This is a genomic window from Pedobacter sp. AC464 (genome assembly GCF_979253075.1).
The window spans coordinates 922,316-1,037,658 of record NZ_CEEDBV010000001.1; the positions used below are offsets into that span (position 1 = coordinate 922,316).

The 115,343-nt window shown below is 38.3% G+C and carries 108 protein-coding genes and 1 other RNA gene (2 of these 109 running past the window's edge); 59 read left to right on the top strand and 50 right to left on the bottom strand.

Going from position 1 to position 115,343, the window contains the following annotated elements; translation table 11 throughout:
- Positions 1-240 carry the final stretch of a hypothetical protein gene (locus AC0IWT_RS03930; protein ID WP_471796075.1) on the top strand. Its footprint begins 495 nt before the window's first position, so only the last 240 of its 735 coding nucleotides appear in the window; its start codon lies off the left edge, out of view; the stop codon is at positions 238-240.
- 57 nt (positions 241-297) lie between these two features.
- On the opposite strand, the gene AC0IWT_RS03935 is transcribed toward AC0IWT_RS03930, so the two are convergent.
- The 3 genes from AC0IWT_RS03935 to AC0IWT_RS03945 all read right to left on the bottom strand — a co-directional run bounded on the left by AC0IWT_RS03935 (position 298) and on the right by AC0IWT_RS03945 (position 2,920).
- The gene (locus AC0IWT_RS03935) at positions 298-1,659 is read right to left on the bottom strand and encodes an MATE family efflux transporter (RefSeq protein WP_471796076.1); all 1,362 of its coding nucleotides are present in this window, start codon (positions 1,657-1,659) and stop codon (positions 298-300) included.
- A 136-nt stretch (positions 1,660-1,795) separates the two neighbouring features.
- Positions 1,796-2,425: an AlbA family DNA-binding domain-containing protein gene (locus AC0IWT_RS03940; protein ID WP_471796077.1), complete on the bottom strand. Its 630-nt coding sequence runs from the start codon at positions 2,423-2,425 to the stop codon at positions 1,796-1,798.
- 9 nt (positions 2,426-2,434) lie between these two features.
- Positions 2,435-2,920: a DUF4442 domain-containing protein gene (locus tag AC0IWT_RS03945; RefSeq protein WP_471796078.1), complete on the bottom strand. Its 486-nt coding sequence runs from the start codon at positions 2,918-2,920 to the stop codon at positions 2,435-2,437.
- Between the two features lie 80 nt (positions 2,921-3,000).
- On the opposite strand from AC0IWT_RS03945, the gene AC0IWT_RS03950 reads away from it, so the two are divergent.
- From AC0IWT_RS03950 to hemF, 4 genes are all read left to right on the top strand, one after another.
- The gene (locus AC0IWT_RS03950; protein WP_056872785.1) at positions 3,001-3,309 is read left to right on the top strand and encodes a hypothetical protein; all 309 of its coding nucleotides are present in this window, start codon (positions 3,001-3,003) and stop codon (positions 3,307-3,309) included.
- A 117-nt stretch (positions 3,310-3,426) separates the two neighbouring features.
- Complete coding sequence (locus tag AC0IWT_RS03955) at positions 3,427-3,651, top strand: coproporphyrinogen III oxidase (protein WP_471796079.1); 225 nt, start codon at positions 3,427-3,429, stop codon at positions 3,649-3,651.
- A 102-nt stretch (positions 3,652-3,753) separates the two neighbouring features.
- Positions 3,754-4,983: an MFS transporter gene (locus AC0IWT_RS03960; protein WP_471796080.1), complete on the top strand. Its 1,230-nt coding sequence runs from the start codon at positions 3,754-3,756 to the stop codon at positions 4,981-4,983.
- A 109-nt stretch (positions 4,984-5,092) separates the two neighbouring features.
- Entirely contained in the window at positions 5,093-5,989 is an 897-nt protein-coding gene (gene hemF, locus AC0IWT_RS03965) for an oxygen-dependent coproporphyrinogen oxidase (protein ID WP_471796081.1), read from the top strand.
- Here hemF and AC0IWT_RS03970 read toward each other — a convergent pair.
- From AC0IWT_RS03970 to gyrA, 4 genes are all read right to left on the bottom strand, one after another.
- A complete protein-coding gene (locus AC0IWT_RS03970) occupies positions 5,986-6,318 on the bottom strand; it encodes a hypothetical protein (RefSeq protein ID WP_471796082.1) in 333 nt (110 codons plus the stop codon). The two genes, hemF and AC0IWT_RS03970, sit on opposite strands and share 4 nt — an antisense overlap.
- Positions 6,319-6,586: 268 nt before the next feature.
- Positions 6,587-7,657 carry a tetratricopeptide repeat protein gene (locus AC0IWT_RS03975; RefSeq protein ID WP_471796083.1) on the bottom strand — a complete coding sequence of 357 codons (1,071 nt, stop codon included), beginning with the start codon at positions 7,655-7,657 and terminating at the stop codon, positions 6,587-6,589.
- Positions 7,658-7,818: 161 nt separating this feature from the next.
- Positions 7,819-8,907, bottom strand: coding sequence for a tetratricopeptide repeat protein (locus tag AC0IWT_RS03980; RefSeq protein WP_471796084.1), 1,089 nt, complete (start codon positions 8,905-8,907; stop codon positions 7,819-7,821).
- A 30-nt stretch (positions 8,908-8,937) separates the two neighbouring features.
- Positions 8,938-11,535 (bottom strand): DNA gyrase subunit A, encoded by a 2,598-nt coding sequence (gene gyrA, locus AC0IWT_RS03985; protein ID WP_056872778.1) that lies wholly within the window; start codon positions 11,533-11,535, stop codon positions 8,938-8,940.
- A gap of 287 nt (positions 11,536-11,822) precedes the next feature.
- Between gyrA and AC0IWT_RS03990 the strand changes: the two genes are divergently transcribed.
- Complete coding sequence (locus AC0IWT_RS03990) at positions 11,823-13,034, top strand: TCR/Tet family MFS transporter (RefSeq protein ID WP_471796085.1); 1,212 nt, start codon at positions 11,823-11,825, stop codon at positions 13,032-13,034.
- Here the strand turns inward: AC0IWT_RS03990 and AC0IWT_RS03995 are convergent.
- Positions 13,031-14,383 (bottom strand): PhoH family protein, encoded by a 1,353-nt coding sequence (locus AC0IWT_RS03995; RefSeq protein ID WP_471796086.1) that lies wholly within the window; start codon positions 14,381-14,383, stop codon positions 13,031-13,033. The two genes, AC0IWT_RS03990 and AC0IWT_RS03995, sit on opposite strands and share 4 nt — an antisense overlap.
- A gap of 675 nt (positions 14,384-15,058) precedes the next feature.
- Between AC0IWT_RS03995 and AC0IWT_RS04000 the strand changes: the two genes are divergently transcribed.
- Positions 15,059-17,290: an FUSC family protein gene (locus AC0IWT_RS04000; RefSeq protein WP_471796087.1), complete on the top strand. Its 2,232-nt coding sequence runs from the start codon at positions 15,059-15,061 to the stop codon at positions 17,288-17,290.
- Here AC0IWT_RS04000 and AC0IWT_RS04005 read toward each other — a convergent pair.
- The 3 genes from AC0IWT_RS04005 to AC0IWT_RS04015 are packed head-to-tail and all read right to left on the bottom strand — an operon-like array spanning position 17,287 to position 21,110.
- A complete protein-coding gene (locus tag AC0IWT_RS04005) occupies positions 17,287-17,724 on the bottom strand; it encodes a hypothetical protein (protein WP_471796088.1) in 438 nt (145 codons plus the stop codon). The genes AC0IWT_RS04000 and AC0IWT_RS04005 overlap by 4 nt on opposite strands.
- 3 nt (positions 17,725-17,727) lie before the next feature.
- Positions 17,728-18,723 (bottom strand): PorP/SprF family type IX secretion system membrane protein, encoded by a 996-nt coding sequence (locus AC0IWT_RS04010; RefSeq protein WP_471796089.1) that lies wholly within the window; start codon positions 18,721-18,723, stop codon positions 17,728-17,730.
- Positions 18,723-21,110, bottom strand: a complete 2,388-nt coding sequence (locus tag AC0IWT_RS04015) for a hypothetical protein (protein WP_471796090.1) — start codon at positions 21,108-21,110, stop codon at positions 18,723-18,725. Before AC0IWT_RS04015 ends, AC0IWT_RS04010 begins: the two co-directional genes overlap by 1 nt.
- A 348-nt stretch (positions 21,111-21,458) precedes the next feature.
- On the opposite strand from AC0IWT_RS04015, the gene AC0IWT_RS04020 reads away from it, so the two are divergent.
- The gene (locus AC0IWT_RS04020; protein WP_056872772.1) at positions 21,459-21,869 is read left to right on the top strand and encodes an organic hydroperoxide resistance protein; all 411 of its coding nucleotides are present in this window, start codon (positions 21,459-21,461) and stop codon (positions 21,867-21,869) included.
- 55 nt (positions 21,870-21,924) lie between these two features.
- Here AC0IWT_RS04020 and mgtE read toward each other — a convergent pair whose 3' ends face one another.
- The 3 genes from mgtE to AC0IWT_RS04035 all read right to left on the bottom strand — a co-directional run bounded on the left by mgtE (position 21,925) and on the right by AC0IWT_RS04035 (position 25,092).
- The gene (gene mgtE, locus AC0IWT_RS04025) at positions 21,925-23,277 is read right to left on the bottom strand and encodes a magnesium transporter (protein WP_056872771.1); all 1,353 of its coding nucleotides are present in this window, start codon (positions 23,275-23,277) and stop codon (positions 21,925-21,927) included.
- 78 nt (positions 23,278-23,355) lie between these two features.
- Positions 23,356-24,477, bottom strand: coding sequence for a magnesium/cobalt transporter CorA (corA, locus tag AC0IWT_RS04030; protein WP_471796091.1), 1,122 nt, complete (start codon positions 24,475-24,477; stop codon positions 23,356-23,358).
- Between the two features lie 3 nt (positions 24,478-24,480).
- Positions 24,481-25,092 (bottom strand): WbqC family protein, encoded by a 612-nt coding sequence (locus AC0IWT_RS04035; protein ID WP_471796092.1) that lies wholly within the window; start codon positions 25,090-25,092, stop codon positions 24,481-24,483.
- 39 nt (positions 25,093-25,131) lie between these two features.
- Here AC0IWT_RS04035 and AC0IWT_RS04040 point away from each other — a divergent pair, with 39 nt between their 5' ends.
- Together AC0IWT_RS04040 and AC0IWT_RS04045 are read left to right on the top strand one after the other, a co-directional pair.
- Positions 25,132-26,004, top strand: a complete 873-nt coding sequence (locus AC0IWT_RS04040) for a lysophospholipid acyltransferase family protein (protein ID WP_471796093.1) — start codon at positions 25,132-25,134, stop codon at positions 26,002-26,004.
- A 6-nt stretch (positions 26,005-26,010) separates the two neighbouring features.
- The gene (locus AC0IWT_RS04045; RefSeq protein WP_471796094.1) at positions 26,011-27,021 is read left to right on the top strand and encodes a glycosyltransferase family 2 protein; all 1,011 of its coding nucleotides are present in this window, start codon (positions 26,011-26,013) and stop codon (positions 27,019-27,021) included.
- On the opposite strand, the gene AC0IWT_RS04050 is transcribed toward AC0IWT_RS04045, so the two are convergent.
- Together AC0IWT_RS04050 and aroQ are read right to left on the bottom strand one after the other, a co-directional pair.
- The gene (locus tag AC0IWT_RS04050) at positions 27,018-27,743 is read right to left on the bottom strand and encodes a TlpA disulfide reductase family protein (protein WP_471796095.1); all 726 of its coding nucleotides are present in this window, start codon (positions 27,741-27,743) and stop codon (positions 27,018-27,020) included. The genes AC0IWT_RS04045 and AC0IWT_RS04050 overlap by 4 nt on opposite strands.
- Positions 27,744-27,747: 4 nt before the next feature.
- On the bottom strand, positions 27,748-28,167 hold the full coding sequence (gene aroQ / locus AC0IWT_RS04055) for a type II 3-dehydroquinate dehydratase (RefSeq protein ID WP_471796096.1): 420 nt from the start codon (positions 28,165-28,167) through the stop codon (positions 27,748-27,750).
- Positions 28,168-28,278: 111 nt separating this feature from the next.
- Between aroQ and xerD the strand changes: the two genes are divergently transcribed.
- Positions 28,279-29,178, top strand: coding sequence for a site-specific tyrosine recombinase XerD (gene xerD, locus AC0IWT_RS04060; protein WP_471796097.1), 900 nt, complete (start codon positions 28,279-28,281; stop codon positions 29,176-29,178).
- Here xerD and prmC read toward each other — a convergent pair.
- Positions 29,175-30,020, bottom strand: coding sequence for a peptide chain release factor N(5)-glutamine methyltransferase (prmC, locus tag AC0IWT_RS04065; RefSeq protein ID WP_471796098.1), 846 nt, complete (start codon positions 30,018-30,020; stop codon positions 29,175-29,177). The genes xerD and prmC overlap by 4 nt on opposite strands.
- Before the next feature lie 62 nt (positions 30,021-30,082).
- Between prmC and ribD the strand changes: the two genes are divergently transcribed.
- From ribD to AC0IWT_RS04085, 4 genes are read left to right on the top strand one after another with little or no spacing between them, the layout of a single operon-like run.
- On the top strand, positions 30,083-31,135 hold the full coding sequence (ribD, locus tag AC0IWT_RS04070; RefSeq protein ID WP_471796099.1) for a bifunctional diaminohydroxyphosphoribosylaminopyrimidine deaminase/5-amino-6-(5-phosphoribosylamino)uracil reductase RibD: 1,053 nt from the start codon (positions 30,083-30,085) through the stop codon (positions 31,133-31,135).
- Positions 31,136-32,002 (top strand): EamA family transporter, encoded by an 867-nt coding sequence (locus AC0IWT_RS04075; protein ID WP_471796100.1) that lies wholly within the window; start codon positions 31,136-31,138, stop codon positions 32,000-32,002.
- Positions 31,992-32,606: an IMPACT family protein gene (locus AC0IWT_RS04080; RefSeq protein WP_471796101.1), complete on the top strand. Its 615-nt coding sequence runs from the start codon at positions 31,992-31,994 to the stop codon at positions 32,604-32,606. The genes AC0IWT_RS04075 and AC0IWT_RS04080 overlap by 11 nt, the downstream gene beginning before the upstream one ends.
- Before the next feature lie 9 nt (positions 32,607-32,615).
- Complete coding sequence (locus AC0IWT_RS04085; RefSeq protein WP_471796102.1) at positions 32,616-33,476, top strand: nucleoside phosphorylase; 861 nt, start codon at positions 32,616-32,618, stop codon at positions 33,474-33,476.
- Positions 33,477-33,501: 25 nt separating this feature from the next.
- On the opposite strand, the gene AC0IWT_RS04090 is transcribed toward AC0IWT_RS04085, so the two are convergent.
- A complete protein-coding gene (locus tag AC0IWT_RS04090) occupies positions 33,502-33,897 on the bottom strand; it encodes a DUF1398 domain-containing protein (RefSeq protein ID WP_471796103.1) in 396 nt (131 codons plus the stop codon).
- 2 nt (positions 33,898-33,899) lie between these two features.
- Positions 33,900-34,949, bottom strand: coding sequence for an aldose epimerase family protein (locus AC0IWT_RS04095; RefSeq protein WP_471796104.1), 1,050 nt, complete (start codon positions 34,947-34,949; stop codon positions 33,900-33,902).
- A gap of 64 nt (positions 34,950-35,013) precedes the next feature.
- Here AC0IWT_RS04095 and AC0IWT_RS04100 point away from each other — a divergent pair, with 64 nt between their 5' ends.
- The 4 genes from AC0IWT_RS04100 (at position 35,014) to AC0IWT_RS04115 (ending at position 38,914) form a co-directional block, all read left to right on the top strand.
- Positions 35,014-36,165: a galactokinase gene (locus AC0IWT_RS04100; protein ID WP_471796105.1), complete on the top strand. Its 1,152-nt coding sequence runs from the start codon at positions 35,014-35,016 to the stop codon at positions 36,163-36,165.
- Between the two features lie 42 nt (positions 36,166-36,207).
- Entirely contained in the window at positions 36,208-36,738 is a 531-nt protein-coding gene (locus tag AC0IWT_RS04105; protein WP_471796106.1) for an RNA methyltransferase, read from the top strand.
- 8 nt (positions 36,739-36,746) lie between these two features.
- Positions 36,747-37,412, top strand: a complete 666-nt coding sequence (locus AC0IWT_RS04110) for a YdeI/OmpD-associated family protein (RefSeq protein ID WP_471796107.1) — start codon at positions 36,747-36,749, stop codon at positions 37,410-37,412.
- Between the two features lie 218 nt (positions 37,413-37,630).
- On the top strand, positions 37,631-38,914 hold the full coding sequence (locus tag AC0IWT_RS04115) for an OmpA family protein (protein WP_471796108.1): 1,284 nt from the start codon (positions 37,631-37,633) through the stop codon (positions 38,912-38,914).
- Positions 38,915-38,997: 83 nt separating this feature from the next.
- Here the strand turns inward: AC0IWT_RS04115 and AC0IWT_RS04120 are convergent, their stop codons facing one another.
- Positions 38,998-40,296 (bottom strand): DEAD/DEAH box helicase, encoded by a 1,299-nt coding sequence (locus AC0IWT_RS04120; RefSeq protein WP_471796109.1) that lies wholly within the window; start codon positions 40,294-40,296, stop codon positions 38,998-39,000.
- A 323-nt stretch (positions 40,297-40,619) separates the two neighbouring features.
- On the opposite strand from AC0IWT_RS04120, the gene AC0IWT_RS04125 reads away from it, so the two are divergent.
- A complete protein-coding gene (locus AC0IWT_RS04125) occupies positions 40,620-40,781 on the top strand; it encodes a hypothetical protein (RefSeq protein WP_157274860.1) in 162 nt (53 codons plus the stop codon).
- Between the two features lie 490 nt (positions 40,782-41,271).
- Complete coding sequence (locus AC0IWT_RS04130) at positions 41,272-42,291, top strand: S66 peptidase family protein (RefSeq protein WP_471796110.1); 1,020 nt, start codon at positions 41,272-41,274, stop codon at positions 42,289-42,291.
- 93 nt (positions 42,292-42,384) lie between these two features.
- Here AC0IWT_RS04130 and AC0IWT_RS04135 read toward each other — a convergent pair whose 3' ends face one another.
- Together AC0IWT_RS04135 and AC0IWT_RS04140 are read right to left on the bottom strand one after the other, a co-directional pair.
- Positions 42,385-43,701 (bottom strand): nicotinamide mononucleotide adenylyltransferase, encoded by a 1,317-nt coding sequence (locus AC0IWT_RS04135; protein ID WP_471796111.1) that lies wholly within the window; start codon positions 43,699-43,701, stop codon positions 42,385-42,387.
- A gap of 186 nt (positions 43,702-43,887) precedes the next feature.
- Positions 43,888-44,322, bottom strand: coding sequence for an Hsp20/alpha crystallin family protein (locus AC0IWT_RS04140; RefSeq protein ID WP_471796112.1), 435 nt, complete (start codon positions 44,320-44,322; stop codon positions 43,888-43,890).
- Between the two features lie 69 nt (positions 44,323-44,391).
- On the opposite strand from AC0IWT_RS04140, the gene AC0IWT_RS04145 reads away from it, so the two are divergent.
- Positions 44,392-44,880 carry an acyl-CoA thioesterase gene (locus AC0IWT_RS04145; RefSeq protein WP_471796113.1) on the top strand — a complete coding sequence of 163 codons (489 nt, stop codon included), beginning with the start codon at positions 44,392-44,394 and terminating at the stop codon, positions 44,878-44,880.
- 63 nt (positions 44,881-44,943) lie between these two features.
- Here AC0IWT_RS04145 and AC0IWT_RS04150 read toward each other — a convergent pair whose 3' ends face one another.
- Positions 44,944-46,359: an FAD-binding oxidoreductase gene (locus tag AC0IWT_RS04150; protein WP_471796114.1), complete on the bottom strand. Its 1,416-nt coding sequence runs from the start codon at positions 46,357-46,359 to the stop codon at positions 44,944-44,946.
- A gap of 2 nt (positions 46,360-46,361) precedes the next feature.
- A complete protein-coding gene (gene folB / locus AC0IWT_RS04155) occupies positions 46,362-46,730 on the bottom strand; it encodes a dihydroneopterin aldolase (RefSeq protein WP_056870391.1) in 369 nt (122 codons plus the stop codon).
- A 114-nt stretch (positions 46,731-46,844) separates the two neighbouring features.
- Between folB and AC0IWT_RS04160 the strand changes: the two genes are divergently transcribed.
- Genes AC0IWT_RS04160 through AC0IWT_RS04170 form a run of 3 tightly spaced genes read left to right on the top strand, consistent with a single transcriptional unit; the run spans position 46,845 to position 48,709 of the window.
- Positions 46,845-48,035, top strand: coding sequence for an acyl-CoA dehydrogenase family protein (locus tag AC0IWT_RS04160; protein WP_471796115.1), 1,191 nt, complete (start codon positions 46,845-46,847; stop codon positions 48,033-48,035).
- Between the two features lie 32 nt (positions 48,036-48,067).
- Positions 48,068-48,448: an SRPBCC domain-containing protein gene (locus AC0IWT_RS04165; protein WP_056870389.1), complete on the top strand. Its 381-nt coding sequence runs from the start codon at positions 48,068-48,070 to the stop codon at positions 48,446-48,448.
- A gap of 48 nt (positions 48,449-48,496) precedes the next feature.
- Positions 48,497-48,709, top strand: a complete 213-nt coding sequence (locus AC0IWT_RS04170) for a hypothetical protein (protein WP_056870388.1) — start codon at positions 48,497-48,499, stop codon at positions 48,707-48,709.
- Between the two features lie 77 nt (positions 48,710-48,786).
- Here AC0IWT_RS04170 and lysA read toward each other — a convergent pair whose 3' ends face one another.
- Together lysA and AC0IWT_RS04180 are read right to left on the bottom strand one after the other, a co-directional pair.
- Positions 48,787-49,941 (bottom strand): diaminopimelate decarboxylase, encoded by a 1,155-nt coding sequence (lysA, locus tag AC0IWT_RS04175; RefSeq protein ID WP_471796116.1) that lies wholly within the window; start codon positions 49,939-49,941, stop codon positions 48,787-48,789.
- Between the two features lie 318 nt (positions 49,942-50,259).
- Positions 50,260-51,573, bottom strand: coding sequence for an aspartate kinase (locus AC0IWT_RS04180; RefSeq protein WP_471796117.1), 1,314 nt, complete (start codon positions 51,571-51,573; stop codon positions 50,260-50,262).
- 258 nt (positions 51,574-51,831) lie between these two features.
- On the opposite strand from AC0IWT_RS04180, the gene AC0IWT_RS04185 reads away from it, so the two are divergent.
- From AC0IWT_RS04185 to AC0IWT_RS04230, 10 genes are all read left to right on the top strand, one after another.
- The gene (locus AC0IWT_RS04185; protein ID WP_471796118.1) at positions 51,832-53,568 is read left to right on the top strand and encodes a phospho-sugar mutase; all 1,737 of its coding nucleotides are present in this window, start codon (positions 51,832-51,834) and stop codon (positions 53,566-53,568) included.
- Positions 53,569-53,731: 163 nt separating this feature from the next.
- Entirely contained in the window at positions 53,732-54,103 is a 372-nt protein-coding gene (locus tag AC0IWT_RS04190) for a hypothetical protein (RefSeq protein ID WP_471796119.1), read from the top strand.
- Between the two features lie 194 nt (positions 54,104-54,297).
- Complete coding sequence (locus AC0IWT_RS04195) at positions 54,298-55,068, top strand: MbnP family protein (RefSeq protein ID WP_471796120.1); 771 nt, start codon at positions 54,298-54,300, stop codon at positions 55,066-55,068.
- Between the two features lies 1 nt (position 55,069).
- Positions 55,070-56,107 carry a cytochrome-c peroxidase gene (locus tag AC0IWT_RS04200; protein ID WP_471796121.1) on the top strand — a complete coding sequence of 346 codons (1,038 nt, stop codon included), beginning with the start codon at positions 55,070-55,072 and terminating at the stop codon, positions 56,105-56,107.
- The gene (locus tag AC0IWT_RS04205; protein ID WP_471796122.1) at positions 56,070-57,047 is read left to right on the top strand and encodes a transporter; all 978 of its coding nucleotides are present in this window, start codon (positions 56,070-56,072) and stop codon (positions 57,045-57,047) included. The genes AC0IWT_RS04200 and AC0IWT_RS04205 overlap by 38 nt, the downstream gene beginning before the upstream one ends.
- A gap of 11 nt (positions 57,048-57,058) precedes the next feature.
- Complete coding sequence (locus AC0IWT_RS04210) at positions 57,059-57,508, top strand: hypothetical protein (RefSeq protein WP_471796123.1); 450 nt, start codon at positions 57,059-57,061, stop codon at positions 57,506-57,508.
- A 153-nt stretch (positions 57,509-57,661) separates the two neighbouring features.
- Positions 57,662-58,312, top strand: a complete 651-nt coding sequence (locus AC0IWT_RS04215; RefSeq protein ID WP_056870379.1) for an SCO family protein — start codon at positions 57,662-57,664, stop codon at positions 58,310-58,312.
- Positions 58,313-58,415: 103 nt separating this feature from the next.
- Entirely contained in the window at positions 58,416-58,838 is a 423-nt protein-coding gene (locus AC0IWT_RS04220) for a c-type cytochrome (protein ID WP_471796124.1), read from the top strand.
- 56 nt (positions 58,839-58,894) lie between these two features.
- Positions 58,895-59,287, top strand: an RNA gene (rnpB, locus tag AC0IWT_RS04225) — RNase P RNA component class A.
- Positions 59,288-59,523: 236 nt separating this feature from the next.
- On the top strand, positions 59,524-60,927 hold the full coding sequence (locus AC0IWT_RS04230) for a sigma-54-dependent transcriptional regulator (RefSeq protein ID WP_056870377.1): 1,404 nt from the start codon (positions 59,524-59,526) through the stop codon (positions 60,925-60,927).
- Positions 60,928-60,982: 55 nt separating this feature from the next.
- Here AC0IWT_RS04230 and AC0IWT_RS04235 read toward each other — a convergent pair whose 3' ends face one another.
- The 6 genes from AC0IWT_RS04235 to gatB all read right to left on the bottom strand — a co-directional run bounded on the left by AC0IWT_RS04235 (position 60,983) and on the right by gatB (position 67,583).
- Positions 60,983-62,773 carry a chloride channel protein gene (locus AC0IWT_RS04235; protein ID WP_471796125.1) on the bottom strand — a complete coding sequence of 597 codons (1,791 nt, stop codon included), beginning with the start codon at positions 62,771-62,773 and terminating at the stop codon, positions 60,983-60,985.
- Positions 62,774-62,812: 39 nt separating this feature from the next.
- A complete protein-coding gene (locus AC0IWT_RS04240; RefSeq protein WP_471796126.1) occupies positions 62,813-63,535 on the bottom strand; it encodes an RluA family pseudouridine synthase in 723 nt (240 codons plus the stop codon).
- A 132-nt stretch (positions 63,536-63,667) separates the two neighbouring features.
- Entirely contained in the window at positions 63,668-64,102 is a 435-nt protein-coding gene (locus AC0IWT_RS04245; RefSeq protein WP_471796127.1) for a phage tail protein, read from the bottom strand.
- Positions 64,103-64,220: 118 nt separating this feature from the next.
- Positions 64,221-64,910: a response regulator transcription factor gene (locus AC0IWT_RS04250; protein WP_056870373.1), complete on the bottom strand. Its 690-nt coding sequence runs from the start codon at positions 64,908-64,910 to the stop codon at positions 64,221-64,223.
- 103 nt (positions 64,911-65,013) lie between these two features.
- Complete coding sequence (locus tag AC0IWT_RS04255; RefSeq protein WP_471796128.1) at positions 65,014-66,126, bottom strand: redoxin domain-containing protein; 1,113 nt, start codon at positions 66,124-66,126, stop codon at positions 65,014-65,016.
- Entirely contained in the window at positions 66,126-67,583 is a 1,458-nt protein-coding gene (gatB, locus tag AC0IWT_RS04260) for an Asp-tRNA(Asn)/Glu-tRNA(Gln) amidotransferase subunit GatB (RefSeq protein ID WP_471796129.1), read from the bottom strand. The genes AC0IWT_RS04255 and gatB overlap by 1 nt, the downstream gene beginning before the upstream one ends.
- Positions 67,584-67,724: 141 nt before the next feature.
- On the opposite strand from gatB, the gene AC0IWT_RS04265 reads away from it, so the two are divergent.
- From AC0IWT_RS04265 to AC0IWT_RS04275, 3 genes are all read left to right on the top strand, one after another.
- Positions 67,725-68,318, top strand: a complete 594-nt coding sequence (locus AC0IWT_RS04265) for a hypothetical protein (protein ID WP_471796130.1) — start codon at positions 67,725-67,727, stop codon at positions 68,316-68,318.
- Between the two features lie 106 nt (positions 68,319-68,424).
- Complete coding sequence (locus AC0IWT_RS04270) at positions 68,425-68,934, top strand: hypothetical protein (protein WP_471796131.1); 510 nt, start codon at positions 68,425-68,427, stop codon at positions 68,932-68,934.
- Positions 68,935-69,050: 116 nt separating this feature from the next.
- On the top strand, positions 69,051-69,554 hold the full coding sequence (locus tag AC0IWT_RS04275) for a hypothetical protein (protein WP_471796132.1): 504 nt from the start codon (positions 69,051-69,053) through the stop codon (positions 69,552-69,554).
- Between the two features lie 75 nt (positions 69,555-69,629).
- Here AC0IWT_RS04275 and alaS read toward each other — a convergent pair whose 3' ends face one another.
- Positions 69,630-72,242 (bottom strand): alanine--tRNA ligase, encoded by a 2,613-nt coding sequence (gene alaS / locus AC0IWT_RS04280; protein WP_471796133.1) that lies wholly within the window; start codon positions 72,240-72,242, stop codon positions 69,630-69,632.
- A 115-nt stretch (positions 72,243-72,357) separates the two neighbouring features.
- On the opposite strand from alaS, the gene AC0IWT_RS04285 reads away from it, so the two are divergent.
- The 7 genes from AC0IWT_RS04285 (at position 72,358) to AC0IWT_RS04315 (ending at position 81,460) form a co-directional block, all read left to right on the top strand.
- Positions 72,358-72,693: a MerR family transcriptional regulator gene (locus AC0IWT_RS04285; RefSeq protein WP_056870367.1), complete on the top strand. Its 336-nt coding sequence runs from the start codon at positions 72,358-72,360 to the stop codon at positions 72,691-72,693.
- Positions 72,694-72,825: 132 nt separating this feature from the next.
- Positions 72,826-73,626: a PorV/PorQ family protein gene (locus AC0IWT_RS04290; protein ID WP_471796134.1), complete on the top strand. Its 801-nt coding sequence runs from the start codon at positions 72,826-72,828 to the stop codon at positions 73,624-73,626.
- Positions 73,616-75,646 carry a ComEA family DNA-binding protein gene (locus AC0IWT_RS04295; protein WP_471796135.1) on the top strand — a complete coding sequence of 677 codons (2,031 nt, stop codon included), beginning with the start codon at positions 73,616-73,618 and terminating at the stop codon, positions 75,644-75,646. The genes AC0IWT_RS04290 and AC0IWT_RS04295 overlap by 11 nt, the downstream gene beginning before the upstream one ends.
- A gap of 2 nt (positions 75,647-75,648) precedes the next feature.
- On the top strand, positions 75,649-77,736 hold the full coding sequence (locus AC0IWT_RS04300) for a ComEC/Rec2 family competence protein (protein ID WP_471796136.1): 2,088 nt from the start codon (positions 75,649-75,651) through the stop codon (positions 77,734-77,736).
- Between the two features lies 1 nt (position 77,737).
- Positions 77,738-78,514: an enoyl-CoA hydratase/isomerase family protein gene (locus AC0IWT_RS04305; protein WP_471796137.1), complete on the top strand. Its 777-nt coding sequence runs from the start codon at positions 77,738-77,740 to the stop codon at positions 78,512-78,514.
- A 26-nt stretch (positions 78,515-78,540) separates the two neighbouring features.
- Entirely contained in the window at positions 78,541-79,197 is a 657-nt protein-coding gene (locus AC0IWT_RS04310; protein ID WP_471796138.1) for a hypothetical protein, read from the top strand.
- A gap of 94 nt (positions 79,198-79,291) precedes the next feature.
- A complete protein-coding gene (locus AC0IWT_RS04315) occupies positions 79,292-81,460 on the top strand; it encodes a S9 family peptidase (protein ID WP_471796139.1) in 2,169 nt (722 codons plus the stop codon).
- 163 nt (positions 81,461-81,623) lie between these two features.
- Here the strand turns inward: AC0IWT_RS04315 and AC0IWT_RS04320 are convergent, their stop codons facing one another.
- Both AC0IWT_RS04320 and AC0IWT_RS04325 read right to left on the bottom strand, forming a co-directional pair.
- On the bottom strand, positions 81,624-82,334 hold the full coding sequence (locus tag AC0IWT_RS04320) for a DUF3307 domain-containing protein (RefSeq protein WP_471796140.1): 711 nt from the start codon (positions 82,332-82,334) through the stop codon (positions 81,624-81,626).
- Entirely contained in the window at positions 82,334-82,945 is a 612-nt protein-coding gene (locus AC0IWT_RS04325; RefSeq protein WP_471796141.1) for a SatD family protein, read from the bottom strand. Before AC0IWT_RS04325 ends, AC0IWT_RS04320 begins: the two co-directional genes overlap by 1 nt.
- Positions 82,946-83,100: 155 nt before the next feature.
- On the opposite strand from AC0IWT_RS04325, the gene AC0IWT_RS04330 reads away from it, so the two are divergent.
- The 4 genes from AC0IWT_RS04330 to pdeM all read left to right on the top strand — a co-directional run bounded on the left by AC0IWT_RS04330 (position 83,101) and on the right by pdeM (position 89,018).
- The gene (locus tag AC0IWT_RS04330) at positions 83,101-84,156 is read left to right on the top strand and encodes a ligase-associated DNA damage response exonuclease (protein WP_471796142.1); all 1,056 of its coding nucleotides are present in this window, start codon (positions 83,101-83,103) and stop codon (positions 84,154-84,156) included.
- Entirely contained in the window at positions 84,153-85,742 is a 1,590-nt protein-coding gene (locus AC0IWT_RS04335; protein WP_471796143.1) for an ATP-dependent DNA ligase, read from the top strand. The genes AC0IWT_RS04330 and AC0IWT_RS04335 overlap by 4 nt, the downstream gene beginning before the upstream one ends.
- A 111-nt stretch (positions 85,743-85,853) precedes the next feature.
- Entirely contained in the window at positions 85,854-88,331 is a 2,478-nt protein-coding gene (locus AC0IWT_RS04340) for a ligase-associated DNA damage response DEXH box helicase (protein ID WP_471796144.1), read from the top strand.
- A gap of 48 nt (positions 88,332-88,379) precedes the next feature.
- Complete coding sequence (pdeM, locus tag AC0IWT_RS04345; RefSeq protein WP_471796145.1) at positions 88,380-89,018, top strand: ligase-associated DNA damage response endonuclease PdeM; 639 nt, start codon at positions 88,380-88,382, stop codon at positions 89,016-89,018.
- Here the strand turns inward: pdeM and trxA are convergent, their stop codons facing one another.
- The 4 genes from trxA to AC0IWT_RS04365 all read right to left on the bottom strand — a co-directional run bounded on the left by trxA (position 89,019) and on the right by AC0IWT_RS04365 (position 94,719).
- On the bottom strand, positions 89,019-89,315 hold the full coding sequence (gene trxA, locus AC0IWT_RS04350; RefSeq protein ID WP_056870355.1) for a thioredoxin: 297 nt from the start codon (positions 89,313-89,315) through the stop codon (positions 89,019-89,021).
- 97 nt (positions 89,316-89,412) lie between these two features.
- Positions 89,413-90,753, bottom strand: coding sequence for a dihydrolipoamide acetyltransferase family protein (locus AC0IWT_RS04355; protein ID WP_471796146.1), 1,341 nt, complete (start codon positions 90,751-90,753; stop codon positions 89,413-89,415).
- A 47-nt stretch (positions 90,754-90,800) separates the two neighbouring features.
- Positions 90,801-92,054, bottom strand: a complete 1,254-nt coding sequence (locus tag AC0IWT_RS04360; RefSeq protein WP_471796147.1) for a competence/damage-inducible protein A — start codon at positions 92,052-92,054, stop codon at positions 90,801-90,803.
- Position 92,055: 1 nt separating this feature from the next.
- Entirely contained in the window at positions 92,056-94,719 is a 2,664-nt protein-coding gene (locus AC0IWT_RS04365; protein ID WP_471796148.1) for a putative LPS assembly protein LptD, read from the bottom strand.
- 74 nt (positions 94,720-94,793) lie between these two features.
- Here AC0IWT_RS04365 and AC0IWT_RS04370 point away from each other — a divergent pair, with 74 nt between their 5' ends.
- From AC0IWT_RS04370 to AC0IWT_RS04380, 3 genes are all read left to right on the top strand, one after another.
- Complete coding sequence (locus AC0IWT_RS04370) at positions 94,794-95,657, top strand: N-acetylmuramoyl-L-alanine amidase family protein (RefSeq protein WP_056870398.1); 864 nt, start codon at positions 94,794-94,796, stop codon at positions 95,655-95,657.
- Between the two features lie 10 nt (positions 95,658-95,667).
- Positions 95,668-96,441 (top strand): N-acetylmuramoyl-L-alanine amidase family protein, encoded by a 774-nt coding sequence (locus AC0IWT_RS04375; protein WP_471796149.1) that lies wholly within the window; start codon positions 95,668-95,670, stop codon positions 96,439-96,441.
- Between the two features lie 174 nt (positions 96,442-96,615).
- Positions 96,616-97,569, top strand: coding sequence for an MlaD family protein (locus AC0IWT_RS04380; protein WP_471796150.1), 954 nt, complete (start codon positions 96,616-96,618; stop codon positions 97,567-97,569).
- Positions 97,570-97,693: 124 nt separating this feature from the next.
- Here AC0IWT_RS04380 and AC0IWT_RS04385 read toward each other — a convergent pair whose 3' ends face one another.
- The 4 genes from AC0IWT_RS04385 to AC0IWT_RS04400 form a co-directional block, all read right to left on the bottom strand.
- Positions 97,694-98,599 carry a ribonuclease Z gene (locus AC0IWT_RS04385; RefSeq protein WP_471796151.1) on the bottom strand — a complete coding sequence of 302 codons (906 nt, stop codon included), beginning with the start codon at positions 98,597-98,599 and terminating at the stop codon, positions 97,694-97,696.
- A gap of 68 nt (positions 98,600-98,667) precedes the next feature.
- Positions 98,668-99,045: an STAS domain-containing protein gene (locus tag AC0IWT_RS04390; RefSeq protein WP_056872284.1), complete on the bottom strand. Its 378-nt coding sequence runs from the start codon at positions 99,043-99,045 to the stop codon at positions 98,668-98,670.
- A 35-nt stretch (positions 99,046-99,080) separates the two neighbouring features.
- Positions 99,081-100,025: a phosphoribosylaminoimidazolesuccinocarboxamide synthase gene (locus AC0IWT_RS04395; RefSeq protein ID WP_471796152.1), complete on the bottom strand. Its 945-nt coding sequence runs from the start codon at positions 100,023-100,025 to the stop codon at positions 99,081-99,083.
- Between the two features lie 157 nt (positions 100,026-100,182).
- The gene (locus tag AC0IWT_RS04400; protein WP_056872286.1) at positions 100,183-101,142 is read right to left on the bottom strand and encodes a PhoH family protein; all 960 of its coding nucleotides are present in this window, start codon (positions 101,140-101,142) and stop codon (positions 100,183-100,185) included.
- Between the two features lie 103 nt (positions 101,143-101,245).
- Between AC0IWT_RS04400 and AC0IWT_RS04405 the strand changes: the two genes are divergently transcribed.
- The 3 genes from AC0IWT_RS04405 (at position 101,246) to AC0IWT_RS04415 (ending at position 102,960) form a co-directional block, all read left to right on the top strand.
- Positions 101,246-102,025 (top strand): SAM hydrolase/SAM-dependent halogenase family protein, encoded by a 780-nt coding sequence (locus AC0IWT_RS04405; protein ID WP_056872287.1) that lies wholly within the window; start codon positions 101,246-101,248, stop codon positions 102,023-102,025.
- Positions 102,026-102,236: 211 nt separating this feature from the next.
- Complete coding sequence (locus AC0IWT_RS04410; RefSeq protein WP_471796153.1) at positions 102,237-102,833, top strand: hypothetical protein; 597 nt, start codon at positions 102,237-102,239, stop codon at positions 102,831-102,833.
- Positions 102,814-102,960 carry a hypothetical protein gene (locus AC0IWT_RS04415; RefSeq protein WP_200940365.1) on the top strand — a complete coding sequence of 49 codons (147 nt, stop codon included), beginning with the start codon at positions 102,814-102,816 and terminating at the stop codon, positions 102,958-102,960. The genes AC0IWT_RS04410 and AC0IWT_RS04415 overlap by 20 nt, the downstream gene beginning before the upstream one ends.
- Before the next feature lie 62 nt (positions 102,961-103,022).
- Here the strand turns inward: AC0IWT_RS04415 and AC0IWT_RS04420 are convergent, their stop codons facing one another.
- From AC0IWT_RS04420 to AC0IWT_RS04440, 5 genes are all read right to left on the bottom strand, one after another.
- Positions 103,023-103,973 carry a D-2-hydroxyacid dehydrogenase gene (locus AC0IWT_RS04420; protein WP_471796154.1) on the bottom strand — a complete coding sequence of 317 codons (951 nt, stop codon included), beginning with the start codon at positions 103,971-103,973 and terminating at the stop codon, positions 103,023-103,025.
- Positions 103,974-104,051: 78 nt separating this feature from the next.
- The gene (gene serC / locus AC0IWT_RS04425; RefSeq protein ID WP_471796155.1) at positions 104,052-105,125 is read right to left on the bottom strand and encodes a 3-phosphoserine/phosphohydroxythreonine transaminase; all 1,074 of its coding nucleotides are present in this window, start codon (positions 105,123-105,125) and stop codon (positions 104,052-104,054) included.
- 256 nt (positions 105,126-105,381) lie between these two features.
- Positions 105,382-107,811, bottom strand: a complete 2,430-nt coding sequence (locus tag AC0IWT_RS04430; protein WP_471796156.1) for a TonB-dependent receptor — start codon at positions 107,809-107,811, stop codon at positions 105,382-105,384.
- Between the two features lie 75 nt (positions 107,812-107,886).
- Positions 107,887-108,558 (bottom strand): ribulose-phosphate 3-epimerase, encoded by a 672-nt coding sequence (gene rpe, locus AC0IWT_RS04435; protein WP_471796157.1) that lies wholly within the window; start codon positions 108,556-108,558, stop codon positions 107,887-107,889.
- Between the two features lie 193 nt (positions 108,559-108,751).
- Positions 108,752-109,336 carry a hypothetical protein gene (locus tag AC0IWT_RS04440; protein ID WP_471796158.1) on the bottom strand — a complete coding sequence of 195 codons (585 nt, stop codon included), beginning with the start codon at positions 109,334-109,336 and terminating at the stop codon, positions 108,752-108,754.
- Between the two features lie 83 nt (positions 109,337-109,419).
- Between AC0IWT_RS04440 and AC0IWT_RS04445 the strand changes: the two genes are divergently transcribed.
- Positions 109,420-110,040: a toxin-antitoxin system YwqK family antitoxin gene (locus AC0IWT_RS04445; protein ID WP_471796159.1), complete on the top strand. Its 621-nt coding sequence runs from the start codon at positions 109,420-109,422 to the stop codon at positions 110,038-110,040.
- 89 nt (positions 110,041-110,129) lie between these two features.
- Here AC0IWT_RS04445 and pnp read toward each other — a convergent pair whose 3' ends face one another.
- Together pnp and rpsO are read right to left on the bottom strand one after the other, a co-directional pair.
- Positions 110,130-112,265, bottom strand: a complete 2,136-nt coding sequence (gene pnp, locus AC0IWT_RS04450) for a polyribonucleotide nucleotidyltransferase (RefSeq protein ID WP_471796160.1) — start codon at positions 112,263-112,265, stop codon at positions 110,130-110,132.
- A gap of 175 nt (positions 112,266-112,440) precedes the next feature.
- Positions 112,441-112,725 (bottom strand): 30S ribosomal protein S15, encoded by a 285-nt coding sequence (gene rpsO / locus AC0IWT_RS04455; protein ID WP_025146265.1) that lies wholly within the window; start codon positions 112,723-112,725, stop codon positions 112,441-112,443.
- 138 nt (positions 112,726-112,863) lie between these two features.
- Between rpsO and AC0IWT_RS04460 the strand changes: the two genes are divergently transcribed.
- The 3 genes from AC0IWT_RS04460 to lepA all read left to right on the top strand — a co-directional run.
- Complete coding sequence (locus tag AC0IWT_RS04460; RefSeq protein ID WP_471796161.1) at positions 112,864-113,283, top strand: acyl-CoA thioesterase; 420 nt, start codon at positions 112,864-112,866, stop codon at positions 113,281-113,283.
- A 336-nt stretch (positions 113,284-113,619) separates the two neighbouring features.
- Entirely contained in the window at positions 113,620-115,044 is a 1,425-nt protein-coding gene (locus AC0IWT_RS04465) for an MATE family efflux transporter (protein ID WP_471796162.1), read from the top strand.
- A gap of 151 nt (positions 115,045-115,195) precedes the next feature.
- Positions 115,196-115,343 carry the start of a translation elongation factor 4 gene (lepA, locus tag AC0IWT_RS04470; RefSeq protein ID WP_056872297.1) on the top strand. It continues 1,640 nt past the right edge of the window, so 148 of the gene's 1,788 nt are visible here — the first part of the coding sequence; the start codon lies at positions 115,196-115,198; its stop codon lies off the right edge, out of view.

Genomic DNA, 115,343 nt, shown 5'->3' on the forward strand with positions numbered 1-115,343 from the left:
GGTACTGCACTGAGAATAAGCCATGTAAAAATGGACAGATTTTTCTTGAATGGTGTTGTTCAACCAAAAGAGGATAATATTTTCTTCGAGCCGATATTTTTTACCAGGATGGGTTTAAATAAAAACATACAACTCCAATATACAACTAGTAGCAATATTGGTTTAAAAAACCGCGATTATATGTCTGCCGGCAACTCAATTTTTACCATTGGTGTTGTGGTAAATGTTGGTGGAAAGTAACCCATTCTGCCTTTGCGACACCGATTGCCTTCTATCGTCAGGAAATAAACCCATGATCTAAGCCTTTAAGTTCAGCGATTTAGTTTTGTTCTGAAACCTGAAGAAAAGTAGGATAGAAGCCGTTAGTAAGCCAAAAGTAAGGCCATACCAGATTCCATTTACACCCAGGTTGAAATGGAAACCCAAAACGTAGCCAACCGGAATTCCAACAACCCAGTACGCTAAAAAGGTGATGAAGGTCGGCATATTAACATCCCCAATTCCACGCAGTACGCCCAGGCCAACTACCTGTGTTCCATCAAATAATTGAAAAAAACCGGCAATAATGAGCAGTTGCGCTGCTATTTGTACAACTTTCAAATCTTCGGTGTAAATAAAAGGCATAACATTGTGTGCAAGTACAAAAATGATCGCCGTACAACTCATAAACAAGAGAATTACATGATAACTGGCAATGGCTGATTTTCTTAAATCGCTAAAATTGTTTTTGCCAAAATTATTACCCGTTTTTATGGTCGCCGCCGAAGCAATTCCACTGGCAATCATATAGGTCATTGCTGCCAGACTAATCGCAATTTGATGTGCGGCCTGTTCTACCGAGCCAATGGTTCCGATAAGGACAGCTGCACCACTAAAGGCGCTAATTTCGAAAGAATATTGCATGGCTACGGGCGCACCAATTTTAATAATTTTTAGAGATCGTACTTTGTCAATCATGGTTATTTTGAACTCCACCAGGTACTTTTTAAAATTTTCAGATTTCAAAACGTAAATTGCCATAACTGTAGCCATCAGAACCCTATCAATCAGCGTACTTAAGCCAACACCACTTACGCCCATCGATTGTATTCCAAACATTCCTTTTACGAAAACAATGCCCAGAACGATGTTAACAATGTTCCCCCAAATTGAAACGAACATGGCTTGCTTGGTAAAACCTAATCCTTCTGCAAACTGCTTAAATGTTTGAAAAATCAGCAGCGGAATAATCGACACAGAAAGTAGGCCCAGATAAGGTTTTGCGTAATAAACCACCGCTGGGGTTTGATGGAGATTATCAATGAGTAACAGTACACCAAAATGTACCAGGATGTAAAGGAAAATACCGATTAAAACATTTATGATTAAGCTGTTTGATAGCAATTTGCCACATTCTTCGTAGTTCTGCCGACCATTTTCCTGAGCAATCAGCGGCGTTAATCCATAGGAGATGCCCAGGCCAATTACCATGATGAGTATGAAAATACTGTTTACCAGAGATACTGCAGCAAGTTGTGTAGTGTCTGTAAAATGCCCAACGATAACACTATCTGCCATGTGTACAAGTGTGTGGCCAACCTGCGAGCCAACAATTGGCAATGCTAGATGAAGATTTTCTTTATAATATGGTTTGTATTTGGCGTAGATTTTCGAAAACATAAGTGGGGGCAAAGGTCTGATTTTTAACGCTCAAAATGGCGCCTTTAAAGAATTTGTTTGAACATTATCAAGAGAACCCGACAGCTCAGTTGTTTAAGGTATTTAAACCTTGGATATCAGGGGAAATGCGGCAAGCTTACTTTACCGCCGTAAAATATTCTTCTTTTTCGGAAGTATGGGTTTTGACTACGTTGGTTAGAATTAAATTAACCAGAATTTTTTGCGCCTTTCTGAAGGAACACCTAAGCAACTTACTCAATTGCTTTAAAGTAATGCGTTCATTTTCCTCCAGATATCTAAGTAATTTTTGCTCATTTTCAGAGTAAGAAATAAGTACACCGCCATCTTTATTATCATTTTTCAAAACCTCCACAATGATTCTGCTTGCTAAAACACTTTTATCATTGATACGAATATAGGCCCACCATTTCTTCTGGTCATCCAACGCATAATGTGGTTTAGTATCGCTTTCAGGAATATTTACCACCAAAACCAGCTTGTCATCAACATAAATTTCTTCGAAGTTAGGTTCAATAGCAGGCTTACAAAATTGATGTGCTGAGGTTAAAATCATATATTTTTCCTCATCCTCAGATTTAACGCCTTTAATTGTACCATCGTCGGCAACACCAATTAGCAATTTGCCGCCTCTGTTATTGGCAAAAGCGACCAAACTTTTTGCTATCTTCTCGGTGCTGGTAATGGTTTTCTTGAAATCGAGGTTTACGCCCTCGCCCTGCAAAATTAAGTTTTTAATACTCGGCATAACGGCATCTTAATAGGCAACCCTAGGCATTTCGCCCTGGTGCAGGTTTCGGATATATACTTCATTCATCACAGTAGCACAGAGTTCGCCTTCTTTATTTGTTATCTCCATTGGATAGGCTTTAACAAACTTTCCGACCGTTTTTAATGCTTCCTCCGCTTCGGCAATCATAACTTCGGTTACACGAATGGTAAAATATAGATTACCGCGACCCGGTTTCAGGTACTGAATAGAAGCACTTTTTAGCCAGACACGAACCTTAAATCCTCGTCTTTGCATAAGTTGATCGAATAACAAAGCGTAAAAAGGGTCGGTTGCCGCATAAATAGTACCACCGAAAATAGAGCCGTTGTAATTTTTGTTTAAAAAGCTTTTGCTAAGTTTTACTGAACAACGTGTGAAATCACCTTCAAACTTTTGAACCCAAATGCGCTGAAAAAACAATGGTGGATATAGGCGCATCACCCATTTAAGCGTGTTTTGAGAAATAATCATATTTACTAATATCAGAAAGATTTATCAGCTTTTAAAGTTTTGCCGCGGATGTTTCCGTAATATTTTAGTAAATTCGAACTATGCATGTTTACGATACAGTTACGGCTGCTTTAGCCGATTTAGATAGCCGGGGATATAATTTAGATTTCAATCTGACGGCCGAAGCCCTTGAGTGTAAAGAAATTGATTTACTGTTAATGCCTGAAGAATTTGAAATTGATGAGGTGTACCGATTTGAGGGGATGACTGACCCTGCAGATAGTTCTGTAGTATATGCAATTTCATCTAATGTTGGCAATTTAAAAGGCGTATTGGTTGATGGTTATGGCGTTTACGCAGAGAATGTTTCGCCACAACTTCTCGATAAGTTGAAAATTCATCATGAGTAGGTTTATATAAATACCTGTTATACTGATGTTTGCAAATTATTTTGGGGTAATTTGTTTAAAAAATTAAAACCAAATGATTGAAAGGTTGTTAAGACTACAGATAACATTAAAAAAACTATGAAAAAAATAATCTTAAGTCTTGCTTTCGCTGGCACATTAATGGTTGCCACTTCAGCATGCAATTCGTCTAAAAACATGGCTGGTTCATCAGACAGCACAACGATGGATTCGACAACAACAACGACTACAACGCCGATGGATACTACAAAAACCACAACTCCACCGGATACTTCAAAAACGACAACACCGCCGGACACAGCGAAAAAAATGCCTCCAATGTAGGAGAATAAAAGCCACTCTAAATATAGGGTGGCTTTATTTTTATAATCTGTTTTAAATATTTGCGCTAATTTGTACTTTCAGCAAATAAACCAAGTATTTAAAATGGACTTACAAGCTAAAGTCAACAACCGCAATATAATCTTTCTGGTCATAGTAGCCGCCCTGGGCTATTTTGTAGATATCTATGACCTCGTCCTATTCTCCGTTGTCCGTGTCCAAAGCCTCACCGAAATAGGGGTTTCCCCTGAAAACATGCGTAGTGATGGTTTTCTAATTATTAACTCGCAAATGTTTGGCCTTTTATTGGGTGGTATCCTCTGGGGAATTCTGGGCGATAAACTTGGACGAATAAAAGTACTCTTCGGCTCCATTTTATTATATTCTCTGGCCAATATTGCCAATGGATTTGTAACCTCCGTTAACAGTTATGCAATAATCAGATTTATTGCCGGCATTGGCCTTGCGGGAGAGTTGGGCGCAGGAATCACCCTTGTTGCTGAAACCATGGACAAAGAGAAGCGTGGTTATGGTACTATGATTGTTGGTGCTATAGGTCTTTTAGGCGCTGCAGTAGCCGCAACCGTTGCATCCAAATACACCTGGCAAACTTCTTATTTTGTTGGTGGCGGTATGGGTTTGATTTTGCTTTTACTTAGGGTCGGCACTTTCGAATCCGGCATGTTTAAGCACGCTGCCAAAACCGACATATCAAAAGGAAACATTTTAATGCTTTTTAACAATAAAAAACGGTTTTTAAAATATTTGTATTGTATTTTAATTGGCATTCCGCTATGGTTCGTTGTTGGAATTCTTGTAACGTTAGCCCCCGAATTCGGAAAAGCGTTGGGTGCAACTGAACCATTGAAAGCTGGAACAGGCATCATGTTTACCTATTTTGGTATTGCCATTGGTGATGTGGTTACCGGCTTACTCGCACAGGTGCTCAAATCCCGAAGAAAAACTGTGTTCATATTTCACCTTTTATCGGTTGTAAGTGTAGTTATTTACCTCACGAGTTTCGGCCTGAACAGTAGTTCGTTTATTTGGATTTGTTTGTTTATGGGCTTTTCAGTAGGCTACTGGGCAACCTTTGTAACAATTGCCTCCGAGCAATTCGGCACCAACATCCGGGCGACGGTTACAACAACAGCACCCAATTTTGTTCGTGGTGCACTTATCCCAATAACATTTGTGTTTGAATTTTTTACACAGAAATATGGGCTGATTGCTGCAGGATATATTGTAATGGGAATTTTAACTATCATAGCCGTTTTTGGCCTCAGTCAGTTAAAAGAAAGTTTTAATAAGGATTTAGATTACCTGGAAGAATAAAAACCGCAAAGCATCGGGGATATTGTTAATGTCAAAAAAATGTACTTTATAATTTTAAATCCCGATAGCTGTTTTAATACCGTTAAATTTGCTCCAGATATTGAATTTGATGATGTTTAAAGAAGAGGTAGCAGAGCGATATAAGCAAATACAGGATGAAATTTGCAAGGGTTTGGAACGTGCCGACGGCAGCGGAAAGTTTGAGGAAGAGCTTTGGGAGCGAAATGGTGGGGGAGGCGGACGAACCCGGATTATGCAAAATGGCAATTTAATAGAAAAAGGAGGCGTTAATTTTTCTGCCGTTCATGGGATATTGCCAGAAGCAGTTAAAAAAGCTTTCAACGTAAGCGAGGATGAGTTTTTTGCAACGGGCGTTTCGATAGTAATTCACCCAAATCATCCGCTGGTACCAATTATTCACATGAATATTCGGTATTTCGAATTAAATGAAGAAACACGCTGGTTTGGTGGCGGAATTGATTTAACTCCGCACTATGTTTTTGAAAATGATGCCCGTTTCTTTCATCACAAATTAAAACAAGCTTGCGATGAATTTGATGCCGGTTTTTATCCAAAATTTAAGGAAAATGCCGACAACTATTTTTTTATTAAACACCGGGAAGAAACCCGTGGGATCGGTGGAATATTTTACGACCGGTTAAAGCCAGAAAATACAAACCTAAGCTGGGAAGAGATTTTGGATTTCTCAGCCAATATCGGGGAAACATTTTTGCCAATCTATACCGAATTAATTGATAGAAATCGCGATAAAGCGTTTACCCAGGAACAGAAAAACTGGCAATTTCACCGCCGGAGCAGGTATGTAGAATTTAATCTGGTGTACGATTCGGGCACAAAATTCGGCTTAGAAACCAATGGCAGAATTGAATCTATCCTGATGAGTTTACCACCGCAAGCGAACTGGGGCTATAATGTTCAGCCCGAAATCGGTTCTGCCGAGCATAACACTCAACAATTGCTTAAAAAAGGAATCAATTGGGTCTAATATCTTAACGGGTCATCGCATGGATAGTTCCGTCTGAAAAAGAAACTTCCAGTGCTTTCATTTATTCTCGCGTCTGCTGCAATACTACAAAGCGTAAATGTCACATCTTCGGCTGTTAAAGGCATGTGGATTGCGCCAACAGACCATAAAAATCGCGGACAACTAACTTCGTCCAGACCAAGATTCAGGTTGATGTTGAAGCAAATTATTGGCAACGTAAGCGAGATTAGTTTTTTTGAATCCTCCAAAAAAACGGAATGTAAATAATTTGTGCTTGGGCCAATTACAAAAATAATTCCCTGAATATTGTGCTTAGAGATCTCTTTCAAAATATCCATTGATTGATTTCCCTTTATATTAAACGGAAATAAAAAGAAATTACAAGTCGACCATTCTTTTAGCGATTGCGTTTCTGTAGCCTGGTTTTCCGGGTCAAATAATACTAACCAGCTATGTATTGTATTGGATGAATTCAGAGGTTTAATCTATCAATATCACGCGATTGAAATAAACAATGGTTTTGTCTTATAATTAATATTATGTTAAGTTGGTCTTCAAACTCCTCAGATTTTGAATGGTCCTATCAGCCTATTATTACTAAAGTTCACGCAACCTGCGCTGCAAATCCTGCACCTTATCCTGCGCTTTTTTACGTGTGTAAATTTCAATGAGCAACTGAACAGTTTGTTTATCATTTGGATTGATTTCGTTGGCACGCAACAGGGCAAACTGAGCACGGTTAATCAAGGAATTGTATTGAGAACTCTTATCGGCCTCTGGCTTTTTCAAGGCATCATTTGCCGTGTTCACGTATGCTAAGCCCATCTGATATAAGGCATCAAAATAATTTTGATCGGTTGTTAAGGCTTTATTATATGCTAAAATTGCCGTAGAATTATTTCCACCGAGTTGTTGCAGATAACCATAAAGAAAGAACAGCAACTTATTTCCTTTTTCAACTTTCAGGTTATTTTCGATTAAGCCCTGTGCTTTATCGAAGTTTTCTGTATCTAACAAGAGATTTATGTAATCATTTGTAAGCGTGTGGTTGTATGCGTTTAAAGCTAAACCGTCTTCTAGCACTTTTATAGCGCTTTCATTATCACCTTTTGCACTATATAACTGCGCCATTTTTTGGAAAACAGCTGGATTCCTGATACTATCGTCTTTCGCTCTTTTAAAATACTTCAATGATTCGTCGTATTGTTGTACATTTTGGGCGCAGATTGCCGTATTAAGTGCAAGTGTAGAATCATTAGGAAACTTATCACTTACTTCCCGCAAGTCTTCAAGGGCTTCTTTAAAGTCGTTATCGAAATATGATAGATTGCCCCGCTCCTGCTTCTTAATCAATATGTTATGCTCCGAAGCCTTAATTAAACCAGATGGATCTTCATATTTATCCAAGCTATTGGCTTTTTTTATGGCCACAACAGCAGTATCGAAATATTTGAAAGAAGCGGCTTTTTCCGTTTCAATTATTGAAGCATATGATGTTAAATACGTTTTGATTGCCCAGGTTTCGGGCCAGTTTTTAGTTTTGTTGTCCTTTTCGGCCAGCTCAATCGCTTTTAAACCTTCGGTTATTATCCCTAATTGCTTCTTTGAATCCTCTTTACTGGCAAACGAGGCCTGCAATTTGCCCACAGCGTTACGTGCTATTAACATTTGGCTTTTTTGAGCAAATGAATTAAGAGAAAGTGTAAGCAGGATAGCTAATAAGATTTTAGACACGTTTTGCATATGTAATTATGGTGATGAGTGGTAAAAATAAACATAAAAAAAAAAGCCCCGAAATTTCAGGGCTCTTTTTTTGGAATTGAATTAAATTATTGTTTAGGAAGTGCGTCTAAACGTTTTTTAATCTCATCGTAGTTTTTTGTATCGTTTTTGAAAGCGTAAATCGTTTTCAATGTTTCTAATGCACCGGCATTTTTGGCATCAATATCTAACGCTTTTTTGTAATAAGGTACAGATTTATCAAGCAAACCATTCATTTTAGTGGTTACTTCCGTAAATTCTTTCACTTTCTTCGCGTCAATTTTATTGCGATCGTTTTGAAGCTTTAAAGCCTGCGAGAAGTAAATGTTGCCAAGCAAAACTTGATAGGTTGCATTGTTTGGTTCTTTGGTAGCTAACGTATTTAACATTTGCTCAGACTTCGCAGCATCACCTTTGTCTATATAGATTTGGGTTTCTGTTTTAATGAAACTTGGTTCTTCAGGAAACTTTGCTGCTGCCTCTTTAATTAAAGCCAAACCTGCAGTGGTATCTTTCTGTTGTTTCAGAGTGATGTCGATAATTTCTGCATACAAATCTTTAGATTGAGGAGAGTTTAAAGAAATCACTTTTTTAAATTGTTGAATCGTACCAGGATAGTCACCAAGTGTTCTAGCGGCTATACCGGCATTCAAATACATAGAAGTATCTGCCGGATTAATTGTTGTAGCCTGTACAAATTTGTTGTAAGCGGTTTTAAAATCCTTTTTGTTATATGCCATAACACCTGCATTTCTTACTGCATTTGCAACATTAGTTTCCGCTAAAGCAATGTTCTCTTTTTCGGCACCTTTGGTGTCTAAAGTTTTAGCTTGCGCGATAGCATCTGTAGCAATTTTCAAATTTGCATCAGCATTCTGCACATTTGCAGTATCTACCATCGCAATTGCCGACGATAACAATGCTCGGTATGACCAGGCTTCAGGCATAATCTTCGATTTTTCATCAGCGATAGCTTTATCTGTGTGCGCTAATGCGCCAGATAACGTTTCTAATTTTTTAGCCATCGGCACAGAAGCATTTTGTCCTGTAATCTGAAAGATTCCCCAGGCTTTTTTAGCCTCGGCAACTTCACCTTTCTGAGCAAATGCAAAGCTTGTTACACCTGCTAAAATTATACTTAGAATTACTCTTTTCATAAAATTATTATTGTATTCTTATTTAGTGGATTAATTTTCTTCGTCTGTTTCACCTTTGTCCGCTTCGCTTTCATCGTCATCGCTCTCCTCAATTTCAGCAGTTGGGTCGGCTTCTACTTCCTCGCCATCAACAACTAATACGCTGTCCAAATCAACAGTTTCTTCTTCGTCTTCCTCGTGGTCTATTTTTGTAACTGATGCAATTTCGTCATCACCTTTTAAGGAAATCAGTCGTACGCCCTGCGTTGCCCGGCCCATAACCCTTAACGCTGAAACAGGTATTCTAATTACAATACCAGAGCGATTAATGATCATTAAATCCTCGCTATCGGTGACGTCTTTAATCGAAACCAACTGACCGGTTTTCTCGGTAACATTTATCGTTTTTACACCTTTACCGCCACGGTTCGTAACGCGGTAATCTTCAATATCAGTCCGTTTTCCGTAACCTTTTTCTGATACTACTAACACCGTAACTTCAGGATTGTTTACAGCAATCATGCCAACAACTTCGTCTTTATCATGTGCCAGTCTAACACCACGTACTCCAGTTGCCGTTCTTCCCATTGGGCGCACGGTACTTTCGTTAAACCTAATCGCCCTTCCAGAGCGTAAAGCCATAACAATTTCGCTCTGTCCGTTGGTTAAGCAGGCTTCTAAAAGTACATCACCTTCGTTTATATTGATGGCGTTTATACCGTTAACACGAGGACGAGAGTAAGCTTCAAGAGAAGTTTTCTTAATTGTACCCTGTTTGGTACACATTATGATAAAGTTATTCTCTAAATATTCCTGATCTTTTAAATTTTTAACCTTTATGTAAGCCTTAATTTTCTCCTCCTTCGGAATATTTATTATATTTTGAATCGCACGACCTTTACTGGTTCGCGTTCCCTCCGGAATTTCATAAACCCTAAGCCAAAAGCACCGTCCGGCTTCGGTAAAGAACAACATATAATTATGGTTTGTTGCAACCAGCATGTGTTCTATAAAGTCTTCATTTCTGGAATTACTACCTTTTGAGCCTTTACCGCCTCTACCCTGCGCTCTAAATTCTGTTGCAGGCGTACGCTTTACATAACCCTCGTGAGAAATGGTAATCACAACTTCTTCATCATCGATGAAATCTTCCATGCTCATATCTTCTGCAGAATGAACAATAGTTGTTTTACGCTCGTCTCCAAACTTCTGCTTTACCTCTTCGAGCTCATCTTTAATGATCTGCATACGCAAACCTTCATCTGCCAAAATTGATTTCAAATAATCAATGGTTTTCATCAATTCAGCATATTCTTCTTTAATTTTATCACGCTCTAGTCCGGTTAAACGACGCAAGGTCATATCCAGAATCGCACGAGCCTGTATATCACTCAACCCAAAACGCTCCATTAAGCCAACACGGGCTTCTTCTGGTGTTTCTGACGCACGAATTAGTTTAATAACCTCATCTAAATGATCAAGCGCAATTAAATAACCTTCTAAAATATGTGCACGTTTTTCTGCCTCAGCCAGTTCATATTTGGTGCGGCGAATAACAACATCATGACGGTGATCGACAAAGTGTACAATCAAATCTTTCAGATTTAACATTTGCGGGCGGCCTTTTACCAATGCAATGTTATTTACACTAAAAGAAGTTTGAAGAGCAGTGTATTTATAAAGGTTGTTTAGAACAATTGAAGCGTTCGCATCGCGTTTAATTTCGTAAACGATACGGATACCGTCCTTGTTAGATTCATCTTTGATGTTGGAGATACCTTCAAGTTTCTTTTCGCCAACTAATTCAGCAGTACGCTCAATCATTTGTGCCTTATTCACCTGGTAAGGAATTTCTGTAACGATGATAACTTCGCGGTCTTTTAAATTTTCAATTTCTGCCTTTGCACGCATCACAATACGTCCGCGGCCAGTTTCGAAAGCTTCTTTTACACCGGTGTAACCATAAATAATACCCCCTGTTGGAAAATCCGGAGCTTTTACAAACTTCATTAATTCCTCAATGGTGATATCTCTGTTGTCGATATAGTTAACAATACCTTCAATACATTCGGTTAAATTGTGTGGGGCCATATTTGTGGCCATACCTACAGCAATACCGCTTGATCCGTTTACCAATAAGTTAGGAATTTTTGCAGGTAAAACCGTTGGTTCCTGTAAGGTATCATCAAAGTTTAACTGAAAATCTACAGTGTCTTTATTGATATCAGCAAGCATTTCCTCGGCAATTTTCGAGAAACGTGCTTCAGTATAACGCATTGCAGCCGGAGAATCACCATCGATGTGGCCAAAATTTCCCTGGCCATCTACCATCGGGTAACGCAAGCTCCAATCCTGAGCCATACGTACCATTGTAAAATACACAGATGCATCGCCATGCGGGTGGTATTTACCCAATACCTCACCCACAATACGGGCAGATTTCTTATGAGGTTTATTACTTGTTACACCAAGGTCGAGCATTCCGTATAAAACACGGCGGTGAACCGGCTTTAATCCATCGCGTACATCAGGCAAAGCCCTTGATACAATTACCGACATTGAATAGTCAATGTAGGCCGATTTCATCTGCTCCTCTATGTTAATTTGGATGATTTTGTCGTTTTGTTGATTTTCTAAATCTTCTGCCATAGTTTATTATTCTCGTTATTAAAAACGATATTTAAAAAAGGTATTATTATAACCTTGCGAATTTAACAAAAATATGGCGAAATAAGGCATTGTGGAAAAGTTTTAGCCATTGACAAAGGTTTTTGATGCTTCAAATTTTTAGCTGGCTTAAAGCTGTGTTTAAATCATTTTTGCAATTTATCATTTTCTTCGTAAAGACCTTCGTTTAGCAGAAACGCTTTTCGGTTCGGGCTTATGGTTGAAAGTAAATTAAAGTGCTATTTTTGTGTTTAAAGATAAAAGCAAACATGGCAAAGCAAAAGCAATCGGCAATGATTTTCATCATGATTACGCTGCTGATAGACTGCACAGGATTTGGGATAATTATCCCGGTATTACCGAATTTGATAAAAGAGTTTACCGGTGGTGATACCAGCGTTGCAGCAGATTACGGTGGCTACCTAATGGTTGCCTTTGCTTTACCGCAATTTATTTTTTCGCCAATTTTAGGTGGTTTAAGCGATAAATATGGCAGGAGGCCAATTTTGCTGTTCTCGTTGTTCGGTTTGGGAATGGATTATCTCTTTCTATCTTTCGCACCATCCATTTTTTGGTTTTTTATCGGTAGAATAATCGCCGGTATTTCTGGCGCCAGCTTTACCACCGGAATGGCATATATTGCAGATATCTCTACCCCAGAGAAAAAAGCCCAGAATTTTGGTATGGTTGGCGCTGCTTTCGGTTTAGGTTTTATATTAGGGTCGGTTGGTGGTGGCTTACTAAGTCATTTCGGCTTGCGTGTTCCTTTTATGGTTGCTGCAGGTTTATCGCTTATAAATTGGCTTTATGGCTATTTTATCCTTCCAGAATCTTTAGCGAAAGATCAGCGTAGAAACTTTTCATGGAAACGGGCAAACCCTATTGGCTCTTTCGTAAACGCATCAAAATATCCAGCCATCCTGGGTCTTCTGGCTACCCTGCTCCTTTTGTATGTTGCCAGTCATTCGGTACAATCAAACTGGTCTTACTACGTAATCGAAAAATTTCAGTGGAGTCCCACGATGATTGGTTACTCACTGGCCGTTGTTGGCATTACCGTTGCCATTGTTCAAGGAGGGCTAATACGCGTAATTATTCCTAAAATTGGCAACAGGAAAGCAATATATATCGGCTTAACGCTTTACGTTATCGGCTTTATTTGTTTTGCATTTGCCGCCAACGGTTTAATGATGATGCTATTTATCATTCCCTATTGCCTGGCCGGTATCGGCGGACCCGCGATGCAAAGCATTATCTCTAATCAGGTTCCGGAAAATGCCCAGGGCGAAATTCAAGGAATAACAACAAGCCTGCAAAGTTTAGCGGCGATTATAGGACCATTTCTTGCGAGCCATATTTTTGTCTATTTTATTCAAGATGGAACACCGTTTTATTTCCCTGGCGCACCGTTTATATTGAGTGCCTTTTTAACGCTTATAGGTTTGTTTATCGCCGTAAGGGCCTTAAGAAAATATCATTAAAGGAGTTCGTTGGCCAGGTTTGCAAGTTCGCTCCTTTCACCTTTGTGCAAGGTAATGTGTGCGTAAAGCGGATGGTTCTTTGCGTTTTCTATCAGATAAGACAATCCATTACTTTCTGAATCGAGATAAGGGGTATCAATTTGGTAGATATCGCCGGTAAACACAATTTTGGTATGCTCACCAGCCCTTGATATAATTGTTTTAACCTCGTGTGGCGTAAGATTTTGTGCTTCATCGATGATAAAAAAAATCTTTGTTAAGGTTCGTCCCCTTATAAATGCCAAAGGTGCAATGGCAATTTTTTCAGTGCTGATTAGCTCGTCAATTTTTGCCACCATTTTATCGTCGCCATTAAATTGCTCTTTTATAAAACGAAGGTTGTCCCAAATAGGCGCCATAAACGGGTCTGTTTTGGATTTTGCATCGCCGGGCAAAAAGCCAATGTCTTTATTGCTTAAGGAAACGATTGGCCTTGTAATGTAAATCTGCCTGAAATCTCTCCTTTGCTCGAGCGCACTTGCCAAAGCCAGCAGGGTTTTGCCGGTGCCTGCATTGCCTTGAATGCTTACCAGTTTAATATCCGGATTTAGAAGCGCATTTATCGCGAAGGCCTGTTCAATGTTTTTAGGCTTAATTTTAAAGATAGGTTCTGTAGAAACTGAAGAAATTGTTTTCAATCCATGGTTATAGAACACATTTGCCATTTTACGTTTATTTTTCAATAAAAAGAAATGGTTCCCATCCTTGGCAGGAAGGTCTATTTTAGAAACATCAACAAGCTTTTCTTTTTTTACAAGATCAATAACAGTCTCGGGGAAGTTATACAATTCAGTTTTGCCTGCGTAAAGCTCCTCAACATTTTTTATTTTTCCTGTTTCGTAATCTTCTGCGTTCAAATTAAGCGCTTTCGCTTTTAAACGAAGGCAAATATCTTTCGAAACCAGAATAACCTTGCTGGCGGGGTATTCTTCTTTCAAGCTCAGGGCGGCATTTAAAATTTTATGGTCGGTTTTGCCTTTACCGTAAATATCTTCCGCATCTGTCTTCGACGGTTTTTCATTGAGCAACACTTTAAATTTACCCGAATTTGGTGGTGCCAAAGCAATCCAGTCACTAATAATCTTTTGCTTTGAGGCAAGGTCTATTAGCCGGATAAAGCTTCGTGCTTCGAAATTTCTTGTGTCGTTTCCACTCTTAAAATTGTCGAGTTCTTCTAGTACCTGAACTGGAATGGCAACATCGTGTTCGTGGAAGTTATTGATCGCATCGTGATCGTATAAAATCACGGAGGTATCTAAAACAAAAATCTTTTTTGATGGATTTAAAACCGATTTGCCTTTTTTAGCCATTCTGTAAATTTAATATTTTCTACAGATAATGAATAAAAGGCTGCAAAATATTACCAGGCTAACTGCAAAAAAAAACGGGGCTCTTCGTCTTGCGATTCAGTTCCCCGTTTTAACCCTATTAACAACCGTGGTCGTTAGCAAGGCATCTAATAAATCTGTAATTTGATTTTCTACGTTTTTACTTGGTTTTGCAACTTTCGTAAATCGTTTAGAAATTATTTCCGGTAGCGATGTTCCGTAAAACATGACAACTTTCAATAATGTCTGCTTAAGTCTTTGATTTTCCTACGCTTCCGCCTTTCGACTTCTGCATTCATGTTCTTATCGGTTTAACCCGGCTAAGAAACAATCATATCTTTTGAAGATTATTCGAAACAATTACTTTTCAGTGCTTTATTTCTTTTGAATACTCTTTGCAAACGCTCAAACTACTCCGTATTTGATATAAACTAATATAGGATGTAAAAGCATTCATGTCAACACCTTTTAGGTTATTTTTATAAACAAAGTTATCCACCTGAAAGCCAGTATTATTAACATCTATTTTCATAAATAATATGGGTTAAAAGCCATTCCAATACAGATTCTTTCAGGTTATCCACATTTAACGATATTCGGCTTATAAACAATCACTTACATCGTCTGCTTTTAAAAACATTCTTAATTCTGCGTGCTTTGTTAAAAACCAGCAAAAAGTTAAATAAAAACCTGCAACAAAAGAATGGGTATTATGTTATTTTTGTAACCATGCAGATGAGGCAACCCATTAGAAATGTTCAGGATTTTTTACTTAGCACCTACTTTGCCGATGGGTTGCGCATAACGATTGGTGTTTTGCTGCCTTCTCTAATTTTGGCGCAGTTCGGTATGCTCAAATATGGGATGACATTATCGCTCGGAGCGCTTTGCGTAAGCGTGGTTGATAGTCCGGGGCCAATGGTGCACAGGCGAAATGCAATGTTGGTTACTACGGGATTGATATTTGTGTTCTCCATTTTAACCGGACTTACCAATAAAAGCCACTATTTTATCGGGGTGTTGCTTGCCGCATCGAGTTTTATTTTCTCGATGTTTTACATTTATGGTGTTAGAGCTGCCGCGATTGGTACCGCTACCCTACTGATAATGGTGCTCGGTATTGATGACATCAGACCTTGGCAGGAAGTGTTAATTCACTCTTTAATGGTTTTAGCAGGAAGCTTGTGGTATACAGGTTTGAGTTATTTCGTTTATCGACTACGTCCCTTCCGCATGGTGCAACAATCTTTAAGCGATTCGATAATTGAAGTTGCCGAGTTTTTGAGGGAGAAAGCAAAATTTTACCACCGAAATAATAATTATGATAAAACCTATGCCGATTTAATTCAGTTACAGGTTTCGGTACACGAAAAACAGGATGCTGTAAGGGAGTTGCTTTTTAAAACCCGCGAAATTATTCGGGATTCGACTCCTGAAGGCCGGTTTTTAATGCTTGTTTTTGTAGATATGGTCGATTTGTTTGAGCAGGTAATGTCTACTTATTACAATTACAAACAACTTCATGAGCAATTTGATTCTGCAGGAATCCTGTCTGATTATGAGATGGCCATCAAACGCATTTCCTATGCTCTGGATGATATCGCTTTTGCTTTGAAAAGTGGCGGAACGCCTGTAGTTTCGAAACGCTTGCTTATAGAAATTGAAAGGTTAAAAATTAAAATCAACGATTTTGAAAAGCATAACGACAAACAGCAATTTAGCACTTCCGGCATTATTGCATTAAAAAATATTGAAGTTAACATCGAAAACATTTTAGCCCGGGTTAAAACGATAAACAGCTATTTCAAGCTTCGAAATAGTAAAGATATACGCAAGGCTGATGTAGACACTGAAAAGTTTATTACCAGACAGAAATTCGACTTTAGTCTTTTTACGGAGAATCTTACGTACAGTTCCTCGACTTTCCGGCATTCGTTAAGGGTAACTGTTGTAATGGTACTGGGCTTTGTGGTATCTCAAATCTTAAATTTTTCGCATAGTTACTGGATACTTTTAACCATACTTGTGATTTCGAAACCCGGTTTTAGTTTAACAAAAGAGCGTAACTACCAGAGGTTAATCGGCACTACCGTTGGTGCTTTTGTTGGTATGGGCGTTTTAAGTTTCGTGCACGATAGAAATGCCCTGTTTGTTATTTTGCTGATTTGTATGATTGGCTGTTATAGTTTCCAGCGAAAAAATTATGTTGTAAGTGTTTTATTCATGACCCCTTACATCTTGATTCTTTTTGATTTTCTGGGCATGGGTTCACTTGCGCTTGCCAGGGAAAGAATTTACGATACTTTTATCGGTTCGGGAATTGCGCTTTTGGCCAGTTATTCTCTCTTTCCAACTTGGGAACACGAAAAATTGAAGGAGGCTATGTTGAATATTCTTCGTGCTAATAAGGCTTATTTTGAGCAGGTTGTAAAGCTATACTTTGAAAAAAATTATAACCGAACGGAATATAAATTGGCCAGAAAAGAGGTGTATGTAAGTACGGCAAACTTAGCGTCGCTATTTCAACGGATGTTTTCCGAACCAAAAAGTAAACAAATGTTTATTAAAGAGGTTCATCAGTTTACTGCGCTAAACCATTTGATATCATCATATATTGCTACGCTGTCGCTATACAACAAAGAGCACGACTTTCATTTTGAGAATTTCGATGCCCTGAAGCCAATTGCCAACAATACAATTTATTTGCTGGATACTTGTGTGGAAAGTTTGGAAAAAGGACAAAGTGTTGTAGAAAATGTACCGCTTATCAGACTTAACGATAATGCAATTGTAATTAAGTCTGGCGAAGATTTGGTGCCTGAACAATTCGATTTGATACAAAAAGTTGCGTACGACCTTTACAAACTTTCTGTTAAAATAAATATTTAGTTTTTTAAACCGCTTTCAATTGTGTTGCAAAGCACCAAAGGCAATGTATAAATAATGCCGTTACCCATTTTGAACCTGACTTTGGCTTCGCAACCGAGCACTTTCTCGTCAAGTTCTTTTTTACTAAACATTATTGGATAAAATTTTAATTCCGGATTATCTGATGAAACTACGTCTTGCCGCATTTTGAATTTCAGCTTAATTTCCTCTGCTCCTTTCAAAATGTGTATTTTATCGATTTTGCTTAGCGTTCCGTTCGATGCAAAATTGAGCATCAAAACATCATCGTTTGAGGAGGTGTTTTTAAAAAGCTCAAAAGCATAATGCTGCTTGTCATCTCTAAAATATTCGTAATCGATAGTTTGCCTGGCTTGTTGCGCCGTTGAAAACTTTGCGGTGATTAAACAAAAGAGTAATATAATGGTCGTTTTCATAACTTAAAATTTAGGGCACGGTACTTTAAACCCTTTGAAATTGTTGTGGCGGTAAATGAGCGAAATTTCGTATGTACGCGGTGTAGCGCTTAATACCTTATTGCCATAAACCGTATAATTCATTCCGGCGGTAACACGCCCCATTGTTAAACCTAAATAGGGATAATATGACGACTCATTAAATTTGTACCATAAACCAGCATCGAGTTTAATTTTTGTTTGGTCATTAGGTTTGAAACCTAAAACAACTCCGGTAAGTTTATCAGTATTTACACCCTGAATATTATAAACACCTGTGAAATTTAAATCGACATAATTGTTTACCAGGTATACCATGCCAAAGTTTATAGTCTTTCTGGAAGGCAGTGCATCCTTATTAATACCAAGCAATGTTTCTACAGGTCTGGTTAAATGGTATTGCGCATAGCCAACGGCAATGCTCATTTGCTCAAAAGTTGCCGAGAAATTAGCGCCAACGCTTAGGTCAAAATACGAAAGCTTATCATTTTGCAAATCGAGGTAATTAGGCAGCGAAGTATCAAAGCCAATGCCATTATATTGAGAGGCGAAGGTTAGTTTATTATAATCAAGGAACCGTGAAACATAAGATAATTGAGGCGCCAAACCGAACTTGAAACGGTGATTAACATCCAGATACTGATAGTACGATGCACTGGCACTTATGTACTGAGATTTTAGAGCCTTATTGAAAGACTCATCAAACAGACCACTCAAGCCGATACTAAAGACGCTGTTTGTGAAATTCTCGTCCTGAATCAACTTGATATCGCCAGATACACTATAGGTATTATAAGGGTCGCCAAGGTTCCCCCATTGCTGCCTGGTGTTTAGTGCAACCCGATACTCGCCATCGAAAAAGCCGGTATAGGCAGGGTTCAATGTTAAAGGTGCAGCAAAATACTGAGAAAATTTCGGGTCTTGTGCAACACAGATTTCACCACAAAGAATTAAAAACAAGGCAATTACAATATTCTTCATTACAATATCAATATGGTTTTACCTTTCGACTGGAATTTGCCACCCAAAACATCGATACCCTCGGCAAACCATGAGAATGTTTCCATAGGTTGCATTTTGGTTTTAAACTGGCCATCCCACCCTGGCGCAGTCATCGTGTTGGTTTCATAAACAAGTATGCCCCACTTGTTAAAAATTTTAAAGCTGGTTAACTGGGCAATGCTGGTAAAAAATGGATATAGATAATTGTTGTTCAATTTTTGTGGCGTAAAGGCTGTCGGAACGATAATTTTCGGTGCCGGGAGAATGCTTATCTCGAGCGAAGCTGTTATAGAACAACCTTTATCACTCTCTAAAGTGATGTAATAAATACCGCCTTTGTTCACTTTTGTTGGGTCGGCAACGGGTTCGGTAAGTGCGGCGTCTGTAAAATAAAATGCTTTTACGTAGCCCTTACTGCCTTTAACAATGGGCTCAGCAGTTAAGTCGATGTAGTCGTAATCAAAAATTGGTTTTGGTTTGTTTAAAACGATTACTGGTAACGGATTAATTCTAACCTGAATCTTCGCTGAAACAAAACAGCCGTTCGCATTCGTAACTTTTACATAATAAGTTCCACTTACACCAATTTGGCCAGGCTGCAAAACTTTTATCTTTAAATCAGCATCGCTGAAAAAAGTGTATGTTACGCCTGCTGTTGTTCCTGCATAAAGTGAAGGATCCGTAACATCAACGGTAGATGGATAACAAACCGGCGCTGGATCTTTAACGAGCAGAACCGGCAATTCGTAAATTAAAACGGAAATTTTTTCATTCACTACACAGCCTAGCGCATTCGTTGCCTTTATGTAATAGGTACCCGATTTATCAATTTTCTCCGGATCGTTTATCGGTTGTGTTAATGCTGCGTCGTAAAAGTATGCGTACTTTAAATCAGCATCGCTACCTGCGAAAACATTTGGTGAGGCGATATTTACAGTAGCCGGAAAACATACACCCGCCGGATTTGTAATCTTCAACACAGGTTTAAGGTTAACAACTACGTCAATCGGCAGGATTTTGCTGCAGCCGAGGTTGTTACTCACTTTTGTGTAGTATCTGCCGCTTACATTTACCCTCGTTGGGTTTGCTAATGCTTTAGTTGCAGCAACATCAGTAAAATAAGTTCTGGTAATACCAGTCAAATCGCCCACATAAAGGTCTTCATTCGTAATGTCTACTGTTTCAGTATAGCATACCTGTGCCGGATTTTTCGCCGTAATATTGGCAACCTCAAAAATTGATATGTCCACGCTCGCAACGCTTTCACAACCCTTATAGTTTGTGGCCTTAATGTAATAGGTATTATTTGCGTTGATTGCAACCGGGCCGGAAATCGGAATCGTCAAATCCTTATCTGCAAAAGCGAAATAACTGAAAGCTGCATTCCGGTTCAATACGTAGTCATCAGATGTTAAATCTACTTTAGTACCCTGACAAACCGTATTCTTTGGTAAAAGTTGCAGGTTGTAATCCACGCTCTGCACCATAGCTGTAAGGGTGCTCGGGCAACCAAATCCAGGAAATGGAATTAAATCCAAAACAATTTTGGTTCCATCGGGCGGCGTCGGTTTAATCTTAACACCCACTCCTGTTCCATATTTTATTGTTCTATCTCCATTATACCAGTTGTAGGTTTGAAACCCACTTGGGCCGGAAACATTTAGTTCATCGGAACTTTTACAATAAGTGTTCCCGACTATAAGATCGCCGCATAAATTATTAACATCAACATATGCGTAACCAAAATGCCCGCCTAATGTGCAATCGCCAGTAACAAATTCAATTAAAAGTTGCTTTCCCTGATAACCCGATAAGTTTATTGTAACGGGTGTCCACTCTTTGTAAATTACGGTACCCGAACCGCTAAGCGATTTTTTAAAACCCGGCAGGGTCGATGTTGCGATATATTCAAATGAAGCACATGGAATGTATTTGCCCGTTTCAACGTCTTTCACCCGTGCTAAAAATCTTGGTTGCTCTGACACGCTGTGGTTCGGATCTTCGAAAACTACTGCGTATTGATAGGTTAAGGTAAATTCTGGTCTGTTGGCCGGAACATTTATTAGATATGAAATTCCCTCTGCCTGCGCACCGGTTCCGTTATTCCCCAGCTTTACCGTATAATTTCCAGCGTTCTTTGGTACGATTGGGAATTTTCCGAAAGCATCGAGTGCAACCCTGTCGTTTTGGAGGGTATGCCGGCCTAACGTGGCGTTTGCCACTTCGTTTATGCTAACGCCTGATGTTGAGATTGTGCCTGTGTAAATCTTCCAGTTTTTGAAACTTCCATTTTCAAAACCGATATTTTCCGGACAGAGCTGAGCGAATGATTTCGATGTTATAGCCAACAAGACTATAAATAACATTGAGAGAATTTTTTTGACCAATTTAGGGAGCGATTTTAAACAGTTCGGTGCAAAAATATTATTTTCCCATACTTAAACCGCCGTTTCAATATGCGCTTGGCTAATTATTACACAAAGAGCCATAGGTTGTGACTGAGCTCTTTTCGGTTCTGATTATAGGTTATCGTAATTTATTCTTTATCAGTATCTTAATAATGATTGAGTTGATTTGAAGTTGTCTAAGTCAAAATTTCGCAGAGGGAATTTTTACACGAAATTGCTTTCCTTTTAAGCTTGCTATACTTGCCTGGAGTGAGCAAATGAAACAATGAGGGCTTATTCTTGTTACCTATACTCAATAAAATAATTATGGAAAAGCTATATACAGCTGAAGTTACAGCTACCGGAGGCCGAGACGGACACATTAAATCCGGCGATGGCCAGTTAGATTTTGAAGTTAGAAAACCTAAAGAATTGGGCGGACAAGGTGGTGCTACAAATCCAGAACAATTATTTGCAGCCGCATGGGGCCCGTGCTATTTGGGTGCATTAGGTTCAATCGCAGAACGCGAAGGCGTAGACGTGAGCGAAGCAAATGTAAATGTGTTGGTGTCTTTTAATAAAGATGGAAATGCATATGTTTTATCGGCAGACTTAGATGTTCACATTCCTGGTATTTCGCATGAAGAAGCACAAACGCTTGCAGAGAAGGCGCACAAGGCATGTCCATATTCTAAGGCTACACGAGGAAATATTGAAGTAAGAATAACAGCAGTTTAAACTGTTAAAAAAAAAGAGCGACTTAGGTCGCTTTTTTTTTGCGCTTAAAATAACTTTAAAGTAACAGTTTGCTTGCTAAACCTAAGATTAAAAGAAAGCCAAAAACATCGGTAAAGGTGGTAATTATAATTGATGAAGCAATTGCCGGGTCGATACCTACCCTCTTTAAAATTAAAGGAATACCTGCACCAGTTATACCAGCAATGACGAGATTTCCTGTCATAGCCAGAAAAATTACCAGACCAAGCATCGGGTTTCCATCAAATAAGAATGCAAAAATAAATACAATAAGTCCATTGGCGGCGCCGTTAATCAGCCCAACAGTAAACTCTTTCAAAACCGTTCTGTAAGCTTGCTTATCGGTCAAATCGTAAAGCGAAATCCGCCTAACGGTTACGGCCAGCGCTTGTGTAGCGGCATTCCCACCCATTCCGGCAATAATCGTCATGTAGGCAGCTAAAGACGGAATCAATTTAATAGTCGGGTCGAAATAACGAACAACCGATGAGGCTAAAAACGCTGTTCCCAGATTAATGATTAACCAGGGTAAACGTGATTTAACTGCCTCAACCCAGTTACCGCTTAATTCTTCATCTTCTGATACACCGGAAATTTTCAAAATATCTTCCGTGCTTTCTGCCTGCATCACATCAATTACATCATCGAAGGTTACCCTGCCGAGTAATTTTTGATGCTCATCAATTACCGGTATACTCGTTAGATTATATTGTGAAATCAGGCTGGCAACTTCCTCCTGGTCGGTGTTTGGGTGTACATAAACAGCATCAACCTTTACCAACTCGGTAATTTGGGCATTATGCCTGGCTTTAATAATATCTTTTAGAGAAACAATGCCTTTAAAAATTTCAGCATCGTCAACTACATAGATGGTATAAAATTCTTCCATCTCTTCGCTCTGACGGATGATTTCATCGATCGCATCTTTTTTTGTGAGGTTGATGTTAACGCAAATTAGATCGGTGTTCATCAAGCCACCTGCCGTTTTCTCGTCGTACGTTAACAGGTTCCTGATATTCGACGCATCTTCCTCATTCAGCTCGTTCAGAATCTCTTTCTGTTCGTGATCTTCTAGTTGGGAGATGATATCTGTGGCATCATCGTAATCAAGCTCTTCAACAATTTCTGTACGTTTATCTGGATGGAGCTGAAACAGCAGGTCTTCAGGGTGCGATTCTTCATCCATCTCAGAAATAATTTCTGACGCAAGTTCTGCAGGCAGTAAATTAATGATGTGCTGCTGCTCGGTTTTATCTAACCGTTCGAATAAAATCGCGATTTCTGAGGCGTGGTAATCCGCTAAAACTATTTTTAAAGTCTCATCTCCGGCTAAAATCGCATTTTTAACCTTTAGTACGTCGCTTTTATCTATTTCGAATGATGATTGCATGTTGCTGAAAGCTTCTAAAATAGCAAATCTAAAGCGATTTTAATATTAAATTTTCGTTTTTGATTTCCGTTGGATCTGTTATTTGAACCAGCCTCGTCGCCAAAAGTATATTACCTGAATTACCGCGATGATGCCCATTACAATCCAGGTATAAACGTAACCATGTGGAGCGTACAGTTCGGGCATGTTGGCGGGCAAAACCTTGCCGGTTATAGGGTCTTCCCTGCTAAAGTTCATACCGTAAATTCCGGCTATGAAGGTTAAAGGAATAAAAATTGATGAAATGATGGTGAGCACCTTCATTATCTCATTCATTCGGTTACTGATGATGGAAAGATTCATATCAATGTTGGCCGAAGCTATCTCCTTTAATGATTCGATAAAATCAATAATTTGAATGCAGTGATCATAGGCATCTTTAATATAAGTTTTTGTAACGCTGTTAATTAAATCACTATCACTTCTTAAAATGTCGTTAAGTTTATCCCGCTCTGGCCAAGCAACCTTTCTGATTGTAATTAGCGAGCGTTTTATCGCCTGGGTATCGTACATTATCCTTTTATCGGGGTTGTCGAACAAACGGTCTTCAATAGAATCCAATTCCTCGCCCCAGTGATTTAATAGTGTAAAGTAGTTATCCACAATAACATCCATTATGGCATACATAAGGTAACTCGGGCCGCCAATTCTAATATTGCCTTTACCAATTTCCAAGCGCTTCCTTACCGGATTAAAACAATCTTCATAATTTTCCTGAAAGGAAATTAAAAATTTTGAGGTCAGGATAAAAGATATCTGCTCATTGCATAATTGTTTATCGTCATTTAAATATAGATGGCGGCTAACTGCGAACACGTATTTGTCATTATCATACTCGTCTAATTTTGGTCGCTGATAGGAGCTCGTTATGTCTTCAAGCACAAGCCTGCTTACATTTAATTTGGAGTATAACGTTTCGAATATTGCCGGGTCTGCCAAACCCTTAATGTCAAACCAATAAAAAAAATCAGCATTTTCAGTGAGCTTATCAATGTTGTTGATGTTGTCGATTTCCTCCTTTTTATAACTCTTCTCGTTATAGGTATGAAATGTGATTTTTGGTTGTAAGGCGTTCTCGTCAATCGAATATAAACCCGGACTGGTGCCAGGTTCAGGCACTTTATAATGTTTATGACGGTTACGAGGTTTGTTTTTAGCCATTTTTTATAGGTATAACCGGGCTTGCGGGCCTTGATTAAATAGTAGATCTACGATACTCAAATTAGGTAAAAATTGATGTTTATCTTCAAAAACCTGATAATATGGCTTATTGTTTACAAGATCGTCACTTTTCTTCGGACTAATCATCTCCCGAAAGTTCATTGATGGTGGTAACTGATCTTGATACTCGCTGGTGAATTTGTATTCTACATCAAGTTTTAGTTTTTTCGTTAACCATTGCAGAAGCTCAAGATTATAATCGAAAAGAAACTCATATTTTTTCGTGTAAAACGGCAATAATTCATCTTCGTAAAATTCAAAATATGCAGAGCTGCGGTAACAACTTTCAAGGCTCATCCAGTGCAGGCGCTGCCAGTTAAAATCGTAGCTTATTTTAACATCTTTCATTGCGGTACGCATTTTAGAACCTCTAACAACTGGGATGGTAATGTCTAATTTCCCGTTTGGCGAATATATGCTTGCCCTGTTTCGATAGGTTTGTTTAGGGAAATGCTCGTATTTTTCTAACAAAAAACCAGGATTAAGTTGCTGTAATTTAGTAAAGTAGCTAACAGGAGGAAGATAAAATAATGGAAGTATAGCAGTATTTTGCATTTGAAAATATATGTTTGTAGTTCAAACGTTTTAAAATTAATGATTAAAAGAGGGATTGCGCATGTGGGCGTGTTTTTTTTATGCCTGATATCGCTACTACCCCTTCCGGTGTTGTATGTTTTTGCAAGATTACTATATTATCTTCTTTATTATGTAATCCGTTACCGAAAAAAAGTTGTTGGCACCAACCTAAGTAATTCGTTTCCCCAAAAATCTGCAGCCGAAATCATTCGTATCCAAAAACAGTACTTCAAGTTTCTTGCCGAATTAATTTTCGAAATCATAGAATTAACAACAATATCAAAAGCTACTGTTTTAAAGCGAGTAAAATTTTCTGGTTTAGAGCAACTGGAAGCACATTTTGAAAACGGCGCCAGCGTGCTTGCATGTACCGGCCATTATGGTAACTGGGAATTAGGCACGTTGGCTCTGGGCTTAAACATATCGGCAAAAACGATTGTAATTTTCAAGCCGATAAATAATAAGGTTTTCGAAAACTGGTTTAATAAAATGCGTACAAGGTTCGGGAATGTTTTTGTGGCCATGAGGCAGACTTTGCGCTGTATGGCCACGTATAAAAATGAGCCTAGTTTATTGTGCTTTGCCAGCGACCAATCGCCGGTAAGGGAAGAAAGTAAGTATTTCCTTAATTTCTTAAACCAGCCAACAGCAGCTTTGCTGGGGGTAGAAAAAATCGCCAAATCTACTAACAGGCCAATTTATTATTTTAAAGTAACGGCCGTTAAAATGGGTTACTACAACGTAGAAGTTTTGCCAATGTGCTTAAATCCGGCAAACACAGTTGATGGAGAAATAACTAATTTGCACTTTCGTTTTTTAGAAGATATAATTAAAGAGAAACCACAGTATTGGCTTTGGAGCCACAAACGCTGGAAATTTAAACCTGAATAACTATAAATGAACCCATCAGTAGCGGTTGTAATTTTAAACTGGAACGGAAAATCTTTTCTCGAACAGTTTTTGCCCGGAGTTTTGAAGTCTGAATATGACAACCTCCAAATTGTTGTCGGCGATAATGGCTCTACAGATGATTCTTTAGCGTTTATCGAAACAAACTTCCCCACGGTTACAATTTTAAAAAATGAAAAAAACCTGGGCTTTGCGGGTGGATACAATAAGATTTTAGAACGCGTACATGCTGATTACTTTGTGCTGTTAAACTCAGACGTTGAGGTAACGCCGAATTGGATTAGTCCGGTAATTGAGTTAATGGAAAGCGATGATAAAATTGCTGCGGCTCAACCAAAAATTAAGTGGCAACTGGATAAGGACCAATTTGAATATGCTGGTGCCGCAGGCGGTTTTTTAGATATTTATGCCTTCCCTTTTTGCCGCGGGCGATTGTTTAACGTTTATGAGCAAGACCGGGGACAGTACGATGAAGTGAAAGAAATTTTTTGGGCAAGTGGTGCTGCATTTTTTATAAAAAGCAGGTATTGGAAGGAAACCGGCGGATTAGATGCCGACCTTTTTGCGCACATGGAGGAGATAGACCTGTGCTGGAGATTAAAAAACCTGAATTATAAGGTGGTTTTTTGTCCTACTGCAGAGGTATTTCATGTTGGTGGTGGCACACTTCAAACCGAAAATCCTTTTAAAACCTACCTTAACTTCAGAAACAACCTGATAATTATGCAGAAAAACCTCCCGGTTGGCGATGCAGTTTTCAGGATTGCTATAAGAATGTGTATTGATTTTATCGCCTGGTGGCATTTCCTGCTTTCAGGTAAGCCAAAATTTACGCTTGCCGTAACTAAAGGTCACTGGCATTTTGTTAAAGATATAGCCAGAACCGCAACAAAGAGGAAGCTGTTTCAAAAGCCATACAATGAACATACCGGAGTTTACAAAAAAAGTGTGGTCTGGGCATTTTTTATCAGGAAAATAAAATTCTTCTCCGATCTTTAATTCACAGCCAGCGATTCATATATAGATTTTTGGATCCAGGCAATCGTGTTTGGCGCTAGTCCCAAGGTGCTAAATTTTATTATGCCCGTTTTATCGATAACAACATGAGTTGGATACCCTTTTACGCCATATTTATCTGCAATAAAGCGCCCGCTATCAATAATATTGTAACTAAATGGATTTGTTTTTAAGAAATCTTTCAAGTCGTATTTTGGGTCGAGCGCTACGGCGAGGAAAATAACGTCTTTATCTTTATATGTTTCAGTCAGCCTATTCAGGTCGGGAATTTCGGTTTTGCAGGGAGGACAATTGATGAACCAAAAATTCAGAACGATCACTTTTCCAACGGTGTTTCTAAGGTCAAACTTATTTCCATTAATGTCTGAAGTTCTGAAGCCCTGAAATTTTTCGCCTGCAACAAAGGATTCACTTTGCCTCGGTTTAGCCATTTTTTCCAAGATTGCCTTTGCATGTTCAGCAGTTAATTCATAAACAACCCATTCAGGCTGACCAGTTTCAGTGCTCGTATTCCGTGATTTTATTGCATATTTTCCTGTCTGTACCAGTTTTTTCCAAATGCTTGCCGGGCAAACCTGCCCATCTTCGCCTCGCACTACAGACTGTTCATTTAATACCGGCTTTTTGTTTTGATTGTTAACAGTTTGTGCTCCTGCAATCAATGAAATCATCAGGAGTATAATTGAGAGTGATGCCTTTATCATTTTGTTATTTTATCAGTAAACTTTCCAAGGCTAATCTGTAGCCATTCATGCCGAATCCCGTTAAAACCCCCTGGCAGTTTTTCCCTGTTAAAGAAACATGCCTGTATTCTTCGCGGGCGTAAATATTCGAAATATGCACTTCCACTACCGGCGTTTTTATTGCGGCAATTGCATCTGCAATAGCAACTGATGTATGTGTGTAGCCGCCTGCATTCAAAATTATGCCATCATAACTAAATCCCACTTCATGAAGCTTATTAATTAATTCTCCCTCAACATTGCTCTGAAAATAGTCGATGTCAACAATGCTGTAAATCTCTTTCAGTTCTGCAATATAATCTTCAATGCTCGTGTTTCCATAAATCGAAGGTTCTCGAACACCCAGAAGATTTAGGTTTGGTCCGTTTATTATTTGAATTCTCATCGTTAATTGGTTTTGCTAAAACGCCGGGTCCAAAAAATCCTCAGAACTTGATGTCTTGTAGCGTTAAATTTGTAACATTGCAATGTTATAAAAAAAAAATTAATTAAAAACATGCTTTGGCCATCATATACAAAAGGATTTAAGGCTTATTTAAAGTTGGAACGCTCACTTTCCGGGAACTCCGTACAGGCATATCTTAATGATATTGACAAACTGAGTCAATATTTCAAATCTATTGATGCAGCACCTAATGTAAGTGAAATTTCGGCGACTGACATTAAAGCATTTATAAGTTGGCTAAACAACCTCGGCATGTTGGGAAGCACCCAGGCCAGAATTATCTCAGGCTTAAAGGCTTTCTTCTCTTATTTAATGCTGGAGGAAATTATCGTTGTAGATCCTATGGCGCTCACGGAAGCACCAAAACTCGTTAGGAAACTTCCGGATACACTTAATATTAACGAAATAAATAGTTTAATTGATTCGATTGACGCTTCAAAACCCGAAGGGATGCGAAACAAAGCCATTATAGAGGTTTTGTATGGCTGCGGCTTACGTGTTACAGAGTTAACAGAACTAAAAATTTCGAACCTCTATCCACAAATAGAGTTTATTAAAGTGATTGGAAAAGGGAATAAAGAACGTATTATTCCGATTGGTAGCGTTGCTTTGAAGCTTTTAGATATTTACTTACATCAAATCAGGGTGCATGTAAAAATAAAAAAGGGAAACGAGGATTTTATTTTTCTAAATCGTTTTGGCGCCAAACTGTCAAGGATCACAATTTTTAATTTGATTAAAAGCCTGGCAGTTCAATCTGGAATCCATAAAACCATTAGTCCACATACCCTGCGCCACTCCTTTGCAACACACTTGATAGAAGGCGGTGCAGATTTGCGGGCTGTTCAGGAAATGCTAGGACACTCGAGTATTACTACAACTGAAATTTATACACACCTGGACCGCGACTATCTGCGAGAGGTTGTAACTCAGTTTCATCCCCGTTCTTAAGGATTTGTTCTAGCCATAATCATTCTATCCTTTCCCTGCATGTCTTTTCTTAATTCAATGTTTTTAAACCTTTTATCTATTAGTACCTCAAGTGTTTCGGACCATAAATTCTCGTTGATTTCGAAAAATAAATAGCCATCAGGATTTAAATTTTTAGTCGCAAACTCCGCGATAGCCTTATAAAAGATTAAGGGGTTTTCGTCATCTACAAACAACGCCAAATGAGGTTCATGTGCCAAAACATTCTCATGCATATCCCCTTTTTCAGATTCACGAATGTAGGGTGGATTGCTCACAATAACATCATACTTCTCGCCACCTGAAAACGCAAGAATATCGGCTTCTATAAAATTAATTTCTACAGCGTTTAAAATTGCGTTAGCCTTAGCCACTTGTAGGGCGTCTGCGGAGATGTCCAAAGCGGATACGTCAAGAGAAGGCAAGTTCTTCTTGATGCTTACAGGGATGCATCCAGAGCCAGTGCCAATGTCAAGTAGCGAATGTTTTTTATCTCGAATCTCTTTAATAATCCAATAGGTCAGCTCTTCGGTTTCTGGCCTCGGAATTAAAACATGCTCGTTCACCTTAAACGTTAAGTTATAAAAAAGGGTTTCGCCTAGTACTTGCTGAACGGGTTTACTGGTTTTTAAGTCAGCTAAAATTTTTAAGAGAGAAGCCGAATCATTATCTGATAATGGCTTATCCTTTTTTATAATTAACTCGCTGTAATTTAGTTTTAGGATGTTCGAAGCGGAGAGGTAAAAAATTGATTTAGCTTCATCGGGACCGTACAATTGACTTAAATTCTGTATAAATTCTTGTTCTAGCTCTTTAATGTTCATCGAATGCAAAAGTAATAATTTGGTGCAACTATACTTGTCATAATTTAACTACTTTTGCGCTAATGAGCGATGAATTTTACATTAAACGCTGTTTAGAATTGGCGGCCTCAGCTATCGGGAATGTAAGTCCTAACCCGATGGTTGGCTGTGTAATTGTGGCCGATGACAAGATTATTGGAGAAGGCTATCACCAGAAATTTGGCGAAGCCCATGCAGAACCAAACGCAGTGAAGTCTGTGTTCGATAACTATGGATTAGAAGCCGAATCTTTACTTAAAAAAGCCACTGCTTATGTAAATCTGGAACCTTGTGCACACTTCGGCAAGACTCCTCCATGCGCAGATTTGTTTGTAAAACATCAACTTAAAAAAGTGGTTATTGGAAACCGCGATCCTTTTTCGGGCGTTGACGGTAAAGGAATTGAGAAACTTAAAAATGCGGGCATAGAGGTGCGCAGTGGTATCTTGGATGATGAATGCAAACATTTTAACCGGCGCTTTTTTACCAGAATTCAAAAGCAAAGACCGTTTATTATTTTAAAATGGGCACAAACCGCGAATGGCTATTTTGCTACTCTGGACGGCCATCAAAAATGGATTAGCGGTGGCCTAGCAAAAAGGCTTGCGCACAAATGGCGGACAGAAGAAGATGCCATTTTGGTTGGAAAACAGACTGCGATAATGGATAATCCTCAGCTAACAGCAAGAGAGTGGCCAGGAAAGAACCCGGTTAGACTAGTTATTGATAAAAATCTTGAGGTTCCTTTAAACAATCATATCTTTAATGATGAAGCAAAAACAATAATCTTCAATCACATCAAAACAGATGTTTTAGGAAATGTACACTATATACAAATGGAAGATATGCAGTTTTACCTGCCTCAAAAAATTGCTTTTCAACTGTATTTGATGGATATACAATCAGTAATTATTGAAGGTGGTGCCAATATTATAAATCAGTTTTTGACAGCAAATTTGTGGGATGAGGCCAGGATTTTTACTTCGAAAAATAGCTGGACCGAAGGAATTGCTTCCCCTGTAGTAAATGGTAACTTAGCGGAAGAAATACAAGTGGGCACGGATAAACTTTCACTTTATCATAATTTATCAAACTAAATGATTTACATTGTTTTAAGTATTATTTGCAGTGTAACCGTAGCCGTGCTACTTAAGCTTGCCAAGCGATATCAAATTAATATAATACAGGCAGTTACCGTTAATTATTTAACTGCATTGCTGTTGTGTTTCCTCTTTTTTAAACCAGACCTCAATGTAATAACTGCAGCTTCACCCTGGCCTATATATTTAGGGCTGGCCGTTTTATTGCCCACGATATTTTTATTTCTCGCGGCTTCGGTGAAAAGGCTTGGGATTGTTAAAACCGATATCGCCCAACGCCTTTCTCTATTTATTCCCATTTTGGCAGCTTATTTCATTTTTAAAGAAGATTTTAATCAGCTAAAATTTATCGGCCTTGCTGTTGGCTTCCCAGCCATTGTATTAACCTTTCTAAGAAAAACTGACAGTGAGTCAAATTTAAAAAATTGGGTCTTTCCAATGATTGTCTTCTTTGGTTTCGGAGTAATCGACGTGCTTTTTAAGCAAATTGCGCTGCATAAAGAACTCCCCTACACAACTTCGTTGTTTATTGTTTTTTGCTTAGCTTTTTTGGTGTCTTTAGTGATAGTGATAAAAATGGTAATCCGCCAGAAAACAAAGCTGCAGCTCGTTAACGTGGTTTGCGGTTTAATATTAGGACTATTTAACTTCGGTAATATCTTGTTTTACTTAAAAGCACATAAAGCATTTGCAACCAATCCATCTACGGTGTTTGCAGCCATGAATCTGGGCGTAATCCTTGTTGGAACTATTATTGGAATCGTAGTATTTAAAGAAAGGTTATCAAAACTTAACTACTTTGGAATTGTACTGGCAATATGTGCCGTTATTTTGATTACACTATCCCAGATTTATGTTATTTGATGATGCTTACAGAACGATTGAAGGGCCTGCAGAAGGTATATTCCGTGATAAGGGAAGTAAATTCATCGCATATGCTTATCCTATTCGTGATGAACATGAGGTGAAACCAATTATAGCGGTTTTAAGATCAGAACATAATAAAGCAGGGCATTTTTGCTACGCTTATCGTTTAACGCCAGACCGATCAGTTTTCAGAATTAATGATGATGGAGAACCATCAGGCACTGCCGGTCGGCCCATTTTAAACTGTCTTTTATCTGAGGATTTAACAAATATTTTGATTGTAGTTGTGCGCTACTTTGGTGGAACGCTCCTCGGCGTGCCGGGTTTAATTAACGCCTATAAAAGTGCTACACTAGAGGCACTTAAAGCCTCGTCAATCGTTTCCAGAACGGTAAATGATGTTTATGAAATTCAATTCGATTACCAACAGATGAACGATGTTATGAAATTGGTGAAAGATGAGCAGCTTGAAGTGTTGGAGCAAAATTTCGACATTAAATGCATTATAAAATTTGAAGTACGGAAAGCGCAACTTAATCAGGTTTTAGCTAAGTTTGATAAAATCGAAGAAGTCAGATTAGCCTACCTTCGCACTACATAATAACCGAATATGAAAATAGCCGAAAGTGATTTAATTATTAATCCAGATGGCAGTATTTACCACCTGAACCTACTTCCCGGAGATGTAGCTGAAACAATTATTACCGTTGGCGACCCGGATCGCGTTGGCGAAGTAAGCAAACATTTCGATAGTTTAGAACTTAAAAAAGGCAAGCGTGAATTTATTACACACACGGGTTTTGTGGGAAGAAAACGCGTAACAGTACTCTCCACAGGTATTGGAACCGACAATATCGATATTGTTTTTAATGAACTCGATGCCCTGGTCAATATCGATTTTCCAACCAGAACTGTGAAGAAAAATCTAACATCCTTAAATATCATCCGTGTTGGTACTTCCGGGGCAGTACAGCCAGATATACCGATGGGGACAATTTTAGCTTCATCATACGGTTTAGGTTTGGATGCTTTGATGAACTATTATGTACATGAGCTGTCTGGCGATGAGCGCATTCTGCTGGATGATATCAAAGGTCATTTTGCCCAGTTTAAAAATATTAATCCCTACTTAACAGCGGCAAGCAGCAACCTATTAAATACCGTAGGAAAAAATATGGCCAAGGGAATTACCGTAACGGCGCCGGGCTTTTATGCACCGCAAGGCCGCCAGGTTCGTGCTAAAACCGCTATACCAAATTTTGTAAGCATGATTGGCACTTTTAAAAGCAATCAAAACCAGATTACCAATCTTGAGATGGAAACTGCCGGGATATATGCGTTGGCAAAGGTATTGGGTCACAATGCACTCTCAGTAAATGCGATTTTAGCAAGCAGGGTTAAATTCGAATTCAGCAATGAGCCAGATAAAATTGTTGAAAAAGCAATTAAAATGGTTTTGGAAACACTTTAAATTAAATTTTTGGGATTCGACAGCACTAAACTTCAGGAATTTTCTCCTGAACAAGTTCGTTTTGCGCTGTGTCCAGGTAACTACAAGTCATTGCTTTTAAATCGGTTACCCACTTCTCTACACCTGCATCAGCGGCTTGCCTGCAAAAGGCAAAGTAATCTGAATCCCCGTTTTGGTGGACCTGCAAAGCATGCTTAAGTTTTTCAGCTGATGCCTCACTATTGATTATTAATTCTGGGTATTCATCCGGGCTTGCCTGAACGGGATGATCACTTTCATCGAAGTAAACCGATAATCCGTTAGCAACATATACGTCGTTCCGGACCACACCAAGCTTTTTAATTTCTTCAATAAATTTAGGAAAATCAGCTCCACTTTTTATTTTGGATTCGGCTGCTTCAATTTCTTCGATGGTGAACATAACTATTTATTTACTGAGATTTTAAAAATTGTTGTCTGTGTATATAATTCATCAGGACGCAAAATTGTAGATGGAAACTCGTCAATGTTAACTGCATTTGGATGGTGTTGGGTCTCTATGCAAAATGCATCGAATGCACCATAATATCTTCCATCTTTACCATTTTTTGCCCTCAAATATTTTGAAGTGTACAAATGTGCAACGGGCTCTGTTGTGTATATACTTAAAGTTAAACCGCTTTCCTCCTCAAAAGTTTTCGCAGCTAATGATAAGTCGCCATAAATTTTATCCAGTACAAAGGTCTGGTCATAACCTTCTGATGGATTCCAGTCCTGTTCGAATGTTTTAGGCTGAGTAAAGTCGAGTGGTGTATTCTTGACCGGAATTACCTTTCCCGTTACGCAATAATTTTCGTCTTGTTCTAAATAGGCCGAAGCAAATATTTGTTGTATATGTTTACCAACGTTTCCTCCGTTTGGCGCTAAATTGAAATAGCCATGATGGGTTAAGTTTATAGCCGTAGCTTTATCCGTTTCGCCTTCGTAGGTTAAAATGAGTTCATCATTTTCAGTAAGCTCAAAAGTTAAATCAATAATCAGGTTACCAGGAAATCCTTCTTCCCCATCAACACTTTCATATTCTAGTGTTACAAAAGACTGACCTTCATCACCAATTTCTACAATATCCCAAACCTTCTTATCAAAACCGATATCTCCGCCGTGAAGTGAATCCGTTCCGGTGTTTTTAACTAGCTGATAATGCTCATCATCAATACTAAATTTTCCATCCTTAATACGATTGGCATATCTCCCGATAACTGCACCAATATGTGGGTTGTTTATCAGATATTCTTCATCAAGATATTGCGTTACATCCTCAAATCCTAAAACGATATCCTGCAACTCATCTTTAGCATTTTTAACAATAAATTTATTTATTATCGCACCGTAATTAAATAGTTGAATGTATGTGCCTTTGCTATTGGTAAGTTCTATAGCAATAACTTCTTCACCATTAATAATTTTTCCTGTAGGTATTTGCTGAACGCTCATAAATTGTAACTTAGGGCTTTTGTTTCCTAAACAAACATACCATTATTTAAATATTTTCAACCAAATGAAGATTAAACTTGAGGAAAAATTTGCCGAGCAGTACCGTAAGAATCCTGATGCAGTTTATTTTACACCGGGCCGGGTTAACTTAATCGGCGAACATATAGATTACAACGGCGGTTTAGTAATGCCGTGTGCAATAACTTTAGGAACCTGGGTTGCCATTGCCCCAAATGCAGATAGAAAATTCAGGTTTAAGAGTTTAAATTTTGAAGCTAAAACTGAGGTTGAAAGTAATAAAAGCCACGAAAAAAATGGCAGTTTGTGGGCGAATTATCCCATTGGTGTAATTAACGAATTTATAAAAGATGGGAAGCATATTCCAGGTTTGGATTTTCTCTATTTTGGAAACATTCCCATTGGCTCCGGCTTATCGTCTTCTGCCTCAATAGAAATTGCAACCGCTTATGCGATAAATGATTATCTAAATCTTGGTTATGATAATCTTGAGCTAGTGAAGATTGCAAAACGTGTTGAAAATGATTTTATCGGCCTCAACTCTGGCATTATGGATCAGTTTGCTGTCGCCTTTGGAGAAAAGGACAAAGCCATAGTTTTAGACTGCGAATCGTTGAAGTACAAAATGGTCGACGTTAACCTGGGCAATTATGTGCTTGCAATTATTAATACAAAGAAACCCCGTGAGTTGGCCGATTCTAAATACAATGAACGTGTTGAGGAATGCCAAACGGCTTTAAGGCATCTTAATGAAGAGATTAAATTAAACAACCTGTGCGAGCTTACGGCAGAAAAATTCGCTTTGCACAGTCATTTAATTGAGGATAAAACAATTTTGGACAGGGCCACCCATGTTGTTAAAGAAAACGACCGGGTTCACCTTGCTTCAAAGGCGCTAAACGCTGGAGAATTACAGGAGTTCGGCCGATTGATGTACGCATCACACCAGTCTTTACGAGAACTTTATGAAGTTAGTGGCAAAGAATTAGATGCCGTTGTAGATTTTTGTAAAGATTATGACCATGTTATTGGTGCGAGAATGACTGGTGCAGGTTTTGGAGGTTGCGCTATTGCATTATTAGAAAAAGGTTTTGAAGAAGATTTCGCTAAACATCTTACTGATTTTTACGTTGGGAAAATTGGTTACCCAGCCGAAATTTATGTGAGTGAAATCGGTAACGGTCCGGTTAAATTATAACATTAATATTGATTTCGCTTGCTGGCAGAAATCGTTTTTGAAATGAGAAAATTAAAATTAGATGAGTTAAACCGACCGGATGTTGAAGAATTCAAATCGCAGGAAAAATTACCGGTCGTAGTTGTACTCGATAACGTTAGGAGTATGCATAATGTTGGTTCTGTTTTTAGAACTGCAGATGGCTTTGCGCTCGAAAAAGTAGTGCTTTGTGGCATAACCGCCCAGCCCCCGCATAGAGAAATTGAAAAAACCGCTTTGGGTGCTACACAATCTGTTGATTGGATTCATTTTGTAGATACTGTGACCGCTGTAACTGCCCTGCGTGCTTTGGGCTACGAAATTATTGCAATTGAGCAAGCTGAGCATAGCACCATGCTAAATAACTTTACACCTGATAAAAGCAAAAAGTATGCGTTGGTTTTTGGTAATGAAGTGGATGGTGTTAGCGATGAAGTGATGGCAAAAATTGATGAATGCATTGAAATTCCACAGTTTGGAACTAAACACTCTTTCAACATTACCATTTCTGCCGGCATCGTTTTTTGGGATTTTTTTTCCAAATTGAGGCTTTAAAAATTCAAATGGAAAATCTACTTTTCAAAAAACTACATATAAAGCCAGGATTCATCATTAAAATTATTGATGCCCCCGAAAATTCGGCTTCGATTTTTGATGAAGTACCCCAAAACATTCAGCTTATTTTTGAAGATGTAAATCGGTTTGATGCATTAATTGCTTTCAGCACATCTAAAGTTCAGCTCGAAAGGCAAATCCAAAATGAATTACCTTGGATAAATGATAAAACAATTTTTTGGATTTTTACGCCGAAGAAATCGTCAAAAATAGCATCTGATTTAGATTTGATGAAAACCTGGGACGAATTGGCGAAGTTCGACTTAAGTCCCTGCGCCTCGGCTTCAGTAAATGAGACATGGACTGCACTACGCCTTAAATTTATTTCTGCAATGAAGCCCTCGGGCCTGAGAAATGACCACATCAAACAAAATGATTTCTCGCAATATATTGATGTGGAACGTAAAGTTGTGAAGCTCCCGGAAAGCCTGCTTTCAGCATTGCTACAAAAACAAAGCGCCTTGGAGTATTTTGAAAGCTTATCATATTCCAACAAAAAAGAATATGTTTTATGGATTCTGACTGCCAGGCAAGAGAAAACTAGAGCGATAAGGATTGAAAAAGCCGTGGATATGTTGTCAAACCAGAAAAAAAATCCATCTCAAAAAGCCTAGATTCTTATACCTTTTTCAATTCTGTAGGCAATAGTATACGAAATTTCTGTCAAACAAATGTCTTAAGTAACATTTCTGAAATATTTCTATTATTCGTAAGCTTCTGATTTGATGCTACTTGAGTCTTAAATGACTTAATTGGCAAGATTTTTTCTTAGCGGAGTCAAAACAGTATTATCAAAAGCCTGTTTATGATTACAATTACAAAATAAGAAAACATGAAATCGAGAATTACAAAATCAACAATGTTGGTTGCTTTATTAGGACTATCATCCCAATTATTTGCGCAGGAAACGCCAACGACAACAAGCAGATTCGGAAAACAATCACTAAGAACATGGAGCATTGGTGCTCACGGGGGCATACTTAGTCAAAACACATTTTTAGGTGGTGGAAGCGTAGATGCGAGAGAATTTAAAAGCATTGGTTATGGTGCTTTTATCAAAAAACAAATTTTACCAGCTTTAGGTTTACAGGCAGATTTTTTACGTGGTGAACTTAAAACAGCTAACGCACTGGGAAACTTAGAACAAAAGAACAGCATCTCTTGGTCGGGTTCATTAACCGCAGTTTTAAACATTGCAAATTTCAGTTTAAACACGCAGAATGCAGTATTAATTCCATATGTTAAAGCTGGTGCTGGTTACATGTCTTCAGATTCACAACTTGGAACAACTCAGGTATTTGAAGGAAGAGAAGGCTGGTTTATCCCAACAGGTGTTGGATTTAAATTAGGTGTATCAAAAGGAATTAATTTAGATTTCGGTTACGACATCAATTTTATCAAATCTTCGCCAACTGTCAAAAGTGCATATAACGAAAGCAGGTTCTCTTATGCTCACGCAGGTTTAGAATTCGCACTTGGAAACAAAGAAGAATCACAGTTGCAAAACTACAGCGCAGTGGCTGACTTACGTAAACAAAGTGCAGAAGAAAGTGCTGAATTAAGAAGAGCATTATCTACTGCAGAACAAAATGCAGCAAGAGACAGAGAACAATATGCAAAAGATTTAGCTGATGATGATAACGACGGCGTTGCAAATAAATTTGACAAATGCCCTGGAACACCATCTGGTACAGTTGTAGACGGTTCTGGTTGTCCATTAGCGGCACCAACTACTAAAGTAATTAAAGAAACTACAGTAATTACTGAAGCTGACCGTAAAGTTGTTAGAGATGCGATTTCGAACTTAGAATTCGATTTAGGTAAATCAACTATCCGTTCTAAATCTTATGCTACTTTAAACAGAGTTGCTACATTATTAATGGAGAAAAACTTTAGCTTAAAATTAGCTGGCCACACTGATAACACTGGTGGTAGAGAATTAAACCTTCGTTTATCTAAAGACAGAGCAGAATCAGTAAAAGCTTATTTGGTTTCTCAAGGTGCTAATGCATCAAGAATCGAAGCAACTGGTTACGGTCCAGACCAACCAATTGCAACTAACAAAAGTGCATCCGGACGTCAGGCTAACCGTCGTGTAGAATTCACTTTATTCTAGTCGAGATTAGTTATAACGCAAAAAGCCCCGATTTTAGTTGGGGCTTTTTTGTGTTACAGTATTTCTAAAAGAAGATTGCTTAATTAAGACAACCCTTTTTTGTTTTTATAAGTCATTTTGGCTTTCGTGCCAGCGCTATAATTGTAGTTCTTTAAATTACTGGCCTTCTTTTCGTGAAAAGCAGCACCACGGTCTGCGTTATCTTCCTCGTCTTCTTTTTTCTTCTTTTTTGGTTTAGCGGCAGCATCAACAACTTTCAAATCTTCGGGCAGTTCCATTACGTCCATTCTTTGTCCGATAGCCTGTTCAATTTTCTTCACCTCAATCAATTCAATGTCGGTAGAAAAAGTGATGGCAATTACTTCATCATCGCCATTTTTAACGATTCGCTGAATAAGTGTTTCCTTCTGCTCTGGCACTTCCAAATGAAGAATAAACGGTATACCGCTAATATCCAGCTCTCCTAAATTTTCGTTTGCAACGATGAGAACCCTTGCATTTTCGTTTGCTTTGAAGTCTTCAATATCATCATAACCTTTATCATCGAAAAATAAAGAACGGTAAATGTTGATTTCGCCTTCTTTTGGATGATTGAAATTTTTATATACGGTTTGAGCGGTAAGTCTTGTATTTACAAAAACGATAACCTTATCAAAAAACTCGGCATCGTTTAGCAATATGGTCAAAAGATTTAGCTTAGTTCTAAAATTTGGTACCTGATAAAGCATCTGCGGATAAACCTCTGCTTGTTTTTCGCCGATGTCATCTACCTCAATCGTCGTCGCCGAATCTTTCATAAAAGGTGAAATCATATGATTCAGTTTCTCATGCATAACCTCCGTAAAAACAACATGCTGACTTTTGTAAGCACTATTTGCTAACTCAACAACTGGTAACTGCAAGCCTTTTTTAACGATAAGTTCCGCGTTATCTACAATAAATAACTGAATTTTATTTGTATTCAGCGCAAGTTTCAGGTATAATGCACGTGCCCTATCCGGTACTGCTACAATAATATCGCAACCATCGGTAATCTCATTCATTTGTGCATCCACAGCTCCCCGGCTATCAATTCCTAAAATTCTGAACGTATTGTTGCGATTCAATAATTTAAACTGCTCCAACACATGGTCTACGTGTTCGGCATCAGGAACTAATATTAATGCTCTCGGCGCTTCTTCAAAAGCATATTTCAACTTCATTAACGTAGCTAAAACGTAAGTTGTCGTTTTCCCTGCTCCCTCTGGCCCTACTGCTATAATATCCTGGCCACCCAAAATTCGAGACATGGTTTTAAGCTGGATTTCCTTTGGAGTTAAGAATCCTGCATCCGTCATGGCTGCAACAAGTGGTTTACTCAGTTTTAATTTATCTAATGACACGCCTATCTCTTTTAATTTGAAAATGCAAATATCCTGAAAATAATTAGCTTTTAAGGCATTGAATTGATGGTGTAGATAGACAGCGATCAAACCTGAAAAAATTTAACCAACACAACAACTACACGCTTTAATACGAATCATTATCGTTTAATATTGATTACAGCACATTGAAAATTAGTTTGAAGAAATTAAACTTCTGTAAGATAGCCAGTTAACAGACTTTTCAAAATAAATACTATAGTTCCTATAGACTTTGTATATTAATAAATATATTTGTTCAGTTATTAATTTATAAAAATAGGTTTTGCTCAAAAACAATTAACATGTCGGTCGAGGTTCAATATTTTACCATAAGTGATTATCCAAACATCGATAATAAGTTTGATAAAAGGAAAATTGATGCTGAACAAGCCGAAGTTGAAACTTTAATAATGAAAGCAGAGCTAGATGATTTGAGCGCATTTCTAAATCTGAAACCTGTTTGAAAGCAAGGCCAGTTGACCGATTGGGAGGTTGAAGTCTCCTTTGACTTTATATAATGGTTCGAATCCATTACTAGGCCGCAAAGTGATTTGTTAGCACTTAATCCTGATTCTGCTCAATCAGGCAAGATTTGGTTATCTTATATTTGTTTTGTTGTTAGCAAAGGTTATCCGCGATGGATAACCTTTTATTTTAATCGACTTTCATGCTTGACTCAAACCTGGTTCGCGGGTAAAGTAATTGTGTTTGACCAACATTTCTGTGTTATCATCGTCCTTTTAAAAAGCATTCAACTTGCAAGAAATAAAAAAATAAAAAATCTTAAAACATTTTTTCAACTTGTAGGTTATTTATACAATTCACATTATACTAATCTTTTACAGATTAATTTGTTTGGTTTAAAAAAGGGATTTATGGATATAAATCCCTTTTCTTTTACACAATATTTTTAAAGCTTATATTAGCCGTTCAAAACACACATCTTTAAGTTAGATGAACAGAAAATATTTCCTTTCTTCAATAATTGCTTCAGCAACACTCCTACCTGCATTTAAAGCGTTTTCGAAAAACGACAATGAGTTACCGGCATTTAAAATTCCTCCTTATTTAAAGCCTGGCGACACAATTGGAATAACCAGTCCTGCAGGTTACATTACCCTGGAACAAATCCAGCCAGCCGTGTTGCAAATGCAAAGTTGGGGTTTTCAAGTTAAAATTGGCGGCAGTATTGGCAAACGTGATTTTACTTATGGTGGAACTGATGAAGAAAGGCTGGCCGATTTCCAGCAGATGATTGATGACCCAGCGGTTGGTGCGATAATGTGCGCCAGGGGTGGTTATGGTTTCGTACGGATAATTGATAAAATCGACTTCTCGATGTTCAAACGAAATCCAAAGTGGATTATTGGCTTTAGCGACGTCACCGTTTTGCATTGCCACCTTGCAAAAAAATACGGCATTGCTTCAATTCATTCTAAAATGTGTAACAGTTTTCCGGATGATTGGGCAAAGGCTGAACCCATTCAAATCGAAACCATCTTATCAATAAAAAATGCCTTAACTGGCGAGGCCATGCGCTACAATGCTCCTGCTAATGTTAATAACAAACCGGGAAAAGCCGTTGGAATACTTGTTGGCGGTAATCTAAGCATTATAGAAACACTTGCTGGAAGTGAGTCTGACCTGGACACCAAAAATAAAATCCTTTTTATTGAGGACACTGGCGAATACCTTTACAGCATAGATAGAATGCTTTGGAATTTGAAGCGCAGTGGTAAACTGAAAGCTATACGGGGTTTAATAGTTGGGGGTTTCAAAGTTAAACCAGATGATGTTGGCGAGGAGTTTGGTAAAACCATTTATGAGATAGTTTTGGAAAAAGTAAAAGAGTACGATTATCCAGTAGCGTTTGATTTTCCGGTCGGCCATCAACGCAATAATTTTGCCCTCAAGTCTGGTGTAAGCCATGCCTTAGATGTAAGGCAAAGCATTTCTACGCTCAACAGTCTTTAATTTGAATAACCAGTTAATTTCCGTATAACAGCAGAAAAAAGCCTATTACGCTGGAAGAAGGACGTCTTTTTAACCTTTCGCAATTATCAAACGCTAAACCGTTTTCACTTCATCGTCTGCATAATCTTCAATGTCAGTAATGTAGCCATTTACGAGAAGGAAATCGAATAGTGGTTTTGCCTCTGGCGTAACCGGCATATTACCGGTGGTAATCACTTCGTTGGTTTTTTTATCTAAAAAAGGATAAGCAAACAGGCGCACATTTGTGTTAAACATGTCGTTAACGTAACTCAGCAACTGACCCGAATAATTCTCACCCTTAAAGTTTGTTGAATTAAATACGAACTTCAAATTGTTGATATTCGTAGCCAAGCCAACACTTTTTGGTTTACAACGTGCTAAGTATTTTGCCAAACGGTTATGGCGGGTAAAATTTGAAACGATTACAATGTTTCCCGTATCACACATTTCCTGCGCACGTCTCGCAACCGCTTCCAAGTCAATATCATCGGGTGTTTCCTGGTCGTCGGTTAAAACATTTGTTAATAAAACCTCAATCATCACCGCCAGATTTCCATCTTCAACTTTGTTTGTACGTTTGAACTGGTCGGTCGCCTTATTAAATAAATTAAAGTTTGGTAACGATTTTTGTCCGTATTTGGTCCTTAAAATCATTATGTCCTTTTTATACAATAAGTCTTTTGCCTGTCTGGGATGCGCATCTGAATCAAAAATTGCAGCAGCAGAAAAATCCTTCATAATCATATAAAGATTAAGAAGAATATTATCAACGTCGGGAAATGCGGGGCCTTTAACTGAAATCAGGTCTATTTCTACCGAACCGATGGTTAAGTTGTCTGCTAAAGATTCGACCATCAATTTCGGATCGCGATAATGGTAAAACGCCGCGTATAGCAAATTTACACCTATAATGCCCAGTACACGCTGCTGCATGTTCACATCTGTATCAAGCAAGCGAACGTGAAAAAATATTTCGTTTGGTAAACCTCCCGGCTCGTTCTGAAAACGAATTCCAACCCAGCCGTGTGGCTCGTTGGTACGTTTATAATTTAGAGTAGTTACGGTATCGGCAAATGCGAAGAAAGTTCTGCTTTCGTATTTCTCGCCAGACAAACGCTCATTTAAAAGACCGAACTCGTGGTCGAGCATTTGCAAAAGCCTGTTTTGAGATACATAACGCCCATTTGATTCTGCTCCGTAAATCGCATCACTGAAAGTCATATCGTAAGCCGACATCGTTTTAGCGACCGTTCCAGATGCTGCACCGGCGTTGAAAAAGTTTCTTGACACCTCCTGCCCCGCTCCAATTTCAGCAAAAGTGCCGTAAATTCTTGGGTCAAGATTTATCTTAAGGGCTTTACGTTTTGTATCCAAAATTTCTCTCTCCATGGCGCAAAAATAGTAAAAATCATTAGTTCAATCGCATCATTGGTTATTTGTTTAGTTATGATTTAACGTGAGCGGTTGCAAACCCCATACAGCCTAAAACAAAATAAGGTTAACGCTATCCAGCGTTAACCTTATAAAACCTAAACTTAAACTATTATGAAAAACCCTCTTTCGAGAATACTTTTATTACGATACAACAATTTCTTTGTGTTGTAATTTCGCATCGTCTTTTTTATTGATGTTAATGCTCAATATGCCGTCTTTATATTCAGCAGTAATTTTATCGCCATCAGCTGTTTCTGGTAAGTTAAATGAACGGGCAAAAGAACTGTAGTCAAATTCTTTACGTGTAAAATCTTTCGCAACCTGTGCTTCATCTTTCTTAACTTCTGCCCAAACAGAGAGCATGTCTTTTTTCAAGTTGATTTGAAAATCTTCTTTTTTCAACCCTGGGGCAGCTAACTCGATAACAAATGAAGTTTCATTTTCATAAATGTTTACGTTTGGCGATTTGTCAACCATTTTGTTTTTAGTTACTGCATCGCTAAACAATGAATCGAAAACATTGTTAAAGTAAGGGGCTGTGTTACGGGTTCTGTTGTTAAAATTTACAAGTGTCATATCTCTAATTTTTTATTTTTTCTAATTGATATTAATCCTTATTCAACTTACATACCAAACCGAATTATTATGATATTTAAGACATTATGGCAAAATATAACTAAACCTAAAGACAAATTGGCAGATGTTCGAGAATTTTCAGCGCAATTCAACTATAAAACCAATATTCATACCCGTTTTATGGATTTTGATATGATGGGCCATGTTAACAATTCGGTTTACTTTACATACCTGGAAATTGCCAGATCCAAATATTGGGAGGAGATTGTAAAATGGGACTGGAAAAAGACCGGTATTGTAATTGCCCACGCTGAACTGGATTATATTTTACCTATTGTGATGAATGATAAAATTGCAGTGCATGTAAAAACCTCGAGAATTGGCAATACAAGTTTCGATTTGGAGTACCAGATTGTAAAAATAAAAGGTGCAGAAGAAGTAATTTGCAGCAAAGGAAAAACCGTCTGCATTGCGGTGGATTACGCAACAAACCGGCCAACGGCTGTCCCGGAAGCGGAAAAGCAGAAGATGCTTGGTTTTGAACAACTGGCTCAGTAAGCCGTTATTAAATTTTAAGCCGGTTATTAAAAAACCGACATTTCTATAAAGTGATGGCTATTTTTAAATGTTTACAGCGTCTGGCATTATCTTGCCTGGATTTAGTATCCCATTTGGGTCGAAAACATTTTTGATACCCCGCATCAGGTTCAAATGAATTTTAGAGTATTTAATTGGCATAAATTCCTTTTGTACTAACCCAATTCCATGCTCCCCGGATAAAGTGCCGCCTAACGCTGTAGTCAGTTCGAAAATCTCGGCAATTCCAAATTTGAGTTTGTCTTTCCAGTCTTCATCACTCATTCCAGCCTTAATAATATTTACATGAAGATTTCCATCACCTGCGTGTCCATAACAAACACTTTCAAACCCATACCTGCCACCAATTTGTTTTATTCCATTTATTAGCTTTGGCAAAGCAGCACGCGGCACAACTGTATCTTCTTCTTTGTAAACAGAGTTTGATTTAACAGATTCAGCCATCGTTCTTCTCATTCTCCAGAGCTCTTCTTTCTGTGCTGCAGTATCTGCGAACAAAACTTCAGTACATTTATGTTCTTCTAAAACGAGATTGGTTTTTTCACAGTTTTTGAAAATATCATCTAAATCATCACCATCAAATTCAATCATGAGCAGGGCGGCTACATCATCTTTCAAATCAAATTTTATATCATCGAATTGTATTACCCACTCTACCCCTTTCCGCTCCATAAATTCCAGCGCAGATGGTGTTACTCCTGCTCTAAAAATTGCTGAAACCGCTGCGCAGGCATCCTCATTTGTATTAAAAGAACCCATCATCAAAACCGACTGACTTGGTTTCGGCAATAGTTTAGTTACAATTTTAGTGACAACACCCAACGTGCCTTCAGAGCCAATCATCAATTGAGTCAAATTATATCCGGAAGCATATTTCAATGTGTTTGCACCAGTCCAAATGATTTCGCCATTTGGCAGAACAACCTCGAGATTTAAAATATACTCACGAATTGTTCCGTACTTCACAACTCTAGGTCCGCCAGAACCATGGGCAACATTGCCGCCGATAAAACAAGAGCCTTTACTGCTTGGATCAACCGGATAAAGTAAGCCTTTTTCGCCAACGGCATTGATAAACTCTTCAGTAATCACCCCAGGTTCAACCGTGGCCTGCAGGTTTTCGGTGTCGATATCTATGATTGCTTTGAAACGCTCCATAGAAAGTGAAACGCCACCATATATCGGTAATGCGGCGCCGCTTAAGCCTGTACCACCACCGCGTGGCGTAACAGGAACGTGATGCGCATTACAAATTTTCAGTATTGCAGAAATGTCTTCCGGCGATACTGGTTTTACCACAATTTCTGGCTGATAACGTAAATCTTCCGTTTCGTCGTGACTATAACTATCTAAGCTTTCTGCATCTGTAAACACATTTTCTTCGCCTATGGCTAACTTAATTTCTGCTAAAATATCTGGCGTAATCTTGGTAAAGTTCATTTTTATTTGGCTGAAGTATAAGATAGTTTCACAAAAGAATGCCCAACTTGCCCTGGCATTGGCGGGTTTAGCTTTTTCAGGCTTACGGTAACATGATCTACAAAAGGGTAAAGTGCAATAACTTTCGAAATTATATTATTCAAAACTGTTTCCAATAGTTTTTGTGTGTTTTTCATCTCGTCCTGTACAATAGTGTTCAGATGTTCATAGTTTACAGTTTTTGCAAGTTGATCGTCAAAAGCCTGTGGCGTAAACTCCGTTTCTAAATCGACAACAAAGTGATTTCCTATCAATTGCTCTTCTGGATAATAGCCATGTAGTGCAAAACATTTTACATCTTTTAAGGCTACAGTTTGTTTGAATTGACTCATCTATATTTTGTAATGCTGCAAAATTAAATTTTTATTCATGAATTTAATGCCCCTTGCGGTAAATTGTTACCTTTGAAATGAACTCTTTTTCTTAACCAGATAACACGAAATTAAATGAGCAAATCAACAAAGAAAGACTTATACGAGGCGCCAGACTATTATTTACTGGATGAATTGTTAACCGATGAGCACAAATTAATTCGTGCAACGGCAAGAGAATGGGTTAAAAAAGAAGTAAGTCCGGTAATTGAAGACTACGCTCAAAAGGCAGAATTTCCGAAGCATTTAATAAAAGGATTGGCAGATATCGGCGCTTTTGGTCCAACAATTCCAGTTGAATATGGAGGTGCAGGATTAGATTACATCGCCTATGGCATTTTAATGCAGGAAATCGAACGTGGCGATTCTGGTATTCGCTCTACGGCATCTGTTCAGGGTTCGCTGGTTATGTACCCTATTTACGCATACGGAAGTGAAGAACAACGCAAAAAATATTTACCCAAGCTGGCCAGTGGTGAAATGATGGGTTGCTTCGGTTTAACAGAACCAGACCACGGTTCCAATCCAGGCGGGATGGTCACTAATATTAAAGACGCAGGCTCACACTATATTTTAAACGGTGCGAAAATGTGGATTAGCAATGCGCCCTTTGCAGATATTGCAGTAGTTTGGGCGAAAGATGAATCTGGCAAAATACGTGGAATGGTTGTTGAACGTGGAATGACTGGCTTTTCAACGCCAGAAACTCACAACAAATGGAGTTTGAGAGCATCCGCTACCGGGGAATTGGTTTTTGACAATATTGAGATTCCAAAAGAAAATGTTTTCCCTGAGATTAGTGGTTTAAAAGGCCCGTTAGGGTGTTTAAACCAAGCCAGGTATGGTATAGCATGGGGCGCTTTGGGTGCTGCAATGGATTGTTATGATACAGCGTTGCGTTATTCAAAAGAACGAATTCAATTCGGGAAACCGATTGGTGGCTTTCAGTTACAGCAAAAGAAACTCGCGGAAATGGTTACTGAAATTACCAAAGCCCAGCTTTTGGTTTGGCGCTTAGGCGTCTTGAAAAGCGAAGGACGAGCCACCGCAGAGCAGATTTCGATGGCAAAAAGAAACAGTGTGGAAGTTGCGCTCGACATTGCCAGAAATGCCCGGCAAATGCTCGGTGGTATGGGCATTACGGGAGAATATTCAATTATGCGCCATATGATGAACCTTGAATCTGTGGTTACCTACGAAGGAACCCACGATATACATTTATTGATTACCGGCATGGATGTTACGGGCTTAAATGCCTTTAAGTAAGCATAGTTACATGATAAAAAGATAGAAACTGAATGAAAGATTACAAAAAATATACCTACATCCCCGCTTCTCCTGAAGAGGTTTATTTAGCACTAACAAAGGATATTAGCATAAAATTATGGACTGGTGCCGAGGTTGAGTTTGAGGAGCAACCTGGCACAGAATTTTCCTTCTGGGATGGTGACATCGTAGGGAAAAATCTCGAGTTTGAGCCAAATAAAAAGATTGTGCAACAATGGTATTTTGGAGAAACTGAAGAGCCTTCAATCGTTACTATAAAGTTGCACGAAGATAAAAAAGGGACGTCATTAGAGTTTAAACAAACCAATATACCCGAAGCAGACTACAAGGACTTTACCGAAGGCATTGAAGAATATTTTATTGGCGGACTGGTTGATTTTTTTGACGAATAAAACATTAAGTGTGTGTTACTGTTTAGATTTTAACTAGAAAATGAAATCATGAACAGAACTGTAGGCATAATTTTGATGATTGTTGGTATCGCAATGCTTGTTTGGACAGGCTTTACGTATACCAAAAAAGAAAAAGTTGTTGATGCTGGTCCAATTCAAATATCGGCCGACAAGGAAAAATCTGTAAACTGGCCGCCCTATGCCGGGGGAATAATTTTGGTAGCGGGTGTTTTCGTTTTTGTTGCTTCCAAGCGGAAGTAAGTCAACAAAATTGCGAGGCTCGAGCTAATCATTCTTGTTAAAATATTACTTCGAGCCTTGCAACACTTAAATTCTAGCTAAAGCTCATTACTGTAAACGGATCTAATTGCATCTCGCAAATTGTATTTTGATGCCATTACTTCGCCATAAGCTCCGGCGCTTCTTATCGCGAACAGATCGCCTCTAAACGATACCGGCTGTTCTACTTCCTTGCCAAAACAATCCGTACTTTCACAAATTGGCCCAACAATATCATATTTGATTTCAGTTTGATTTCCACGGGTCAAATTTTCAATTTTATGGTAAGCCTGGTATAAAGCAGGGCGCATTAACTCCGTCATGCCTGCATCCAAAACAACGAAATTTTTCTTTTTCCCATTTTTGATGTACAAAGCCCTGCTAATTAATGAAGCAGATTGGCCAACCAACGCTCTTCCCAATTCAAAATGAACTTCCTGACTAGGTTTGATTTCGAGAAAATCACTAAAGATTTTGAAATAAGCATTGAAGTCAGGTATTTGATTATCAGGATTGTAATAGTCGATACCTAAACCTCCACCCACATTTAAAACTTCTACTACAAAGCCTTTATCTTCGAACCATGCACAGAATTCGTTCACACGAACACACAGGTTTTTATAAACATCGAGGTTAGTGATTTGCGAACCAATATGGAAATGGATTCCAATGAATTTAAGGTTTTTTGCTCCTTTTAAAGTTTCTGCACATTCTGGCAAATCCCATGAATTGATGCCGAACTTATTCTCATCAAGGCCTGTAGTAATGTTGTGGTGTGTGTGCGCATCTACATTAGGGTTTATGCGGATGGCCACCTGTGCAACCTTACCCTTGGCTGCTGCAAGCTCATTTAACACTTCCAATTCCTGAATAGATTCGACATTAAAGCAGAAAATATCCAAATCCAGCGCTTCATTTATCTCTTTGTCGGATTTGCCAACGCCGGCAAAAACGATTTTTTTGTTGTCGAATCCTACTTCAACAGCTCTTCTAACCTCGCCTGCGCTTACACAATCGGCTCCAAAACCAATTTTTTTAATTTCCTGAAGCAAAACCGAGTTAAAATTTGCTTTCAAGGCATAGTGAATATGAAACTGATAAGGTGCAGCAGCTTCGGCACAAGTGCTCAATGTTTTCTGCAACAAATCCGTATCGTAATAGTAAAAAGGCGTTTCTATATTATTAAACTTTGATATATCTTTATCGGCAAACATGTTCAAATTCCTTATTATAATTTTAATTTTATTCTTTGGGTTGGTTTATTGGGGCAATCACCTCGACTTAAAGCACGGAAGAATCACCCAGAGACAATACAACGGGAAAGTGCGGTTTTTCATTGTCTTGTTGCTTATTGTATTGTTCCTTTTATTTATTCGCAAATGAAAATTGTTGCTGCCGTATTTATCGTTACCATAATCCTTTTGGGTTTGTATAACTCTTACAAGAAATACAAAAACCAATTATTACCAGCAAGCGTTCTGGTTTTTCATTTATTGGTTGGTTTGCTGGTAATTGCTGGCAGCTTTTATTTTCTATTCGAATAATCTGTTGTGCAGGCTTCTCAGCGCTTCAGTTTTGTACTCGCTTAAAATCAAAAGAGAAACGTTATAATTACTGCCTCCATAAGAAATCATCCGAATTGGAATGTGTTTCAAACCCTCTAAAACCCTGCTTGCGAAACCATGTTTTTCCGAACCAAAATCGCCGACTACACACACAATGCTATGGTCTTTATCAACTTCAACTGTGCCGAAGCTTTCTAATTCTTCAATGATTTTAGGAAGGTTGCCAACTTCATCTATTGTTAGCGAAACCGCAACTTCAGATGTTGTAATCATATCTATTGGTGTTTTATACCGCTCAAAAACTTCAAAAACCCGGCGTAAAAAGCCATAAGCCAATAGCATTCGGCTAGATTGAATCCGAATTGCTGTAATGCCATCTTTAGCTGCAATCGATTTAATTTTGCCTTTTTCACTATCGTGCGTAATCAACGTTCCTGCTGCAGAAGGCTCCATCGTATTTAATAAGCGAACGGGAATTTTATATTTCTGTGCCGGAAATACCGATTGGGGATGCAAAATTTTGGCTCCGAAATAAGCCAGCTCAGCTGCTTCATCAAAAGATAATTGAGCGATTGGTTTGGTTCCTTTTACAATTCGAGGGTCGTTATTGTGCATTCCGTCAATATCCGTCCATATTTGAACCTCTTCTGCCAGAATAGCTGCGCCCAATAATGACGCAGTATAATCACTTCCACCACGACGCAGATTATCCACTTCGCCAAAACTGTTACGGCAGATAAACCCTTGGGTAATGAACAACTTATTTCCTTTATTCGCTTCTAATAATGGTGTTAAATGTTTCGTTGTAAACGGAATATCAGGCTCATTATCTTCATCCGTTTTCATAAAATGTAAGGCCGGTAATAAAACGGATTCTATACCTATGGATTTTAAGTAAATATGATATAATGTTGTTGATAGTAATTCGCCTTGCGCCAAAACAACTTTTTCTTCGATTGAAGTGAAAATATCATTGGTTAAAACAGCTAAGAAGCTGAAATGATAATCAATAACTTCATTACCCATTTCCTGAAAATCAGTAGCAGGTAAAAGTTCAATTACAAAATCCTTATATTTTTGATACAAATTTTCAACGCACTCGCTGCCCTTCTTCTTATCTCCAGCTAAAAAATAATTAGAAATTTCCACTAAACTATTTGTAGTGCCAGACACGGCTGATAACACCACAATTTGTTCTTCATCTGGATTTATGATATCCAGTAACTTCGTCATGCGCTCGGGACTACCTACTGAAGTACCCCCAAATTTTAATATTTTCATCTATTAGTAAATTGTTTAGTCCATATTTAAGCTCACTTAATTTTATTGCTGGCTTAGCCATTTAAAAATCAAACTGCTTTCACTTTAATACTGGATTTTCATTATTATTGTATCGGGGCGTGAAATTAAGCAAAAGCAGCTTAAAACCAACATCCTCAACAAAATAAAATTTGGGAGAATGCAAATAATTCGAATTTCGCCAAACTTCATTGCGTAAATTTTGTTCAACAGCAGATATTAAATTAAAAATACACCTCAATGCAATCAATTGACCAATCAACCCAAGCCACGATTAATCAGTGGTTAAGCGGAAATTACGACGAAAAAACAAAATCAGAAATCCAGGCACTTGTAGATAGTAATTCAACCACCGAACTTACAGACGCTTTTTACAAAAGCCTGGAGTTTGGTACGGGCGGTTTACGTGGTATTATGGGTGCGGGTTCTAACCGTATAAATAAATACACCATAGGCACAGCAACCCAGGGCCTTGCGAACTACCTCAACAACAAATATCCCGGAGAAAAAATTAGTGTTGCCATTGCTCATGACAGTAGAAATAACTCTGATTATTTCGCAGGAATTACTGCTGATGTTTTTTCTGCAAACGGTATCCATGTTTACTTTTTCGAAGCATTGAGGCCTACACCAGAACTTTCTTTCGCGGTGCGTCATTTTGGTTGTAAAAGCGGGGTTATGTTAACGGCATCACACAATCCTAAAGAATATAATGGTTACAAAGCTTATGGTGCTGATGGTGGCCAGTTTACCTCTCCTGATGATAAACTCGTTATCGATGAGGTTAATAAGATTAAAAGTATTGATGAGGTGAAATTTGACCGCGTCGAAGCAAATGTAGAAACAATCGGCGAAGCTGTTGATAAGCTTTATCTGGACGGCATTACGGCGCTTTCGATTTCGCCTGATGCAATTAAGAGACAACATGATTTGAAAATTGTGTACTCTCCTATCCATGGCACTGGCATTACTTTGGTTCCAAAAGCGCTGGAGCAATTTGGTTTCACTAACGTAACGGTTGTTGAAGAACAAAGTAAACCGGATGGTAATTTTCCAACGGTTGTATACCCAAATCCTGAGGAAAAAGAAGCTTTGACCTTGGCCATGAATAAAGCTAAAGAAATTGATGCCGATCTGGTTTTAGCAACCGATCCGGATGCTGACCGTGTTGGTATTGCTGTTAAAGATAATGAGGGCGAATGGGTGTTGTTGAATGGAAATCAAACGGGAAGCTTGTTAATTAATTACCTGTTAACTGCATGGCAGGAAAGTGGTAAACTAGATGGTAATCAATTCATTGTGAAAACAATTGTAACTTCAAATTTGATTGAAGAAATTGCTAAAAAGAAAAATGTAACCTATTACAACACCTTAACAGGATTTAAGTATATCGGTCAGTTAATGACGGAATTACAGGGTAAAAAGTATTTTATTGGTGGTGGCGAAGAAAGTTATGGCTACTTAATAGGCGATTTGGTTCGCGATAAGGATGCTGTAGTATCATCAGCATTTATTTCGGAAATGACCGCGTATTACAAAGATAAAGGTGCAAGTTTATACAACGCTTTATTAGATATGTATGTTGAATACGGTTTATATAAAGAAGATTTAGTTTCACTAACTAAAAAAGGTAAAACTGGTGCCGAAGAGATTAAAGCCATGATGGTAAAATTCCGTGAGAATCCACCGGCGACATTGGGCGGCTCAAAAGTTTCTATTTTGAAAGACTATGAACTGGGGCAGGAAACTGATTTATCTACAGGAAAGGTAACCAAACTAGATTATCCAACCTCGGATGTGTTGCAATTTATTACCGAAGATGGAGGCATCGTTTCTGCTCGTCCGAGTGGTACCGAGCCAAAAATTAAATTTTACTGCAGTGTTAATGCACCGTTGGCAAACCGTGCCGATTTTGCTAAAGTAAATGAAGAATTAGGCCAAAAAATTAAAGCTGTAATGACTGATTTACAAGCTTAAATTTTTACTAAAGGCTAATTTACAGGCACAGGTGGATAGTTCCATCTGTGCTTTTTTTTTTAACATTGTTCTATCTGCTTAATCAATTGGAAAATATTCATTATCATTCTATTTATTTTTTCTTTTGCGGCAACCAATTTCTTTAATACTTTTGCAGCAATACATGTTCAAAAAAATCCTGATATATCTTTTGGTAATCTGCTCCGTTTCGAATGGCGCAATGCAGCTTATCGTTTATTCTGGTTACAAAATGAACAAAGAGTACATTACCAGTGTGTTCTGTATAAATAAGGAACATCCTGAGCTGCAGTGCGACGGGCAATGTTTCCTGGCTAAAAAGTTGAAAGAATTAGATGGCCGGAACAAGCAGGTTCAGGAAAACCTAAAGCGGGTTACAGAAGCTGACCCAAAATTTCAAACTATCGTACTCAATCATCAAATTCCATTTTTCATTTTTAAAGCAGAAAGCGGTTACTTCGAGAAACCGGTAAAGGACCTTTCTGTATCCATTTTCCATCCACCGAAAACGGTCTAAGTAAACTATTTTTTATACGACGCTCCTGCGTCGTTGGTTCACGCAATTTGACTTTCTTAGCTTAGCGTAGAATCTTGTTGTTGCGAACCAAAAATTGCCTTTAATGTGAAATTTTCAAATTGGTTAATACCATTTTTTGATTGTTTCATATTGAATGACAATGTTTTATCTTTTACTTATCACTTTTCGAAAAAATGAAAATATCTAAATACTTACTGGCATTTTTATGCCCAATCATACTTTTATCATCATGCAAAAAAAGCGATGATACAGTTGCAGTGCAAACAAAATCAAGCTTTAACATAGAATTTGAGCATCAGGTTAATGGTGCAGCTTTGGCTTTAAACACAGCAACCTACAAAAATGCAAAAGGCGAAGATTTTAAATTGAATATTTTTAAATATTATGTAAGCAACATCAAATTAAGCAAAGCGGATGGAACAGCTTATCTGGTGCCCGAAAGTTATTTCTTAATTGATGAATCGAAAAGTTCATCGAAACTGATTACGATTAACGATGTGCCGACAGGCGACTATACCAAAATTGAATACACTATTGGTGTAGATTATGCACGCAATTTTGCAGGTGCACAAACCGGTGCGCTTGACCCGGTTAACGGTATGTTTTGGACCTGGAACAGTGGATACATCTTCGTGAAGTTAGAAGGAACATCACCGCAATCTACAGCCGCAAATAATGCGCTAACGTTTCATATAGGTGGTGTTATCGATCCAAATAATACGATTAGAACATTTTCTTCAGAAATTAATCCTGCCAATCCGCTACGGGTAAGAACTGATTCGAAACCCGATATGCACTTTATTGTTAACGCAGCAGCGCTTTTTACAGGTAAAACCGATATCAGCTTTGCGACCCTGAATTTTACTATGGGTGGGGCAAATTCGGTTATCGTTGCAGATAATTATGCGAAGGGCTTGTTTCGTTTAGATCATATTCACAATTAATATGCGCAGGAAAATCACCGTCTTTGCAATGCTTTTTCTGAGCATTGCATTGATGTATGCCTGCAGCAAGGATGCAGACGAAATTGTTCCGGCAGCGGAAAAAATAACATTTTCAGTTCCATCAAATTTTTCTGCCCCGGCATACAATTTTGAAGATAACAAACTCACCAATGCAGGTTTTGCGCTTGGGAAAAAATTATTTTATGATGCTAGGCTATCGGCAGATAAAAGTGTTTCCTGCGGAAACTGTCATCAACAATTTGCTGCATTTGCAAACCTCGATCATAAGGTAAGTCATGGTGTAAATAATTGCCAGGGAAAAAGAAATGCCCCGCCCCTTTTTAATTTGGCCTGGCAAAAAGCTTTTTTTTGGGATGGAGGTGTGAAAAATCTCGAAATTTCACCGCTCAATGCAATTACGGATGCCTGTGAGATGGGAACGGATATCGAAACCATTATTACATTCCTGAAAAATACCGCTCCTTACCCCGACTTATTTAAACAGGCATTTGGCTCAACAGAAATAAATTCGCAACTGGTTCTTAAGTCGATTACACAGTTCACCGCAGTTTTAGTTTCTGCGAATTCGAAATATGATAAAGTGATGCGAAAAGAGGGTGCAGCAACTTTCACGTCTGCTGAGTTAGCGGGTTACAATTTATTTAAAGAAAAATGTTCATCGTGTCATGCAGAACCTTTTTTTACTGACTTCTCTTATCGCAGCAACGGCTTAGACTTAGCAAGCGCAGACGAAGGCCGGTCGCACATTACAGGATTGAGCACCGATTTTGGAAAATTTCGTGTCCCAACGTTACGAAATATAGAATTTACTGGTCCGTACATGCACGATGGCAGGTTCTACAGCCTGGATGAAGTGATGGAACACTATAACTCCGGCGTTAAACCAGCATTGAATTTGGATGTAAAGCTAAAAGGCGGAATCCAGCTTAGCACAACAGAAAGAGAACAAATTAAAGCTTTTTTAAAAACACTTACAGACAATGATTTTATCAAAAACAAATTATATAGCGAGTCGTAACCTGGTTGCAATCGTATTCATTTTCATGAGCAGCCAGGTTTTTGCTTGCGATATTTGTGGCTGCTTTATGGGCATTACACCCTATTATAATCGCAACAGCATCAGTTTACTATATCGCTACCGGTCATTTAATGGCTACAATGGACAATCACATTCGCTATTTCCTAACGGCGGGAAGTTTTTTATTCCGGCAAGAAGCCAGAACTCGCCAATTACCAGTCATGCCGGCAACCCGGACGATTACGAACTCTATCGCTCGATGGAAATTAGAGGGAAATATTTTATTACTAGCCGATTGGAAATAAATGCGATCCTTCCCTACGTGTCAAATAGTGAACGATATAATGGATATACTTCATCCATTTCAGGAATTGGAGATGTAAATGTTTATGCGGGTTATCATCTTGTTCGAAAACTCGAAGATAATTTCAAACAGCAATTAATCGCGGGTGCGGGAATTAAGCTCCCGACGGGGAAAAACGATTTCAAAAACAACTCAGGAATCCGGTATTCATCTCTTATGCAGGCCGGAACCGGAAGCACTGATGGTTTCGTTTACCTCAACTACCTGGTTGGACTTGGAAAATTCGGTGCAAGTTTAAATACTTCATATAAGGTAAATGGAACAAATAGTCGAGAAGAGGGAATTGCGAATAGCACAACCAGTTTTTTAAATGTCTTTTATACACAACGTATTGGTAAAGATGTGCAAGTGATGCCTTCTGCCCAGTTTTTTTATGAATATTCTGGCGGCGAAAAGTACCAGGGTGTTAAAACCGGCGAGCACGTGATGAATAATTTAATGGGTGGCTTAGGTGCAGACATTTTCTACAAAAATGTGGCGTTAAATGCGGGCATCCAAAAAAACATTTGGGAGGGAGAAACTGACCATCCCATGAGCGCCGGAAAGGTTTATCTTGGTGTTACTTACAATTTTTAAAAACGAATATTATGGAAAAATCGATAATCTCAACCATTTGCCTCATTATTCTTATCTTTTCTGCATGCAAGACAGAACCCGATTCAAGCGCCGTAAAAAAGGAGCTTCTGAATATACATGATAAACTTATGCTTGATGGAGAAAAAGTGGTTAAAAATAGAATGGCGTTGGATTCCCTATTGAAATCTGAAAAAATAAAAAATGCTAAAGATTCAACAGAATTAGCTGATATGATAACCGGGTTGAATAAAGCTGACGAAAACATGATGGATTGGATGCACTTTTTTAAAGACGATTTTAAGGGGAAAGATGAAAAGGAAGCGCTGACTTATTATAAGTCTGAGATGGTGAAAATCAGAGGAGTTGAAGACAATTACATCAAGGTAACCAGAACATCTGATTCACTTTTGAAAATTTACAACGTTAAGCCATTCCAGAAACCGGAGCGTCATAAGCATTAATTTCCTTTTGCGGGCGGCACAGACAAACGCAGAAATAAAAAATCTGCGTTTGTCTTTTCAAGTCTGCAGAATAACTTAATCAGCGTAACAAAACCACAATTAATTCCCTCCTACAAAACAGAGGTTGTATATTTACCAAGTTAAAAAAATATCATGAACAAAATTATTTCTTTGGTAGCATGTTGTGTGCTATCGGCTGCCATCCTTTCTTCTTGCCAACAAGATAAAAAACTTCCTTTTTATGGTGAGCGCCATGCAGAAACGGTTAAAGATGCTGATGGTACCGAAAAAGTTGACACAGTATATCAAACCATTCCCAACTGGTCATTTCTGAATCAGGATAGTGTAGTAACCACCAATAAAATTACCGACGGCAAAATCTATGTGGCAGATTTTTTCTTCACTTCCTGCACTACAATTTGCCCCACTATGCATCGGAATTTAATGACCATTTATAAGGAATTTAAAAACAACCCGGATGTAATGTTTATATCACATACCATTGATTTTAAGTATGATAAGCCTTCTGCATTAAAAAAATATGCTCAGAAACTGGGCGTAGACGGACCTAAGTGGCAATTTTTATATGGCAGTAAAGACAGCGTTTACACTCTCGCAGAAAAAAGCTACCTCGTTGCCGTGGGTGAAGACAGCACGGCGAAAGATGGCTATATCCACCAAGGCTACCTGGTTTTAGTTGATAAAGACAGGCGAATTCGTGGCGCATATGATGGAACAAAGGAAGACCAGGTTGAGCAGTTGAAAAAAGATATTCCGGTTTTGTTGGCGGAGTATAAAAAATAGAACGTTTCTTCTTTCTCGAAAGCAAAGCAGCTAGCAAATTAATTTGAAAACCTGCTGGTTACAATAGTTCGTTTGAAATGACGGCTACTTTAATTAAACAATTATGCGCAAATACATTATATCTTGTGTTTTTCTTCTTTCCGTTATTTCTATAATTGTTTCCTGCCAAAACCAGGAAACAATTGATTTGCAGAACTACATGTCGAACGGCAAAGATATTTACAAAGCAAAATGCCAAAATTGCCATGGCGAAAACGGTGAAGGCTTAGGCCAGCTTGCGCCTCCTTTAACTGATTCGGTTTTTTTAAAAACGAACAAAAATCGGTTAGCCTGCATAATTAAAAACGGTGCAAATGAAATATTCGTTATCCACGGAAAAACTTATAAAGAGAAAATGCCCGCTTTTCCGGAGCTGGCTGACATTGATGTAGCGCAGGTGATGGTCTTCATCACAAACTCGTTTGGGAATAAGCAGGGTTTTGTATCATACACTAAGGTTGCTTCGCAGCTGCAAAACTGCAAATAGGATAAAAAATTTATATTTTGAGGTAGTTGTGCCTAAAAACAACCATCTTTGCAAAAAATGCAGGTTGTTCTATCGCTGTTTCGAGTAAAATCGAGAGAGAGGAAAGTCCGGGCAACGCAGGGCATCCCGCTTTCTAACGGAAAGGAATGCAGGAATGAAAACCTGTATTACGGATTAGTGCAACAGAAAATATACCACCCGACGCAAGTTGGGAAAGGGTGAAAACGTGCGGTAAGAGCGCACGAGCATTGCAGGCGACTGTAATGTTTGTAAACCCCGGGAGTTGAAAGACCAAATAGGCTAACGTCCTGATTTTATTAGGATAAGGGCTGCCCGTCCGATGTTAGTGGGTAGGTCGTTAGAGGTAAACGGCGACGTTTACAGTGGATTAATGATAGAAAGCCTGAGTAATCAGGCGACAGAACCCGGCTTATAGACCTGCATTTTTTTTCCTTCCAAAACACTGTTTTTAAACCTGATGGAAATGGCAGCCCCCGATTTTTTCTATCGGGGCTACAATGAACAGCAGGGCTATCTTAACCGATGAAATCCAGACTTCCGTTTCCTATTAAAACTTAAAGCTTCGCCCGAAATACTAATTTTAGCCACAAATGGTTGTATAAAAAACTATACATTAAGTAAAAAATAATATATTCGCATTTCAATTAGAATAAACAACTACCAAATGGCGAAACTGTTAATTATTGATGATGAGCGGGCGATAAGAAGCACCTTACGCGAAATCCTGGAATACGAAAATTACGACGTTGAAGATATCGATAATGGTATCGATGGCCTCGAAATGATTAAAAAAGGCAATTTCGACCTTGTACTTTGCGACATTAAAATGAATAAGATGGATGGTATGGAAGTGCTGGAACAAGCACAGCTTATCAAGCCTGATTTGCCATTTATTATGATTTCTGGCCACGGAACCGTTGAAACCGCTATCGAAGCGAGTAAAAAAGGGGCTTTCGACTTTATCTCAAAACCACCAGATTTAAACCGGCTGTTAATTACAGTTCGCAATGGTTTAGACCGCGGTAACTTAGTAACCGAAACAAAGGTATTAAAGCGTAAAGCAAGCAAAACACGCGAAATTTTAGGCGAATCTGAGAGTATTTCAAAGATTAAGGAAACTATAGAACGTGTGGCACCTACTGAGGCACGAGTTTTAATAACCGGCGCAAATGGTAGCGGAAAAGAACTTGTTGCACGCTGGCTGCACGAAAAATCGAACCGTGCCGATAGCCCTTTAATTGAAGTGAATTGTGCTGCAATTCCATCAGAATTGATTGAAAGTGAGTTGTTTGGTCATGAAAAAGGATCATTTACTTCGGCTGTTAAACAACGTATCGGCAAATTCGAACTTGCTAACGGTGGAACTTTGTTTTTGGATGAAATTGGCGACATGAGTCTTTCTGCCCAGGCAAAAGTTTTACGTGCGCTACAGGAACATAAAATCTCTCGTGTAGGGGGCGAAAAGGAAATTGACGTAAATGTTCGTGTTCTTGCTGCAACAAATAAAGATTTGCTTAAGGAAATTGAAGATGGTAATTTCCGTATGGATTTATATCACCGGCTAAATGTAATTAATATTCATGTTCCTCACTTAACGGAGCGTACAGATGATATCCCGGTTATTGCACAGAACTTTTTGGAAAGTATTTGCAATGACTACGGCATGCCTGTAAAGAAAATAAATGATAATGCTATGGCGGCGCTGCAAGCGTTACCATGGACCGGTAACGTTCGTGAATTACACAACATGATTGAGCGTTTGATTATTTTGAGTGATAAAGTTATTACAGAAAACGACGTTCGTGCATTTGCCAATCCGGGTGGTGGTACCAATATTGGAGCTGCCACAAGCACACAAATTGCGGGTTCTGGTGGGGTTTCGGGGATGGCTTCATCCTTTGATAGTTTTAGTAATTTCCAGGATTACAAAGACCATGCGGAGAAAGAATTTATTAAATTTAAACTCGAAAAAAACAACTGGAACGTTTCAAAAACTGCTGATGAAATTGACATTCAGAGAAGTCACTTATACAGCAAAATTGAAAAATTCGGTTTAAAAAGAGAGTAAGTTGAATGTACAGGTTGTAAGTTTTAAGTTTTTGTGCTTAGAACTTACAACTTTATTAACCCATGTAATCATTTTGCCTCATCAGCAAGGCCCTGTATTTGTTGAAGATGGACGTTTTCGAAACAAAACCTTTGTATTGCTTTTCGCTGTTGATAACTGGTAATATCCACGCATTTTCCTGCTCCATTTTTTCGAGCACTAATTTCAAGTTATCGTTTTCGTTGATGGTATTCGGCGCTTGCTGAACTAAATGTGATGCGGTCAAAGAATCCTTTTTTTCGTTCTTCATCATCTCGTTAAACACTTCTTCAACGTAAATTACGCCTTTGAAATCTCCCAATTCATCAATAACAGCACAGATATTTTTGTGAGATTGAACGATATCGTTCATCCTTAATGAAACTAAATCATCCATAAAAAGCGTTGGATAGTTCTTTTCAATGAGGTATTTTAACTTCATCTGACTCAACACCGTTGTGTCTTTATCTTCATGCGAAAGCAACTCGCCTTTATCTGCAAGTGCTTTTGTATAAATCGAATGCTTCTGAGAACTTCTGTTAACCGCATAAGAAATTGCAGTCGTAATCATTAAAGGAACCATTAAAATATAGCCTCCTGTAATTTCCGCAATTAGAAAAATGCCCGTTAATGGGGCATGCATAATAGCGCCGAGTGCAGCGGCCATGCCAGCTACGATAAAATTGGAAACATTTAATTGTGCGATTCCTGTTAAATTAACCACGTATGCGAAAATAAAACCAATTAACCCGCCCATAATTAAGCTGGGCGCAAAAGTTCCACCATTTCCACCAGCACCTAAAGTAACCAGCGTGGCAATCGATTTCATGAAAATAGTAACGACTGTAAAAAGGATTACAAGCGCAGGAAATGTGTTATACTCAGAAAAAATGCTGTTGTTAATCAGTGCAAGGTAATCTCCCCGCAACAAACTCTTAATGGTTATGTAACCTTCGCCATACAAAGTTGGGAACAGAAAAACCAGCGCACCCAACATTAAACCGCCAATAACGACCTTACTGTAAGGATGTTTGATTTTATAAAAGAATCCTTTCACCGCGTAGTTGGCCTTAGTGAAATAGATAGAAAACAATCCAATTAGTACCCCCAAAATTACGTAGTAGAAAAGCGCATCTACCCTCCAACCTTCTGTAACCAAAAAAAACAATTGCTGGGTATAAAACAGCCGGGCAACTACAGCGGCTGTTGCAGCTGAAAGCAACAGCGGAATGAAAGCGGGTATAGTAAATTCGGGAAGCAATATTTCAATGGCGAAGACAATACCGGCAACCGGACTGTTAAAAGCACCTGCTATTCCTGCAGCTGCTCCACAAGCAACCAGCATTGTTATCTCCCGATACGATAAACCTAAAACTCTTCCAAGGTTTGAGCCAATAGCAGAACCGCTCGTTACAATTGGCGCCTCTAATCCTGTAGAACCACCAAAGCCCACTGTAATTGCCGCAGAGATAATTTGCGAATAAATATTATGTGTTTCTACCCTACTCGATTTTTTGGAAATAGAATACAACAATGGCGTTAAACCAGTCTCAAACTTGCTCCTTCTGATGAAGTATTTAATATATAAAACTGTGAGGAAAATACCAATCATTGGAAAAATGAAATACAAGTAGTATTTATATTTCCAGTGCCAGTCAGACTGCAAAAATTCTTCGATATGATGGGTTAAACTTTTTAAAACTGCGGCAGCCAAACCAGCAAGAATACCAACAATAACAGCAAGGATGATTAAAAAATTACGGTTTGATAGCTTTGATTTTCTGTACTGGTTAATTTTATCAAGGTAATTTACAAATCGGATATACATATTATCGGGATTTTTAAGCCGGGTTTAGGGTTTGCAGATTTAGGCGTCGAACTTATCTAAGAGCTTAATTAGTGTTGCAAAATCTTTCGGATATGGCGCATCTATTATGATTTCCTTATCATCTAAGCCTTTAAAAATTAAGTGCCTGGCATGTAGCGCAAACCGTTTCATAATTGGCTGCTCCTCTTCTCCCTTTGTTAATTTATAACCTCTTTTAATAGATGAAAGAAATACCGGCTTTCCTTTATACATGTCATCGCCCACAATAGCAGCCCTTTGTGTAGCCAGGTGGATGCGAATCTGGTGCATGCGGCCGGTTATGGGTTTGCACTCAACCAGCGTGTAATGTTTATAATATTTAAGCGAGTCGAAAATGGTTTCGGCCCTTTTACCTTCAGCCCTATCGATGGTTACACTTTTATTTCCGTCATTTAAAATCGGTAAATCAACCAACAACTTGTCGAAAATAACGTGGCCATCAACAACGGCATGATAGGTTTTATCAACCTTTCGGCGTTCAAACTGCATAGACGCATGCCTGTAACCTTCCGGGTTTTTAGCGATAATTAGTGCCCCTGAGGTTTCCTTATCTAAACGGTGACAAACCTGTGCATCATCACTATATTGTTTAGCCAACCGTAAAACGTTGGTTTCGCCAGAACCACCCCGCTCATCAAGTGAGGCAAGAAACGGAGGTTTGTTGATTACAATGAAATCGTTGTCTTCGAAAAGAATGAGGTCTTTAAAATTTGGGTACTTCAAACTGTGGTGTAATTAATGAAGCGCAAAAATACGGATTTATTTTTTTACGACTAAGCCTGGAAAGGTTTTATTTAAGTAAAGTTGTATGCAACATCACGGATTTTTGATTTCGACTTGCCAAGCTAAAACCAATTATTTTAAAGAGCTAACTGATAAACCCTCGTGTGTTAGCTCAAGCATTTCGAGCGCAACTTCACTATCATCTGAAATTAAAATTGGACCGATGTAGTTGATAGGAAAAGCACTTTTCACTTTCCAGGTAAAAATCGGTACATGAGCTTCATCCAGAAGATTAACTGTAATATCCCTTCGCTCAATATTGCCGTTCGATTTTGTATTAATCCAATTAAAGAAATCGTTATCGCCTTTTACTATTCCGCGTTTTAAAATTATGTTTGAAAACTTACGTATTCCCGGAACTTTTCGGCCACTGTCTATTGCACTGGAGCCATCTCGAACAGAAACAACTTCGATTTCGATGTTCAAACCAGATACTTCCGCGAAACCAATTCTCGTTCCGCCCCAATCAACAGAAAAGTGATAACGATTAAGAGCACTTTGCGCCATATATTTTATTTTTTAAGGGATTGAATAACAATATAATAACTAAAATTTAAAGCAACAAAAAAACCGCATACTTTCTGATTAATCAGGAAGTGTGCGGTTCGAAAAGTAATGTTTTTTGCTATGAAAGTTCGAACTTGTAACCAACACCTTTTACTGTGGATACATAAGTTTCGCCTAGCTTTTCTCGCAGTTTACGAATGTGAACATCTATTGTACGGTTGGTAACCACAACTGAATCTTCCCAGATATTTTTAAGGATAGATTCGCGGGTATAAACTTTTCCTGGTTTTGAAGCCAAAAGGTAAAGCAACTCAAATTCTTTCTTTGCTAAAACGACCTTATTACCACCCTGAAAAACTAAATATGCTTCACGGTCAATAACTAAATCGCCAATTTCTAATTTATTTTCAGAGACTTCCTCGGTACCGCTATTTCTGCGCAAAATGGCGTTGATGCGGCTAACCAAGGCACGAGGCTTAATCGGTTTTGCGATATAATCATCAGCGCCAACATTGAAACCAGCAATTTCTGAATACTCCTCGCTCCTTGCAGTTAAGAAAACCATAAAGGTATTTTTAAACTCAGGAATGGCTCTCATTAGTCGGCAAGCCTCAATTCCATCCATTTTAGGCATCATAATATCCAAAATAATTAAATCCGGATGAACTTTCTTGGCTACAGTTATACCCTCCTGCCCATTTGATGCCGTAAATACCTGATAACCTTCCTTCTTTAAGTTGTATTCAATCAATTCCAGAATGTCTGGTTCATCATCAACAATTAATATTTTCTGACCTGCGTTGTTCATAGTTAAATATTTGTTACGAAAGTAGTGTCTCTGATGTAATTTTCAGTTAAGGGTAAGTTAATAAATTGTTAACGACTTAAATTAGTTTAACATTGAGTTTCTTTTATCGTAACGTTTTCGCTAAAAATGCATCTAGCTCGTCACCACGAAGGTTTTTCGCTGCAATTTTTCCCGCTGGGTCAATTAAGTAAGAAGTTGGAATGGCTTGCACCTGATATTTTTTTACCGTTTCGCCGTTGAAATCTTTTAATTCAGAAACATGAGTCCACGTTAAGCCGTCTGCCTTAACAGCACCTAACCACGCCGCTTTATCCGTATCGAGTGAAATCCCCAGAACATCGAAATTATTATTCTTGTACTTGTTGTACATTTTAACAACATTCGGATTTTCCTGTCTGCAAGGCTGGCACCACGAAGCCCAAAAATCAACTAATACATATTTTCCTTTGTAATCCGACAAGCTCACAGCTTTTCCATCAGCCGTATTCGCAGTAAAAGCTGGAGCAACCTGGCCAATCTGAACTGTCTTCAATAAAGCCATCTGCTTAACAAATGTGTCAACCGTTGCATTTCCCTTGATTTCGTCTTTCACCTCATCGGCAAATTTAACCAGTTCTGCCTCAAACTCTTGCGGACTCAAAGTATTCATCGCATAAAAACTAGCCAGTGTACCTTTATTATCTGCAGCAAATTTTAAAATTTGGCTATTGAGCTGTTTAATGTAAGATTCATATTGTGGCTTCATTTCCTCTAAAATAGTTGCCCGGTTTTGAGGCTGCGAGTCCACCTTCGAATCAAAATTTGCCTGAAGCTTTTCAACCTGTTTTGCAAAATTATTTCTAATCGCGTTCAATTCCGAAAGCTTTTCAACTTCGTTGGCGCCAGAAATTTTGTAAGCCATGGTTTTATCGGCTAAATCGGCTTCTAACTTAATTTCATCACCATTTTTTGCAATCAGCATAAATTCGTGGTTTCCTACCGAAACCCTAAAGAAATCTACCGACGGCGTTTTACGGATAAACTTAAACTCACCTTTTTCTGATAAGTTTGTAGAGTCAATAGCAACCATCTGGCTGCTTTGCATTCCGTAAAGAAAAACCTTTTTCTCCGCACCGGGATTTTGGAAAGTTCCATCAATTGTAAAGCTATCTTTAGGTTTGCATGCGGTAAAAGCAATCGCGATTAACACGATAAGGCTTAAGTTTTTTAATCTCATTATTTTAATTTTTCAAGTATCAATTCATTTATTTTCTTGGCATCTGCTTTGCCCTTTGCCAGTTTCATTACCTCGCCAACAAATAAGCCCAAAACACCTTTTTTACCTTTCTTATACGCTTCAACCTGTTGCGGATATTTTTGCAACGCCTCATCAATATAGCCATCTAAATCATCACTATTTGTTGATATTAACAAGTTTAATGACTCTGCCAGCTTTACAACATCTTCAGTGTCATGGTTTTCAATAGCAGGTAATAGCTGCTGAATGGCAATTTGTTGTGTAAGTTTTTTCTCATCAACAAGGTTTAAGACCTCGGCTAACTGTTCAGGTTTTACCGCAAAGTTGGCTATTGAAATTCCTCGCTCACTTAAAATGGCTCTTATTGGTCCAACCAGCCAGTTTATAAGGCTTTTTTTATTTTTAACATTTGGTAAGGCCTTGTTAAAATAGGCGAGTAAACTTAAATCTTCTGCAAATAAAGCTGCATCAGGTTTGCTAATGCCAAAGTCCGCAACCATTTGCCTCGAAATTTCGTTGGGCAAGGTTGGCATTAACGACTTAATTTCAGCGAGCCAGGCATCAGATATTGAAACAGGCGGCAAATCTGGGTCGGCGAAGTAACGGTAATCATTTGCTTCCTCTTTGGTACGCATTGGCGATGTTGTGCCTTTGTCGGCATCAAAATTCAACGTGCTTTGAATAATTTTTCCTCCGGCTGATACCACTTCCACCTGCCGACTGAACTCGAAATCCATTGCCCGGCGAACATTGCGCATAGAATTTAGATTTTTCACCTCGCAACGTGTTCCAAAATCTTTAGCGTTTTTTGGGCGTATAGAAATGTTTGCATCACAACGCAAACTACCCTCCTCCATATTGCCATCGCTAACGTTTAAATGCCGAACCAGTTTTCTGATTTCAGTTAGCAATGCCGACGCTTCTTCCGCACTTCGAATATCTGGCTCAGTAACAATTTCAATTAACGGTACGCCTGCACGATTTAAATCAACAAGAGAGTAATTTTCATCCTGATCATGAATGCTTTTACCAGCATCTTCTTCAAGGTGAATTCTATTAATGCCGATTTTCTTTGAGGAGCCGTCAGCCAGTTCTACTTCCAGAAAACCGTTTATGCAAATAGGTTGACTATCTTGTGTTATTTGATATCCCTTTGGTAAATCTGCATAGAAATAGTTTTTTCTGTCGAAATGATTGATTTGATTTATCGTGCAATTCAAAGCCAGTCCAATTCGAACTGCTTTTGCCACTACCTCTTTATTTAATTTTGGCAATGAACCTGGTAAAGCTAAAGAAACGGTTGATATGTTTTGATTTGGCAAAGCTCCGAAAGATGCGCTATCAGCAGAAAATATTTTAGTGTTGGTATTGAGCTGAACATGTATTTCCAGTCCTGAAACGAGTTCGTAATTGTTTTCGGATGTACCTAAACTCATATAAAATGATGCCTTTGAATGTAATGTGATCGCAAATATAGTTAAAGAATGTTAAAACAGATTGCGGGAACTAAACTACTGTGTAATGGCTTTGTCTATTTCCATAATTAACACACAAAAGAAACCTTAATTCCAAAGATTATGAAAAAGTTAGTATTATTTGCTGCAGTTCTGATGGTTTCATTATTCAGCATAAACAAGGCACAAGCACAAGTTAAATTAAATATAAACATCGGTGCTCAGCCCGCCTGGGGCCCAACCGGGTATGACCACGTAGATTATTATTACCTCCCGGATATCGACTCATACTACTATGTTCCAACCGGCCAATATATTTATTCGAATGGCGGGCGTTGGATATCGGCGAGTAGTTTGCCTTCGCAGTTTAGGAACTTCGATTTGTACAGGGCATACAAAGTTGTGGTAAATGAGCCAAAACCATATTTAAGAAATAATGGGTATGCTGCGAAATACAGAAATTTTAAAAATTATAATGGTCGCCAAACCGTTATCAGAGATACCCGGGACACAAAATATAATTTAGTTAAAGGGCATCCAAGTTATAGCGCAAACAAAACGATTATCGTAAATAAAAACAGACCGGCTCGAAGTGAAAAAACTGTTTTAAGACTTGATAGAAACGAGAGGTCGGCACGAGTTAATGGCGATAGATACAATGATAAAGGTAGCCGTTTGGAAAGGAACGATGGCGAAAGAAGTGCTAATCGTCACTAGCCACAATTGTAACTGTAAAAAGGGGGTTCCTGTTGGAGCTCCTTTCTTATTTTATTTTCTGGCACGTGATTTGGAATGTAAAGTTAATCATACAAATTAATCCAATATGAAAAAGTTATTATTAGTTGCGGCAGTAACGATTAGTTCGTTATTAAGCATGCCTTCCAAGGCTCAGTTAAATGTTAATGTTAACATTGGCTCACAACCGTTATGGGGACCAACCGGCTACGACCACGTAGATTACTATTATCTGCCTGATGTTGAAAGTTACTATTATGTTCCAAAGAAGCAATTCGTCTATTTAAATGGCAATGATTGGGTTTTCGGAAATAGCCTGCCTTCAAGATATGGAAACTATGATCTATATAACGGATACAAGGTTGTTATCAATTCTCCTAAACCATACTTAAATTTCAAAAACGATAAAGTTAAATACGGAAAGTTTAAAGGTAATAAAGGGCAGATGGTAATTAGAGATAGCGACGATAGCCGATATTATGTTGTTAAAGGCCATCCGCACGGAATGCCGCCGGGCCAGGCTAAAAAAATATATGGCAAACAAAATAATGGAAAAGGCCACGGAAATGGCAAAGGACATGGCAAGGGAAAGCATTAGTATTTCAAAATCTTATTAGGAGTTTCAGCAGAAACTCCTTTTTTTATATCTGTGTTACAATAGAAATTTTGGCACAGCGTTTGAATTTATAATTGTACACACAAATAGAAACAATTATGAAAAAGTTATTAATCATCTCCGCGATTTTAGGTATTGTGGCTTTAACATCTAATCAATCTAGCGCACAGGTAAGTTTAAATGTTAATATTGGAACACAACCCGCCTGGGTTCCGGTAGGTTATCAAAACGTAAACTATTATTATTTACCCGAAGTTCAGTCTTATTATTACGTTCCGCAAAGGCAATTTGTTTATTTAAATGGAAACCGGTGGACGAGGTCGAGATATTTGCCAGTTCGATATAGAGGATATAACTTAAACCGCGGAAGAAAAGTGGTGGTATATGGTAGCAGTCCGTACCGCAGTTACAACACGCACCGGGTTAGGTATGCAAATCATTCAAATTATTATCGTTCCTCATACGGCGGTCGTGGGCCGGTAAGATATAACTCACCAAGAAATAGCTATAGACCACAGCATTTCGATTACAGACGTCACGACCAGCGGGTAAATTCCAGTTTATTTTCCCGAGGACATAGAGAAAAACACGGACGACACTAAAAATAAAAAAGAGGCTTAAAAGCCTCTTTTTTATTTTTGAATTAGTTCAACTAAATCTCAGTCAGATAATACTTATCAGCTAATAAAGCTTTCCGCTTTATCTAAAACTGCATTTAATCCGGCAGCATTTTTTCCGCCAGCAGTTGCGTAAAATGGTTGTCCACCACCACCGCCTTGAATTTCTTTCCCTAATTCGCGAACGATATTTGATGCATTCATTCCTTTTTTCACTAAATCGTCTGAAAGAATAACCGTTATGCCGGGTTTGCCATCAATTTCAGTAGTGAAAACCAGGAACAAATTATCAATCATATCTTTTAAAGAGAAAGCCAGATTCTTAATGGCATCAGCACTTTGTAAATCGATATGTTTTGCGATTAAGTTTACGCCGTTTATTCCACGAACGTGATGCACAATTTCATGCTTTAAGATATTTACACGTTCCAAAGTAGATTTTTCAATTTCCTTTTTAAGCTTTGCATTTTCATCAAGCAAAGCTTGCACAGATGCCGACAAATCCTTCGAGCCGTTTAACAAAGCTTTTAAATGACCAAGCTCTTTACGTTGCTCCAGAAAATATTGTTCTGCTTTATCTGCTGTTATAGCCTCAATTCTTCGAACACCTGCAGCAACCGCACTCTCAGAAATTATTTTAAAAGAACCGATTTGCCCCGTCGCTTTTACATGTGTGCCACCACAAAGTTCTTTTGAGAAATGATCATCGAAAGTAATCATACGTACATAATCACCATATTTCTCACCGAATAAAGCAGTAACGCCACTTTCAATAGCATCCTGGTAAGGAACATTTCGTTGTTCTTTCAGCTTAATGTTCTGCCTTATTTTCTGATTCACGATCACCTCTATCTGTGCCAGTTCTTCTTCGCTCACTTTGGCAAAGTGAGAGAAATCGAAACGCAAATAATCGGAATTTACAAGGGAGCCCTTTTGATTAACATGTTTACCTAAAACTTGCTTTAAAGCCGCGTGTAATAAATGGGTTGCTGAGTGATTGTCTTCCGTTAATACACGCTTATCCTCATCAACTACCGCCCAAAATTTTCCTTCCAGATTATCAGGCAAGATGTCTGCAAAATGAACCGTTAAGCCATTTTCCTTCTTAGTATCTGTTATATCAATCCAGAATTGGCGGCTGTGATCTTCCAGGCGACCAGTATCTCCAACCTGACCACCACTTTCGGCATAAAAAGGGGTTTGACGCAAAACGATCTGATATTGTTCTTTTCCTTTTGCCTTAACTTTACGATACTTTAAAATTTCCGTTTCGATTTCTAAATCATCGTAGCCAACAAATTCGCTTTGTTCATCGGCATTCACCGTAACCCAATCACCAGTATCTATTGCGGTAGCAGCCCGGCTATCATCTTTCTGTTTCTTAAGTGCTTGCTCATAGCCAGTTAAATCGACACTCCAACCCTTCTCTCTCGCCATTAACTCCGTCAAATCAATAGGAAACCCGAATGTATCAGATAATTCAAAGGCAAAGCTTCCTTCAACGATTCCATTTTGAGCCTGGTATTTTTCAAAACGCTGTATTCCTGTAGATAAAGTTCGTAAAAATGAAACCTCTTCTTCCAAAACAACTTTTTGCACAAAATCCTGCTGAGAAATTAGTTCATCGAAAACACCATTAAATTGCTCAGCCAATAAAGGAACTAATTGATTTAAAAATGGCTCTTTGAAATTTAAGAAGGTATATGCGTAACGTACCGCACGACGTAAAATTCTGCGAATAACGTAACCCGCTTTATTATTCGATGGCAGTTGTCCATCGGCGATTACAAATGAAATTGCACGAATATGGTCGGCCATAACACGCATTGCAATATCGGTCTTCTCATTAATACCATATTTGATTCCGGATTTGTCAGCAATAAACTGAATCATTGGCTGGAAAACATCGGTATCGTAGTTAGAAGTTTTTTCTTGTAAAACACGAACCAGGCGTTCAAATCCCATACCTGTATCCACGTGTTTTGCAGGCAATGTCTGTAACGAACCATCCTTTAAACGGTTAAACTGCATAAAAACATTGTTCCATATTTCAATAACCTGCGGATGATCGGCATTTACAAGTGTAGCGCCGTCCACCAATGCTTTCTCGTCATCGGTACGACAATCTACGTGAATTTCAGAACAGGGTCCGCATGGGCCAGTATCCCCCATCTCCCAAAAATTATCTTTCTTGTTGCCAGGCAAAATATGGCTTTCATCAACATATTGTTTCCAAAGATCATAAGCTTCCTGGTCTTTTTCCAAACCTTCTTTCTCATCACCCTCAAAATAAGTTACATATAATTTTTCCTTCGGAATTTTGTAAACCACTGTCAATAGTTCCCAGCTCCATGCAATAGCGTCTTTTTTAAAATAATCGCCAAAACTCCAGTTGCCTAACATTTCGAACATGGTATGATGATAGGTATCAATACCTACTTCCTCTAAATCATTATGCTTTCCCGATACACGCAAGCAGCGTTGCGTATCGGCAACTCTCGAATATTTAATGGCCGCCTCGCCCAAGAACAAATCTTTAAATTGATTCATTCCGGCATTTGTAAACATCAAAGTTGGGTCGTTTTTAACCACAATTGGCGCCGATGCAACAATATGATGCTGTTTCTGTTCGAAAAAATTAAGGAATGCTTGTCTTATTTCTTTAGCTGTCATTATTTTATTATTGGAGGAACAAAATTAAAACTTTATTGCGTTAATAAGGAAAAATCGAGCTACATTTGAGTACTTTAATTAGCCGTTGTAAAACCTTAATAACCAAGCACAAGTTATGCCGTATAAAGAAAGAGACATCAATAAAATGTATTATACCATGGGCGAGGTGACTGAAATGTTTAATGTTAACGCATCACAAATACGTTTTTACGAGAAGGAATTTGATATACTCCAGCCAAAGAAAAACAAAAAAGGCAACCGGTTATTTACGCCTGAAGACATCGAAAACCTAAAGATTATTTTTAACCTGGTAGATGAAAAAGGCTTCACATTAAAAGGTGCGAAAGAATACCTAAAGAACAACAAATCAGATGTTAAGGAGAACCAAAAAATTATCGATTCTTTAGAAAAGCTAAAAGGCTTTCTGGTAAACCTGGCTCAGGAATTATAAATGTTATCCAACCACCTTTCATTAGGTTTTCCTAATTAATTCCAATTTGTTGCTTAGTAATCAGATGTTTTGCTTATTTTAGAATAACCAACAACAATCACCCCTATTTATTTACTGGTTTAACGCCTGCTAATGAAAATATGGACTGTATTGTTAATCTCCCTCACGCCTTCTTATTTACTTGCCCAAAACAATTTGGGACCAAGGTTAACCGCCCTGGGAAGCAATGGTGCAGCTGTTACCGATATCTGGTCACTCCAGGCTAATCCGGCAGGCATTATTTTGGTTACAAAAGCGACTGTTTCGCTGAATTATACCAAACATCTTTTCAGCGATGAAATTAGCACGCAAGCATTGGTTGCCGTACTCCCATTCAAAAACAACTACGTTGGTGCAAGTTTTCAGCGGTATGGCTTTGCCGAATACAGCGAAAGTAAAGTCGGCTTCGCATATTCAAAAACCTTTGGTAAAAAGCTGTCGTTCGGCTTAAATGGAAACTATCATCAACTAAAAATTACTAATTACGGAAGTTCTACAGGATTCTCCGTAGACGTTGGTGCGCTTTACAGGTTAAATAAAAACTTCACTTTCGGTGGATTTATAAGCAACCCTACAAAGCAAAAATTCAACAGTAGTGAGATAAGCGCTCAAATCTCAACATCCTTTAATGTTGGCGTCAGTTATTATCCGTCTGACAAGGTTTTGATTGCAACAGCAGTTAGTAAGGTGCTAAACCAATCCGTTAATGTTAGCTTAGGCTTCGACTACAGGATTGTAGATTTACTGAGTTTACGTGGTGGTTTAAGCACTTCACCTTTTAAACAATACGCAGGTTTTGGATTGGATTTCAGAAATTTTATCCTTGACATGACAACTACCTATGATGCTAACCTTGGCTATGCGCCGCAAATTGCACTCGGTTATGCGTTCTAAGCTAATTACACTGGTATTGGTGGTGATGGGTTTTACCGCCGGTGCACAAATTACGGAGCAAGAGACAGATGTGAAAGACATTTTAGAAAGCGTAGCTGAAAATCTGCCAGACGATTATGACATGACAGAATTAATCGACGTTCTTACTCGTTACCGTAAACGTCCCATCAACCTGAATAAAACTACTCCGGAGGAATTGAAGACACTGGTGTTTTTGTCTCCTCTACAAATCAGCAACTTTTTCGCTTACCTTAAGGAAAACGGGAACCTCGTGGATGCGCTCGAATTGCAAAGCATCGATGGATTTGATGTTAAAACGGTTCAGAGTTTACTTCCCTTTGTAACCCTAAACACGGCTACGGAATATGAGAAACTGAGCTTAAAAAATATTCTTAATAACGGTGAAAATGATTTGGTGATGCGTTTTGCCAGAACTTTACAAACGCAGAATGGTTTTAACGATTTGCCGGGTAATCGCTACCTGGGTTCGCCTGAACGGTTTCAAGCACGTTACCGATACCACTATAGTACAATTGTTTCTGCCGCAATCACTTTAGATAAAGATGCTGGCGAAAAATTTATTGGCAAGCCTTTCGATTTCTATTCAGCGAATGTTGCTCTTTTCAAATTAGGGCGTATCAAGAAACTAATTGTCGGCGATTACACCTTACAATTTGGTCAGGGCTTAACCATGTGGTCTGGCTTTGCGTTCGGCAAAGGTCCGGATGTTACCAGCGTAGCAAAGAAAGATTTAGGTCTGCGTCCATACACCTCGGCAAACGAATATTCCTTTTTAAGAGGCTTTGCTGCAACTGTCAATATCTCAAAAAATATCGACCTTACTCCTTTTGTTTCATTCAGAAATCTTGATGCGAGTCAGGAACTGTCCGTTGATGGCAGTCTGGTTCAGGCAACGATAAATCAGAGTGGATACCACAGAACTCCAACTGAGATTAAAAACAAAAATTCTTTAAGTCAGCATGTCTTTAGAACAGCGATTCAATACAGTAAAAATGAACTCACGATAGGCGCCATCGCCTATCAAAGCAAATATGGCAATCAATTTATAACTCAAACAGCCGTGTACGATAAGTTTAGTTTTACAGGAAATTCACTAACAAATTTCGGTGCCTATTACAATTACACTTATAAAAACATTTACTTTTTTGGCGAGGTCGGGAAAAGTTCAAACAGTGGGCTGGCTTACGTAAGTGGTGCTTTGCTTAGTCTTTCGCCAATCGTTTCGGCGGCTGTAACTTATCGCAGTTACGATAAAAATTACCACAATTTTTTTAATCAGGCTTTAGCCGAGGCAAGTGACGCCGTAAATGAACAGGGTCTATATGGCGGTTTAAACATTACGCCAAACAAGAAATGGTCGTTTGCATTTTATGGCGACTATTTTCAGTTTCCCTGGCTAAAGTATCGAGTTGATGCACCATCAAAAGGATATGAAATATTGAGCCAGGCGGTTTATACACCTAGCAAAATTCTTAAGGTTTTAGCCCGGTTTAAAACCGAAAACAAGCAGCAAAATACAGATTTAGCTGTTCCAATAAATTATCTTGATGACGTAAAGAAAGAAAGTTATCGATTGGATGTAAGCTGGCAAGTCAATAAAAAATGGAGTTTTCAAAATCGTGCAGAAATTTCTCAATACAAAAAAGGAGCTGCACTCCGCGAATTCGGTTACCTGTTTTATCAGGATGTAAAATATGCTCCAACATTTTCCAAAATTTCCGGCAATGTTCGATTGGCATATTTTGACACACCTAGTTATAACAGCCGAATCTACGCTTATGAAGATGATGTTTTATATAGTTTCGCTTTCGGGATGTATAGCGGAAAAGGCGTGAGAACTTATCTTAATCTAAAATACAACCTATCGAAAAATCTTAATATCTGGGCTCGGTATGCGCTATTCATTTATAGAGATGTGGAAAGCGTTGGATCATATTTGGATGAGATACAAGGAAATAAAAAGTCAGAAGTTAAGATTCAGTTAAGGTATCAATTTTAGAAATGTTTAAAGCAGAATACATTTTTGTAAGAATCCTCTTTCCACTATTAATTGGTATTGCACTGTCGTACTTTTATCCGGTTTTAAAAATCCTCAGCGCTTTAGAACTCGTTGCATTTTTGCTTTTTCTCATAATATTATTACTCAATTTTACTTATAGGAAGTTTAGTTTTTACAAGCTTAAGGGGATTGTAGGAATTGTTATTTACCTGTTTTTCATCGTTTTAGGGGGATTATTATGCCTGCTAAATAACGAGACGCTCAAACAAAATTATTTTGGAAAGAAAAGTTACAATTATCTAAAAATTTGGGTCAATGATGAGCCCGAGCAAACAAACGATATCTTAAGGTTTAAGGCAAGGGTTGTTTCTGGCTATGAAGCTACACGGCAGGTTAAACTGAGCGGACAGCTGCTCGTAGCGCTAAAGCTAGATAGTGTCAATCCTATTCACCTAGTTTACGGAGATGAACTAATTGTGTCAGCAAAATATTTGGAAGTTGAGCCAGCCTATAATCCCGCTGAATTCAATTTTAAAAAATGGCTTGCTGGTCAGAATATTTACCAGCAGACATTTGTTAATCAAAAGCATTTACTTAAAACCAGCAGAAATATAGGCAACCCGATTATAAAATTTGCGTTGAATTTAAGAGAGCGACAAATTGCGAAATACCGCAAATTAATAAAGGATGATGAGGCGTTTGCGGTCGCGTCGACACTAATTTTGGGCTACCGGGCAGATTTAAGTAAAGAAACGTTAGCGGCATATTCTAAAACAGGAACAATACATGCGCTTTCTGTTTCTGGCAGCCATGTTGCAATAATCTTCTTTGTACTAGATTTTTGCCTGGGCTTTTTAAACAGAAAAAGATATTTTTTGCTTCTGAAGTTTCTGATTATTTGCAGTTTAATCTGGACTTATGCGCTAATAACTGGCCTCTCCCCGTCAGTAGTTAGGGCCGCAATTATGATTACTATTTTTATTTCAGCGAAAACATTTGCTAAAAACAAAAACAGTTACAACATATTAGCTTTTGCGGCATTTTGCCAACTCATTTATAATCCGTTTTTAATTTGGGATGTCGGTTTTCAGCTTTCGTATATTTCCGTTTTTGGATTGATTTATCTGCAACCGAAAATATATAAATGGATTTATGTTAAAAACAAGTGGCTTAATAAAGTTTGGGAACTGGTAGCGCTCTCTACTGCTGCTCAATTGGTCACCTTTCCACTTTGTATATATTATTTTCATCAATTTCCGGTTTATTTTCTTTTCGGAAATCTGTTTATTGCTATACCGCTGCTTTTAATTATGATTTTAGGAATCGCTGTACTTATCCCAGTTGTCGACAAAATTTCGCCCGTTTTCGAGTGGATTATTGTGAATACAAATAGTGTATTAAAGTGGATTGCCGATTTACCTTTTTCAACATTTTCATCGGTGTGGATTAATACGCCCGAATTAATTTTGCTTAGCCTTGCTTTGGCACTTTTAATATATTCCATAGTAAAGTTTTCCAAGAGATTTCTTATCACATCAGTTCTAATTTATGGCGTTTATGTTTCAATGGTTGCGTACGATGATTGGCAGGCCACCAAGCAAAATAAAATTATCTTTTTTACGCTCCGGAAAAACTATGGAGCTGCGTTTATAACAGGTAGAAGTGCTGTTCTGGTTACTGATTTAAAGGTAAACGACCGGAATTACCAGTTCTTTATCGCACCAGCTCTCGAGCAATCGCGGGTGAATAAGATTGATGTAATAAGCTTAAAGCAAGACACGATCACATCACACTTTATCAAAAAAGACAATCAAATCGTTTTTAAAACTTACAACATATTAATCATTGATGAACAGTTAAATCATAAAAAGCTTAACGCAAAAGGCAAATTCTCAAGCGTTTGGTTAACCGCTAACAACTATTTTAAATTTGAGCGTCTCCCTAAAGAACTTCAATATAAAAATATGATTGTTGATGCCACAAACAGAGATTACAAAATACAGGCACTTAAAACTTTTGCGATGAAAAATGGAATTGAGCCACACATTTTAAAGAAAAATCCTGCATATTTGATTTACCTAACCCAATAATATGGAAAATCTGGTATTGTACAGCGTAGAAAAACGAATTGCAACCATAACCATCAACAGACCTGAAAAACGGAATGCCCTAAATCCACCATTAATTTCCGAATTAACTGAAAAATTTATTCGTGCATCTGAAGATGATGAGGTAAAAGTTGTTGTGTTAAATGCAAACGGCGCTAGCTTTAGCGCAGGGGCTGATTTAGAATACTTGCAGCAGTTGCAGCAGAATTCATTCGAAGAAAATGTAGCCGATTCGAACAATTTAAAACGGCTGTTCACAACCATCTATTACTTGCCAAAAGTTGTAATTGCTCAAGTTGAGGGACATGCAATTGCCGGCGGCTGCGGTTTGGCAACCATATGTGACATTGTGTTTGCTACCCCCGAAAGTAATTTCGGTTACACCGAAGTTAAAATTGGCTTTGTGCCGGCAATAGTTTCTTGTTTTTTAAAACAGAAGGTAAGCGAGACCGTGGCAAAAGAATTATTGTTAACAGGAAAAACCTTTCCGGCAGTTAAAGCCCTGGAATACAAACTGATAAATTTTGTAACAAATTCATCCGAAATTAATCAAACTGTTAAAGAATTTGCACTAAGTTTGTGTAACGAGAGTTCTGGAAATTCATTGATGATTACAAAACAATTAATTACGCAAACTACGAACCCCCTACTCGAAAAAAGTTTAGAAATCGCGGTACAGATAAATGCCCGTGTACGCGAAAGCGATGACTTTAAAAGGGGAATAGCTTCATTTTTAAAGAAAGAAAAAATTAACTGGTAACTAACACATTAACTAAAAATAAGAACATGTTTAAATCAATCAAAACAAGCGTTATCGCTTTGATCCTGGTAAGCACGGCTATCATTGCCCATGCGCAAAAAAAGATAAATGAAGGTACACTGGTTTATGGAATGAAATACAAAATTGACGCTCCGGGTGCTCCGGCAGAACAAAAGGTGAAATTTAATGGCGACATATCAAAATTAGAGCTCGACCTTGGTCCTGCATCAGTTGGCATTTTTATGGATAATAAATCAGGAAATGGTTTGTTATTAGTTGATATTCCGGTTGCTCAAAAACAGTTGGCTTCTAAAATGACAAAAGCAGATATGGAGGAGCAAAACGCTGCAAGACCAAAGTATTCTGATTTTAAAGCTACAGGCGAAAAGAAAACTGTTGGCGGTTATAACGCGGAGAAATATACTTTTAAAGATGACAAAGGTGGTACCGGAGAGCTTTGGGCAACAACTGATGTAGACGTTCCAGTAAACATTGCAACAGCAGATTTTAAAGAAGTTAAAGGCTTTATCGTATTAGTAGAAACTTCTGCTGCAACAGTTACCTTAAAATCTGTAACTGAAGGTAAAGTTGGAGAACTTTCTGTAACCAAAATTCCTGCTGGTTACGATGAAATTACCTATGCTGAAATGAAAGCATTACAACAGCAAGGCGGCGGCGAATAAGTAACCATTTTCTGATAAATTAAGGCTTTTTAACTGCCGGCTTTTTATTTAAATTAGCCCAAAAGTTAAAAAGCTTTTTTTATGACCTAACCATATGATCAAACACTTACTTTTAAAGGCATCAATTACCTGCCTGTTTTTACTTGCGATAATTAATTTAAAAGCTCAAACTATAAACTGGGCAAAAGATGGCAATTCTTATTATCAGATTGCTGGCGGAGAAATCGTTTCCGTTATGCTTCCTAAAAATGATAGGAAAACAATTATTTCTAGGACTCTGCTCACTCCGGCTGGCAAAAATGCACCTATTGCAGTTAGAAGCTTCCAGCTTTCTGCAGATGGAACTAAAGCATTAATTTACACAAATAGCAAAAAAGTTTGGCGTTATGATACACGCGGAGATTATTGGCTTGCCGATTTAACATCCAATAAAATTACACAGATTGGTAAAGATAAGCCTGCATCATCATTAATGTTTGCAAAACTATCTCCGGATGGCAATAAAGTAGCTTATGTAAGTAAGCACAATTTATATGTGGAAAATGTAGATGGCACAAATGCTAAAGCGCTAACCACAGATGGCACCGACAGAATGATTAATGGAACCTTCGATTGGGTTTACGAAGAAGAATTCGATTGCAGAGATGGTTTCAGATGGAGTCCTGACGGGAAATCTATCGCCTACTGGCAAATTGATGCGACCAATATCAAAAATTTCCTGATGATTAACAATACCGATTCAATTTACCCATATACTATTCCGGTAGAATATCCAAAGGTAGGAGAAAATCCATCGGCGTGTAAAGTTGGGATAGTTGATATTGAAACTGCAAAAACAAACTGGCTGAATGTTCCCGGAGACAATATACAACACTACATTCCTCGCATGCAATGGGTTCCTGCCAGCAACGAAATTATTTTACAGCAGCTTAATCGCGAACAAAATGAGAGTATTGTTTTCATTTGCAATGCCGCTACAGGTACCGCTAAAGCAATTTACTCAGAAAAAGCAAAGTCGTGGATTGATGCCCAGGACGAGTGGAAATGGTTAAACGAGAATAAAGAATTTACAATACTATCTGATAAAGATGGATGGGCACACTTGTATAGAATTAGTCGCGATGGCAAAAAAGAAACGCTGATAACAAAGGGTGATTATGATGTGGTTGATGTAAAACTGATTGACGATAAAAGCAACTATGTTTATTTTATGGCCTCGCCAACCAATGCTACGCAAAAATACCTGTATAAAACTAAGTTAGATGGTAAGGGTAAGTTAGAACAAGTTACGCCGTCTGTTTTACCGGGAACACATAGTTATGACATCTCGCCCAATGCCGCGTTTGCCCGTCATAGCTACAATAGTTCAGTAGTAAGGCCAGTTACCGAATGGATGAATTTTTCAACCGGCAACCCTTTCACTATGGATGGTAGCGTTACCACGCAATTATCAAAACAAGAGGCGCCAAAAAACAAAGTTGAGTTTTTCAAGGTAACTACCGAAGATGGAATTGAAATGGATGGCTGGATGAAAAAACCAGATAACTTTAATCCAGATAAAAAATATCCGGTTGTATTTTATGTTTACGGTGAACCCGCATCAGCAACAGCTGCTGATACTTATGGTGCCGGTAGAAATTTTCTCTACGCTGGTGATATGGCCAAAGATGGCTACATCTATATCTCGATGGATAATCGTGGTGCGCCAGTACCGAAAGGAACGGCCTGGAGAAAAGGCATCTATAAAAATATCGGTGTAATTAACATTCGGGATCAGGCTATGGCCGCTAAAAAATTGCTTGCTACGAACCCATTTATGGATAAAGACCGTGTAGCCGTTTGGGGCTGGAGCGGTGGTGGTTCGTCTACGCTAAATTTGATGTTTCAATATCCTGAAATCTACAAAACCGGCATTGCAATAGCAGCAGTGGGCAATCAGCTAACCTACGATAATATTTACCAGGAGCGTTATATGGGCACTCCTTTCCCAAGTAAAGAGGCTTACATTAAAGGCTCTCCTATTACGTATGCTAAAAACCTGAAAGGCAATTTACTTTACATTCACGGTACAGGCGATGATAATGTTCACTATCAAAATGCCGAAATGTTAATTAACGAATTGATTAAAAACAAAAAGGTGTTTCAACTGATGAGCTATCCAAATCGCACCCATAGCATTTCTGAGGGCGAAGGAACGAGCGAGCATTTATCTTTAACTTATACTAAATTTTTGAAAGACAACTGTCCGCCGGGAGCGAGATAGATTTATATTTTGAAAAGCAATTTCAGCGGGGAATCGGTTTCGATAGCCCCGCTTTTCATTTCAATCTTTTAAAAAAGTATTTCCACTTCAATCGGGTTTAATATGCAGTTGTGCAACAGCTATTAGCGTTTGTTTAGCATATTGCCCTATAAACAACGAAAGGTTACTTAATTAAGCCCGAAACCATTAAAGAAACCACAATAGCAATTCCAAAGCTGAGCAGGGTTCCAATGAGTACGTATTCGGTTAACTTTAAATCTTGCGCCTCTTTCAAATCGCCGAATCGAAAAATAGATTTAGCTGCCAATAGAAATCCTACCGCTTCAAAATGATTGGTCAGGATGAAAACAAATATTAAAACCCGTTCTAAAATTCCAATGTATTTCCCGGCGTTTTGCAGTGATTTCGGACTTTCATCATCACTTTGCGGTAGCCATTTAGCAATAATTACTTTCATAATAATTGATGTTGGCATTTTTAAAAACAACAGTCCGGATATTAAGATCCAATATTTAGCTTCATTTATAAAACTGATGTTTAGGTAGCCCTGGTAAAAAATATGCCATACCAAAACAATTGAACTGAAATGCAAAATCTGGTCGACAAAGAACAACACCCTTGCGTTCTTCTTCGTTTGAAGTACCGATTTCAATGCATCAATAACAAAATGTAGCACACCAATTGCTAAGGCTGTTTTCCATACGTCGAAACTCAGGAAAATAATAAAAATTAAAACCACATGTACCAGAACATGCAGGTACAATTTCACAGATTTCAATTTATTTTTTGCCTTATCCTTAACCCATGAGTCGGGCTGAAGAAAGAAATCTCCAATTAAATGTGCAATAAGGATTTTGATTAAATAGATTTCCATTATTTCGAAAGCATTTGAGTTAATTTTTTACGGTATAGTTTATCCATTTCCATTAATTCGGAAAAATGAGCACGTTTTAAAGCTTCGCTAACCGATGATTGTGTTCTTCCGGAAAGCAATGCAAGCTCATTTTGAAGAATGTTTTCGTTTTCTAAAGCCAGTTTTACCATTTCAGCCGCAACCACACCCCAACTATCCATCGAAATTAACGATAACTTAATTAATACATTAATTTCTTCATCAAAATCCGGGAAATCGGTTTTGATTGCTAAATTAACTTTAGCCTGCTTCAGGCTATCAAAAGCGCCACCAGAGTTTATAAAAGCATCTCCGCTAGATTCCGACAATTTTTTTCGTTTGTTTTTCACATCGCCAATACCAATGCCCATTCTTACATCTGCAGGTTTATTTATCCGGATACAAGCTTTTAAATATGCAGCTGTTTTAATTGCATTTTCTGGCGCCACCTCTAATTGAAAGCTGTCGCCCCGATAAATTTCCCATTTGTTATTTTGGTCTGAAGCAAATTTTAAAGCGTTTTTCAGGCTTGTTAGCCAGCTATCTTTAATCTTTCTTGAACCTACAATATCACCTGTTATAATGCCAATCATGCTACAATATAAGATTTAATTAGCAAAATCAAAAAATATTATCGGGCAATTAGCCGATAATTCAATTTATCGGGTAATTAGCCGATATTTAAGATTATCGTGTAATTACCCGATATTACCGTAAAACTTAAACCTAAGTTTATTGTTTACTACTCATGGCATTAATCGAATTTACTAAAAGAGGGATTTACTGTAAGCAAGGCGATTTCTATGTAGACCCATGGTGGCCTGTAGATTATGCGGTAACCACACATGGACATAGCGACCATGTACGCTTTGGTAATAAACATTATCTCTGCCATACTTTAACAAAACCAATAATTAAACGCCGTATTAGCGAGGATTTAGATGTTGAAACATTAAATTATGGCGAAAGTATTGTTCGTAATGGCGTAAACATTTCATTTTACCCGGCTGGCCACATCATCGGTTCAGCACAGGTAAGGCTGGAATATAAAGGCGAAGTGTGCGTTATCTCTGGCGATTACAAAACAGAAGACGATGGCATTAGTGATGTTTTCGAGCCTGTAAAATGCCATTCATTCGTATCAGAAAGCACCTTTGGCTTGCCTGTGTATAAGTGGCAAAAGCAGGATATCGTTTTCGATAAAATTAAAAGCTGGGTTAATGATAACATTCCACAACAAAAAACGAGCGTGCTAATTGCCTATAGTTTGGGTAAAGCACAACGCCTGATTAAAAATCTTGCCGGCGATGTTCCAATTTATGTGCACAATAGCATTGCCAACCTAAATGAGGTAATTATAAATGCCGGAGTAAAGCTACCCGAGACCATCAGGATTACCCCGGAAACCACTAAGGATGAACTGCAAAAAGGAATTGTAATTGTGCCACCAGCTATGCGTGATAGTCGTTGGATTAAAAATTTATCGCATCCGGTAACGGGCATTTGTTCTGGTTGGATGCAGGTTAGGGCACACCGCCGCTGGCAAAGCGCCGATGCAGGCTTTGCCTTAAGCGACCATGCCGATTGGACAGGATTAATGGATGCTATAACCGCAACTGGTGCCCAAAAAGTATATGTTACACACGGCTTTACGGCCGCATTTAGTCGTTTTCTAAATGATGAAGGCATAGAGTCGGAAGAAGTAATGACTAAGTTTGGGCAGGAAGACGATGAAGAAAATAAAGTGGATTTAGCAGATACTGAAACCCATAATTCTGAAACCAAAAATCAAAAATCAGAATGAAACGTTTCGCCAAATTAATCCAGCAGCTCGAACTGAGTAACAAAACAAACGATAAAATTGCGGCTTTGGTTGATTATTTCAACTTTGCTGACGATAGAGATAAGATTTGGGTAGTTGCCTTGTTTACCGGTAAAAAGCCCCGCCGGCCAATAAAATCAGCGCTGATAAAATATTGGGCAATCGAGATTACGCAAACGCCCGAATGGTTATTTTCGGAAAGCTATTCTAATGTTGGCGATTTAAGTGAAACCATTGCATTACTCCTGCCGCCTGCCGAAAATACTTCCGATTTACAATTACACCAATGGATTGAGGACTTACATCACTTAGAGGGCAAAGACGATGAAACCAAAAAAAGCTTCATCTTAAACGCATGGAACACACTAGAAACTCAGGAAAGGTTCATTTTCAATAAATTGATTTCGGGAAATTTCCGGATTGGGGTTTCTAATAAAATGCTTGTAAACGCTTTGGCTAAACAAAGCAGTTTGGATAGTGCGCAGATAATGCATAGCATTATGGGTAAATGGAATCCCTACGAAATCACCTTTAATGAACTGATTAACGGAATACACGTAAACACAGATAACTCATGGCCCTACCCTTTTTGCCTTGCGTATGCATTGGAAAACGAACCGGAGACATTAGGCGATATTGCAGATTGGCAGGCAGAATGGAAATGGGATGGCATCCGCGGACAAATCGTTAAACGTAACGGAGAACTGTTTATCTGGAGCCGGGGCGAAGAGTTGGTGACTGATCAATTCCCAGAACTTCACTTTTTGAGCGAAGTTTTACCTGATGGCATTGTTCTAGATGGCGAAATATTAGCCGTTCAGGATAAGCAGGTTCTATCTTTCAGTACCTTGCAGCAACGCTTAAACCGAAAATCTATAAGCAAAAAACAATTGGAAGATGCGCCAATTGGTTTCTTTGTTTACGATGTTTTAGAATTCGAAACTGAAGATATCCGGGAAAAACCTTTAAGTCAGCGGCGTAAAATATTAGAGCAGACGATAGGCGGCTTACAGGAAAGCCCGGTAATTTTGTCGCCGGTTATAAATTGTAGCACCTGGACAGAACTGGCCGAATTAAGGCAAACATCGCGTTCGATAAACAGCGAGGGCATAATGCTCAAAAAAATGAGTTCGCATTACCACAGCGGGCGTAAACGAGGCGATTGGTGGAAATGGAAAATTAATCCTTATACGGTTGATGCGGTAATGATTTACGCCCAAAAAGGTAGTGGCAGGCGAGCAAATTTCTTTACCGACTATACTTTTGCAGTTCGCGATGGCGAAAATTTAGTTACCATTGCAAAAGCATATTCTGGTTTAACGGATAAGGAGATTAAAGAGGTTAACTCATTCGTAACTAAAAATGCCATCGAGAAATTTGGGCCGGTTAGAACCGTAAAACCCGAACTTGTTTTCGAAATTGCTTTTGAAGGAATCGCAGAAAGTAAACGCCATAAAGCAGGATTGGCGCTTCGCTTTCCGAGAATTTTACGCTGGCGAAAAGATAAAAAGGCTGCCGAAATTAATACACTGGAAGATTTGAGACAATTGCTCGCATCAACATTATAAACACTACATAAGTCGAAGCTCAAAGCAAAGCTAAAGCTAGTGTGTAGAATTTTGATTTTTAAACCCCGAATTACTATAATAAATTAGCCGTCAGGCAAACGAGTTTAAAACATGGACCAAACAAAAACCAAAGGCTACAAAAAAATTAAGCAATGGCTTAAAGCCAATGGTCGCAAGCCGTTCAAATTCCAGGAAGATGCCTGGCAAAACTACCTTAACGGTTACAGCGGATTGGTAAATGCACCAACAGGCTTCGGAAAAACATTTTCTTTATTTCTGGCAGTTGCCATTGAGGCCATAAATGCATCCGAGGCGAGTAATAAAAAAGCGAAAGACCGCTTGCAGCTAATCTGGATTACGCCACTCCGCTCACTTGCAAAAGACATTGCCAGGGCCATGCGGGAAACACTTACCGAACTGGAACTTGATTGGCATGTAGGTGTCAGAAACGGAGATACTTCTCAAGCTGAAAAAGTTCAGCAGAAGAAATCGATGCCTGAAATTTTACTCATTACTCCCGAAAGTTTGCATCTTTTACTTGCCCAAAAAGGTTCATCAACATTGTTTAAAAATTTAAAATGTGTGGTTGCCGATGAGTGGCACGAACTTTTAGGTAGTAAACGCGGCGTTTTGGTCGAGCTTGCAATTTCCAGGATTAAGGGTTTGCAAAAAACTGAAAAAAATCAATTCCTACGTGTTTGGGGAATTTCGGCTACTATTGGAAATATTGAGGAAGCGCTTGATGTTCTTGAACCAGACCTCACCGCCAGGCGAATTATTATAAAGGCAGACCTGGAAAAGAAAATCGTCATCAAATCTATCCTACCCGATGATATTGAAACTTTACCCTGGGCCGGGCATTTGGGATTGAAACTAGCCTATAAGTTGCTGCCGATTATTGAGAAAAGTAAAACAACCTTAATCTTTATCAATACCCGTGGCCAGTCAGAAATGTGGTATCAGCATCTGCTTAATCTAGATCCCGAACTTGCCGGTAGGATTGCAATTCATCATGGGTCGATAGACTTTGAATTGCGCAATTGGATTGAAGATGCCTTGCATACGGGGCAGTTAAAGGCTGTAATTGCTACCTCATCCTTAGATTTGGGGGTAGATTTCAAACCTGTTGATACCGTTGTACAAGTAGGTTCGCCAAAAGGTGTAGCCAGGTTTTTACAGCGTGCAGGGCGTTCCGGACACTCACCACATGAGGTGTCAAAAATATATTTTTTGCCAACGCACGCTTTAGAGCTTGTAGAGGCAGCGGCAATAAAAGAGGCCGCCAAAACAAATAATATCGAAAGCAGAGAACCTTTTATTATGGTGTTTGATACACTTGTCCAATATCTGGTAACGCTGGCCATTGGCGACGGATTCGACGACAAAATCATCTACGAAGAAATCAAAAACACCCATGCTTTTAAATTAATTTTACCTGAAGAGTGGACCTGGGTTATGCAGTTTATTACTTCTGGCGGCGACAGTTTAGGCGCTTACAACGAATTTAAAAAAGTAACAAAAGATGAAGATGGGTTGTGGAAAGTAAAAAGCCGGCAACTCGCCATGCGCCACCGTTTACATATCGGCACTATTGTTAGCGACGCAATGCTGAAGGTGAAATTCCTGTCTGGCGGCTACATCGGCATGGTAGAAGAATACTTTGTTACCCGTTTAAAAGCAGGTGATAATTTCCGTTTGGCTGGCAGGGTTTTGGAATTTGTTCACGTTAAGGATATGACTGTAATTGTTCGCGTGAGCAAGCAGAAAAATGCAATTTCGCCGAGTTGGAATGGTGGCCGTCTGCCGCTATCTTCGAACCTAGGTTCGGTACTGCGTAAAAAATATAATGAAGCTTTAGATAAAACCCATCAGGATGAAGAGCTGGATTCTGTTTACCCTCTGTTTCTCCTGCAAGAAAAACGTTCTCATGTACCCAGAAACGATGAGTTATTAATTGAATTGATCAATAATAAAGAAGGTTTTCACCTTTTTGCCTACCCTTTCGAAGGACGCCTGGTGCACGAGGTTTTAGCTGCATTGGTTGCATTTCGATTGAGTAAACTATTACCAATTAGTTTTTCTATCGCCATGAACGACTATGGTTTCGAATTGCTTAGCGACACTGAAATTCCGATGGATGAATCCATTGCTTATGAAGTTTTCTCGCCAAAAAATCTCACGGAAGATATTACGCGAAGTATTAACTCTACAGAGATGGCCCGAAGAAAATTTCGAGATATTGCATGTATTTCTGGTTTGGTTTTTCAGGGTTACCCCGGAAAGTATGTTGCAAATAAGCATTTGCAGTCATCTGCAGGTTTGTTTTTTAATGTTTTTAGTGATTACGACAAACATAATTTACTTTTGCGGCAAGCTTACGATGAAGTGTTTTACCAACAACTGGAAGAACCTAGATTGGCTGCAGCTTTAGAGCGGATTCAAAATGGTGCGGTAATTATTACTAACCCTAAGAGTTTTACCCCGTTGTCTTTTCCTATCAAGGTTGATAGCTTGAGGGAAAATATGAGTTCGGAAGAGCTCGAGCAACGAATTGCGAGAATGAAAGCCGAATCGGAAAAAGTTAGATGAATAGTCCTATCCAGAGAATGGACGGATTGCATATAAATAAACTGGTTAATGACGATTACAAGCCACGGGGAAGAACTGATTTTAGACAAGGAAAGGGCTTTATACCTACCAAAACATCAATTATTAGCAATTAGCGATCTGCATTTGGGTAAATCTGCCCATTTCCGTTCAGCAGGCGTTCAGGTGCCTTCTACAATTGCACAAAACGATTTACAACGCCTAACCCTACTTATCGAAAAATACAAGCCACAAACCTTGTTAATCAATGGCGACATGTTTCATCATGGCCTAAATACCGACATTGATGAATTTGCGACCTGGAGAAGGCAGTTTAATGAATTGACATTATTATTGGTAAAGGGGAATCACGATCGGCTGGCAAATGCAGATTACAGTTCGATGCATATTGAAATCCACGAACCAAGTTTTTGTCTTGGCCCATTCTGCTTCATTCATGATGCGCCGAAGTGTACAGAAGAAGAATTATATCCGATAAGTGGTCACATTCATCCTGGCGTTACAATTGTGGGCAAGGCAAAGCAGCGTTTAAAGTTTCCTTGCTTCTATTTTGGAAAAGAGTACGCGGTTTTACCCGCATTTAGCACGTTTACTGGCTTGTACAATATTTATCCTAAAACAAACGAACACATCTTTGCAGTAACGCCTAACAATGTTTTGCAAGTTTGATTAGGCGTGCGAATCGATGATTTGTTTCAGCTGGGCTGCTTGTAAAACTCCGCTTTGGCGCCACACTTGTTTGCCTTGCTTAAACAACATTAATGTTGGCACACTTTGAACGCTGTAGGCCGATGCGGCAGCCTGATTTTTATCAATATCCACTTTGATAATGGAGACCGTGTCGCCAACCTGCGATTTCAGTTGTTCCAAAATTGGCTTCATCATTTTGCAGGGACCACACCACTCTGCGAAAAAATCTACTAAAACAGGTTTCTCACCGTTTATTAATTCAGAAAACTTAGCCATGATTTTATTTTTCTTTAGAAACAGATTGCAAGCTTTATGGTTTTAAAAAAAGGAAGTCAGGCTTTATAGAACCTGACTTCCTTGATTTAATAAATATCTAAATTTCTCTGTTAAAATCCCAGTTTTCCAGGTAATCTGCCACTCTGCGAACAAACATTCCACCCAGCGAGCCATCCACTACCCTATGGTCATAAGATAAGGAAAGGAACATCATGTGGCGGATTGCGATTACATCTCCATGTTCAGTTTCTAAAACTGCAGGCTTCTTTTTAATTGAGCCAACAGCAAGAATAGCAACTTGTGGCTGGTTGATAATTGGTGTTCCCATTACGTTCCCGAACGAGCCAACGTTTGTTAATGTAAAGGTGCCGCCTTGTGTTTCGTCTGGTTTAAGTTTAGAGGTACGTGCTCTAACCGCTAAATCGTTTACCGCTTTAGTTAAACCAACCAGATTAAGCTGATCTGCATTCTTTATAACTGGAACAATTAGGTTACCACTTGGTAAAGCGGCAGCCATACCAATATTAATGTCGCGTTTCTTAATAATTTGTGTTCCATTAACGGAGACATTAATCATCGGGAAATCTTTAATTGCTTTCGCAACCGCTTCAACAAAAATTGGTGTAAAAGTGATTTTCTCGTTTTCGCGTTTTTCGAAGGTATTTTTTACCTTATTGCGCCATAAAACCATATTCGTCACGTCAGCCTCTACAAAAGAGGTTACATGCGGAGAAGTGGTTTTACTCATCACCATGTGGTCGGCGATAAGCTTACGCATTCTGTCCATCTCAACAATCTCATCACCACCAGAAACTGATGTGGTAGATGTTTTACTCGGCACTGCAGCTGGTGCGGGCGAAGTCTTTACTTCTGCAACCGGTTGTGGTTGAGGTGTCGCTTCTGCTGGGGCAGTATTTATCTTGTTGCCAGTTCTGTTGGCAATGTAACTCAGTAAATCGTCTTTATTCAAACGACCATCTGCACCCGAACCTTTGATGGAATCAAGCTCCTGGACAGAAATATTTTCTTGTGATGCAATGCTTTTAACTAATGGAGAATAAAAACGGTCGGTTGAGCTAAAATCTGCTTGTACTGCAGTCGGTTTTTCTTCAGGAAGTTGTTCCAGACCTGGTATTGTCTCCTCTTTCTCCTCCGTAACCGCAGCTGCAGATATTGGTTCTTCGGCAGAAGCTTTACCTTCGGTTTCAATAATCGCAATTACATCGCCAACCTGTGCTACCTCATCAGCAGCGAATAACTGCTTTACCAATTTACCAGCAACTGGAGAAGGAACTTCAGAATCGACTTTATCAGTTGCGATTTCCAACACGGTGTCGTCTAAATCAATAGTGTCTCCAATTTGTTTAACCCATTTAATTACGGTTGCTTCAGCAACACTTTCACCCATCTTTGGTAACAATAATTCGTATTGAGCCATATTAAATTACAGTATTATATATTGGTATAGCGACAAAAATACAGTTTTTATTCTTTGTGTTGGTCTTCTTTTAGTAGATTTAATAACATCACCAAGGCGGAAACGGCAGATCTTTCAATGTTTTGAATGCGTTTGTTGCTGAAATTAAACACTTTAGCTACACTTTTATTTTTAGAGGCAATGGCAATCCAAACAGTGCCTACCGGCTTATCTTCTGTTCCGCCATCCGGGCCTGCAATTCCGCTTACCGCGATTGCATAATCGGTTTTAAAATGCAGGATAGCACCTTCTGCCATCTCAAGAACGGTTTCTTCGCTAACTGCACCGAATGTGTTAAGTGTACTTGTCTTTACCCCTAAAATGGATTCTTTCAGTTCATAAGCGTAAGCGACTGCCCCGCCCCAGTAAACCGACGAACAACCGGGATGCTGCGTAATCAGGTGCGCAATATAGCCACCGGTACAACTTTCGGCTGTAGATAAGGTTAATCCTTTTTCTTTCATCAGATTCAAAACCGCTTTTTCAAGGGGAATATCATCATCAACTACAACGAACTTTTTAATTTTTTCGATAATCAGTTTTGCGGCATTATCTACTTCATTTTTTAGCAAGGCCTCATTTTCGCCGGTAGCCGAAAGGCGTAATCGTACCTGGCCCAATTTTGGCAAGTAAGCAAGTTTTATGTGCCGTGGTAAACCATCTTCAATTTCTTCGATCTCTTTGGCTAAAAAAGACTCTCCAATATTTGCTGTAAGAATGGTTTTATGAATAATGGAAGGCAATTTGAATTTCGCCTTTATTCTAGGCAAAATCTCGTCATCCATTAAATACATCATCTCGTAAGGAACACCAGGCATTGAAACGAAAATCTTTCCGTTCTGCTCAAACCACATACAAGGTGCAGTTCCATTTTTGTTCACAATTACTTCGCAACCATCGGGAACATCTGCCTGTTGCATATTTATATCGATTAACGGTCGCTTATATTTTTCAAAAATTTGACGAACCATTTCCAAAGCCCCTTCATCTCTTCGAAAACCCATATTGAAATACTTCGCTAAAGTCTTTTTGGTAATGTCATCTTTGGTGGGCCCCAAACCACCCGTAATGAAAATGATATCTGCCCGTTTTTCTGCGTCGGCGAGGCTTTGAATAATGTGATCTTCATTATCAGAAACTGAGGTGATTTGCTTTACAGAAACACCGATAGCGTTAAGTTGCTTAGCCATCCAGGCTGAATTGGTATCTACGATTTGGCCAATGAGAATTTCATCACCAATGGTTATGATTTCGGCTAACATATTAATATCCTGTACTGTAAAACCCTTGTCTTTTACTCAATTTCAAATCCTGCAATATTGATGCTTTAACTTTTATAGTAACTGAATAACTCTTATATGCACCATATGGAATCCAGTTCACACTCATATCCCAGCAATGTAAATCGCGATAAATTGCCAAAGTCATAGGCGTTAAGCCTTGATTCTTAAAGTCATACCCAGAGTTAAAAGTAAATTTCCATTTTGGCGTTAAGTTAAAATCGCCATTGAAGTTTAATGTATTGGTAACGGTTTGAACACCCAAAATGTTTGAATAATCGAATCTATAAGAAAATGCAAAGTTCCATGGGATGTTAAAGTCTACAAAAGCATTCGGATCGCGGTTAACTGCATTTAATTGTTCCGACTGTAATGGAGTCATCCCCTGCTTTTCAATCTGGTCTTTGGTTTTATCGTAGGCTGCATTTTTCTTTTTAAGAGCGTCTGCATTGAAATTGTAATCAAAAGAGAAACCAATATTCTGTAACCTTGGAAGTACGCGTTTATCCTGCCAAAAATAACGATTTGTTTCTGTGGTGATACGTGTTCCATTCACAATCGTTTCCTGTAAAATATACGGATTAAAGGTACCATTATATGATACACCTAACTTATCAGTAAACTGAGAGCGCCCGCTAAAGCTAATATCTGATAACTTTCTTGTTGTTGCCAAAAAATTGTATGACCCACTAAAAGTTAGACCCTGAATTATCGGAATTTTTCTTTCGCCCGTGCCTGTAGTGTCTTTTTTCGAACGAACTTTAAGTTCTGTCGTGTTATCTAATGTAAAACCTATCGCAGCCTGCCTGCCAGAAAAAGACCCCGGAAAAGCCATCCCTTCAAATATCGAGTATTTCAATGGATTGCCGGAAGCGTCTAATAAATTAACCTTTCTTCCGTTTGCGTCTATTGCTTCTGCATATTTATAAACGCCGTTTGACGGGTCTGTAAAATCTGGCGAGTAGGTAAAACTAACGGATGGTGTCATCACATGCCTCAACTGCTTTATGTTCCCTAGATTTTTGAATTCTTTGGTTTTACCATAAATTTTTGTCGACATGCTTGTTGATAGATTGTAACTTCCACCGCGTTTAAAACCACTAATGGTATCTAATCTCGATGTATACGAACCATCAGTAAATGCGGTGTATCTTTTCTGGATACTTTGAAAATTCCAAACTTCATTATAGGTTCCACCCATGCTAAAAGTTAAATATTTCAACAGTGTAAAGTTTATTCCGAGTGGAATTGTATGGTTAAATCCTGTTTGCAGTTTTCTTAATCCGGCAGGTTTAAACAATATACTATCTACCGTATTGATGTTGTTATTTGCAATTAAACTGTAACCCACGGTAAGTTTCTGATACCATTTTTGCTCGCCGGTACGGTTTTTAGAATCGAACGGACTGATGGTAGACATGTTTAGGTTTAATGTTGGTAGCTGTAAGGCAATAGTTCCGGCACTAAAATCCTGCGTAGCACTCAAAGCGGTACTGAAATTGAATAACCCACCCGCCAAAACTTTCGAATATGCAATACTACTGTTAGAACTGTTTTGCGCAATTGCTCGCTGATCATAAGTGGCGTTGGCGGCTGTTGCTTTATAATAAGAACTGGAGCTTAAATTAACGCTCGCGGTAAATGTAGAACCCGGACTTGCATTTGGATTCTGACTATGATTCCAGCCAATCCTGAAGTTTTTACCAACGTCTTCTAATCCCTGTATACCGTTCCGCGTGCTTGCGTAGTTGATATTTATACCGCCGTTAAACTTGTATCTTTTCGTATAATTACTTTGCAAAGAGCCTTCGTAAGAACCGTTTGTATAAATTGTACCCAGTAATTTGGCGTCCCAGTAATCGTTTAGGCCTAAGTAATATCCAAAATTTTGAAGAAAAAATCCTCTTGTAGCATCCTCACCTGGCGTGGGCAACATAATGCCCGAAGTTCGTTTGTTTTGTTTTGGGAAAAATGCAAAAGGTAAGGCGAAGGGCGTTGAAACATCCTCAATTTTCATGTAAACCGGACCGGTGATAATTGTTTTTTCTGTCGCGATACCTTTGCTAATCATTAACCCGAAATGCGGATGTGGCAAATTACAGGTACTGTACATCATATTCTTGATATGCACCTCATCATCAGCCTGTTTTTTACTTTGTCCGCCGGAGAAAAATCCTCCCTCTTGTTCAGAAAAAACACCAAAAACCTTTGCCCTCGTCGTTGCTGAGTTATAGTAAAGTGAATCGGCCATGGCTGTGCCTTCAGCCCCAGACTTAAATATCGGTTTTCCAACGTATCGCTTAGATTTCGGGTCTGTTCTTCCGCTGGCAAAAATTATATTGTTTTTTTGGTCGTATCTAATGTAATCTGCATCCAACTCAAAGTCGCCATAGGTAACCCGGGCATTACCATACATGTATATGATGCTTTTATCTTTACTCATTTTCACAGAGTCCCGGGCTTTGTACTCTACTTTTTTATCCAGGTCGCTGTTATTTTTAGTTATTACTTTAGAAGTATCCTTCTTGATTGTGTCTTGTTGAACCACCTGCTGCAATGAAAATGCCGAAAATGCGTTAGCTTTATTAACGTTGAGTGTTAATAAAATGACAGAAAATAGTAAAATAGAGTTGCTAAGAAGTTTCAAATTCGTATTTGAATGTTATTTTTGCACAAATGTTTAATCAAAAACGTTCAAAATTAGTGAAAAATATACCATTGATGTATCTTAAAAACCTTTTAACACTTATTATTTGTTTAGTACTATTCAATACGATTGATAATCAGGCGATTGCGCAGGAATATAAAATCAAAACAATTGTAATTGACGCCGGCCATGGCGGTAAAGATGGCGCTACCCATGGCGTATATTCCAGGGAAAAAGATGTTGCGTTAAAAACAGCGCTTAACCTCGGCAAAGCCTTACAAGATAGTATTAAGGATATTAAAATAATTTACACCCGGCAAAGCGATGTTTTTATTCCTCTTTACGAGCGAATAAACATTGCAAATAATGCCAAAGCAGATTTATTCATCTCCATACACTTAAATGATATGCCTGTTCGGGTATCAAGAGTGGTAGATTATTACAAAAAAGTAAAAGGAAGAAAGGTTCCTGTTTATAGAACAGTTACTTCAAAAAGTACATCAACCCGCGGAACAGAGACTTTTGTTTCTGGTATGGGCCGGATGGACGAACAGGACGAGGTTATCAAAAGAGAGAATGCTTCGATGTTTCTGGAGGATAATTACCAAAAGAACTATGAAGGTTTTATCGCCAATACCCCGGAAAATGATATCATGGTTTCGATAATGAAACAAACCAACAGAGACAGGAGTTTGAAGTTCGCATCGATGATTCAACAAGAATATATAAGTGCAGGCCGAATTAACAGAGGCGTGCAGGAAAAGAGTTTGGCCGTTTTGGCAAGGGCATCTATGCCGGCGGTGCTTACCGAAATTGGCTTTGTTAGTAATCCGGAAGAAGAAGATTATATGAATTCTCCAGAAGGACAAAACGAAATTGTAGGTGGCATAATCAGAGCAATAAAAAATTACAAACGCTTGGCAGAAACATCCTTCTAAAACATCCTAAATGAGTAGTAAGCTCTTAACAGTACTTTTTCTTGGTCTAATTTATAGTCACATAGCCTCAGCACAAGGCTATAAAATAAAAACGATTGTTATTGATGCAGGGCATGGCGGCAGAAAACCGGGCGCCTCTGGTAGCTTTTCTACTGAAAAGGATATTTCATTAAAGGTGGCTTTAAAACTTGGTGCAAAGCTAAAAGACGAACTTCCTGATATTAAGGTGATTTATACCCGTAAAAAGGATGTAGATGTGGATTTGTACCGAAGGGCGGAAATTGCCAACAATGCAAACGCAGATTTATTCATCTCTGTACATTGCAACTCAATGCCACCAGGAAACAAACACATTAAAGGAGTAGAAACTTTAGTGGCAGGTTCTCACCGATTGAAAGAACAGGATGCAGCCATCAGGGAAAATGCGGATATCAAGCTGGAAAAGAATTACAAGAGCAAGTATGATGGCTACGATCCAAATAACCCTGCCTCTTCCATCCTTTTGTCGCTATTAAAAAATGCCTTTCGCGATAAAAGTATTAAGTTTGCAAAATTAATTCAAAACAGCTACATCAGCAGAGATGAACGTTTAAGTCGCGGCGTTAAAGAGCAAGGCGTTTTAGTATTACAACGATGCGGCATGCCTGCAGTTTTAACCGAAGTAGGCTTTATCTCAAATAAGGATGAAGAAAAATATATCAATTCTGAAAAAGGGCAGAATGAAATTGCAGCATCCATTTTGGCAGCGATAAAAACCTACAAGAAAAATATAGAGGTTAATTAACTGGCATTATAAATGTAGGCCATTTTAGAATTTTATAAAAAATACCAAACAAAACTAACGATGTAAACATTATGTAATCGTAATTACATATTTAACCGTCGAAAATAAACTATAGCGCTCTTGCAAGTATTAATTAGTAATTTTAGCACTTGTAGCCATTAAATAAAAACACTCATGAAGATTAAGAACGAAACCAAAGTAGGGATTTTAGCTGCATTTGCCATTGCTTTGTTAATTATTGGATACAACTTTTTAAAAGGAAATTCAATTTTCTCTAGTGAAACTACACTACTTGCCAGATATACCAGGGTTGATGGACTTACAGTTTCTAAGCCAGTTTTGATTAACGGTTATCAAATCGGAAGGGTAGCGAAACTCCAGCTAGAGCCCGGAGGGACAATTCTGGCAACACTAAGCATCAATAGCAAATACGAAATTCCAGAAAACAGCATAGCAAGGCTGGAAGGTACCGACCTTCTTGGCAGCAAAGCAATCGTCATGTCTTTAGGTAATTCTAAAAAAATGGCAGAAGATGGTTTCACCCTCAACGCAAATGTTGAGAAAGGTTTAATGGAGCAGGTGCAACCCGTTCAAAAGAAAGCAGAGCTAATCATCGGTAAAATGGACTCTATTTTAAGTAGCGTAAACTCTATACTTAATCCAAACTTCCAAAAAAATGTTGATAAAAGTTTCAATAGTATCGCCGGAACGTTAGCATCATTAGAAACCACTTCGAAAAAGGTTGACGGATTAGTAGGTTCTGAAAGTGCACGTATCGAAGCTATCTTTAAAAATGTTGAAGGAATTACAGCTAACTTAAATAACAATAATAAGAAAATCAGCGATATTTTGACGAATATAAATACTGTTACAGATAAGTTTGCTGCAGCAAATTTCAAAGAAACGCTCGATAATGCCAACAATGCGATAGCAGATTTGCAAAGCGTTATTTCAGGAATTAAAGGCGGTAAGGGAAGTTTAGGTTTATTATTGAATGATGATAAAATGTACAATAACTTAAATAGCGCTTCTAAAAACCTTGACGAGTTAATGATTGATTTGAAAGCCAATCCTAAGCGTTATGTTCATTTCTCTGTATTTGGAGGTGGCAATAAGAAAGATAAGTAATTGTTAATCGAATAATAAAATAGAAAGGCTTACAGTAATATGTAAGCCTTTTTTGTTTTAAAAGGAATTGCTCAACGCTGTTATGGAGCAAACATGGCAATGCGAATTTGTGAAGTGTTGCTGTTTATAACTGGAAGGTTTTACCCTCAATTGCAAGCTCAGTATTCTCAAAAACTGATTGTGTTTCTTCGAGCAACATCTGCAACGTTTTATACCGGGACGAGAAGTGACCGATAATCAACTTATCAATTCGGTTGATTTTAGCAATTTCTCCGGCCTGAAGGGCTGTTGTATGGTGTGTTTCATTCGCCCTGTCTAAAAGCTCGTGCATAAACGTAGCTTCATGGTAAAGTGTATTACATCCAGCTATAACCGGAAAATACCGCTCGTCATACATCGTATCTGAACAATAAGCATAACTTCTTGGCGGATCTGGCGGGGTTGTGTAATCTTCGCTCCTCAAAACTTTACCATCAGGCAGTTCTACATCCAGGCCTTTTTTCAAAGCTGTATAGTACGCCATTGGAATTTCTTCTGTTAGCTCCTTAATCAGTTTACGCTGTCTTTGTTTTTGCTGGAAAACAAAACCTGTTGTTGGAATGCGGTGATTTAAAACAATCGTTTTAACAATTAAATCCTGATTTTCAAATATCAACCTGGATTCATCTGCCTCAATTGGAAAAAATTCCAGCGGATACCTTAAACTGGTATCAGAATATTTGAATTGAATTTCGAGTATCTCTAAAAGTGGCTTCGGACCGAAAATCTGCATTGCTTTAGTTCTGCCGTTTAAGTGCAAACTTGAAAGTAAACCGATTAGACCAAAGTAATGGTCGCCGTGTAAGTGGCTGATGAAAATATAATCTATCCTTGCAGCTTTTAAATTGTATTTTGTAAGCTGCTGCTGGGTGCCTTCTCCGCAGTCTATCAAATAAAATTTTTCGTTACAATTTAAAAGCTGTGCCGATGGGTTCCTGTTAAAAACGGGAGTTGCCGAACTGCTTCCAAGAATGGTAACTTCGAATTTCATATTATTGTTATATAAAAAGCCTCGTAGGTTTTTGAAAACTACGAGGCCTCAATTTATGTAAAACGTACTTATTTATCGCCTCTAAATTCTTTTTCCAACTCATCCATGAAAATGAAATCGGTAGCCTCCTCTAATGTATTAACAAACGTAACAGATTGAAATATGTTTGATAATTCTATAATAGGCGCAATTTCTTCGTTTACAGCGGTTACAATAAATAAACCACCCGCAGATTTACAAAGCCTGTCGCCAACCAGCAAACAACTTAAATCTTGCGCATCGGTGCACTCTTTTACATGGCTCAAATCGACAATAATATTTTTAAAACCCTCTGCATTAAGTAAATATAATTCTGATTTTAAACCTGGAGCGTTTTCATTCGTAAACTTGGGCTCTTTGAGCTTTAAGGTTACATATTTATCGTGTTTATCTACTGAAAATTTCATCTCTACTAATCTTTATTTTGCTAATGTATAAAAATTTAAAGTGTTTCCAAAGCCTTTAAAACATTGCTTTCTATGCGGGCTGAAATTGCATCAGCACCTGCTTTTATAAACTTTTCGCCAACAATTTTTTCATAAAGTTCAATATATCTTTCAGAAATTGAATTCACTATTTCGGGTGTCATCTCTGGAACTGACTGCCCGTCTTTGCCCTGGAAGCCATTTTCTATCAACCATTTCCTCACAAATTCTTTCGAAAGTTGTTTTTGAGGCTCATCAGCATTTTGGCGCTCTTGATAGCCATCAGCATAGAAATAACGCGACGAATCTGGAGTGTGAATCTCATCAATCAGGTAAATCATACCATCAGCTTTTCCGAATTCGTATTTAGTGTCAACTAAAATCAAACCACTTTTGGCAGCGATTTCCGTTCCGCGTTGATAAAGGGCGTAAGTGTATTGTTCTAATTGTTCATAATCATTTAAAGAAACAATTCCCTTTGCCAAAATATCCGCTCTTGAAATGTCTTCATCATGGCCAACAGATGCTTTTGTAGTTGGCGTAATAATTGGCTGGGGAAGTTTGTCATTTTCCTTTAAACCATCCGGCAGCGACACGCCACAAACCGAACGTTTTCCTGCGCTATATTCACGCCAGGCATGACCAGCCAAATAACCTCTAATCACCATTTCAACTTTAAACGGCTCGCAGATACGGCCAATTGTTACCATTGGGTCTGGAACAGATAATACCCAGTTTGGAATGATATCTTGTGTGGCTGCTAGAAATTTCGCTGCAATCTGATTTAAAACCTGCCCTTTAAAAGGAATTGGCTCTGGCAAAACAACGTCGAACGCCGAGATACGGTCTGACACGACCATTACCATAACTTTATCGGCTATCGTGTAAACGTCGCGTACTTTGCCCTTATAGAAATTGCTCTGGTTTGGAAAATTGAAATTTGTTTCTTTTTGTGCTTTCATGTGGCGATAAAATTAAATAAAAATTCGGAAAGTTAGCGGGCCAATGCCGAAACCGGAAGATTAAACTTGCAAAAGAAAACCCCGTAGCTTAAGTGCTGCGAGGTTTAATCTTTTTAATCTGTACTTTAACTTCGTTATTCTTTGTTAAACTTTCGCCTTACTGAATATCGCCGTAAGCTTTGAGTATGTCCTTAACCAGTTTGTGACGAACAACATCTTCTCCGCTCAGATAGATGATATCGATGCCCTTAATATCCTCGAGGATACGTAATCCATTGAACAAGCCAGACATTTGTTTTTTAGGTAAATCTATCTGCGTAACATCACCCGTAACAATAAATTTCGCCGTTGGCCCCATCCGCGTCAAAAACATTTTCAACTGCATGTCTGTAGCGTTCTGTGCCTCATCCAGAATAACGAAACAATTGTCTAACGTACGGCCACGCATAAAAGCTAAAGGTGCTATTTCGATGGTTCTGTTTTCGATGTAAAACTTGAGTTTCTCTGCAGGAATCATATCGTCCAGCGCATCATAAAGCGGGCGCAAGTATGGGTCGATTTTCTCCTTTAAATCGCCGGGTAAGAAACCAAGGTTCTCCCCCGCCTCTACTGCCGGGCGGGTTAATATTATGCGTTTAATTTCTTTGTTTTTTAGAGCACGTACGGCCAGCGCAACCGCTGTATAGGTTTTACCCGTTCCGGCAGGACCAATTGCAAAAAGAATGTCGTTTTTTGCAATACTACTTACCATTTTCCGTTGGTTCGCCGTTCTTGCTTTCACCAGCAATCCATTTGTACCGAAAACAATTACTTCGCCGCCACCACCGGTTGGCTGCTCCACGTCTTTTTTCGCAACGCCGGCAGCTTTAGCACCTAAAATAGATTCGACATCGTTATTTGTTAGCGAACTGTACTTTTCGAGATGCGCAACCAGCTGATTAAATTTTTCTTCAAATGCCTTAAGTTCCTGTTCATCACCAAGAACCTTCACATCACTTCCCCTCGCTACCAGTTTTAACTTCGCGAAAGCACCTTTAATCATTTCGTAATTCTCGTTATTTGGCCCCCAGAAGTGAGCAGGATTTACCGTGTCAAGAGATAATTTTAATTCGTTCAAACTGTAGTATTTTAAAAAGTTATCGGGGTATATTAATTAAAATTTGAATATTTGCAGACGCTTAGGCCTGTACACAAGAATAAGCAATAATAATGAATTTTTAATGGGGATAATTACTTTAACAACAGATTTAGGTTCGAAAGATTTTTACCAGAGTGCCCTTAAAGGTAGTCTGTTAAATCTTATGCCTAATGTTAATTTAGTTGATATCACCCACGAGGTTCCATCATTCAACATTTCTTATGCAGCATTCGTTTTAAAGAATGCATATCCATATTTTCCGAAGAATACTGTGCATTTAATTGGCATCGATTCGGTGTACAGCGAAAATACAAAATACATCGCTATTAAGCATCGCGACCACTATTTCGTTGGCGCAGATAATGGAATATTTTCTTTGCTTTTTGATGATGTACCTGAAGATGTAGTTGAGCTGAACATTATGCAAGACCTAAAATATCTTCACTTTCCTTTAGTTGATATTTTTGTAAAAGCGGCTACGCATTTAGCGAAAGGTGGAAAATTAAAAGACATTGGTTTACCTGTAGCAGAGATTGAGCAAAAGATGCTTTTACATCCTGTTATCGAGCGTGATATCATTCGTGGCAGCGTTGTCTACATCGACACTTTCTGCAATGTAATAACGAACATCACCAAAGACCTCTTCACAAAAATCCAAAAGAACCGCGACTTTACTTTATACTTTAGAAAAAGCGAAACCATAACGCAGCTAAGCTGGCATTATAACGAAGTACAGGAAGGCGAAAAACTTTGCTTATTCGGAATCAGTAATCATCTTGAAATCGCCATTAACAAAGGTAAAGCAAGTGGTTTACTTGGCTTGCACCTCGGCGACATTGTAAGGGTTGAGTTTCATCCTTAGTTTGTTGGTTTATTGGTTTAATTGTTCATTAGTTCAATTGTTCACTGGTTCAGTCGTTTTTGGTTCAATTGTTCACTGGTTCAGTCGTTTATTGGTTAGTTGTTTATTGGTTCTGTTGTCAAATATTGATTGGTTATCGGGTTGAAAATCATTGCATGCTGGCGGAGTAATAGAAATTGTTAAATAGCCGACTTGCAAATTAAATGAACAAATGAACTGCCAAGCCAATGAACCTTTTAAACGACTTTCCAAACAACTTTTAACCTTTACACGTTTATATCAGATGAAGAAATATTTCTATTTTGTTTGCATTATATTTTTAAATTTTCAGGGTTTTGCCCAGCAGGATACCACCGCATTTGCTGCCCAACGCGTTAAGGTAAATTCCTTGCTGGCGGAGCGCAGTTCGAAATTTGGGCAATATGATGAAAGTTTAAATCAAAGAACCGGAATATTCGGCTGGCAAACCAAACGCGACATTAAAAACTCGAACGAAATTTTACGACAGGTTGTGCTCACAGACAATAATATTTTTAAAGAACTGAAAATATTAATGGACTATAAGGATCTACAAAATCAACAGAAGGTCGCTGTAGCGGATAATTCTCAGGAACGACTGGAAAATTACATGCAAACAATTAAAAAGCTACAGGATCAAAATGAGGAATTGAATAAAGAGTTGAGTAAACAAAGTAAAAGCTGGTCAACCTACATCATCATTTTATTGATTTTAGTAATAATTAGCGGCTTTTATTTTTACAGTAAGAAATTGCAAAAATACAAGAAGTATGAAAAAAGCGCTATTTAAAACGCTGGTGAGAATTAATAAGGCAATTTTACCAAGTTTGTATAAGAAAGATCCGAATAAACTAACCAGCCTTCAGAAAGCACTGTTAGGTTATCGGTACTGGGTGTTAACTAAAGCCTTAGATTAAAAAAGTCATTCTGAGCTTAATCGATAACAAGTTCGTTGATTAAGCCCAGAATGACCAAACTATTATTTTTTGAAATGCTCAATAATTAAGGTGGCAAGTTCTGTACCGATACGCTCTTGCGCCTCATTGGTTGATGCACCAATATGCGGTGTCAATGAAATTTTCGGATGGCTTAGAATTTCAGCCAGAGGCGTTGGCTCATTATCAAATACGTCTAAACCAGCAAAAGCAATCTTGCCAGAATTTAAAGCTTCAATCAAAGCTGGCTCATCAATGGTTCCGCCACGAGAACAATTTACAATTCCAACACCATTTTTCATTCTGGCAAATTCCTCAGCGCCCAGAATCGGTTTATCTGCAAATGGGGTGTGCAGACTAAGGAAATCGCTGCCAGCAATCACTTCGTCTAAAGAGATCGTTTTTATAGGAATACTTACCGATTTCCCGCCCTGGAATTCCAAGGTGATTTCGGCATCTGCCGGATACAAGTCGTAGGCCAAAACATTCATTCCCAATCCCAAAGCAACTTTGGCCGTAGCACGACCGATGCGACCAAAACCAATAATGCCTATCGTTTTCCCACTTAGTTCTGTCCCTTTTGCGTAAGCCTTTTTTAAGTTGTTAAATTGTGTTGCACCTTCAATTGGCATTTTTCGGTTTGCATCCTGTAAAAACCTAATACCAGTAAACAAGTGTGAAAAAACCAATTCTGCAACAGATAATGAAGATGCAGCTGGCGTATTGACCACAGCAACGCCTTTACTGCGGGCATATTCAACATCAATATTATCCATACCAACACCGCCCCTTCCAATCAGTTTTATATTCGGAACAGCATCAATTAGTTCTTTTCTAACTTTAGTTGCGCTGCGCACCGTAATGGCATCATAGTTTTTTAAAGCTTCTGCCAATTGGTCTTGCGGAACGGTTTCGGTATCAACCTGAAAACCTGCTTTTTCTAGTAACTCTTTTCCGATAGGATCTATCCCATCGTTTGCTAATATCTTAATCATTGTTATTTACGACTTTCCAGATTTTGAAAACAGATGGCTCAAAAGATGCATCTGTAGCTCTGTGATTTGATAAAAATCTTAATTTGCCTTTGCTTGTTTCTCTTCAAATGACTGCATTGCATCAATAAGTGCATGAACGCTTGTAATTGGCAATGCATTGTAGATTGATGCACGGAAACCGCCAACACTTCTGTGGCCTTTAATGCCAATGATGCCCTGATCTTCTGCGAATTTTAGAAATGGTTTCTCCAATTCGGCGTTTTCCGTTACAAAACAAATGTTCATTTTAGAGCGATCTTCAACGGCACAAGTGCCTTTAAATAACGGGTTACGGTCAATTTCTCTATAAAGTGCTTCAGCCTTTTGCTTATTTTCTTTCTCAATTTCGGCAACGCCGCCTTTTGATTTTAACCAACGCAGGTTCAATAAAGCCACATAAATGGAGAAAACCGGTGGTGTATTATACATTGAACCATTATCAATGTGAGCCTGGTAATTTAACATCGATGGAATTTTACGCTCAATTTTACCAAGTGCATCGTTTTTCACAATTACAATGGTTAAGCCTGCCGGACCAACATTTTTTTGTGCCCCAGCATAAATCAAATCGAACTTAGAAACGTCGATAACCCTGCTCATAATATCAGATGACATATCGCAAACAACAGGAACACTTGTTTCAGGAACATTGAAAAGTTCCGTTCCATAAATCGTGTTGTTTGATGTGTAATGAAAATAAGCGCTATCTGCCGGAATTTCAAAACCTTTTGGAATGAACGTATAATTTGCATCTTTTGAGGAAGCAACGACATTAACGTTCCCTATAAACTTAGCTTCCTTTAAAGCCTTTGTTGCCCAAACGCCAGAATCAAGATAACTTGCTGTCTGCCCATCGCCCAACAAATTCATCGGAACCATGGCAAATTGCAAACTTGCACCGCCCTGTAAAAATAAAACGGAATAACCTGATGGCACATTTAATAACTCTTTCACTAACTTATCAGCTTCAGCAACAACTGCCTCAAATTCAGTTGTTCTATGCGAAATTTCTAGAATTGATAGTCCATCATTAAAATCCAAAACTGCCTGTGCAGCTTGTTTAAACACTTCTTGAGGTAAAATACAAGGGCCTGCGCCAAAATTATGCTTCATCTTATTATATAAATGATTATGGCTGTAAATGTAAAATTTTTAAAGCAGTTATGGCCAAAAAATCGTATTATAAAAAATTAAAATTTGCTAAAAATTAGGCTGATTTTCTAAGTTTTATTGCACTTTTTGCAATAGTTTAATAAGCCATAATCGACTGTTTTGATATCAGCCGCACATTGAAGAAAGTAGCATCAAAAACTTCGACGCAGGGCCTCATTTCAAAAAGAAGAAATTAATTGAATGTTCACCAAAGAGGTTAGTTGCGTTTCGTTTTCAATTTTACTATCAGCTTTAAATTAAATTGCCTGCCCGTTAAATAATTTGGAACCGCATACTGAACATTATCAACATCTTTAAGCCACAAATAAGAAACCGTATTATTGATATTTAGCATATTAAAGACCTCAAAAAAAAGAATTACCGAACTAAAGTTCTTATCTAAAAACTTTGGTTTGTGCAGCGCAGCATCATCCAGAAAATCCTTTGAAAAGCCAATATCAACCCGCTTGTAAGATGGCACAAAAAATTTATCTAAATATCTCGGCGTTTGCGAAGGACCAATGGGCAAACGAGAGCCATACAGGGCATTTAGATGAACTTTATAAGTCGGACTGTTCAAAAGCCTGTCCTGAAAAAAAACTGAAAAATTGACCCGCTGGTCAGTTGGGCGTTTCAAAAAACCAGGATAAATCGTTTCTCCGTTTTGGGTATAATTATCAGCAATTATATCTTCATTGGCATGCATTACCGACATCCTGAAATAAGAAACCAAATCTTTCACAAACTCCCCACCTATGCTAAAATCAGCGCCATAAGCATATCCTTTAGAAACCTCATCGGCAAGATATTTAATCCTGAGGTTGTCAATTTTGTATGGAATAAGCCTGTCAGAATACTTGAAATAAATTTCTGAAGTGAATTTTAAGCGTGTTCCGAAAGCATCAAATGCATAATCATAGCCGAATGATGTGTTGTAAGAACTTTGCGCCTTTTGTGAAATATTTAGCTTTCCTGTGAAATCCCGTATGGTTCGGTAAGATGGCGGTTGTTTATAAACGCCGGCAGTAAATCTTAAAATTTTATTATTTGAATTCGGTCGGTAAGCAATCAGCATCCGCGGACTAATCAGCAGCTGCTTACTCAAGGAGCTATAAGTTGCACGTGCACCCAGTTGAAGCTCTACATAATTTGAGAGCGAGTAACTATCCTGAATATAAGCACTATAGTTTATTATATCGATGTTATTTTCTACATTAATAACATTTTGAAGCTTTATGTTTTGCGAATTGTTTGGCAAAATGTATCCGGCAGAATCAACATAGTTGTATTCGTTCAATTTATCGTTAAACCTCGATTTATCAAACTTCAATCCCCAGGAGAAAACATGATTATTAAAATTCTGATCAACCTTAAATTCTGAAGCGAAAATCTGCGTGTTCAAACTGTTGCGCCCATAATTATAATAACTTCCAATACCTCTGTTCTTACTAACCGGGCCAAAATTATCCGCTGAAAAAGTATTATCTACTTCATCGAAAATATAACTTCCTTCAATATCAAACCGTTCTCTTTCTATCGTATTGAAATAACTATTTATAAATTTTATAACCAGATTTGGTTTAGGGGAGTAAGTTGCTGTAACTGCTGTTCCAAGAGTTTGGTAGTCATCAACCTCTTTTCCTGTATAATCAACATTCAGGCGCAAGGTTGTACTTAGCGTTCCAAACTGGGTTTCACGGTTTGTTGGCTCCAATTTAAACTGACCCAAATTTAAATTCCCCAACACACTTATATTAAATTTCGACGAAAAATCATATTGATACATCAGTTGTGCATCAGCAAAATTTGGATTGTAACTCCCTTTTTCATCTTGTTTAATCAACACGCTCGAATTGTTTTTGTATCGCAGCCCTGCAAGTAGAAAACTGTGCTTAAAAAGTCTTTTTGCAGTTAAGGAAGTGTTTAACAGACTGGTACTTAAAATGGTTTGGTTGCTGTCTGGTTTATCATACCGGATATCTAAAACAGAGGAAAGTTTATCACCATATTTTGCTTCGAAACCACCGGCAGAGAATTTTGCTTTGCTCACTAGTTCAGAATTTATAAAGCTTAGCCCCTCTTGCTGGCCGTTGCGTATCAACACCGGCCTGTTTACTTCTACATCGTTGATGTAAATTAAGTTTTCGTCAAAATTCCCTCCTCGAACACTATATTGAGCACTTAACTCATTATTTGTGGATACCCCGGGCAAGGTTTTCAGCATCGTTTCAAAGTTGCCAGATACTAAAGGCATCGAGGCAATATCGGCAACATTAATTGTTGTGGTATTACTGAGCTGATTCTGTTTGTTCGTAATATTTACCTGTTCGAGTTCATTTATATTGGCAACCAGTTTAACCTGCTGTATAATTCTGGCGCCTGAACGTTCATTAAACTTCAGGGTTTTTGGCTGATAACCGAGCAATGAATATTTGATAGCGAAAGTTTTGAACTTGGAGTAAATTGTATATGCACCAAATTCGTCGGTTACGGTAGATTGTGCCTGACCGAGAACGATAACTGTAACTTGCGGCAGAGGAATTTTTTCTTCGTTGTAAATTATGCCCGATACCCTAACCAATGGCTGTGCTACAGCAAAACTGCAGCCAGCGATTAGTAGAAAAAGGATTAGCCGAAACTGGACCATTCTTTAGTATCAAGATAAATTTCAGGTATCAAGATTTTCAGGCATTTTATAGCCCGACAAACGATTAATTTAACGTTAAATAGTAAAATTACTAACCATAAGAGATTTCATTTTAGCAATGGTTTCCTTTGGATTGTCTGTCGCAAAAATGGCATTTCCGGCCACAAATGCAGTTGCACCCGCTGAAACCAGCGTAACAATATTTTGCAAGCTTACACCACCGTCAACTTCGATAATTAGCGCTTCATTTACGCCCTGAATTAAAAGTTTTAAATCTTTAATTTTTTTGTAGGTGTTATGTATAAACGCTTGTCCGCCAAAACCTGGGTTTACAGACATAATTAAAACCAAATCTAAATCTTCGATTACATCCTGCAATAAACTAACCGGCGTATGTGGGTTCAAAGCCACACCAGCCTTGCAACCAGATGATTTTATTAACTGAATGGTTCTGTGTAAATGGGTACATGCCTCATAATGAACTGTTATTCTATCGGCACCTGCTTCTGCAAATTCTGGAATAAATTTGTCTGGCTCAACAATCATCAAATGAACATCTAAAGGTTTTGTTGCATGCTTTTTAACGGCTGCCATGACCGGGAAACCAAAAGATATGTTCGGAACAAAAACACCATCCATCACATCGACATGAAACCAATCGGCGTCACTCTGATTAATCATTTCAATATCGTGTTGTAAATTGCCAAAATCGGCAGAAAGTATTGATGGGGCAATAATGTATTTCATTTTATGGTGTTTTACGTCATTGCAAGGCACAAAGCATTTTAATCAGTTAGTGTTGTAAAATGAGTTTGCTTTTTGCCTCGCAGCGATACAGATGACGATGTGGTTATATAATTTTATTAACAATGCAAGTTACAAAATCAATGTTAAACAAAACAGAATTCAACAAAAAACCCTTCCAGTAAAACAGAAAACCCTATTTTTTCAATTTAATTTCAATTGCCTGTCCATCTCTTGTTATTTCTACAAATTCCTCAATTCTATCAGTATAATTATTAGTATAGTTTTGATAATCATAATAATCTGTTCTTCCACCATAAGTGTTATAGCCACTACCCCTGTATACCGGCGTAGAGCCACTTTTACTGTAACTTGCAAAAGATTGTAAGAAATATTTACCTGGTTTCATTTTATCGAACTTAAATCTCCCATACTCATCGGTTTGAACAGTAATACGGTATCTAAAAGTTTGTTCAGACATATAAACACTGTTTTTTTTATTCTCCAGCTTACCTCTTAACTTGTACCATTCGTTAAAATAGGCAGTAACCGGAAATAATGTTACCACAACATTTGTGGCATAAAGCTTTTTAGAGCCCCATTGTCCTGGTACTTTAGCGTATGCTAGTCCTTCAATACTCGATGTTCCCAAGCCCAACATACTTTTTGCTTGTAATGAATCAAATGGAACCTGCGGATAATAGGCGGTCTTTTGTGCATTTACTTTAAAAAACGAGGATGTGAGGATTAGGGATAGAATAATGATTCGTAATTTTTTCATAATACAGTTATAGAATTTATTTTTTAAAAATGTAGTTATAATATTACATATTTAAACTATTTTGAACTATAAATCAATTTACTATGAAAAAATATTTAGCCGTCATCATCCTTTTTTTTGTTTTCAATTTCGCATCCGCTCAAAAAGAGAAGCCATGCGGAATTAAGGATGGGTTGCAAGAGGGAACCTGTAAACAATTTTTTGCTAATGGCAAACTAAGCTCAACTGCAAATTGGAAAAAAGGCAAAAAAGAAGGAATTGCAAATTACTACTATGAAAATGGCCAATTAAAAATTACAGGAAATTTTACTAAAGATAAAAGAAATGGAGAGTGGAAATATTTTTACGAAAACGGAGCTATAGAGGCTGATGAATTTTATGTTTACAGAGATTTTGCTGAACTAAAAGAAGGAACTTTTAAAAAGTTTTTTAAAAATGGTAAACCAGAAGAAGTCTGCGTTTATGTAGATGATAAACTAGAGGGAAACTTTACATCCTATTTCAATAATGGTACAATATCGCAACAGGGTGCTTACCACAACGATAAACAAGAAGGCAACTGGAAAAGCTTTTTTGAAAGCGGCAAACCAAAATGCGAATCATTTTATGTAAACGGCAACAAAGAAGGCACCAGGATTTGTAGGGATGAAACAGCTAAAATTGTAAGCGAAGAACTTTATAAAAACGGAGTTAAAATAAAGTAGTAATCAATAAAAAAGGCCCTTTTAGTGTAAACTAAAAGGGCCCATTCTTATATTTCTAAGTACCGAATTTCCGCTACTTTTAAACTAGCTTATGCTTTTGGTGCAGCTGGTTTTTCTGGTCTTGGCAATAAAACCTTACGGGAAAGTTTCATTTTGCCTTGTTTGTCAATATCTAACAATTTAACCTCGATTTTATCACCTTCTTTTAAAACACCATCCATAGTTTCTAAACGCTCCCATGAAATTTCAGAAATGTGTAACAAACCATCTTTACCAGGCATAACCTCTACAAAGGCACCAAACGGCATAATTGATTTCACTTTACCTTGGTAAACTTCGCCAATTTCTGGTTTGGCCACAATGTTGCGGATTCTGGTAACGGCCGCATCGATAGCAGCTTTGTTATCAGCAAAAACCTCAACAATACCTTTGCCATCAACTTCTTCGATAGATATTGAAGCACCAGTTTCGCGTTGCATTTCCTGAATAATTTTACCTCCTGGGCCGATAATTGCACCTATAAATTCTTTCTCAATAGTTAAAGAAACAATTCTTGGCGCATGTGGTTTGTAATCTTCATTCGGCTGACTAATCGTTTTCTTCATCTCATTTAAGATGTGTAAACGACCTTCTTTAGCCTGTAACAACGCTTTTGTTAAAACTTCGTACGATAAACCATTGATTTTTAAGTCCATTTGACAAGCAACAATTCCGTGTTCAGTACCTGTTACTTTAAAATCCATATCACCCAGGTGATCTTCATCTCCTAAAATATCTGAAAGGATTGCATATTTACCAGTCTTTTCATCAGTAATTAAACCCATGGCGATACCAGAAACCGGTGATTTGATTTTGATACCTGCATCCATAAGTGCTAAAGTACCAGCACAAACAGTTGCCATTGATGATGAACCGTTAGATTCTAATATATCGGAAACAATACGAATTGTATAAGGATTTGCCTCACCTTGTGGCAATACTTTTTTCAATGAACGTTGTGCTAAAGCACCATGGCCAATTTCGCGGCGACCAGCACCTCGGTTTGGTCTAACCTCTCCGGTTGAGAAACCAGGGAAATTATAGTGCAATAAGAATTTTTGGTAACCGTTAAAGAAAGCACCATCAATCATTTGCTCATCATCTTTGCTACCTAAAGTAACGGATGTAAGTGATTGAGTTTCGCCACGTGTAAACACAGCTGAACCGTGAGCAGCAGGTAAATAACCAACTTCACTCCAGATTGGACGAATTTCAGTCGTCTTACGGCCGTCTAAGCGAATACCTTCATCCAACAACAAATTTCTAATCGCATCGTACTGAACATCATGGTAATAATGTTTAGCCATTGCCTTGGTTAAATCTGCTGTATCTTCCGGCATTGCCTCAAAAAACTCATTGATAATTGCTGTAAAACCTACTTTACGTTCATCTTTGTTAGAACCTGATTTCGCAATAGCATAAACCTTATCATAAGTGTCCGCATAAACCTTCGCCTTTAAATCAGCATCATGGTCTTCGTGACTGTATTCGCGTTTTACAGTTTTACCTGTAGCTTCAGTTAATTCAACCTGGATTGCGCATTGAACTTTAATTGCATCGTGTGCAAATTTTAACGCCTCAACCATTTCATCTTCCTGAATTTCGTCGCACTCACCTTCCACCATGCCTATATCATTAGCAGAACCAGCAACCATAAACTCCAGGGTTGCACGCTCTAAATCGCTGGCTAAAGGATTAATTACCAATTTACCATCAATTTTAGCCACACGCACTTCAGAGATCGGACCGTTGAAAGGAATATCAGAAACTGATAATGCAGCCGACGCCGCTAAACCTGCCAAACAATCCGGCATTATATTTTTATCTGCAGAGATTAATGAAATCATCACCTGTGTATCAGAGTGATAATCACTTGGAAACATTGGGCGTAAAGCTCTGTCAACCAAACGAGAAATCAATACCTCGTAATCAGACAATCTTGCCTCACGGCGTAAAAAGCCTCCTGGAATACGGCCAGTAGCCGCATATTTTTCCTGATAATCAACCGATAGCGGTAAAAAATCAGTACCCGGTTTAGCGCCAACAGTTGATACCACTGTTGCTAACAACATCGTATCGCCCATTTTTACCACAACCGAACCATCAGCTTGTTTAGCCAATTTGCCAGTTTCAATCTCTACAATTCTGCCATCGCCCAAATCGAACGATTTTTTTATTACATTCATTTAAATAGAATTATGGTGTGTTTTCCTCTTTCTACACACCGTTGTTTATATATGTTTTGTTTTTGCAAACGAAGATAAGGCTTAAAAAGCCTATCTAAAATAAATCCCGTTAAATATTTAACAGAAAATGTAAAAAGCCATTCCGTAAAGAATGGCTTTCGCTGATAAAATTCGCTTATTTTTGTTTAATGATATCACGAAGCGATAAAGCTTTGATGATAGCACGGTAGCGCTCAATATCTTTTTTGTAAAGGTAAGCCAAAATACCGCGGCGTTTACCTACTAATTTTTGAAGTGACAACTGAGTTGAAAAATCTTTACGGTTTTTCTTTAAGTGTTCTGTTAAGTGCGCAATACGGTATGTAAATAACGCTACTTGACCTTCTGCAGAACCCGTGTTGGTTTCTACTTCGCCGTGTTGTTTAAAGATTTCGGCTTTCTTTTCTGGACTTAAATACATTTCTTGAATAATATTAAAGCAATAAAAATTAATTAATTGTGGCGCAAAGATAGGTAATTAAAGAATTGAAATACAAAAATACTTTAATATAAATATTTCTTGTGTCTATTCGATACTTTTGCACAAAACATTTTACCATTGGAAAAGAATCAATTCAGTATTTTTGAAAGCGAACTCCGCGTACGCCCTGACGATATAGACATGTTTAACCATGTGCATAACAGCAAATACCTGGATTACGTATTGGCCGCCCGTTACGAACAGATGGAAAAATTCTACAACATGCCTTGGGAACATTTCACCAAGCAAGGCTTAGGTTGGGTTGTAAGCCATGTTGATATTAATTTTAAGCGCCCGCTTTTGATGAATGATTTAATGCTAATCAGAACGGGGATATTAACCATGCACGATAAAGGATGTTCGGTTCAGTTTGAAATTCTGAATAAAAAAACAGGCAAAATTGCATCAGACGGCATATTTGACTATGTATTAATTGATTTAAATACCAGCCGTGGAACAAAAGTTACCGAAGAAATGATTAAAGCGTACAGTATATAGCCATTCATCAAGCTAAATTCATTAAAGAATTTCAATAAATGATGACTCCTTATCGGTTTTGGCTCCAAAAACCGAAACGGGGAGATATATTAATCGCGTGGTTCGGCGTTTAGTGCAGCGAGAAAATCAATCAACCTGCTAAAAATCAGTCATGAAAATTTGACAATTGCAAATTTTATCTATCTTTGACTCATCAAAAAGAACAGAACGATGATAGTATCTGCAATCCGTTTGAGGTTTTAAGCAACCGAGGATACCCTCCAATTTCAATTTCAGGTATATGTCGCCTAGCGGCATATCGTTTGGTTTATTCATAACATTTTACATATATTTTTTATGTCACAGTCGACAAAGACACAGGGCAAGCTTTCATCTTTTTTTGATGTAGTCATCCAATCGTTAAAAGGAAACGAGGTTGATTTAACTTCGATAAGTATTAAACGGGCAATAATATTACTGGCCATTCCGATGATGTTGGAAATGGCGATGGAATCTGTTTTTGCGTTGGTCGATTTGTATTTTGTAGGGCATTTAAAGAACAGTAGTTATGCAATACAAACTGTCGGTTTAACAGAGTCTGTTTTAACAATTATTTATTCACTTGCAATTGGTTTGAGTATGGCTGCAACAGCAGTTGTTGCAAGAAGAATCGGCGAAAAAAATCCTGAAGCAGCATCGAAAGCTGGCATGCAAACCATCGTAATTGCGGCAGCTATAAATATATTGATAAGTGTTGCAGGTTTTATTTATGCCCGCGACATCCTCCTGCTGATGGGTGCCTCCGTAGAAACGGCAAACCAGGGAGTCAATTTTGTTCAGATTATGATGGGTGGTAGCATCATTATTGTCTTGCTTTTCTTAATTAACGGGATTTTTAGAGGAGCCGGAAATGCAGCAATCGCTATGCGGAGTTTATGGATTGCAAACATTGCCAATATCATCCTCTGCCCTATTTTTATCAACGGTTTCGGGCCAGTTCCTGCATTTGGTTTAACAGGTGCGGCCATTGCAACAACTATTGGCCGTGGTTTGGGTGTGCTCTATCAGGTATATAATTTATTCAACGGAAAAAATGCGCTAAAAATCCGTATCATTCATTTCATTCCAGATCTCACCCAAATAAAAGCAATTATTAAAATTGCTGCTCCGGCTATTTTTCAATTTGTAATCGCAAGCTGCAGTTGGGTATTCCTTGCAGAACTGGTGGCAACAACCGGTGGCGATGAAGGCTCGGCTGGGTACCAAACGGCGCTACGTTTGATGATGTTTTTCATGCTTCCGGCCTGGGGCTTAAGTAACGCCGCTGCAACTTTAGTGGGTCAAAATTTAGGTGCAGGTCATATCGACAGGGCCGAGAAATCAGTTTACCAAACCTTGAAATACATCATTATTTTCATGGCCATAGTTAGCGTACTGTTTCTTACCTGTGGCCATTTATTCGCTGCATTTTTTACCTCGGATGCGAAGGTGATTGCGATTGCAGGGAAAGCATTAAAAATTCTAAGTTTCGGCTTTGTAATTTACGGTGCCGCGATGGTTTTCAGCAGTGCTTTTAACGGTGCGGGTGATACCTGGACGCCGACCAAAATAAATGTTTTCGCGTTTTGGTTGTTTCAAATTCCACTGGCTTATTTTTTAGCCAAATATTTAGAAATGGGTCCGACGGGTGTTTTTATAGCCATTCCAACCGCAGAGGCTGGAATTGCAGTTGCAGCATTTATCTTATTTAAAAAAGGTAAATGGAAGAAAACAATGGTTTAATCTCATCACTACATTACAATGGTACGAAGATGCGCATTTACAAAAAAGAATGTTTTGGTTGTAATGGGCATTTCTGCACCACCAACCAAAGGTTTTTCCTCCCTATTTTCAACCTTAAATTTTCCATTAAAAACTATATCTTTGCGCAAAGATGAAGCATATACGTAATTTTTGCATTATTGCACATATCGACCATGGTAAGAGTACCTTGGCCGATAGGTTATTAGAATATACAGCGACGATTTCGCAGCGTGAGGCGCAGGCGCAATTGCTCGATAACATGGATTTGGAGCGTGAGA

Bases quoted from the DNA above. Each gene is read 5' to 3' on its own strand.
- AC0IWT_RS03935 (WP_471796076.1), bottom strand. From the start codon at position 1,659: ATGTTTTCGAAAATCTACGCCAAATACAAACCATATTATAAAGAAAAT.
- AC0IWT_RS03940 (WP_471796077.1), bottom strand. From the start codon at position 2,425: ATGCCGAGTATTAAAAACTTAATTTTGCAGGGCGAGGGCGTAAACCTC.
- AC0IWT_RS03945 (WP_471796078.1), bottom strand. From the start codon at position 2,920: ATGATTATTTCTCAAAACACGCTTAAATGGGTGATGCGCCTATATCCA.
- AC0IWT_RS03950 (WP_056872785.1), top strand. From the start codon at position 3,001: ATGCATGTTTACGATACAGTTACGGCTGCTTTAGCCGATTTAGATAGC.
- AC0IWT_RS03955 (WP_471796079.1), top strand. From the start codon at position 3,427: ATGAAAAAAATAATCTTAAGTCTTGCTTTCGCTGGCACATTAATGGTT.
- AC0IWT_RS03960 (WP_471796080.1), top strand. From the start codon at position 3,754: ATGGACTTACAAGCTAAAGTCAACAACCGCAATATAATCTTTCTGGTC.
- hemF (WP_471796081.1), top strand. From the start codon at position 5,093: ATGATGTTTAAAGAAGAGGTAGCAGAGCGATATAAGCAAATACAGGAT.
- AC0IWT_RS03975 (WP_471796083.1), bottom strand. From the start codon at position 7,657: ATGTTAATAGCACGTAACGCTGTGGGCAAATTGCAGGCCTCGTTTGCC.
- AC0IWT_RS03980 (WP_471796084.1), bottom strand. From the start codon at position 8,907: ATGAAAAGAGTAATTCTAAGTATAATTTTAGCAGGTGTAACAAGCTTT.
- gyrA (WP_056872778.1), bottom strand. From the start codon at position 11,535: ATGGCAGAAGATTTAGAAAATCAACAAAACGACAAAATCATCCAAATT.
- AC0IWT_RS03990 (WP_471796085.1), top strand. From the start codon at position 11,823: ATGGCAAAGCAAAAGCAATCGGCAATGATTTTCATCATGATTACGCTG.
- AC0IWT_RS03995 (WP_471796086.1), bottom strand. From the start codon at position 14,383: ATGGCTAAAAAAGGCAAATCGGTTTTAAATCCATCAAAAAAGATTTTT.
- AC0IWT_RS04005 (WP_471796088.1), bottom strand. From the start codon at position 17,724: ATGAAAACGACCATTATATTACTCTTTTGTTTAATCACCGCAAAGTTT.
- AC0IWT_RS04010 (WP_471796089.1), bottom strand. From the start codon at position 18,723: ATGAAGAATATTGTAATTGCCTTGTTTTTAATTCTTTGTGGTGAAATC.
- AC0IWT_RS04015 (WP_471796090.1), bottom strand. From the start codon at position 21,110: ATGTTATTTATAGTCTTGTTGGCTATAACATCGAAATCATTCGCTCAG.
- AC0IWT_RS04020 (WP_056872772.1), top strand. From the start codon at position 21,459: ATGGAAAAGCTATATACAGCTGAAGTTACAGCTACCGGAGGCCGAGAC.
- mgtE (WP_056872771.1), bottom strand. From the start codon at position 23,277: ATGCAATCATCATTCGAAATAGATAAAAGCGACGTACTAAAGGTTAAA.
- corA (WP_471796091.1), bottom strand. From the start codon at position 24,477: ATGGCTAAAAACAAACCTCGTAACCGTCATAAACATTATAAAGTGCCT.
- AC0IWT_RS04035 (WP_471796092.1), bottom strand. From the start codon at position 25,092: ATGCAAAATACTGCTATACTTCCATTATTTTATCTTCCTCCTGTTAGC.
- AC0IWT_RS04040 (WP_471796093.1), top strand. From the start codon at position 25,132: ATGATTAAAAGAGGGATTGCGCATGTGGGCGTGTTTTTTTTATGCCTG.
- AC0IWT_RS04045 (WP_471796094.1), top strand. From the start codon at position 26,011: ATGAACCCATCAGTAGCGGTTGTAATTTTAAACTGGAACGGAAAATCT.
- AC0IWT_RS04050 (WP_471796095.1), bottom strand. From the start codon at position 27,743: ATGATAAAGGCATCACTCTCAATTATACTCCTGATGATTTCATTGATT.
- aroQ (WP_471796096.1), bottom strand. From the start codon at position 28,167: ATGAGAATTCAAATAATAAACGGACCAAACCTAAATCTTCTGGGTGTT.
- xerD (WP_471796097.1), top strand. From the start codon at position 28,279: ATGCTTTGGCCATCATATACAAAAGGATTTAAGGCTTATTTAAAGTTG.
- prmC (WP_471796098.1), bottom strand. From the start codon at position 30,020: ATGAACATTAAAGAGCTAGAACAAGAATTTATACAGAATTTAAGTCAA.
- ribD (WP_471796099.1), top strand. From the start codon at position 30,083: ATGAGCGATGAATTTTACATTAAACGCTGTTTAGAATTGGCGGCCTCA.
- AC0IWT_RS04075 (WP_471796100.1), top strand. From the start codon at position 31,136: ATGATTTACATTGTTTTAAGTATTATTTGCAGTGTAACCGTAGCCGTG.
- AC0IWT_RS04080 (WP_471796101.1), top strand. From the start codon at position 31,992: ATGTTATTTGATGATGCTTACAGAACGATTGAAGGGCCTGCAGAAGGT.
- AC0IWT_RS04085 (WP_471796102.1), top strand. From the start codon at position 32,616: ATGAAAATAGCCGAAAGTGATTTAATTATTAATCCAGATGGCAGTATT.
- AC0IWT_RS04090 (WP_471796103.1), bottom strand. From the start codon at position 33,897: ATGTTCACCATCGAAGAAATTGAAGCAGCCGAATCCAAAATAAAAAGT.
- AC0IWT_RS04095 (WP_471796104.1), bottom strand. From the start codon at position 34,949: ATGAGCGTTCAGCAAATACCTACAGGAAAAATTATTAATGGTGAAGAA.
- AC0IWT_RS04100 (WP_471796105.1), top strand. From the start codon at position 35,014: ATGAAGATTAAACTTGAGGAAAAATTTGCCGAGCAGTACCGTAAGAAT.
- AC0IWT_RS04105 (WP_471796106.1), top strand. From the start codon at position 36,208: ATGAGAAAATTAAAATTAGATGAGTTAAACCGACCGGATGTTGAAGAA.
- AC0IWT_RS04110 (WP_471796107.1), top strand. From the start codon at position 36,747: ATGGAAAATCTACTTTTCAAAAAACTACATATAAAGCCAGGATTCATC.
- AC0IWT_RS04115 (WP_471796108.1), top strand. From the start codon at position 37,631: ATGAAATCGAGAATTACAAAATCAACAATGTTGGTTGCTTTATTAGGA.
- AC0IWT_RS04125 (WP_157274860.1), top strand. From the start codon at position 40,620: ATGTCGGTCGAGGTTCAATATTTTACCATAAGTGATTATCCAAACATC.
- AC0IWT_RS04130 (WP_471796110.1), top strand. From the start codon at position 41,272: ATGAACAGAAAATATTTCCTTTCTTCAATAATTGCTTCAGCAACACTC.
- AC0IWT_RS04135 (WP_471796111.1), bottom strand. From the start codon at position 43,701: ATGGAGAGAGAAATTTTGGATACAAAACGTAAAGCCCTTAAGATAAAT.
- AC0IWT_RS04140 (WP_471796112.1), bottom strand. From the start codon at position 44,322: ATGACACTTGTAAATTTTAACAACAGAACCCGTAACACAGCCCCTTAC.
- AC0IWT_RS04145 (WP_471796113.1), top strand. From the start codon at position 44,392: ATGATATTTAAGACATTATGGCAAAATATAACTAAACCTAAAGACAAA.
- AC0IWT_RS04150 (WP_471796114.1), bottom strand. From the start codon at position 46,359: ATGAACTTTACCAAGATTACGCCAGATATTTTAGCAGAAATTAAGTTA.
- folB (WP_056870391.1), bottom strand. From the start codon at position 46,730: ATGAGTCAATTCAAACAAACTGTAGCCTTAAAAGATGTAAAATGTTTT.
- AC0IWT_RS04160 (WP_471796115.1), top strand. From the start codon at position 46,845: ATGAGCAAATCAACAAAGAAAGACTTATACGAGGCGCCAGACTATTAT.
- AC0IWT_RS04165 (WP_056870389.1), top strand. From the start codon at position 48,068: ATGAAAGATTACAAAAAATATACCTACATCCCCGCTTCTCCTGAAGAG.
- AC0IWT_RS04170 (WP_056870388.1), top strand. From the start codon at position 48,497: ATGAACAGAACTGTAGGCATAATTTTGATGATTGTTGGTATCGCAATG.
- lysA (WP_471796116.1), bottom strand. From the start codon at position 49,941: ATGTTTGCCGATAAAGATATATCAAAGTTTAATAATATAGAAACGCCT.
- AC0IWT_RS04180 (WP_471796117.1), bottom strand. From the start codon at position 51,573: ATGAAAATATTAAAATTTGGGGGTACTTCAGTAGGTAGTCCCGAGCGC.
- AC0IWT_RS04185 (WP_471796118.1), top strand. From the start codon at position 51,832: ATGCAATCAATTGACCAATCAACCCAAGCCACGATTAATCAGTGGTTA.
- AC0IWT_RS04190 (WP_471796119.1), top strand. From the start codon at position 53,732: ATGTTCAAAAAAATCCTGATATATCTTTTGGTAATCTGCTCCGTTTCG.
- AC0IWT_RS04195 (WP_471796120.1), top strand. From the start codon at position 54,298: ATGAAAATATCTAAATACTTACTGGCATTTTTATGCCCAATCATACTT.
- AC0IWT_RS04200 (WP_471796121.1), top strand. From the start codon at position 55,070: ATGCGCAGGAAAATCACCGTCTTTGCAATGCTTTTTCTGAGCATTGCA.
- AC0IWT_RS04205 (WP_471796122.1), top strand. From the start codon at position 56,070: ATGATTTTATCAAAAACAAATTATATAGCGAGTCGTAACCTGGTTGCA.
- AC0IWT_RS04210 (WP_471796123.1), top strand. From the start codon at position 57,059: ATGGAAAAATCGATAATCTCAACCATTTGCCTCATTATTCTTATCTTT.
- AC0IWT_RS04215 (WP_056870379.1), top strand. From the start codon at position 57,662: ATGAACAAAATTATTTCTTTGGTAGCATGTTGTGTGCTATCGGCTGCC.
- AC0IWT_RS04220 (WP_471796124.1), top strand. From the start codon at position 58,416: ATGCGCAAATACATTATATCTTGTGTTTTTCTTCTTTCCGTTATTTCT.
- AC0IWT_RS04230 (WP_056870377.1), top strand. From the start codon at position 59,524: ATGGCGAAACTGTTAATTATTGATGATGAGCGGGCGATAAGAAGCACC.
- AC0IWT_RS04235 (WP_471796125.1), bottom strand. From the start codon at position 62,773: ATGTATATCCGATTTGTAAATTACCTTGATAAAATTAACCAGTACAGA.
- AC0IWT_RS04245 (WP_471796127.1), bottom strand. From the start codon at position 64,102: ATGGCGCAAAGTGCTCTTAATCGTTATCACTTTTCTGTTGATTGGGGC.
- AC0IWT_RS04250 (WP_056870373.1), bottom strand. From the start codon at position 64,910: ATGAACAACGCAGGTCAGAAAATATTAATTGTTGATGATGAACCAGAC.
- AC0IWT_RS04255 (WP_471796128.1), bottom strand. From the start codon at position 66,126: ATGAGATTAAAAAACTTAAGCCTTATCGTGTTAATCGCGATTGCTTTT.
- gatB (WP_471796129.1), bottom strand. From the start codon at position 67,583: ATGAGTTTAGGTACATCCGAAAACAATTACGAACTCGTTTCAGGACTG.
- AC0IWT_RS04265 (WP_471796130.1), top strand. From the start codon at position 67,725: ATGAAAAAGTTAGTATTATTTGCTGCAGTTCTGATGGTTTCATTATTC.
- AC0IWT_RS04270 (WP_471796131.1), top strand. From the start codon at position 68,425: ATGAAAAAGTTATTATTAGTTGCGGCAGTAACGATTAGTTCGTTATTA.
- AC0IWT_RS04275 (WP_471796132.1), top strand. From the start codon at position 69,051: ATGAAAAAGTTATTAATCATCTCCGCGATTTTAGGTATTGTGGCTTTA.
- alaS (WP_471796133.1), bottom strand. From the start codon at position 72,242: ATGACAGCTAAAGAAATAAGACAAGCATTCCTTAATTTTTTCGAACAG.
- AC0IWT_RS04285 (WP_056870367.1), top strand. From the start codon at position 72,358: ATGCCGTATAAAGAAAGAGACATCAATAAAATGTATTATACCATGGGC.
- AC0IWT_RS04290 (WP_471796134.1), top strand. From the start codon at position 72,826: ATGAAAATATGGACTGTATTGTTAATCTCCCTCACGCCTTCTTATTTA.
- AC0IWT_RS04295 (WP_471796135.1), top strand. From the start codon at position 73,616: ATGCGTTCTAAGCTAATTACACTGGTATTGGTGGTGATGGGTTTTACC.
- AC0IWT_RS04300 (WP_471796136.1), top strand. From the start codon at position 75,649: ATGTTTAAAGCAGAATACATTTTTGTAAGAATCCTCTTTCCACTATTA.
- AC0IWT_RS04305 (WP_471796137.1), top strand. From the start codon at position 77,738: ATGGAAAATCTGGTATTGTACAGCGTAGAAAAACGAATTGCAACCATA.
- AC0IWT_RS04310 (WP_471796138.1), top strand. From the start codon at position 78,541: ATGTTTAAATCAATCAAAACAAGCGTTATCGCTTTGATCCTGGTAAGC.
- AC0IWT_RS04315 (WP_471796139.1), top strand. From the start codon at position 79,292: ATGATCAAACACTTACTTTTAAAGGCATCAATTACCTGCCTGTTTTTA.
- AC0IWT_RS04320 (WP_471796140.1), bottom strand. From the start codon at position 82,334: ATGGAAATCTATTTAATCAAAATCCTTATTGCACATTTAATTGGAGAT.
- AC0IWT_RS04325 (WP_471796141.1), bottom strand. From the start codon at position 82,945: ATGATTGGCATTATAACAGGTGATATTGTAGGTTCAAGAAAGATTAAA.
- AC0IWT_RS04330 (WP_471796142.1), top strand. From the start codon at position 83,101: ATGGCATTAATCGAATTTACTAAAAGAGGGATTTACTGTAAGCAAGGC.
- AC0IWT_RS04335 (WP_471796143.1), top strand. From the start codon at position 84,153: ATGAAACGTTTCGCCAAATTAATCCAGCAGCTCGAACTGAGTAACAAA.
- AC0IWT_RS04340 (WP_471796144.1), top strand. From the start codon at position 85,854: ATGGACCAAACAAAAACCAAAGGCTACAAAAAAATTAAGCAATGGCTT.
- pdeM (WP_471796145.1), top strand. From the start codon at position 88,380: ATGACGATTACAAGCCACGGGGAAGAACTGATTTTAGACAAGGAAAGG.
- trxA (WP_056870355.1), bottom strand. From the start codon at position 89,315: ATGGCTAAGTTTTCTGAATTAATAAACGGTGAGAAACCTGTTTTAGTA.
- AC0IWT_RS04355 (WP_471796146.1), bottom strand. From the start codon at position 90,753: ATGGCTCAATACGAATTATTGTTACCAAAGATGGGTGAAAGTGTTGCT.
- AC0IWT_RS04360 (WP_471796147.1), bottom strand. From the start codon at position 92,054: ATGTTAGCCGAAATCATAACCATTGGTGATGAAATTCTCATTGGCCAA.
- AC0IWT_RS04370 (WP_056870398.1), top strand. From the start codon at position 94,794: ATGTATCTTAAAAACCTTTTAACACTTATTATTTGTTTAGTACTATTC.
- AC0IWT_RS04375 (WP_471796149.1), top strand. From the start codon at position 95,668: ATGAGTAGTAAGCTCTTAACAGTACTTTTTCTTGGTCTAATTTATAGT.
- AC0IWT_RS04380 (WP_471796150.1), top strand. From the start codon at position 96,616: ATGAAGATTAAGAACGAAACCAAAGTAGGGATTTTAGCTGCATTTGCC.
- AC0IWT_RS04385 (WP_471796151.1), bottom strand. From the start codon at position 98,599: ATGAAATTCGAAGTTACCATTCTTGGAAGCAGTTCGGCAACTCCCGTT.
- AC0IWT_RS04390 (WP_056872284.1), bottom strand. From the start codon at position 99,045: ATGAAATTTTCAGTAGATAAACACGATAAATATGTAACCTTAAAGCTC.
- AC0IWT_RS04395 (WP_471796152.1), bottom strand. From the start codon at position 100,025: ATGAAAGCACAAAAAGAAACAAATTTCAATTTTCCAAACCAGAGCAAT.
- AC0IWT_RS04405 (WP_056872287.1), top strand. From the start codon at position 101,246: ATGGGGATAATTACTTTAACAACAGATTTAGGTTCGAAAGATTTTTAC.
- AC0IWT_RS04410 (WP_471796153.1), top strand. From the start codon at position 102,237: ATGAACTGCCAAGCCAATGAACCTTTTAAACGACTTTCCAAACAACTT.
- AC0IWT_RS04415 (WP_200940365.1), top strand. From the start codon at position 102,814: ATGAAAAAAGCGCTATTTAAAACGCTGGTGAGAATTAATAAGGCAATT.
- AC0IWT_RS04420 (WP_471796154.1), bottom strand. From the start codon at position 103,973: ATGATTAAGATATTAGCAAACGATGGGATAGATCCTATCGGAAAAGAG.
- serC (WP_471796155.1), bottom strand. From the start codon at position 105,125: ATGAAGCATAATTTTGGCGCAGGCCCTTGTATTTTACCTCAAGAAGTG.
- AC0IWT_RS04430 (WP_471796156.1), bottom strand. From the start codon at position 107,811: ATGGTCCAGTTTCGGCTAATCCTTTTTCTACTAATCGCTGGCTGCAGT.
- rpe (WP_471796157.1), bottom strand. From the start codon at position 108,558: ATGAAATACATTATTGCCCCATCAATACTTTCTGCCGATTTTGGCAAT.
- AC0IWT_RS04440 (WP_471796158.1), bottom strand. From the start codon at position 109,336: ATGAAAAAATTACGAATCATTATTCTATCCCTAATCCTCACATCCTCG.
- AC0IWT_RS04445 (WP_471796159.1), top strand. From the start codon at position 109,420: ATGAAAAAATATTTAGCCGTCATCATCCTTTTTTTTGTTTTCAATTTC.
- pnp (WP_471796160.1), bottom strand. From the start codon at position 112,265: ATGAATGTAATAAAAAAATCGTTCGATTTGGGCGATGGCAGAATTGTA.
- rpsO (WP_025146265.1), bottom strand. From the start codon at position 112,725: ATGTATTTAAGTCCAGAAAAGAAAGCCGAAATCTTTAAACAACACGGC.
- AC0IWT_RS04465 (WP_471796162.1), top strand. From the start codon at position 113,620: ATGTCACAGTCGACAAAGACACAGGGCAAGCTTTCATCTTTTTTTGAT.